106 protein-coding genes, 3 tRNA genes, 8 pseudogenes and 1 riboswitch (1 of these 118 only partly in view) are annotated in these 112,653 nt (G+C 67.0%); of the genes and pseudogenes, 71 read left to right on the top strand and 46 right to left on the bottom strand.

From position 1 onward, the window contains the following. The 4 genes and pseudogenes from MBELCI_RS03025 to MBELCI_RS03010 all read right to left on the bottom strand — a co-directional run. A pseudogene (locus MBELCI_RS03025) lies at nt 1-1,225 on the bottom strand (SulP family inorganic anion transporter); it reaches 526 nt to the left of the window's first position. A 64-nt stretch (nt 1,226-1,289) separates the two neighbouring features. Beyond that, complete coding sequence (locus tag MBELCI_RS03020) at nt 1,290-2,207, bottom strand: MBL fold metallo-hydrolase (protein WP_021692675.1); 918 nt, start codon at nt 2,205-2,207, stop codon at nt 1,290-1,292. After that, complete coding sequence (locus MBELCI_RS03015) at nt 2,204-2,647, bottom strand: YeeE/YedE family protein (protein ID WP_021692674.1); 444 nt, start codon at nt 2,645-2,647, stop codon at nt 2,204-2,206. Before MBELCI_RS03015 ends, MBELCI_RS03020 begins: the two co-directional genes overlap by 4 nt. Nucleotide 2,648: 1 nt before the next feature. Continuing rightward, entirely contained in the window at nt 2,649-3,083 is a 435-nt protein-coding gene (locus tag MBELCI_RS03010; protein WP_021692673.1) for a YeeE/YedE family protein, read from the bottom strand. A 95-nt stretch (nt 3,084-3,178) separates the two neighbouring features. Here MBELCI_RS03010 and MBELCI_RS03005 point away from each other — a divergent pair, with 95 nt between their 5' ends. Continuing rightward, nucleotides 3,179-3,517, top strand: coding sequence for an ArsR/SmtB family transcription factor (locus MBELCI_RS03005; protein WP_021692672.1), 339 nt, complete (start codon nt 3,179-3,181; stop codon nt 3,515-3,517). A 185-nt stretch (nt 3,518-3,702) separates the two neighbouring features. Here MBELCI_RS03005 and MBELCI_RS03000 read toward each other — a convergent pair whose 3' ends face one another. Then, complete coding sequence (locus MBELCI_RS03000; RefSeq protein WP_021692671.1) at nt 3,703-6,117, bottom strand: bifunctional diguanylate cyclase/phosphodiesterase; 2,415 nt, start codon at nt 6,115-6,117, stop codon at nt 3,703-3,705. Nucleotides 6,118-6,300: 183 nt separating this feature from the next. Next, nucleotides 6,301-6,585, bottom strand: coding sequence for a hypothetical protein (locus MBELCI_RS02995; RefSeq protein ID WP_045319620.1), 285 nt, complete (start codon nt 6,583-6,585; stop codon nt 6,301-6,303). Nucleotides 6,586-8,374: 1,789 nt separating this feature from the next. Here MBELCI_RS02995 and MBELCI_RS02990 point away from each other — a divergent pair. Further along, on the top strand, nt 8,375-10,114 hold the full coding sequence (locus MBELCI_RS02990) for an ExeM/NucH family extracellular endonuclease (protein WP_131505500.1): 1,740 nt from the start codon (nt 8,375-8,377) through the stop codon (nt 10,112-10,114). A 96-nt stretch (nt 10,115-10,210) separates the two neighbouring features. Here the strand turns inward: MBELCI_RS02990 and MBELCI_RS02985 are convergent. Next, nucleotides 10,211-11,586, bottom strand: a pseudogene (locus tag MBELCI_RS02985) (aspartate aminotransferase family protein). Between the two features lie 200 nt (nt 11,587-11,786). Further along, nucleotides 11,787-11,863: transfer RNA gene (locus tag MBELCI_RS02980), tRNA-Met, on the bottom strand. A 160-nt stretch (nt 11,864-12,023) separates the two neighbouring features. On the opposite strand from MBELCI_RS02980, the gene MBELCI_RS02975 reads away from it, so the two are divergent. After that, on the top strand, nt 12,024-13,058 hold the full coding sequence (locus tag MBELCI_RS02975; protein ID WP_021692665.1) for a GTPase: 1,035 nt from the start codon (nt 12,024-12,026) through the stop codon (nt 13,056-13,058). After that, nucleotides 13,055-14,689 (top strand): GTPase family protein, encoded by a 1,635-nt coding sequence (locus MBELCI_RS02970; RefSeq protein WP_021692664.1) that lies wholly within the window; start codon nt 13,055-13,057, stop codon nt 14,687-14,689. The genes MBELCI_RS02975 and MBELCI_RS02970 overlap by 4 nt, the downstream gene beginning before the upstream one ends. On the opposite strand, the gene MBELCI_RS02965 is transcribed toward MBELCI_RS02970, so the two are convergent. The 11 genes and pseudogenes from MBELCI_RS02965 to MBELCI_RS02920 all read right to left on the bottom strand — a co-directional run bounded on the left by MBELCI_RS02965 (nt 14,677) and on the right by MBELCI_RS02920 (nt 24,735). Then, nucleotides 14,677-17,043 carry an aldehyde dehydrogenase family protein gene (locus tag MBELCI_RS02965; RefSeq protein ID WP_021692663.1) on the bottom strand — a complete coding sequence of 789 codons (2,367 nt, stop codon included), beginning with the start codon at nt 17,041-17,043 and terminating at the stop codon, nt 14,677-14,679. The two genes, MBELCI_RS02970 and MBELCI_RS02965, sit on opposite strands and share 13 nt — an antisense overlap. A 13-nt stretch (nt 17,044-17,056) precedes the next feature. Next, nucleotides 17,057-18,046, bottom strand: a pseudogene (gene deoC, locus MBELCI_RS02960) (deoxyribose-phosphate aldolase). Between the two features lie 90 nt (nt 18,047-18,136). Then, nucleotides 18,137-18,391, bottom strand: coding sequence for a DUF1289 domain-containing protein (locus tag MBELCI_RS02955; protein WP_045319618.1), 255 nt, complete (start codon nt 18,389-18,391; stop codon nt 18,137-18,139). Beyond that, a complete protein-coding gene (hemP, locus tag MBELCI_RS19745; RefSeq protein WP_081698471.1) occupies nt 18,392-18,553 on the bottom strand; it encodes a hemin uptake protein HemP in 162 nt (53 codons plus the stop codon). Nucleotides 18,554-18,730: 177 nt separating this feature from the next. Beyond that, nucleotides 18,731-19,690 (bottom strand): aldose epimerase family protein, encoded by a 960-nt coding sequence (locus tag MBELCI_RS02950; RefSeq protein WP_021692659.1) that lies wholly within the window; start codon nt 19,688-19,690, stop codon nt 18,731-18,733. Further along, nucleotides 19,687-20,550: an SMP-30/gluconolactonase/LRE family protein gene (locus MBELCI_RS02945; protein ID WP_021692658.1), complete on the bottom strand. Its 864-nt coding sequence runs from the start codon at nt 20,548-20,550 to the stop codon at nt 19,687-19,689. The genes MBELCI_RS02950 and MBELCI_RS02945 overlap by 4 nt, the downstream gene beginning before the upstream one ends. Continuing rightward, the gene (locus MBELCI_RS02940) at nt 20,547-21,152 is read right to left on the bottom strand and encodes a 2-dehydro-3-deoxy-6-phosphogalactonate aldolase (protein ID WP_021692657.1); all 606 of its coding nucleotides are present in this window, start codon (nt 21,150-21,152) and stop codon (nt 20,547-20,549) included. The genes MBELCI_RS02945 and MBELCI_RS02940 overlap by 4 nt, the downstream gene beginning before the upstream one ends. Then, the gene (locus MBELCI_RS02935) at nt 21,149-22,039 is read right to left on the bottom strand and encodes a 2-dehydro-3-deoxygalactonokinase (protein ID WP_021692656.1); all 891 of its coding nucleotides are present in this window, start codon (nt 22,037-22,039) and stop codon (nt 21,149-21,151) included. Before MBELCI_RS02935 ends, MBELCI_RS02940 begins: the two co-directional genes overlap by 4 nt. Then, entirely contained in the window at nt 22,036-22,809 is a 774-nt protein-coding gene (locus MBELCI_RS02930) for an SDR family NAD(P)-dependent oxidoreductase (RefSeq protein ID WP_021692655.1), read from the bottom strand. Before MBELCI_RS02930 ends, MBELCI_RS02935 begins: the two co-directional genes overlap by 4 nt. 105 nt (nt 22,810-22,914) lie before the next feature. Further along, nucleotides 22,915-23,274 (bottom strand): DsrE family protein, encoded by a 360-nt coding sequence (locus tag MBELCI_RS02925; RefSeq protein ID WP_021692654.1) that lies wholly within the window; start codon nt 23,272-23,274, stop codon nt 22,915-22,917. A gap of 81 nt (nt 23,275-23,355) precedes the next feature. Then, nucleotides 23,356-24,735, bottom strand: a complete 1,380-nt coding sequence (locus MBELCI_RS02920) for an aminotransferase family protein (RefSeq protein ID WP_045319617.1) — start codon at nt 24,733-24,735, stop codon at nt 23,356-23,358. Nucleotides 24,736-24,891: 156 nt separating this feature from the next. Here MBELCI_RS02920 and MBELCI_RS02915 point away from each other — a divergent pair, with 156 nt between their 5' ends. From MBELCI_RS02915 to preA, 3 genes are read left to right on the top strand one after another with little or no spacing between them, the layout of a single operon-like run. Beyond that, nucleotides 24,892-26,220, top strand: a complete 1,329-nt coding sequence (locus MBELCI_RS02915; protein WP_045319616.1) for an NAD(P)-dependent oxidoreductase — start codon at nt 24,892-24,894, stop codon at nt 26,218-26,220. A gap of 4 nt (nt 26,221-26,224) precedes the next feature. Further along, entirely contained in the window at nt 26,225-26,611 is a 387-nt protein-coding gene (locus tag MBELCI_RS02910; RefSeq protein WP_021692649.1) for a VOC family protein, read from the top strand. A gap of 4 nt (nt 26,612-26,615) precedes the next feature. Next, nucleotides 26,616-27,920 carry an NAD-dependent dihydropyrimidine dehydrogenase subunit PreA gene (gene preA / locus MBELCI_RS02905; protein ID WP_021692648.1) on the top strand — a complete coding sequence of 435 codons (1,305 nt, stop codon included), beginning with the start codon at nt 26,616-26,618 and terminating at the stop codon, nt 27,918-27,920. 80 nt (nt 27,921-28,000) lie between these two features. Here the strand turns inward: preA and MBELCI_RS02900 are convergent, their stop codons facing one another. After that, nucleotides 28,001-28,624: a TetR family transcriptional regulator C-terminal domain-containing protein gene (locus MBELCI_RS02900; protein ID WP_021692647.1), complete on the bottom strand. Its 624-nt coding sequence runs from the start codon at nt 28,622-28,624 to the stop codon at nt 28,001-28,003. Between the two features lie 188 nt (nt 28,625-28,812). Here MBELCI_RS02900 and MBELCI_RS02895 point away from each other — a divergent pair. The 9 genes and pseudogenes from MBELCI_RS02895 (at nt 28,813) to MBELCI_RS22890 (ending at nt 37,245) form a co-directional block, all read left to right on the top strand. Further along, nucleotides 28,813-30,062 (top strand): annotated as a pseudogene (locus tag MBELCI_RS02895) (Zn-dependent hydrolase). 92 nt (nt 30,063-30,154) lie between these two features. Further along, nucleotides 30,155-30,637: a hypothetical protein gene (locus MBELCI_RS20335; protein ID WP_110546301.1), complete on the top strand. Its 483-nt coding sequence runs from the start codon at nt 30,155-30,157 to the stop codon at nt 30,635-30,637. Nucleotides 30,638-30,784: 147 nt separating this feature from the next. Then, nucleotides 30,785-32,242 (top strand): dihydropyrimidinase, encoded by a 1,458-nt coding sequence (gene hydA / locus MBELCI_RS02880; RefSeq protein ID WP_021692644.1) that lies wholly within the window; start codon nt 30,785-30,787, stop codon nt 32,240-32,242. Between the two features lie 25 nt (nt 32,243-32,267). Further along, a complete protein-coding gene (locus MBELCI_RS02875) occupies nt 32,268-33,062 on the top strand; it encodes an ABC transporter ATP-binding protein (protein ID WP_110546299.1) in 795 nt (264 codons plus the stop codon). A gap of 218 nt (nt 33,063-33,280) precedes the next feature. After that, entirely contained in the window at nt 33,281-34,228 is a 948-nt protein-coding gene (locus tag MBELCI_RS02870) for an ABC transporter permease (protein WP_021692642.1), read from the top strand. Continuing rightward, entirely contained in the window at nt 34,225-35,070 is an 846-nt protein-coding gene (locus tag MBELCI_RS02865) for an ABC transporter permease (protein ID WP_021692641.1), read from the top strand. Before MBELCI_RS02870 ends, MBELCI_RS02865 begins: the two co-directional genes overlap by 4 nt. Before the next feature lie 51 nt (nt 35,071-35,121). Beyond that, complete coding sequence (locus MBELCI_RS02860) at nt 35,122-36,120, top strand: ABC transporter substrate-binding protein (protein ID WP_021692640.1); 999 nt, start codon at nt 35,122-35,124, stop codon at nt 36,118-36,120. A gap of 100 nt (nt 36,121-36,220) precedes the next feature. Further along, entirely contained in the window at nt 36,221-36,736 is a 516-nt protein-coding gene (locus MBELCI_RS22895; RefSeq protein WP_439645916.1) for an SDR family NAD(P)-dependent oxidoreductase, read from the top strand. Beyond that, nucleotides 36,736-37,245 (top strand): NAD-dependent epimerase/dehydratase family protein, encoded by a 510-nt coding sequence (locus MBELCI_RS22890; RefSeq protein ID WP_439645915.1) that lies wholly within the window; start codon nt 36,736-36,738, stop codon nt 37,243-37,245. The genes MBELCI_RS22895 and MBELCI_RS22890 overlap by 1 nt, the downstream gene beginning before the upstream one ends. Nucleotides 37,246-37,252: 7 nt before the next feature. On the opposite strand, the gene MBELCI_RS02850 is transcribed toward MBELCI_RS22890, so the two are convergent. The 5 genes from MBELCI_RS02850 to MBELCI_RS02830 form a co-directional block, all read right to left on the bottom strand. Further along, complete coding sequence (locus tag MBELCI_RS02850) at nt 37,253-39,157, bottom strand: polysaccharide biosynthesis protein (RefSeq protein ID WP_045319630.1); 1,905 nt, start codon at nt 39,155-39,157, stop codon at nt 37,253-37,255. Nucleotides 39,158-39,285: 128 nt separating this feature from the next. Further along, a complete protein-coding gene (locus tag MBELCI_RS02845) occupies nt 39,286-39,969 on the bottom strand; it encodes a sugar transferase (protein ID WP_021692637.1) in 684 nt (227 codons plus the stop codon). Beyond that, the gene (locus tag MBELCI_RS02840; RefSeq protein WP_158497362.1) at nt 39,966-40,748 is read right to left on the bottom strand and encodes an NAD-dependent epimerase/dehydratase family protein; all 783 of its coding nucleotides are present in this window, start codon (nt 40,746-40,748) and stop codon (nt 39,966-39,968) included. Before MBELCI_RS02840 ends, MBELCI_RS02845 begins: the two co-directional genes overlap by 4 nt. 107 nt (nt 40,749-40,855) lie before the next feature. Further along, nucleotides 40,856-41,464 carry a CDP-alcohol phosphatidyltransferase family protein gene (locus MBELCI_RS02835; RefSeq protein WP_021692635.1) on the bottom strand — a complete coding sequence of 203 codons (609 nt, stop codon included), beginning with the start codon at nt 41,462-41,464 and terminating at the stop codon, nt 40,856-40,858. 150 nt (nt 41,465-41,614) lie between these two features. Further along, entirely contained in the window at nt 41,615-42,085 is a 471-nt protein-coding gene (locus MBELCI_RS02830) for an Lrp/AsnC family transcriptional regulator (RefSeq protein ID WP_021692634.1), read from the bottom strand. 123 nt (nt 42,086-42,208) lie between these two features. Here MBELCI_RS02830 and putA point away from each other — a divergent pair, with 123 nt between their 5' ends. From putA to MBELCI_RS02765, 14 genes and pseudogenes are all read left to right on the top strand, one after another. Next, nucleotides 42,209-45,685, top strand: coding sequence for a bifunctional proline dehydrogenase/L-glutamate gamma-semialdehyde dehydrogenase PutA (gene putA, locus MBELCI_RS02825; protein WP_021692633.1), 3,477 nt, complete (start codon nt 42,209-42,211; stop codon nt 45,683-45,685). 222 nt (nt 45,686-45,907) lie between these two features. Next, nucleotides 45,908-49,375 (top strand): indolepyruvate ferredoxin oxidoreductase family protein, encoded by a 3,468-nt coding sequence (locus tag MBELCI_RS02820; protein WP_021692632.1) that lies wholly within the window; start codon nt 45,908-45,910, stop codon nt 49,373-49,375. A gap of 10 nt (nt 49,376-49,385) precedes the next feature. Next, entirely contained in the window at nt 49,386-50,549 is a 1,164-nt protein-coding gene (locus MBELCI_RS02815) for an isovaleryl-CoA dehydrogenase (RefSeq protein ID WP_045319614.1), read from the top strand. Then, nucleotides 50,549-52,156, top strand: a complete 1,608-nt coding sequence (locus MBELCI_RS02810; protein WP_021692630.1) for a carboxyl transferase domain-containing protein — start codon at nt 50,549-50,551, stop codon at nt 52,154-52,156. The genes MBELCI_RS02815 and MBELCI_RS02810 overlap by 1 nt, the downstream gene beginning before the upstream one ends. Before the next feature lie 7 nt (nt 52,157-52,163). Continuing rightward, a complete protein-coding gene (locus tag MBELCI_RS02805) occupies nt 52,164-54,152 on the top strand; it encodes an acetyl/propionyl/methylcrotonyl-CoA carboxylase subunit alpha (protein WP_045319613.1) in 1,989 nt (662 codons plus the stop codon). After that, on the top strand, nt 54,145-54,996 hold the full coding sequence (locus MBELCI_RS02800) for a hydroxymethylglutaryl-CoA lyase (protein WP_021692628.1): 852 nt from the start codon (nt 54,145-54,147) through the stop codon (nt 54,994-54,996). Before MBELCI_RS02805 ends, MBELCI_RS02800 begins: the two co-directional genes overlap by 8 nt. After that, entirely contained in the window at nt 54,993-55,769 is a 777-nt protein-coding gene (locus MBELCI_RS02795) for a crotonase/enoyl-CoA hydratase family protein (protein ID WP_021692627.1), read from the top strand. The genes MBELCI_RS02800 and MBELCI_RS02795 overlap by 4 nt, the downstream gene beginning before the upstream one ends. A gap of 59 nt (nt 55,770-55,828) precedes the next feature. Beyond that, nucleotides 55,829-56,305 carry an Lrp/AsnC family transcriptional regulator gene (locus MBELCI_RS02790; protein WP_021692626.1) on the top strand — a complete coding sequence of 159 codons (477 nt, stop codon included), beginning with the start codon at nt 55,829-55,831 and terminating at the stop codon, nt 56,303-56,305. Between the two features lie 76 nt (nt 56,306-56,381). Then, the gene (locus tag MBELCI_RS02785; protein WP_021692625.1) at nt 56,382-58,196 is read left to right on the top strand and encodes a glycoside hydrolase family 15 protein; all 1,815 of its coding nucleotides are present in this window, start codon (nt 56,382-56,384) and stop codon (nt 58,194-58,196) included. Nucleotides 58,197-58,250: 54 nt separating this feature from the next. Then, nucleotides 58,251-59,072, top strand: a complete 822-nt coding sequence (locus MBELCI_RS02780; RefSeq protein WP_021692624.1) for a deiodinase-like protein — start codon at nt 58,251-58,253, stop codon at nt 59,070-59,072. A gap of 327 nt (nt 59,073-59,399) precedes the next feature. After that, nucleotides 59,400-59,534 (top strand): hypothetical protein, encoded by a 135-nt coding sequence (locus MBELCI_RS22230; RefSeq protein WP_268744174.1) that lies wholly within the window; start codon nt 59,400-59,402, stop codon nt 59,532-59,534. Nucleotides 59,535-59,662: 128 nt separating this feature from the next. Beyond that, nucleotides 59,663-60,883, top strand: a complete 1,221-nt coding sequence (locus tag MBELCI_RS02775) for an NAD-dependent epimerase/dehydratase family protein (RefSeq protein WP_021692622.1) — start codon at nt 59,663-59,665, stop codon at nt 60,881-60,883. After that, nucleotides 60,880-61,715, top strand: a pseudogene (locus tag MBELCI_RS02770) (glycosyltransferase). Before MBELCI_RS02775 ends, MBELCI_RS02770 begins: the two are co-directional and overlap by 4 nt. 111 nt (nt 61,716-61,826) lie before the next feature. Further along, nucleotides 61,827-62,582: an NAD-dependent epimerase/dehydratase family protein gene (locus MBELCI_RS02765; RefSeq protein WP_021692620.1), complete on the top strand. Its 756-nt coding sequence runs from the start codon at nt 61,827-61,829 to the stop codon at nt 62,580-62,582. On the opposite strand, the gene MBELCI_RS02760 is transcribed toward MBELCI_RS02765, so the two are convergent. The 3 genes from MBELCI_RS02760 to MBELCI_RS02750 form a co-directional block, all read right to left on the bottom strand. Beyond that, nucleotides 62,551-63,627 carry a 5-(carboxyamino)imidazole ribonucleotide synthase gene (locus tag MBELCI_RS02760; protein WP_021692619.1) on the bottom strand — a complete coding sequence of 359 codons (1,077 nt, stop codon included), beginning with the start codon at nt 63,625-63,627 and terminating at the stop codon, nt 62,551-62,553. The genes MBELCI_RS02765 and MBELCI_RS02760 overlap by 32 nt on opposite strands. Further along, nucleotides 63,620-64,105 (bottom strand): 5-(carboxyamino)imidazole ribonucleotide mutase, encoded by a 486-nt coding sequence (gene purE / locus MBELCI_RS02755; RefSeq protein ID WP_021692618.1) that lies wholly within the window; start codon nt 64,103-64,105, stop codon nt 63,620-63,622. The genes MBELCI_RS02760 and purE overlap by 8 nt, the downstream gene beginning before the upstream one ends. 93 nt (nt 64,106-64,198) lie before the next feature. Next, entirely contained in the window at nt 64,199-64,417 is a 219-nt protein-coding gene (locus MBELCI_RS02750) for a YdcH family protein (protein ID WP_021692617.1), read from the bottom strand. 159 nt (nt 64,418-64,576) lie between these two features. On the opposite strand from MBELCI_RS02750, the gene MBELCI_RS02745 reads away from it, so the two are divergent. Beyond that, entirely contained in the window at nt 64,577-64,996 is a 420-nt protein-coding gene (locus MBELCI_RS02745) for an Hsp20 family protein (protein WP_021692616.1), read from the top strand. Next, nucleotides 64,993-65,229 (top strand): DUF1150 family protein, encoded by a 237-nt coding sequence (locus MBELCI_RS02740; RefSeq protein ID WP_021692615.1) that lies wholly within the window; start codon nt 64,993-64,995, stop codon nt 65,227-65,229. The genes MBELCI_RS02745 and MBELCI_RS02740 overlap by 4 nt, the downstream gene beginning before the upstream one ends. Before the next feature lie 76 nt (nt 65,230-65,305). Here MBELCI_RS02740 and MBELCI_RS02735 read toward each other — a convergent pair whose 3' ends face one another. From MBELCI_RS02735 to trxB, 4 genes are all read right to left on the bottom strand, one after another. Continuing rightward, complete coding sequence (locus MBELCI_RS02735; protein WP_021692614.1) at nt 65,306-66,244, bottom strand: DMT family transporter; 939 nt, start codon at nt 66,242-66,244, stop codon at nt 65,306-65,308. A 265-nt stretch (nt 66,245-66,509) separates the two neighbouring features. After that, a complete protein-coding gene (locus tag MBELCI_RS02730) occupies nt 66,510-68,213 on the bottom strand; it encodes a bifunctional sulfate adenylyltransferase/adenylylsulfate kinase (protein ID WP_021692613.1) in 1,704 nt (567 codons plus the stop codon). A gap of 161 nt (nt 68,214-68,374) precedes the next feature. Then, nucleotides 68,375-68,878, bottom strand: a complete 504-nt coding sequence (locus MBELCI_RS02725; RefSeq protein WP_268744173.1) for an RES family NAD+ phosphorylase — start codon at nt 68,876-68,878, stop codon at nt 68,375-68,377. After that, nucleotides 68,875-69,897 carry a thioredoxin-disulfide reductase gene (gene trxB / locus MBELCI_RS02720; RefSeq protein WP_021692611.1) on the bottom strand — a complete coding sequence of 341 codons (1,023 nt, stop codon included), beginning with the start codon at nt 69,895-69,897 and terminating at the stop codon, nt 68,875-68,877. The genes MBELCI_RS02725 and trxB overlap by 4 nt, the downstream gene beginning before the upstream one ends. A 197-nt stretch (nt 69,898-70,094) precedes the next feature. On the opposite strand from trxB, the gene MBELCI_RS02715 reads away from it, so the two are divergent. Then, the gene (locus tag MBELCI_RS02715) at nt 70,095-70,595 is read left to right on the top strand and encodes an Lrp/AsnC family transcriptional regulator (protein WP_021692610.1); all 501 of its coding nucleotides are present in this window, start codon (nt 70,095-70,097) and stop codon (nt 70,593-70,595) included. Nucleotides 70,596-70,608: 13 nt separating this feature from the next. On the opposite strand, the gene MBELCI_RS02710 is transcribed toward MBELCI_RS02715, so the two are convergent. From MBELCI_RS02710 to lgt, 4 genes are all read right to left on the bottom strand, one after another. Then, the gene (locus MBELCI_RS02710) at nt 70,609-71,397 is read right to left on the bottom strand and encodes a Hint domain-containing protein (RefSeq protein ID WP_021692609.1); all 789 of its coding nucleotides are present in this window, start codon (nt 71,395-71,397) and stop codon (nt 70,609-70,611) included. A gap of 161 nt (nt 71,398-71,558) precedes the next feature. Further along, entirely contained in the window at nt 71,559-72,326 is a 768-nt protein-coding gene (pgeF, locus tag MBELCI_RS02705) for a peptidoglycan editing factor PgeF (protein WP_021692608.1), read from the bottom strand. Beyond that, nucleotides 72,323-73,384 (bottom strand): class I SAM-dependent methyltransferase, encoded by a 1,062-nt coding sequence (locus tag MBELCI_RS02700; RefSeq protein ID WP_021692607.1) that lies wholly within the window; start codon nt 73,382-73,384, stop codon nt 72,323-72,325. The genes pgeF and MBELCI_RS02700 overlap by 4 nt, the downstream gene beginning before the upstream one ends. After that, entirely contained in the window at nt 73,381-74,271 is an 891-nt protein-coding gene (lgt, locus tag MBELCI_RS02695; RefSeq protein ID WP_021692606.1) for a prolipoprotein diacylglyceryl transferase, read from the bottom strand. The genes MBELCI_RS02700 and lgt overlap by 4 nt, the downstream gene beginning before the upstream one ends. Nucleotides 74,272-74,437: 166 nt before the next feature. On the opposite strand from lgt, the gene MBELCI_RS02690 reads away from it, so the two are divergent. Beyond that, the gene (locus MBELCI_RS02690) at nt 74,438-74,686 is read left to right on the top strand and encodes an accessory factor UbiK family protein (RefSeq protein WP_021692605.1); all 249 of its coding nucleotides are present in this window, start codon (nt 74,438-74,440) and stop codon (nt 74,684-74,686) included. Between the two features lie 67 nt (nt 74,687-74,753). Here the strand turns inward: MBELCI_RS02690 and MBELCI_RS02685 are convergent, their stop codons facing one another. Next, nucleotides 74,754-75,791 (bottom strand): M42 family metallopeptidase, encoded by a 1,038-nt coding sequence (locus MBELCI_RS02685; protein WP_021692604.1) that lies wholly within the window; start codon nt 75,789-75,791, stop codon nt 74,754-74,756. A gap of 306 nt (nt 75,792-76,097) precedes the next feature. On the opposite strand from MBELCI_RS02685, the gene MBELCI_RS02680 reads away from it, so the two are divergent. Continuing rightward, nucleotides 76,098-76,598, top strand: a complete 501-nt coding sequence (locus MBELCI_RS02680) for a type III secretion system chaperone family protein (protein ID WP_021692603.1) — start codon at nt 76,098-76,100, stop codon at nt 76,596-76,598. Nucleotide 76,599: 1 nt separating this feature from the next. Here MBELCI_RS02680 and MBELCI_RS02675 read toward each other — a convergent pair whose 3' ends face one another. Next, a complete protein-coding gene (locus MBELCI_RS02675; RefSeq protein ID WP_021692602.1) occupies nt 76,600-77,475 on the bottom strand; it encodes a glycosyltransferase family protein in 876 nt (291 codons plus the stop codon). Nucleotides 77,476-77,597: 122 nt separating this feature from the next. Here MBELCI_RS02675 and miaB point away from each other — a divergent pair, with 122 nt between their 5' ends. The 11 genes from miaB to MBELCI_RS02620 all read left to right on the top strand — a co-directional run bounded on the left by miaB (nt 77,598) and on the right by MBELCI_RS02620 (nt 88,425). Then, entirely contained in the window at nt 77,598-78,914 is a 1,317-nt protein-coding gene (miaB, locus tag MBELCI_RS02670) for a tRNA (N6-isopentenyl adenosine(37)-C2)-methylthiotransferase MiaB (protein ID WP_045319626.1), read from the top strand. Between the two features lie 298 nt (nt 78,915-79,212). Next, the gene (locus tag MBELCI_RS02665; protein ID WP_021692600.1) at nt 79,213-79,905 is read left to right on the top strand and encodes an OmpA family protein; all 693 of its coding nucleotides are present in this window, start codon (nt 79,213-79,215) and stop codon (nt 79,903-79,905) included. After that, entirely contained in the window at nt 79,799-80,098 is a 300-nt protein-coding gene (locus tag MBELCI_RS02660) for a hypothetical protein (RefSeq protein WP_045319611.1), read from the top strand. The genes MBELCI_RS02665 and MBELCI_RS02660 overlap by 107 nt, the downstream gene beginning before the upstream one ends. A 193-nt stretch (nt 80,099-80,291) precedes the next feature. Next, a complete protein-coding gene (locus MBELCI_RS02655; protein ID WP_200861246.1) occupies nt 80,292-81,281 on the top strand; it encodes a PhoH family protein in 990 nt (329 codons plus the stop codon). Continuing rightward, nucleotides 81,253-81,837, top strand: coding sequence for an rRNA maturation RNase YbeY (gene ybeY, locus MBELCI_RS02650; RefSeq protein WP_235047558.1), 585 nt, complete (start codon nt 81,253-81,255; stop codon nt 81,835-81,837). Before MBELCI_RS02655 ends, ybeY begins: the two co-directional genes overlap by 29 nt. Beyond that, nucleotides 81,821-82,738, top strand: a complete 918-nt coding sequence (locus MBELCI_RS02645) for a hemolysin family protein (RefSeq protein ID WP_021692596.1) — start codon at nt 81,821-81,823, stop codon at nt 82,736-82,738. Before ybeY ends, MBELCI_RS02645 begins: the two co-directional genes overlap by 17 nt. A gap of 4 nt (nt 82,739-82,742) precedes the next feature. Next, a complete protein-coding gene (gene lnt, locus MBELCI_RS02640) occupies nt 82,743-84,272 on the top strand; it encodes an apolipoprotein N-acyltransferase (protein ID WP_021692595.1) in 1,530 nt (509 codons plus the stop codon). Nucleotides 84,273-84,282: 10 nt separating this feature from the next. After that, nucleotides 84,283-84,331: riboswitch (SAM-SAH riboswitch) on the top strand. Between the two features lie 7 nt (nt 84,332-84,338). Beyond that, entirely contained in the window at nt 84,339-85,520 is a 1,182-nt protein-coding gene (gene metK, locus MBELCI_RS02635; RefSeq protein ID WP_021692594.1) for a methionine adenosyltransferase, read from the top strand. Nucleotides 85,521-85,656: 136 nt separating this feature from the next. After that, nucleotides 85,657-86,361, top strand: coding sequence for a tRNA (guanine(46)-N(7))-methyltransferase TrmB (gene trmB / locus MBELCI_RS02630; protein WP_021692593.1), 705 nt, complete (start codon nt 85,657-85,659; stop codon nt 86,359-86,361). A 109-nt stretch (nt 86,362-86,470) separates the two neighbouring features. Next, on the top strand, nt 86,471-87,817 hold the full coding sequence (gene aroA / locus MBELCI_RS02625; protein ID WP_021692592.1) for a 3-phosphoshikimate 1-carboxyvinyltransferase: 1,347 nt from the start codon (nt 86,471-86,473) through the stop codon (nt 87,815-87,817). Then, the gene (locus MBELCI_RS02620) at nt 87,814-88,425 is read left to right on the top strand and encodes a (d)CMP kinase (protein ID WP_021692591.1); all 612 of its coding nucleotides are present in this window, start codon (nt 87,814-87,816) and stop codon (nt 88,423-88,425) included. Before aroA ends, MBELCI_RS02620 begins: the two co-directional genes overlap by 4 nt. Here the strand turns inward: MBELCI_RS02620 and MBELCI_RS02615 are convergent. Next, nucleotides 88,422-88,961, bottom strand: coding sequence for a phosphatase PAP2 family protein (locus tag MBELCI_RS02615; protein WP_021692590.1), 540 nt, complete (start codon nt 88,959-88,961; stop codon nt 88,422-88,424). The two genes, MBELCI_RS02620 and MBELCI_RS02615, sit on opposite strands and share 4 nt — an antisense overlap. A gap of 446 nt (nt 88,962-89,407) precedes the next feature. Between MBELCI_RS02615 and rpsA the strand changes: the two genes are divergently transcribed. The 8 genes and pseudogenes from rpsA to MBELCI_RS02575 all read left to right on the top strand — a co-directional run bounded on the left by rpsA (nt 89,408) and on the right by MBELCI_RS02575 (nt 95,593). Then, nucleotides 89,408-91,087 carry a 30S ribosomal protein S1 gene (gene rpsA / locus MBELCI_RS02610; RefSeq protein ID WP_081698468.1) on the top strand — a complete coding sequence of 560 codons (1,680 nt, stop codon included), beginning with the start codon at nt 89,408-89,410 and terminating at the stop codon, nt 91,085-91,087. Between the two features lie 209 nt (nt 91,088-91,296). Then, the gene (ihfB, locus tag MBELCI_RS02605; protein ID WP_021692588.1) at nt 91,297-91,578 is read left to right on the top strand and encodes an integration host factor subunit beta; all 282 of its coding nucleotides are present in this window, start codon (nt 91,297-91,299) and stop codon (nt 91,576-91,578) included. 9 nt (nt 91,579-91,587) lie between these two features. Then, nucleotides 91,588-91,953 (top strand): lipopolysaccharide assembly protein LapA domain-containing protein, encoded by a 366-nt coding sequence (locus MBELCI_RS02600; RefSeq protein ID WP_021692587.1) that lies wholly within the window; start codon nt 91,588-91,590, stop codon nt 91,951-91,953. Nucleotides 91,954-91,955: 2 nt separating this feature from the next. Next, nucleotides 91,956-92,594: a phosphoribosylanthranilate isomerase gene (locus tag MBELCI_RS02595; RefSeq protein ID WP_021692586.1), complete on the top strand. Its 639-nt coding sequence runs from the start codon at nt 91,956-91,958 to the stop codon at nt 92,592-92,594. Nucleotides 92,595-92,648: 54 nt separating this feature from the next. Further along, nucleotides 92,649-92,999 (top strand): YgaP family membrane protein, encoded by a 351-nt coding sequence (locus MBELCI_RS02590; RefSeq protein ID WP_021692585.1) that lies wholly within the window; start codon nt 92,649-92,651, stop codon nt 92,997-92,999. Nucleotides 93,000-93,067: 68 nt separating this feature from the next. Continuing rightward, nucleotides 93,068-94,293: pseudogene (gene trpB / locus MBELCI_RS02585) on the top strand (tryptophan synthase subunit beta). A gap of 52 nt (nt 94,294-94,345) precedes the next feature. After that, nucleotides 94,346-94,798: a hypothetical protein gene (locus tag MBELCI_RS02580; RefSeq protein WP_131505499.1), complete on the top strand. Its 453-nt coding sequence runs from the start codon at nt 94,346-94,348 to the stop codon at nt 94,796-94,798. Nucleotides 94,799-94,960: 162 nt separating this feature from the next. Further along, nucleotides 94,961-95,593 carry a DUF7282 domain-containing protein gene (locus MBELCI_RS02575; RefSeq protein WP_021692582.1) on the top strand — a complete coding sequence of 211 codons (633 nt, stop codon included), beginning with the start codon at nt 94,961-94,963 and terminating at the stop codon, nt 95,591-95,593. Nucleotides 95,594-95,680: 87 nt separating this feature from the next. Here MBELCI_RS02575 and MBELCI_RS02570 read toward each other — a convergent pair whose 3' ends face one another. The 3 genes from MBELCI_RS02570 to MBELCI_RS02560 all read right to left on the bottom strand — a co-directional run bounded on the left by MBELCI_RS02570 (nt 95,681) and on the right by MBELCI_RS02560 (nt 97,589). Continuing rightward, a complete protein-coding gene (locus tag MBELCI_RS02570) occupies nt 95,681-96,049 on the bottom strand; it encodes a DUF2237 family protein (protein ID WP_021692581.1) in 369 nt (122 codons plus the stop codon). 79 nt (nt 96,050-96,128) lie between these two features. Beyond that, nucleotides 96,129-96,845 (bottom strand): aminoacyl-tRNA hydrolase, encoded by a 717-nt coding sequence (pth, locus tag MBELCI_RS02565; protein ID WP_021692580.1) that lies wholly within the window; start codon nt 96,843-96,845, stop codon nt 96,129-96,131. A 99-nt stretch (nt 96,846-96,944) separates the two neighbouring features. Then, nucleotides 96,945-97,589, bottom strand: a complete 645-nt coding sequence (locus MBELCI_RS02560; protein ID WP_021692579.1) for a 50S ribosomal protein L25/general stress protein Ctc — start codon at nt 97,587-97,589, stop codon at nt 96,945-96,947. Between the two features lie 170 nt (nt 97,590-97,759). Between MBELCI_RS02560 and MBELCI_RS21455 the strand changes: the two genes are divergently transcribed. The 4 genes from MBELCI_RS21455 to MBELCI_RS02545 all read left to right on the top strand — a co-directional run bounded on the left by MBELCI_RS21455 (nt 97,760) and on the right by MBELCI_RS02545 (nt 102,883). Continuing rightward, entirely contained in the window at nt 97,760-98,125 is a 366-nt protein-coding gene (locus MBELCI_RS21455) for a hypothetical protein (RefSeq protein WP_235047557.1), read from the top strand. Nucleotides 98,126-98,135: 10 nt separating this feature from the next. Then, nucleotides 98,136-98,939, top strand: coding sequence for an MFS transporter (locus tag MBELCI_RS02555; RefSeq protein WP_235047556.1), 804 nt, complete (start codon nt 98,136-98,138; stop codon nt 98,937-98,939). A 108-nt stretch (nt 98,940-99,047) separates the two neighbouring features. Beyond that, nucleotides 99,048-100,844 (top strand): ABC transporter transmembrane domain-containing protein, encoded by a 1,797-nt coding sequence (locus MBELCI_RS02550; RefSeq protein ID WP_021692577.1) that lies wholly within the window; start codon nt 99,048-99,050, stop codon nt 100,842-100,844. Nucleotides 100,845-100,987: 143 nt separating this feature from the next. Continuing rightward, a complete protein-coding gene (locus MBELCI_RS02545) occupies nt 100,988-102,883 on the top strand; it encodes an acyl-CoA synthetase (protein WP_021692576.1) in 1,896 nt (631 codons plus the stop codon). Nucleotides 102,884-102,940: 57 nt separating this feature from the next. Here MBELCI_RS02545 and MBELCI_RS02540 read toward each other — a convergent pair whose 3' ends face one another. Both MBELCI_RS02540 and MBELCI_RS02535 read right to left on the bottom strand, forming a co-directional pair. After that, nucleotides 102,941-103,177 (bottom strand): hypothetical protein, encoded by a 237-nt coding sequence (locus MBELCI_RS02540; RefSeq protein WP_045319610.1) that lies wholly within the window; start codon nt 103,175-103,177, stop codon nt 102,941-102,943. Nucleotides 103,178-103,327: 150 nt separating this feature from the next. Further along, nucleotides 103,328-103,402, bottom strand: a tRNA-Thr gene (locus tag MBELCI_RS02535). A 154-nt stretch (nt 103,403-103,556) separates the two neighbouring features. On the opposite strand from MBELCI_RS02535, the gene MBELCI_RS21190 reads away from it, so the two are divergent. The 7 genes and pseudogenes from MBELCI_RS21190 (at nt 103,557) to MBELCI_RS02505 (ending at nt 108,224) form a co-directional block, all read left to right on the top strand. After that, complete coding sequence (locus MBELCI_RS21190) at nt 103,557-103,706, top strand: hypothetical protein (RefSeq protein WP_021692575.1); 150 nt, start codon at nt 103,557-103,559, stop codon at nt 103,704-103,706. A 5-nt stretch (nt 103,707-103,711) separates the two neighbouring features. Beyond that, a complete protein-coding gene (gene murA, locus MBELCI_RS02530) occupies nt 103,712-104,977 on the top strand; it encodes a UDP-N-acetylglucosamine 1-carboxyvinyltransferase (RefSeq protein ID WP_021692574.1) in 1,266 nt (421 codons plus the stop codon). Continuing rightward, on the top strand, nt 104,974-105,447 hold the full coding sequence (locus MBELCI_RS02525) for a DUF2948 family protein (RefSeq protein WP_021692573.1): 474 nt from the start codon (nt 104,974-104,976) through the stop codon (nt 105,445-105,447). The genes murA and MBELCI_RS02525 overlap by 4 nt, the downstream gene beginning before the upstream one ends. Continuing rightward, nucleotides 105,444-105,938, top strand: a complete 495-nt coding sequence (locus MBELCI_RS02520) for a GNAT family N-acetyltransferase (RefSeq protein ID WP_021692572.1) — start codon at nt 105,444-105,446, stop codon at nt 105,936-105,938. The genes MBELCI_RS02525 and MBELCI_RS02520 overlap by 4 nt, the downstream gene beginning before the upstream one ends. A gap of 46 nt (nt 105,939-105,984) precedes the next feature. Next, a pseudogene (gene hisD / locus MBELCI_RS02515) lies at nt 105,985-107,294 on the top strand (histidinol dehydrogenase). Then, entirely contained in the window at nt 107,291-107,752 is a 462-nt protein-coding gene (locus MBELCI_RS02510; RefSeq protein WP_021692570.1) for a UPF0262 family protein, read from the top strand. Before hisD ends, MBELCI_RS02510 begins: the two are co-directional and overlap by 4 nt. 1 nt (nt 107,753) lies before the next feature. Continuing rightward, nucleotides 107,754-108,224 carry an arsenate-mycothiol transferase ArsC gene (locus MBELCI_RS02505; protein ID WP_081698467.1) on the top strand — a complete coding sequence of 157 codons (471 nt, stop codon included), beginning with the start codon at nt 107,754-107,756 and terminating at the stop codon, nt 108,222-108,224. 97 nt (nt 108,225-108,321) lie between these two features. On the opposite strand, the gene MBELCI_RS02500 is transcribed toward MBELCI_RS02505, so the two are convergent. Together MBELCI_RS02500 and MBELCI_RS20930 are read right to left on the bottom strand one after the other, a co-directional pair. Next, complete coding sequence (locus MBELCI_RS02500; protein WP_021692568.1) at nt 108,322-108,663, bottom strand: PRC-barrel domain-containing protein; 342 nt, start codon at nt 108,661-108,663, stop codon at nt 108,322-108,324. Then, a complete protein-coding gene (locus MBELCI_RS20930) occupies nt 108,660-109,895 on the bottom strand; it encodes a hypothetical protein (RefSeq protein WP_021692567.1) in 1,236 nt (411 codons plus the stop codon). Before MBELCI_RS20930 ends, MBELCI_RS02500 begins: the two co-directional genes overlap by 4 nt. Before the next feature lie 237 nt (nt 109,896-110,132). Between MBELCI_RS20930 and infA the strand changes: the two genes are divergently transcribed. From infA to MBELCI_RS22455, 6 genes and pseudogenes are all read left to right on the top strand, one after another. Continuing rightward, the gene (infA, locus tag MBELCI_RS02490; protein WP_013384801.1) at nt 110,133-110,351 is read left to right on the top strand and encodes a translation initiation factor IF-1; all 219 of its coding nucleotides are present in this window, start codon (nt 110,133-110,135) and stop codon (nt 110,349-110,351) included. Between the two features lie 34 nt (nt 110,352-110,385). Next, nucleotides 110,386-110,964: a Maf family protein gene (locus tag MBELCI_RS02485; RefSeq protein WP_110546304.1), complete on the top strand. Its 579-nt coding sequence runs from the start codon at nt 110,386-110,388 to the stop codon at nt 110,962-110,964. Continuing rightward, a pseudogene (locus MBELCI_RS02480) lies at nt 110,961-111,997 on the top strand (ribonuclease E/G). Before MBELCI_RS02485 ends, MBELCI_RS02480 begins: the two are co-directional and overlap by 4 nt. Then, nucleotides 111,997-112,191, top strand: a complete 195-nt coding sequence (locus tag MBELCI_RS02475; protein WP_021692564.1) for a DNA gyrase inhibitor YacG — start codon at nt 111,997-111,999, stop codon at nt 112,189-112,191. Before MBELCI_RS02480 ends, MBELCI_RS02475 begins: the two are co-directional and overlap by 1 nt. Before the next feature lie 98 nt (nt 112,192-112,289). Beyond that, a tRNA-Phe gene (locus MBELCI_RS02470) sits at nt 112,290-112,364 on the top strand. Nucleotides 112,365-112,425: 61 nt separating this feature from the next. Next, on the top strand, nt 112,426-112,653 hold a 228-nt coding region (locus MBELCI_RS22455; RefSeq protein ID WP_369385340.1), incomplete at its 3' end, for a DUF6538 domain-containing protein.

Genomic DNA, 112,653 nt, shown 5'->3' with positions numbered 1-112,653 from the left:
GGATCGTCGTCGAAACGGCGGCGAAATCGGCGCGACTGAAGTGCCAGGCGCGCTTGAGGATCGAAAAGTTGACGAGGCTCAGGACGGCGACGATGATCGTCGCCGCCAGCGTCGCTTTCGGTAGGTAATGAAGCAATGGTGTCAGGAACAGCGCGGCCAGCGCGAGGCCTGCGGCGGTAAAGGCCCCGGCGGCGGGCGTCTCGGCGCCCGCGTCGTAGTTCACCACCGAGCGCGAGAAGCCGCCCGTGACCGGAAAACCCCCGGTGAAGGCCGCGCCGAGATTGGCGGTGCCGAGGCCGATCAATTCCTGGTCGGGGTCGATGCGCTGGCGCTTCTTGGCAGCCAGTGTCTGCGTCACCGAGATGCTCTCGACGAAGCCGATGATCGAGATCAGCAGGGCGGGCACGAAGAGCTGCGACAGCAGCTCGGGCGAGAAGGAGGGCAGAGTGAGCGGCGGCAGGCTTTGTGGCACTTCGCCGACGATGGCGACGCCGCGTGCGCCCAGATCGAAGATCCAGACCGCGAGGGTGGTGACGACGATGGCCAACACGGGGCCGGTCTTGGCGCCGATATCGGACATGCGCGGCCCGAGGCCGATACGGCGCAACAGCGGCTTCAGCCCCTTGCGCACCCAGAACAGGAAGGCGGTGGCCGAGACGCCCAGACCCACGGTGATGAGGTTGATCTCGCCCAGATGCGCGAGAAGGCTGCCCACGATCTCGAGCAGCGTGTGGCCTTCGCCTTGGATGCCGAGGATGTGGCGCAGCTGGCTCGCCGCAATCAGGATGCCGGATGCGGTGATGAAGCCCGCGATCACCGGGTGCGACAGGAAGTTCGCCAAAAACCCGAGCCGGAACAGCCCCAGCGCCAACAGCATCGCGCCCGATAGGAACGCGAGTGTCAGGGCGGCCGCGACGTAGCCTGCCGTGCCGCTTTCGGCGATGTTGCCCACCGCCGCCGCCGTCATCAGCGACACCACTGCGACCGGGCCGACGGCCAGCGCGCGCGAGGTGCCGAAGATTGCATAGAGCAGGATCGGCGCGATCGAAGCGTAGATCCCGGCCTCTGGCGGCATGCCCGCGAGCAGCGCGTAGGCCAGCGATTGCGGGATCAGCATGATCGTCACGATGACGGCGGCGACCATGTCGCCGGTAAAGGTCGCGCGGTCGTAGCGTCGCCCCCAGTCGAGGATCGGCAGGTAGCGCGACAGCGGGGGCAGGGTCATCCGAGTCCGTCCGGTCTGAGGGGGGGAACGAAAACGGGCGGCCCGCAGGCCGCCCGGGATCGTCTTAGTCGAAGCGGTTCACCGGCAGCTTCAGGTAGTGGTTGCCGTCACCTTCGGCTGCGGGCAGCCGACCGCCGCGCAGGTTGACCTGAAGCGCGGCGAGGATGCGGTTGGGCAGCGCCAGCGTCTTGTCGCGCGTCTGGCGGCGCTCGATGAAGGCCTCGCGCTCGGTGCCATCCTTGACGTGGATGTTGTGCGCGCGGTGCTCGTCGACCGTGGCCTCCCACATCGGCTCCTTGCGCTCCTTGGTGCCGTAGTCGTGGCCGACGTTGAGGCGGGTGTGGCCCGGTAGCGCGAGAATGTCCTGGATCGAGTCCCACAGCTCGGTGGTCTTGCCACCCGGGAAGTCCGAGCGCGAGGTGCCGGCATCGGGGTGCATCAGCGTGTCATGCACAAAGGCCGCGTCGCCGCAGACATAGGTGATCGAACCCAACGTATGGCCGGGGGAGAGCATGACCTTCGCCTCCAGTTCACCGATCTTGAACGTCTCACCCTCCTCGAACAGGTGATCGAAATCGCGGTTCGCGTCGAAGGCCTCGGGCAGGTTGTAGATGTCGGCCCAGATCTTGGCGATCTCGGGCACCAGCGCGCCGATCGCGTTGGGCGCGCCGGTGCGCGCCTTGAGGTGCGCCGAGGCCATGACGTGATCGGCGTGCGGATGGGTGTCGAGCACCCATTGCACCTTCAGGTCGTTCTCGCGCACGAGGTCGAGCACCTGATCCATGCTCTCCGTGGAGAAGCGGTAGTTCTTGGGATCGAAGTTCCACACCACGTCGATCAGCGCCGCCTGGCGCGTCTTGGGATCGGCGCAGATGTACTGGATCGACCCGGTGTCGGGCTCGTAGATGCCCCAGACGTCGGGGCTGCCCGCGCCGGTCGAGGGCGAATGGCGCACGACGCGGCTCTTGAGGGGGTCGGTCATTGGGTGGCTCCTTTGCTGAGGGGCAGGGAGAGGTCGGGGGTGTGCCGGGCGAGCCACATGCCCGCCAGCATGAAGGGCACGAAGATCAGAGTCCCAGACGCCATGATCGGCAGTGCGGTCAGCGCCGGGCCGGGGCAGAAGCCGCCAAGCCCCCAGCCGGTGCCGAACAGCACCGCGCCGGTCAGGAGCTTGGGGTCGAGATCGGTCCGGCTCGGGATGCGGAATTCGGTGTCGAAGAAGGGGCGCGCGCGGCTGCGGGTCAGAAGCGCGAAGCCCGGTGCCGTCACCGCGATGGCGCCGCCCATGACGAAGGCGAGGCTCGGGTCCCAGGTGCCGAACACGTCGAGGAAGTTCAGCACCTTGGCCGGGTCGGACATGCCCGAGACGATCAGGCCGAAGCCGAAGATCAGGCCTGACAGAAGTGCGAAGATCTGTTTCATCTCAGCCTCCGATCAGGTGGCGGGTAATGAAGACGGTCACGAAGGCCGCCGCCATGAAGGTCGCCGTTGCCACGATCGAGCGCATCGAGCCGCGCGAGATACCGCAGACGCCGTGGCCCGAGGTGCACCCATTGCCATAGGTGGCGCCGAAGCCCACCAGCAGGCCCGCGACCGCCATCAGCGCCGGGCTCGACGGCACCCATTGCTGCGGCCATTCGCCCGAGACCAGCAGCCAGATCGGCGCGGCCAGCAGCAGGCCCACCACGAACAGCGCCGAAACGCCGCGCGCCTCGCCGTCGGTGGAACGCGCGAAGATCCGCGAGGTCAGACCGCTGATCCCGGCGATGCGACCATTGGTGGCCATCAGCAGCACTGCCGATGCCCCGATCATCATGCCGCCTGCCAGCGACAGCCATGGGGTGAATGAGGTTTCCATCTCTCGCCTCCGTGATACATCGCCCAACGCCAGCGGGCTTGTCTTGTTTCAGGACATCAATATATTTGCCTTATTGAATATTCAATGGGCCGAATATGAAAATCACCGACGACTTCCTCGAAGGCGACATCGCGGGCGCTGCGACCTTGATGGGCATGCTGGCCTCGGAAGCGCGGCTGCAGATCCTGTGCCGCCTGCTCGATGGCGAGCGGTCGGTGGGCGATCTGGCACAGGCCTGCGACATGTCGCAGCCAACCATGTCGCAGCAGCTCAAGCGGCTGAAGGAGGCCGGCCTCGTCGAGGGCCGGCGCGACGGGCAGACGATCTATTACCGCGTGAAGGGCCGGGAGGTCGCCGCCGTGCTGGAGACGCTTCATGCTCTGTATTGTGCGCAGGGCAAACCGAACGGCGAAGCAGACCTCGACCCCGCCTGAAAGCCATGCCGGAACGGCCATCGACGACACCTGATCGGCCTCGTGATCTCAAGGAGACCGGATGGTGCGAGGCCTTTTTCAACCCGTCGCAATCAGGCCCTGACGGAGCATCCGGCGGGATGGTCCCATGATGCCAGATCGGTCCGGCTCCATCACCCGGACCGCTTGCTCGTGCCGCCCCGGCGTCACTCGGCCGCGACGTTTTCCTTGCCCAGGAAGACCTCGCGCGCGGCCGTCTGCGCATCGGCGAGCAGGCGGCTTGCCTTTTCGCCATTGACGGGCCTGCCCAAGTGGAAGCCCTGCGCCACGTCGCAACCGAGCTGCATCAACCGCGTGATCTGCTCGGAGGTCTCCACCCCTTCGCCCACCGCGCCGACCGACAATTCGCGGGCCATGTTCGTCACCGCCTGCGCCACCGCCCAAGCCTTATGGTCGGTCTGCGACACGTTGATGAAGCTGCGATCGATCTTGATCTGGTCGAGTTCGAAATCGCGCAGATGTGTGAAGGAGGAGTAGCCGGTCCCGAAATCATCCATCGCGATCTTCACGCCCATGCCGCGCAGCGCGATCAGGTTGCGCGCCAGATGCGCGCCGTCACGCACCAGCGCAGTCTCGGTCAACTCGAGCGTCAGGCGCGTGGCCGCCAGCCCATGCCGCTCCAGTGCCTTGCGCACCACTTCGACGATCGAGGGAAGGCGCATCTGCAGCGGCGAGACATTGATCGCGATATGGATGTCCGTGGACCATTCCGAAAGCTGGCGACAGGCCTCGTTGATCACCCATTCACCGATCTGAATGATCATGCCGTTTTCTTCGCTCAGCGGGATGAAATCTGCCGGAGAGATGAGCCCGCGCACCGGGTGGTGCCAGCGGATCAGCGCCTCGAAGCCGAGGATCGAGCGGTCGGACAGGCGGAAGATCGGCTGGTAGTCGAGTTCGAACTCCTCGCATTTCAGCGCCTGCGCGAGATCGCTCTCCATCTGGCGACGCTCAAGGGCCTGCTCCATCATGCCGTCTTCGTAGAACTGGATGCGATTCCGGCCGAGGTTCTTGGCCCGGTAGAGGCCAAGATCGGCGCGCTGCAGCGCTTCGGAGGCGCCGATGCCGTCGCCGGTCAGGCTCGCGCCGATGCTGCAGCCGATGGTGATGGTGTGGCCATCCACGTCGTAGGGCGCGCCGATGCTTTCAATGATGTTCCGTCCGGTTTCCAACGCCTCGACCTCGCCCGCGCCATTGAGGACGGCCACGAGTTCGTCGCCGCCCAGCCGGAACACCGTGGCAGAGGAGCCGGCGGCGTCGAGCAGGCGGCGCGCGACCTGTACCAGAAGACCGTCCCCCACAGGATGGCCCAGCGTGTCGTTGACCACCTTGAAGTGATCGAGGTCGATCATCAGCAGGGCGCGCTGGTGCCGCGCCGGGTTGAGCGTGGCCATGTGGTCGCGAAAGCTGCGGCGGTTTGGCAGACCGGTGAGCGCGTCGTGAAAGGCCATATGCGCGATCTTGGCCTGCGCGGCGCGGTGCTCGGTGAAGTCGTCGAAGGTGATCACGACCTCGCCTCCGGGCACCTTGCGGCTAGAGATGCACAGAACCTTACCGTTGGCGAACTCTTCCTCGTCGCGCAGCATGGCGTTCTTGCTCAGGCGCTTGAGATGGGTCTCGATCGTCGAGGCGAGGCGTTCGCTCTCCCAGTTGCGCTGGCGTCCGATGGCATCGAGCAGATGGTCGAGCGTGTCGCCCGCCCCGACATCGGATTCCTCAATGGCGAAAAGCTCGTAGCTGCGCTGGTTAATCGCGGTGATCACCCGGTCGGCGTCGATCATGATCAGCGCGTTGGACATGTTCTGCAGCGCCGCGAGAAAGGAGGCGTCCTTGCGTTCGATCGCCTTTTGCGCAGTCATGAGGCGATGGCGGTTCGCCATCGCGGTCATCGCCGCATAGCACAGCCCCAAGGCGGCAAGGCCGGTGAAAATCGACAGGATTCGACGGTCGATACCAAAGACGCCCTGGCCGATGACCATCACCGAAAGCCCGGACATGGCGGTGAAGTGCAAAGAGCAGACACCGGCCACGAAGGCCGTGCCGCGCAGCCATCTCGCGCGCCGGCTCACCCCCCTGACGGCCATGGCGGGTGCAAAGAACACCATTCCCAGAAGGATCGCCACGAGCGAGGTGTCCGACTGGTGATGCATCGGGCTTTGCATCGCCATCATGCCGGTGAAATGCATCGCCCCGACGCCGGCCCCGGCCACGGCGCCCAACACCGCCCGCGACCAACGCCGCCGCAGAAGGCAGGCCGCCGCCAGCGGCAGGCCGACGAACAAGATACCGACCAACGCCGAAATCGCCGTGGTGCCGGGCGCATAGCTTACCGAGGCTGCGGGGCGATATCCGACCATGACGATGAAATGCGTGGTCCAGACGCCAAGACCCGCCACGACGGTGATCCATGCGAGGGGGGCGAGCCGCGCCTGCCCTTCGGTGACGGCGACGTTGCGCATCAGGATCACCAGCGTCACGGCCATGGCCGCGCAGACGAAGGCTGCCATCACCAAGAACTCGGTCTGAGTGTGCAGCAGCCCCTGCACGAGCGACATGAACATGATCTTAATCCCCGATTACCTCGTTTCGGATTGACCGGGGAGTTCGACGGAATAATGGCGCAAATGGTGCTTTTGTCGCAATCCGGGTGCAATCGCCATGCGCAAAATCGCCGTTTCAGCCCGAGGGCTGAACGGCGATGTCTGATCGTGCAAAGTCGAGGAAACCGGCTTGGCCGCCAGTGGTCAGGTCATCTCACGGAAGCCATGGTTCCCTTGGGAGCCAAAGCCCCCAGAGGCCACGACGCCCCTGATATCGTTGACCTCCTGCGTGCCGAGCGGCATCGAGAAGCGCACGCCGGTATAGCGATCATTCGACCAGATGACCTGCGCGGCGATACGCCGGTAAGTGTGACAAATGATGATCCGGCTGTTGCTTTGAAGCGCCGGCAGGCCCTTGAGGCGGGCGCCCGAAGGCTGATGTCCACGAGGCGGGCGCGGTTGACCGACCCGTTCAATTCGACGCGGCATTCGCTGTCCGCAGGGTAGCGCATGTTGCGGTAACGCATGACGGGATCCTCGCTGTGATTCCAAGGCGGCGGTGTCCCGCACCGACGCATACTCCGGTGATATCGTATCGGGGGCCACCGGCGCTCGAGAAAAACCCTGAACTGTTGCATGGAATCGCAAGATTTTCGCTGAAAAACATGGCTATGAGGTTAATGACCGGGCAGTCGTTCTTCCTCCGTCAGGTTCTGGGACCTCGCCATTCCTCTTCTTGTTTGGCCAAACGTAATGGCAGCCCGGGGATACATCACGGGCAGAAGCGCCTTGGGGGCAATCCACCCCGGAATGTCCTTGGGTTTCCTCGTCCTATCCGGCTGTTCAGAGCTCAGTGCCGCCCGGAAATTCCCCTTCCAAGCTTGCACCTTTCTCGGGCTGACGTCGAGTAAGTGCCAAGCGAGTTTTCTTGCCGCACCGGATTCCCGCCCCTTTACTCGCCCCTATCGAGGGACCGCGCGGGGTCCGAGATGTTCACGGAGAACCGAGACATGAGCGAACAGACCCTTCTGGCCTGGTGGAGCTTCAACAACAGCGACGATGACGGCGACCTGCTGAACGCGACCTTGGACGATGCCGACGCGCGGTCGCGATACGGCCACATGCTGGACAACAACGGTTTCGACGACGGGTTTCTTGATCCCGCCGAGCCGATGTCGGGCATCGTGCCACAGCTTTTGGGCATCAATGCGCTGTTTCCGGTGGCAAGCGCGGGCGGAGGCGTGCTGATCGGTTCGCCCGATCCCGACACCGGCGATCTGCCCGAGGTGGCCGGCTACGGGGCCTATCTCGATGTGACGGCCCTTGAGGGCGACAACTTCGCGACCTCCTCCTCGAACAACTGGGGCTCGTTCGGCGGCACCGGACTGAACCGGCCCGATGGCGCGTTTCCCGGTGGATCGCTGACCGTCACGGGCGAAGCCAACAACGAGGCGTATTTCGATATCCGTGCCGATCTCGGCGACTGGAGCAATGTCGACATCACTTGGGCCAACCGGGGCAGCTCCTCGGGCTTCGACAGCCGCATCGTCTCGGTCTCGACCGATGGCGGCGTGACCTTTACTGAGATATTCGCCGACAGCGGCACCCTGACCAGCAGTTGGGCGATCGAAACGGCGGACGCGAGCACCCTGCTCGACGGAGCCTCGGACGCAATCATTCGCTTCACCCTCGATGGGGCGACCTCGTCCTTGGGCAACAACCGCTTCGACAACATCCAACTGACCGGAACCACGCTCGGCACGCCACCGCCGCCCGAGCCCGAAAAGGCCGAGCTGGTGTTCATCTCGACCATTCAGGGCACCCCGGATACCCAGATCATGAACCGGTTCGGGGATGAAGGCTCCTCGCCGCTCGATGGCGAGGAGGTGCGGATCGAGGGCATCGTCACCGCGACCTTCCCTGATCTGCGCGGCTTCTTCGTGCAGGAAGAGGCCGCCGACAGCGACGGCGACCTGCGTTCCTCCGAAGGCATCTTCGTCTATGCGCCCGGCGGGTTCACCGTCGCCGAAGGCTACAGCGTGTCGGTCACCGGCACGGTGAGCGAGAACTTCGGCATGACCCAGATCCGGGCCGAGGATGGCGGAGCAACCATCGAAACGCTCGACGACGGCAACAACCTCGATCTCATCGAGGTGCCGCTCATCGAGCGCGCGCAGTTTGGCGGGAACGAGGAACTGACCGCGCTGGAGCAGTTCGAGGGCATGAAGATCGGCTTCGCTCAGGAGATGGTCGTCTCGGAGTATTTCGAGCTGGCGCGATACGGGCAGGTCACCCTCTACGAAGGCGCGCGCCCGTACCAATATACCCAACTCACGCCCCGGACGAGGCAGGCTATCAAGCCTATCTCGACGAGCTCGCCACCCGGCGTATCATCCTCGACGACGGCAACAACACCCAGAACGCGGCGACGCCGGATGGCGAGATCTTCCATCCGCAACCGGGCGGCTTCTCGACCGGCACCCAAGGCGAAGACTTCTTCCGCGGCGGCGACGTGGTCACCGACCTCACCGGCGTGCTGCACTGGTCCTATGCAGGCCAGTTCGGCACCGATGCGTGGCGCCTGCGCCCGACCGAGGCCGACCCGGTGATCTTCACCCCCGTCAACGAACGCAGCGAGACGCCCGAGGATGTCGGCGGCTCTCTCAAGGCCGCGTCGTTCAACGTACTGAACTACTTCACCACGCTCGACGACGGATCGAACACCACCGCCACCGGCCTCGACCCGCGCGGCGCCGACAGTGCCGCAGAGCTGGAACGGCAGACCGACAAGATCGTCGACGCGCTGGTCAAGCTCGACGCGCAGGTCGTGGGCCTGATCGAGATCGAGAACGACGACGGGGCGGCCACCGCCGCGCTGGTCGAGGCGGTCAACGCCCGTCTGGGTGCCGAGACCTATGCCTATGTCGATACCGGGCTGATCGGCACCGACGCGATCAAGGTGGCGCTGATCTACGACCAGACCAAGGTGCGGCCCGTCGGCGATTATGCGATCCTCGACGAATCCGTCGACGCGCGGTTCCGCGACGGGGCGAACCGGCCCGCTCTGGCGCAGACCTTCGAGGAAATCGAAACCACCGGCATTTTCACCGCCACCGTCAATCACCTGAAATCCAAGGGGTCGATCTTCGAGGGCGACGCCGCCTCGGGGGATGGCGCGGGCAACAACGACCAGATCCGCACCGATGCCGCCGCCGCCCTCGTCGACTGGCTCGCCACCGATCCGACCGGCTCGGGCGACGCCGATCAGCTGATCCTGGGCGATCTGAACTCCTATGCGATGGAGGACCCGATCGAGACGATCCGTCAGGGGGCCGACGGCATGGCCGGCACCTCCGACGATTTCGTCGACCTGCTTGCGGCCCACGCGGGCGATGCCGCCTACAGCTATCTCTTCGACGGGCAGCTCGGCACGCTTGATTACGCGATGGCCAACACCGGCCTCGCCACGCAGGTCACGGGCGCGACAGCTTGGCACATCAACGCCGACGAGGTGCCGCTGTTCGACTACAATGACGATATCCGCGACCCCAGCGAGCGCAGCTTCGAAGAGGAGCCCTCCGGCAACGACCTCTACGAGGCCAACGCCTTCCGCGCCTCGGATCACGATCCGATCCTGGTCGGGCTCGATCTCGCGCCGACTTTCAACATCGTGGCGGGCGGCAGCGACAGGAACGACAAGCTGTCGGGCACCGACGGGCGTGACCTGATCGCCAGCGGAGCGGGGCGGCTCGACAAGGTGACGGGCGGTGCCGGCGCGGATCGCTTCGTTTTCGGGACCGAAACCTCGAACGGCATGCGCGAGCGGGAGATGATCATCGACTACGAGGTCGGCCTCGACGTGATCGACCTTGGCGGCGCCCGGATCGCCGGGGCGCGCACGACCGGCAATCATCTCAGGATCGAGCTGGCGGGCGACAGGGACGAGATCTTCGTGAAGTTCGTGGACGACCTCGCCGACATCACCTTCATGAATGAAGGCACCATGGCCTTCGTCTGACGGGCTGTCTTGCGGGGCGGTGCCGAACGGGTGCGGCCCGGCCATCCCGTGATGGCCTCGGGCGGCACCCGATTTGCAAGCGGGCTGGGCTCCGGCTCAGCCTTCGCGCGCCAGCCGCTCGGCGGTCCGGTCGAGGATACGGCCCATCCGCGCGACGATCTCGTCGACGTCGGTCTCGGTCACGATCATCGGCGGGCAAAGCGCCAGTGTGTCGCCCACGTTGCGGCAGATCAGACCCTCTTCATGGCCGGTCTCGAAGGCCATGAGACCGACCCGGCCCACCGGGTCGAAGGGCCGCTTCGTCGCCTTGTCCGCCACCAGCTCCAACCCCGCGATCAGCCCTGCGCCACGCACCTCGCCCACCAGCGGGTGATCGGCATAGGCCCTGAGCCCGTCCTGCATCCGCGCGCCCATGCGGGCCGCGTTGCCGATCAGGTCGCGTTCCTCGATGATGTGCAGGTTCTCAAGCCCCACGGCCGTCGCCACCGGATGTCCCGAGGCGGTGAAGCCATGACCGAAGGTGCCGATCCGCGCGGTGTTGTCGGCGATGGCGTCGTAGACCTTCTTCGAGAACACGATCGCGGCCAGCGGCATGTAGGAGGAGGTGAGCTGCTTGGAGGTCACCATGATGTCGGGTGTGAAGCCATAATGGACGCAGCCGAAGGACGACCCCAACCGTCCGAAGCCGCAGATCACCTCGTCGGAGACCAGCAGGATGTCGTGCTTGCGGCACAGTGCCTCGATGCCGGGCCAGTAGCCTTCGGGGGGTGGCATGACGCCGCCTGCGGCCATCAGCGGCTCACCGATGAAGGCGGCGATGGTCTCGGGCCCCTCGCGCTCGATGACCTCCTCGGCTTCCTTGAGGAGCCGCGCGGTGAAGTCGGCTTCGCTCTCGTCCTCCTGACCAAAGCGGTAGTGATGCGGGCAGGTCAGATGCATGACCGGGATCGCCGGAAGGTCGAAGTGCATGTGGTTGTAGGGCAGCCCGGTGAGCGAACCCGAAGCCACGGTGATGCCGTGATAGCCCTTGGTCCGGGCGAGGAACTTCTTCTTCTCGGGCCGCCCCAGCGCATTGTTCATGAACCAGACCATCTTCACGACGGTGTCGTTGGCCTCCGAACCGGACGAGGTAAAGAATACCCGGTCGAGTCCCTCGGGCGTCATCTCGACGAGCTTCTCGGCCAGCCGGATCGACGGCTCATGGGCTTTGTGCGCAAAGCTGTGGTAATAGGGCAGGGCCTGCATCTGTTTATGCGCCGCCTCGACGAGCCGCGGCTCGGAGAAGCCGACGCCCACGGACCACAGCCCTGACAACCCCTCGATGTACTGCTTGCCCGCTTCGTCATAGACATGGATCCCCTCGCCGCGTGAGATCACCAGCGGGCCGCGCTCCTCGTGGCGGCGGGCGTGGTGTAGGGATGTAGAGCGGTGGCGATGTCCGCCTGCGCGAGAGAGTTCGAAAGCTTGGTCATCGGCGGGCTCCAACGGCTAAGGTGGGCACGCATCAGGCATGCCGCGCTCCGGGTCGGGGCATGATGCCGAGGCGGAGGTCAGGTCGAGATAACCATCCCGTCAGGGCGGAACGCAAGACAGCGCGACCCGATGCGGCAAGGAACGCCGGACTTCGCAGCATGGCAACTTTGCGGCCCAGAATGTCGTTTGAAGGGGGGCTTGGTAGCGGAGGAGGGACTTGAACCCCCGACACGCGGATTATGATTCCGCTGCTCTAACCAACTGAGCTACTCCGCCTGAAGCGAGGCCGGAAGTATGACAGCATGGCGGGGGCGTCAAGTCGAAAACCGCAGAAAATATCCAGGTCGCGAACCGGGCGGGGCGGCGGTGAGTTGTTCAGGCAAGGCGGCCGTGCTTGAGTGCCGTCTCCCGTTCCCGCCAAAGGCCCATCCGCTCCATGTCCGACCCTCTGACCGACACAGACCCGACCGCGCGACCGCTTCCGGTGGTCTGGCTCTTGGGCAAGACGGGCGCCGGGAAATCCTCGCTGGTCCGGGCGCTGACCGGGGTTGACGAGATCGAGCTTGGGTCTGGCTTCGCACCCTGCACGCGCAACGCGGATGTGTTCGATTTTCCCCAAGACCAGCCCTTGATGCGGTTTCTCGACACGCGGGGCTTGGGCGAGGCGGGCTATGACGCCGCCGAGGATCTGGCGCAGTGCGAGGCGCGCAGCCATGCGATTCTCGCCCTCGCAAGACTCGACGATCCGGCGCAGTCGGATCTCGAGGCGGCGCTGCGCGAGGTGCGGCGCCGCAAGCCGAATATCCGGATCATCGTGCTGCACACGGCGGCGGACGAGGTGCCAGACGAACAGACCCGGTTCCGGGCCCGCGCCGCCATGCAGGCCCGGCTCGAGGCAGCGGCGGGTGACCAGCTTCAGGGGCTGGAGATATCGCTCGGGCCGAAGGAGACGCGAGGTCTCGAGGCGCTGTGCGACCTGCTAGGCGAAACCATGCCCGATGTCGCGCTGCTCCTGGGGCAAACTTCGGCGGATGAGCACGGCGACGGTTTCGCGGCGGTGCGCTCGGAGGTGCTGCGTTTTGCCGGAGCGGCGGCGGCGACGGATCTCGCGCCGCTTCTTGGCGTGGTCACGGTACCGGGGCTGCAAGCGGCGATGCTGCAGTCGCTGGCGCGCCATCACAAAGTCGATTGGAGCGGCGCGCGGGCCGCCGAGTTCGCCGCCGCCCTCGGGCTCGGCGCGGCGCTGCGGTTCGGCGCGAGCTATGCGCTGCGGCAGGCGTTCAAGCTGGTGCCGGTCGCGGGGCAGACGCTGGGAGCCGCGGCCGCCGGGGCGGCGAGTTTCGCCGCCACCTATGCCCTTGGCCGCGCCGCGCATCGCTGGCTCGCCGGGGCGGCGGCGGGGACGCCGGTGCCCGAAGCCGAGCTGCGTGCGATCTACCGCGAGGCGCTGGGCCGGGCGGGACGGCGGTGAAACGCCGCCCGCTTGCCCGGATGCGCGGCGCGCTGCTGCGCTGGGACCGACTGCTGATCGCGGTGTCGCTGGCGCTGCCGTTCCTCGTGCCGTTCCTGCTGGGCTTTTTGTGGCTGACCGAACACGAATGGCTGCTGCCCTATCTCGGCGTGTCCATCGCCATCGCGGCGCTGGCCTTCGGGATGCGCTGGCTCGCGCGGCGCCGTCCCGGCGGGGGCGAGGCGCCCTCGATGCTCATGGGCGAGATGAAGGTCGAATCCGACCCGGTCTGGTCCGACACCGAACGCGCGACCTTCCGCGCCGCTCGCGACCGGATCGAACGCGAGACCACCGAGCCTGTGGCCTGGACCGAATTGCCGGATCTCGCGCTTTCGGTGATTGACGATATCGCTAAGGGCATGGGGCAGGCGGACCGCAAGGCGCTCGACTTCACGCTGCCCGAGGCGCTCCTGCTGACCGAGCGCGCCGCGTCGCGCTACCGCGATCACCTGCGCCGCCATGTGCCGTTCTCGGACCGGATCTCGCTGCATACGATCCACTGGATCTGGAAGCATCGCGGGAGGGCGCAGTTGGCGATGGACGCGGCCTTTGCCGGGCACCGGGTGCTGCGTTTCGCGCTCAACCCCGCCAAGGGGGTGCTGCGAGAGGTCGAATGGCTGATGGCGGGCGGCAACTCCTCCTATCTCGGGACGCAGATGATGGGTGTGCTGCAGGCGGTGCTGCTCGAGGAGGTGGCCCATGCCGCCGTGGAGCTCTACTCGGGGCGGCTCAGGTTCTCGGATGCGGAGCTGTTGCAGTTCCAGCTCGACGAAACCCGGGCCGACAAGGCCCGTCTCGCGCAGCCCGACGCGCCGCTGCGCGTGCTGGTGCTGGGACAGGTCAGCGCCGGGAAATCGACGCTGATCAACGCGCTCTTGGGCGAGGAGCGCACCGAGACCGACATGGCGGCCACCACCGAGGGCGTTCTGGCCTATGAGGCGGCGATCGACGGGACGGATTGCGTGCTGCTCGACACCCAAGGCCTCGATGGCACCGTGGCTCGGCAGCGGATGCTTCTCGACGAAATGACGCAGAGCGACATGGTGCTATGGGTGCTGCGCGCCAATCGGCCCGGGCGCGCGGCGGACGTAGCGCTGTACGAGGCCTTCGAGGCGTGGTTCGCCGAGCATTCCGACAGGCGGCGGCCACCGGTGCTACCGGTGGCGACGGCGGTGGACCGGTTGGCCCCGGATTGGCCCTATCCCGAACATCAGATGCCGCGCGAGGTGCGGGACCGGGTGAGCGAGGCGATGGATGCCATTGCGAATGACATGAAGGGCCTGCGCCCGCGTCCCGTCAGCGCCGGAGAGCCCGAATGGAACCTCGACGCGGTGCGTAGCGCATTGTCAGGCGCGGTAAGCGAAGGGCTGTTGGTGCAACGCAACCGCCTGCGCCTCGCCGCCGCGCGCCATGCGCGCTCGGGTGATGCGCAGATCGTGCGGTCGGGGCGCGGGCTGTGGCAGGGGGCAAAACTGGTCGGTGGCAAGCTTCTGGGCCGGTGGGGCGGCAGCGAAAACGCCCGGCCTGAGGCCGGGCGTGGAGAAGAGGCGAAACCGGTGCCTCCCGAGACATCGGGCGATCACTCGCCGTAGGGCACCCAGATGTTCTTGATCTGCGTGGCGCGATGCAGGAAGCCGCGGCCCTGACCGTCCTTGGAGAGCCAGTCGCGCGCGGCACCATCCTCGACCCAGGATTGCTTGAGATTGCCGGCCGAGGCCTCTTCGGTCATCCGGCCGCCATCCTTGGTGCCGAAATACCAGATGCCTGCCACGTCGTCGTGTTCGGCCAGCGTTTTGGCCATCGCGTCGCGCTCGCCCGCGACGATGTTGACGACGCCGCCCGGCAGGTCCGAGGTGTCGAGCACCTGGTAGAGATCGGTCGCTGCCAGCGGATGGCTCTGCGACGGGATCGCGACCACCGCGTTGCCCATGGCGATCGCGGGCAGCACGAGGCTGACGAAGCCCAAGAGCGGCTGGGCCGTGGGACAGGCGATGCCGATCACGCCCAAAGGCTCGTGCATGGCAAGCGTGACATGCGCGCTCTTGGTCTGGTGCACCGCGCCGTCGAACTTGTCGGCCTGCGCCGCGTACCAGAAGGTGCGGCGGATCGCGGTGTCGACCTCGGCCTGCGCCGCCGACTTGCCCGCCCCGAAGGAGACGAGACGTTCGGCGAACTCGCCCGCCCGCGCCGAAAGGTTCTCGGCCAGGTAATAGAGGACCTGCGCGCGGTTGTGGCCCGTGGCCTTGCCCCAGCCCTTGGCCTTGTGCGCCGCCTCGACCGCGTTGCGGATGTCCTTGCGATTGCCCAAGCCCGCGAGGCCCACGGGGCCGTTCGGCCCCGCGACCGGATAGGAATAGCCCGAGTCGGGCCGCGCCTGCTTGCCGCCGATATAGAACTTGGCGGTGCGGTCGATGCGCGCGGCGCTGCCGGGGGCGGCTTCGCCGGGCTGGCCGACCGGGGTGGCCGGGGCCGCCTCGGGCTTGCGCGCCTTGGACTTGGGATGGGTGAGGTAGGCCATCATGCCCTCGCGCCCGCCCTCGCGGCCAAAGCCGCTTTCGCGGTAGCCGCCGAAGCCCGCGCCCGCGTCGAAGACGTTGGTGCAGTTGATCCAGACCACGCCCGCCTTCACCTGCGCCGCGATGTCGAGGCAGAGGTTGACGTTCTCGGACCAGATCGAGGCGGCAAGGCCATAGCGGGTGTTGTTGGCCAGAGCCACCGCGTCTTCGGGGGTGCGGAAGGTGGTCACGGTCGCGACCGGGCCGAAGATCTCCTCGGTCGCCAGCGTCGAGGCGGGCTCCACCTTCATCGCGATGGTCGGCGGAAAGAAGCAGCCCTCGGGCGCCGTACCCTGCACCAGCTCGGCTCCCTCGGCCACGCCCTTCTCGACGAGGCCGCGAATACGCTCGAGCTGCACAGGATGCACGATCGCGCCCATGTCGGTGTTCTTGTCGAGCGGGTCACCGACGCGCAGCTGGCGCATCCGCTTCTCCAGCAGGTCCTCGAAACGCTTCGCCACGCTTTCAGCGACCAGAACCCGCGCGCCGGCGCAGCAGACCTGGCCCGCATTGAACCAGATCGCGTCCGCCACACCTTCGACCGCCGCGTCCAGATCGGCATCGGCGAAGACCACGAAGGGCGACTTGCCGCCCAGCTCAAGCGTCAGCGACTTTCCGGTGCCGGCCGTCTCGCGACGAATGCGGCGGCCCACCTCGGTCGAGCCGGTGAAGGCAATTTTATCCAAACCGTCATGCGCGACGATGGCCGCGCCGGTGCGACCGTCGCCGGTGACAATGTTGAGCACGCCCTTGGGCAGCCCCACCTCGGCCGCGATCTCGGCAAAGGCGAGTGCCGTCAGCGGGGTGTACTCGGCCGGCTTCAGCACCACAGTGTTGCCCGCGGCGAGCGCGGGCGCAACTTTCCATGCGAGCATCAGAAGCGGGAAGTTCCACGGGATGATCTGGCCGCAGACGCCATGTGGTGCTGTGCCCGGAAGCTCGTCCTCCATGATCTCGGCCCAGCCGGCATGGTGGTAGAAGTGGCGCGCCACCAGCGGCACGTCGGCGTCGCGGCTCTCGCGGATCGGCTTGCCGTTGTCGAGGCTTTCGAGCACGGCGAGGAAGCGCGCGTGCTGCTGCACGTGGCGCGCGATGGCGTAGAGATACCTGGCCCGCTCGTGGCCCGGCAGCGACGCCCAGCCCGGTTGGGCCGCGCGGGCGGCGCGCACGGCGGTGTCGACGTCCTCTTCGCTGCCTTGGGTGACCGAGGCCAGAAGCTCGCCCGAGGCGGGGGCGCGCACCTCGAACAGCTCACCGGGCGCGGTGAAGGCACCGTCGATGAAATGGCCGAAACCGGTCTCGTTCGTCTTGAGCCAATCGCGCACGATGGCGCTGTCCTCGGGGGCGGTGCCGTAATCCATGGTCGCGAGAATGTCCGTGATCGTGTTCATGACGCGCTCTCCCTCAGGCCAGCGAATGACGATGGGCGGCGGCGTAGCGCCCGGTGACGTGGTGTTCGAGCTGGCGCTCGATGTCGCCCAGCATGGACGAGGCGCCAAGCCGGAACAGGTCGGGCTGGAGCCAGTCGTTCCCGAGCTCCTCCTTCATCAGGTATTGCCACGCCAGCGCGTCCTTGGTGGATTTCATGCCGCCCGCGGGCTTGAAGCCGACGCGGTGGCCGGTGGCGTCGCCATAGTCGCGCAGCGCGCGGACCATAGTGAGCGAGACGGGCAGGGTGGCGTTGACGCCTTCCTTGCCGGTCGAGGTCTTGATGAAATCGGCGCCCGCCTGCATCGCGACCATCGAGGCCGAGTAGACGTTGCGCAGCGTGGCGATGTCGCCGGTCGCGAGGATCGCCTTGAGATGCGCGTCGCCGCAGGCTCGCGCATCGCCGCGACCTCGTCGTAGAGCGCGGGCCAATCGGCCTTGAGGACGTGCTCGCGGGTGATGACGATGTCGATCTCGTGCGCGCCCTGATCGACGGTCCAGCGGATTTCTTCAAGCCGCAGATGCAGCGGCATCAGGCCGGCGGGAAAGCCGGTGGCGACCGAGGCCACGGGAATGCCGGTGCCGCGCAGGGCCTTCACGGCGTGCGGCACATGGTGGGATAGACGCAGACCGCGCCGGTGGTCAGGCCCATTTCGGCGATACCGAGCCCGTCCATGATGCGCGGCGCGATCGGCTGACGCGCTTGGCGCAAAGCCGCTGCACCCGGCCCTCGGTGTCGTCGCCTGCCAGCGTCGTCAGGTCGATGCAACGGATCGCGTTGACGAGCCAGGCGGCCTGGTGGGTCTTCTTGACCGATCGGCGCGTGGTCAGCGAGGCGGCGCGGCGCTCGGCGGCCGAGCGGTTGACGGCATGGCCCTCGAACATCACCGCGTCGAGCGGCGTGCCGAGGTTGCGGGCGTGGTTCGGAAGGCTCTCGGGCTGGTCTGGCAGCGCGGCTGTGGTCATCGGTCGGGCTCCGGCCATGAAGGTGGACCCGGAATGTCTAACAGATAACGGTGATCTGCCTAGGGCGTCGCGACGGCACCTGTCGAAAGGTCAGGCTGCCTTCGGGCGCTCGGGCGGCTCGACGCCCTTCTTGGCGCAACGCTTCGCATAGGCCTCATCCCAGTGGCGATAACGGCCCATCACCGCCTGCTGGGCCATCACCAGCGTCACGAAGGCGCGCCGGGCCTTCGGTTTCTTTGCCTGCTTCGACAGGGCTTTCTGGTCGCGCGTCATCGAACAGCCGATACAGTGATCGTCACGCTTGAACCTGCACACGCCGATGCAGGGGGAGGGTAGCTTGGCCATCTATTTGGTCAGGATCAGCTTGCCCGCACGGGTGATGCGCAGCGTGTAGCTCTGCCCGTCAAGCTCGATGCGGGCGCGGATGCCGTTGCCGGTCAAGGCGCGGGCGTCATGCACGGGCAACTCGGCCTCTTCGGCGCGGATCGGATGGGGCAGGGTGGTCATGGGCGTCATGGCAAACTCCTCGGTCGCGGATGGCGCGGCTTGCCGCAATCGGGCTGGCGTGCGTCTTCCGAGAAGCTGATGAAATCTGTCGGGTTTGTCAATCGGGCATGATGGCCTCTGCGCCGAAGGGGCCGTCCCTACACCAGCCGAAGGCGTCGCCCCTACGCCGAAAGCGTCTCAAGTGGTGGCAAATCGCCATTCGGTGACCTGTCGAAAGGTCTCTTCCGGAGCGAGGCGGATCGTCGGAAAGGCCGGGTGATGCGGCGCGTCGGGCCAACGCTGCGCCTCGACGGCGAGGCCTGCATAGGGCGCCAGCCCGGCATTGTCGGCGTCGCGCCCGTCATAGACCTGCAGCCCCGGCGCGGTGGTCGCGATGCGCAGCGTGATGCCGCCGGTCAACTCCATCACCTCGCGCAGGTCTACATCCTCCTGCGACAGGCAGAAATTGTAGTCGAGCGGCGGATCGCCGGGCGTCAGGGGGCGCGGCGCGCGGAAATCGCGGCTGCTCCCGGCGCTGGGCGCGATCTCGCCCGTGGGCAGCGATTCGTCGTCGATGGGCAGCCAGTGCTCGGCCGCGACGCGCAACAGCTGGCCTTCGGTCGTGGGCGCGCCGGTCAGGTTCCAGTAGCTGTGATTCACCGGGTTCATCAGCGTCGGCTCGTCGGTGGTGGCGGTCAGTTCCAGCCGCAGCGTCGCGGGTGCGTGCAAGGACCAGCGCGCCACGATCCGTCGATTGCCGGGAAAACCGTCGGCCCCGTCGGGCAGGTCGATCGCCAGCGTCGCGGCGTCGGCGGTTTCCTCGACCACCTCCCAGACCTTGAACTGCGTGCCATGCCGCCCCGAATGCAGGAGCGCGCGGTGGTGGTTGGCGGTAAAGCGGTACTCGGCGCCGTCGATGGTGGCGCGGGCGCCGGCGATGCGGTTGGCGACGGGGCCGACGATGGCGCCGAAATACTTCATCGCCCCGTCGTAATCGGCGAGGTCGTCCGAGCCGAGCGTCAGGTTGTGATCCACTCCGTCGAGCCGCACCGCGCGCAGGATCGAGCCACGCGTCAGCAGGTCGACCGAAAGCCCGCCTCCCGAGAGCGCCAGGCGGTGCACGTCGCGGCCTTGCGCGTCGGTGGCAAAGGGGATCACAGGATCACCTTGTGTTCGGCCTGGCCGGGGGCGTCGGCGCGGGTGCTGAAGGTCCGGCCCGAATCCGGGCCATTCGCGATCTCGGCCTCCGACAGGCCGGCGGTGGCGGAGGTGACGAACATCGTCTTCATGTCTTCGCCGCCAAAGGCCGGGCAGGTGAGTTGCGGCGCGGTGGCGCAGGGGTGATGTGCCACCTCACGGCCACCGCGGTCATAGCCCGTGACGCGGCCCGATCCCCATTGCGCGCTCCAAAGCGTGCCTTGGGCGTCGATCACCGCGCCGTCGGGGTTGTGACCCGATCGCTTGCAATCGACGAAGACCTCGGCCTCGCCCACGGGCCAGCCCTCCTTGTCGGTGCGCTGGCGCATGATCATCCCGGTGGGGGTGTCGGAGTAATGGAAGAACCCGCCCTCGGGTGGAAAGCAGATCGCGTTGGGAATGGTCATGCCGGAGCGGATCTGCCGCAGCTCGCCGCGATAATAGCGGTAGAGCGCGCCCGCGCTCACCTCGCCGTCGATGCCCATGGTCGAGATGTAGAACCCGCCATGCGGATCGGCGCGCCCGTCATTGGAGCGGGTGACCGGGTTCTCGCTGTCGAAGTCGCAGACCGGCTCGCTCCGGCCGGTTTCGAGGTCGAAGGTGACCAGCGCCTTGTTGGTGGCGACCAGCAGCGTGTCGCGGTCGACCCAGCCCGCACAGGAGGGCATGCCCTCGAACGCCCAGTGCCGGCCCGGCGTGTGCAGCCGCCGCCCGAGGATGTCGAACCAGTAGAGCTGTTCGCGCTCGGGATGCCAGAGCGCGCCTTCGCCAAGCACGCAGGAGGTGTCGTCGAAGACCTCGAAAGGGGATCGTTCGCTCATGCGACCGCCTCGTCATAGGCCGCGACGATCTCGCGGGCGCGGGTGGAAACCTCCTCGGTAATGAGGCCCGGGGTATAGAGCGCGGTGCCGAGCCCGAAGCCGTCCGCTCCCGCCCCGATCCAGTCGCCGAAATTCGACGCGCCCGCGCCACCCACGGCGTAGATCGGGACCTCTTTGGGGTAGACCGCGCGCATCGCCTTGAGGCCGTCCGGGCCGATCAGGCTCGCCGGGAACAGCTTGAGCCCCGTGGCCCCGGCGGCAAGCGCCGCGAAGCCCTCGGTCGGGGTCATCACGCCGGGCCAGCTTTCCATGCCCGCCGCGCGCGTGGCGCGGATCACCTCTGCATCGGCATTGGGCGACACGACCAGCGCGCCCCCGGCCGCCTTGAGCTGCGCGACCTGATCGGTGGTCAGCACGGTGCCCGCACCGATGGTCGCGCGGCCTTTGCAGGCTTCGGCCATGGCGCGGATGCTCTCGAACGGGCGCGGCGAATTGAGCGGTACCTCGATCACGGTGATGCCCGTGGCGATCAACGCCTCGGCCACGGCGACGGCGTCCTCGGGCATGATGCCGCGCAAAATGGCGATGAGCGGTCGGGTCATGCGGTGGTCCTTTGCTTCCATGCGGCGATGAGACCCGCCAGCGTCACGGCGGTGCCGTTGGCCTGCGTGGCCGGCGCGCCCTGCGCGCCCAGCGCACGTACATAGAGCGAGCCGAGCCCGCCCGCGCCGATCACGCCGATCTGCTGGCCGAGCCAGTAGGGTTTTGCGGCAGACAGCTCGGCGCCGATCAAGAGCCCGGAGAGCCGCGACCGCGCCGCGGCCCCCGCCGCGCCGTGCAGGATGTCCGAGGCGCGGATCGTGAACAACGCCGACGCCATCCGCTCGGGGCGCGACAGCGTCTCGGCGACGCCCGCGTCGAAGGCGGCCTCGTCCCAGCCCTCGGCCGGGATCGAATGGCGCAGCACCGTATGGGTCGAGAGTGCGGCGAACAACTCTCCGGTCATGAAACTGCGAAAGCTCACCACCTCACCGGCGCTGACATGCGCCCATTTCGAATGGCTGCCGGGCAGGCAGAGCACCCCGTCCCAGCCGGGGTTGAGCGCGAGAAAGCCCGCGATCTGCGTCTCCTCACCGCGCATCACGTCGGCGGGGTCGGGCTGCGACAGACCGGGGATGATCGACACGTCGAGATCGCTCGGCGCGCGCGTCAGCGCAGGCGAGAGCGGCGGGCAGGGAACGCGCGCATAGTCGGCCTCGGTCCAGCCCTGCCGCGCGCCGACCATGCCGCAGGCGATCATCGGCACCGAACCGTGGTCGAGCCAGTCGCCGCACATCGCGCGCAGGGCAGGCTCGAAGCCTTCGGGGCCGAGCTTGCCCATGCCGCTGTCGGAGCCGCGCTCTTCGATCACCGTGCCGTCGGCGGCCATCGCCCAGCCGCGCAGATGCGTCGTGCCCCAGTCTAGGGCAATCCAGTCTGGGCGGCTCATCCCGTCACGCTCACGCCCGCGTCGATCACCAGCATCTGGCTGGTCATCATCCGCGCGGCGTTCGAGGTCAGGAACAGCACGCCGCCCACGAGATCCTCGGGGTGCATCAGTTCGGGCAGGCACTGGCTCTGGCGGTGCTTCTCCACGCCCTCGGGCGTCGCCCAGAGGGTCTTTTGCCGTTCGGTCATCACCCAGCCGGGCGCCACGGCGTTGACGCGGATGCCGCGCCCGCCCCATTCACGCGCGAGGCTGCGGGTCATCCCCATGATCGCGGCGTTGGAGGCGACATAGGCCGACAGGCGCGGTACTCCCATGAGATAACTGCCCGAGGACATGTTGACGATCGCACCGCCGCCCGCCGCCTCCATCATCGGCGCGACCTTCTGGGCGGCGAAAAAATAGGGCTTGAGATTGACCGCGAGGCAGGCGTCCCATTCGGCCTCTGTCAGCGCCTGCGCGTCGTGGCGGGTGTCGTCGGCGGCGTTCGAGACCAGCACCGTGACAGGGCCATGCGTGGTGGCCGCCGTGTCGATCGCGGCCATCAACGCGGGTGTGTCGGTCACGTCGCCTTGCAAGAAGAGCGGGCGGTTGCCGGTGCGGGCCTCCATCTCCTCGACCGTGGCGCTCGCATCGGCGCGGTCATAGAAGGCCACCCGCGCGCCTTGCCGCAAGAACCCCTCGACCAGTGCGGCGCCGATGCCGCTGGCACCGCCTGTCACGAAGACCGACGCTTCCTTGAGGTCGGGATGAATCGCGTCTGCGCCCGTCATCTGGTTCACTCACTGCTGTTTCGCGGTGACGGCAGACTGTCACCCGATCCGCGCCCTTTACAAGAGGTGGGGCCATATTTTGGACGGCGGTTTCACATGTTGGGATCAGTAGCAGAGCACCGTGTCGGCGGCCTGCGCGAGGTCGATCAGCGCGTCGGGCATGGCGAACTCGGCCGCATGGCCTTCGAGCAGCGTCTCGTCATAGCCGCGCGCCTTGGCCGAGAGGCCCGAGACGCGAAACCGGACGCCCATCTCCGAAAGCGCGGTGAGATGCTCCGACAGGCGGCCCGTGCCCTCGCCCTCGATCCCGGCATGGGCGGGGGCGAGCAGGTGCACCCCGTCGCCCGCGAGAAACACGGTCACGTCGTGCCCCTTGCGGGCGGCGGCAAGGGCGACGAGGCAGCCCAGCGTCGCCTTGTTGGCATCGGCGGGGCCGGTGTGGATATGGACGAGAAAGCGAGGCATGGCGGGTCTCCCGGTTGGCCCGCCGATCAAGGTGGCGGGGGTTCAGGAAACCGCCGCCACCCCCTATCGGTCAAGGGCGACCTAGCCTGCGGCCCGGCCCAGTGCGCCATCCACCGCGCCGAGGATCTCGTCGATCGCGGCCTTCCCGGCGATCAGCGCGGGCGCGAACAGGAGCACGTTGTTGAAGCCCGGGACCGAACGGTTGGTGGCACCGATGATCACGCCTTGCTTGAGGCAGTCGGCCACGACCGCCTGCACCAGCTTTTCGGACGCGGGCTCGCGCGTGTCTCGATCCACCACCAGCTCGGCCCCGGCGAAAAGCCCCATGCCGCGCACGTCGCCGATCAGCGCGTGCTTATCCATCAACGCCGACAGCCCGTCATGCAGGTAGGCCCCCATGCGGGTCGAGTTTTCGAGCAGGTTCTCCTCCTCGAGGATCGCGAGGTTCTCCAGCGCCGCGACGGGGCCGGAGGTGCAGCCGCCGAAGGTCGAGATGTCGCGGAAATGCGCCATCGGATCCGAGGCGTCCTTGAACCTCTCGAACACGGCCTCGGTGGTGACGCAGCACGAGATCGCGGCATAACCAGAGGCCACGCCCTTGGCCATGGTGACGATGTCGGGCTGCACCCCGAACTGCTGGTAGCCGAACCACGTGCCGGTGCGCCCCATGCCGCAGACCACCTCGTCGATATGCAGCAGGATGTCGTATTTGCGGCAGATCTCCTGCACCTTCTCCCAATAGCCCTTGGGCGGCACGATGATGCCACCGCCCGCCGTGATCGGCTCGAGGCACAGCGCGCCCACCGTATCGGGACCCTCGCGCAGGATCACCTCCTCGATCGCCTCGGCGGCCCGGACCCCGTATTCCTCGCCCGCGAGCCCGTCCTGCGCGCGGTATTCGAGGCAATGCGGCACCATCACGAATTCAGGAACAAACGGGCCGTATTGCGCGTTACGTTCCAATTGTCCGCCTGCCGAGAGGCAGGCGATGGTGGTGCCGTGGTAATCGCGCTCGCGGTAGAGGATCTTCGACTTGCGACCGCCGTGGTGCTTGTGGCTGATCTGGCGCACCATCTTGAAGGCTTTCTCGTTGGCCTCCGAGCCGGAATTGGCGAAGTAGACGCGGGAAAGCCCCGGCATCTTTCCGATCAGCGCCTCGGCGAAACGTGCGCCGGGCACCGAGCCCTGCGCGCCCGCGAAGTAGCACATCTTCACCAACTGCTCGCGCACCGCGTCGGCGATGCGCGTCCGCCCGTAGCCGACATTGACAGTCCACACGCCGCCCGAAACAGCGTCGAGATGCTCCTTGCCGGTGATGTCCCACACCCGCATGCCGCGCCCCTCGACGATGATGCGCGGATCGGTGGTCTCCAGCGCACGGTGCTGGATCATGTGGTGCCAGACATGGGCCCGGTCGGCCTCGATGACGCGGGCGGGGTCGTTGTGCATCAGGTCTTCCATGGCGGGCCTCGCTGGGGGATGTCGCCCCCACTCTGCGCGGCGCCTGCCGGCGGTCAAGGAAAACCGGATTCGCGGATCGCACAAAATTTACCGTTTGATAAAAAATGAAACCGTGTCAGGCTCGGGGAAACGGAATGCCGCCACGGGGGACGCCACATGCCTGCCCAGCCACAGACCGGACCGGTCGCCGGTCGCTTGCCTGCCGATACGCTGGCACGGAACTTCGCGGACCTGCACTCGCCGCTGAGCGCGCACGAGGCGCGGGTGGCCGCGGATCGCTGCTATTTCTGCCATGATGCGCCTTGCGTCACCGCCTGTCCCACCGAGATCGACATCCCGCTCTTCATCCGCGAGATTCAGGCCGGGCGCCCGGAAACTGCGGCGCGCGAGATTTTCGAGGCGAACATTCTGGGTGGCATGTGCGCCCGGGTCTGCCCGACCGAGGTGCTCTGCGAGGGCGCCTGCGTCCGCGAGGCCGCCGAGGGCAAGCCGGTGCAGATCGGGCTGTTGCAACGCCACGCCACGGACAGCCTGATGGCGCGGCAGGGCCATCCCTTCACCCGCGCAGCCCGCACCGGCAAGCGCGTGGCGGTGGTGGGGGCGGGCCCCGCGGGGCTGTCCTGCGCGCACCGGCTGGCGCGGCACGGGCATGACGTGGTGATCTTCGAGGGTGCGCCGAAACCCGGCGGGCTCAACGAATACGGCATCGCCGCCTACAAGTCGGTCGATGAGTTCGCGGCGCGCGAGGCGGCATGGATCATGGAGATCGGCGGCATCGAACTGCGCCACGGCCAATGGCTCGGAGGCGAGATCACGCTGGAGACGCTTCGGGACGAATATGACGCGGTGTTCCTTGGTATCGGCCTGTCGGGCGTCAACGCGCTGGGCCTCGATGGCCCTAAGGTCGAGGGGATGCACGACGCCGTCACCTTCATCTCGGCGCTGCGCCAGTGCGAGGATCTCTCGACGCTGCCGATCGGCCGCGACGTGGTGGTGATCGGTGGCGGCATGACGGCGATCGACTGCGCGGTGCAGGCCAAGGGGCTGGGGGCCGAGACCGTGACGCTGGTCTATCGCCGCGCGCGGGAGCGCATGGGCGCGAGCCGGTTCGAGCAGGATCTCGCCGCGCAGCGCGGCGTCCGGCTGATCTTCGAAGCCGCGCCCGTGGCGGTCGAGGGTGAGGGACGTCTGAGCGGCGTGGTGTTCGAGCGGATGGGCGAGGGATCCGAGGGGCTGGCGCCCACCGGCGACCGTTTCACCCTGCCGGCGGATCAGATGTTCCGTGCCGTTGGTCAACGCCTCGGCGACGCGAGCGGGTTGAAAACCGTACGTGGAAAAGTTGTGACGCAGGGTAGTGGACGCACCGATATGGACAAGGTCTGGGCCGGTGGAGACTGTGGGGTGGGGGGCGACGACCTGACCGTTACGGCTGTGGCGCAGGGTCGGGATGCCGCCGAAGACATTCACGGCACACTGACGGATTAATAAAATGGCATTCACGGGCATTTTCATTCTGCCGCTTCCGGTCGACGATCAGGACCGCGCGCTGGCCTTCTACCGCGACAGGATCGGCATGGAGGTCGCGCTCGACGCCGATCTCGACGACGACTGGCGCATGATCATGATGAAGCTGCCCGACACCCAGACCAAGATCCAGTTCGCGCGCCGCCAGGAGGTCCGCTACTCCGAGGAGGTGCCGGCGCTCTATCTGGAATGCGCCGATGTCGATGCCGAGACCGAGCGTTTGAAGGGCGAGGGGGTGCGCTTTCTGATGAACCCCACCGAGCTTCCCTGGAGCGATACCGAGCGCTTCGCGATGTTCCTCGACAGCGAGGGCAACACCGTCGTGATACACGCCACACCACCGGAAGGATGATGAGATGGCCGACCTGACCACCCGGTTCCTGGGCATCGAGAGCCCCAACCCGTTCTGGCTCGCCTCGGCGCCGCCTACGGACAAGGAATACAACGTCCGCCGTGCCTTCGAGGCCGGTTGGGGCGGGGTGGTCTGGAAGACCCTCGGGGCCGAGGGGCCGCCGGTGGTCAACGTCAACGGCCCGCGCTACGGCGCCATCTACGGCGCCGATCGGCGGCTTCTGGGCCTCAACAACATCGAGCTGATCACCGACCGCGACCTCGAGACCAATCTCGAGGAGATGGCGCGGGTCAAGGCCGACTATCCCGACCGGGCCCTGATCGCCTCGATCATGGTGCCCTGCGAAGAGGCGGCGTGGAAGGCGATTCTGCCACGGGTCGAGGAAACGAACGCGGACGGCATCGAGCTCAACTTCGGCTGTCCGCATGGCATGAGCGAACGCGGCATGGGCGCGGCGGTCGGGCAGGTCCCCGAATACATCGAGATGGTCGCGCGCTGGTGCAAGCAGTATTACGACCGGCCCGTCATCGTGAAGCTGACGCCGAACATCACCGATGTGCGCAAGCCCGCCGAGGCGGCGCGGCGCGGTGGGGCCGACGCGGTGAGCCTGATCAACACGATCAACTCGATCACCAGCGTCAATCTCGACAGTTTCAGCCCCGAGCCCTCGATCGACGGCAAGGGCAGCCATGGCGGCTATTGCGGCCCGGCGGTCAAGCCGATCGCGCTGTCGATGGTCTCCGAGATCGCGCGGCACGAGGCGACGCGCGGGATGCCGATCTCGGGCATTGGCGGTGTCACCACATGGCGCGACGCGGCCGAGTTCATGGTGCTGGGCGCGGGCAACGTGCAGGTCTGCACCGCCGCCATGACCTATGGCTTTCGCATCGTCGAGGAGATGTGCGCGGGGCTGTCGGACTGGATGGACGAGAAGGGCTACCGCTCGACCGCCGATTTCGTCGGAAAGGCCGTGCTCAACGTCACCGATTGGAAGAACCTCAACCTCAACTACGTCGCCAAGGCGAAGATCGATCAGGATCTCTGCATCAAGTGCGGCCGCTGCTATGCCGCCTGCGAGGACACCAGCCATCAGGCGATCGCTATGACGCCGGACCGAATGTTCGAGGTGATCGACGCGGAATGCGTGGCCTGCAACCTGTGCGTCGATGTCTGTCCGGTGGAGAACTGCATCGACATGGTGCCGATGTCGGCGGGCAGCGTCGATCCGCGCACCGGCCGGGTCGTCTCGCCCGATCACGCCGATTGGACCACCCACCCCAACAACCCGATGGCACAGGCGGCCGAGTAGGGCCGTCGCTGTCCATCATGCGCGGCATGGGGCACCCCGCCGGGGCGCGGGCAAGGCGCCTGCGAGAATGGGGCAACGGATCAGGGCGCCGCGCGCGGCAGTTCCAGCACCGCGCCCATGACCCGCTCGAGCCAGGCTTCGGCGGCGGGATAGGGATCGGTGCCGCCCATGATGGTGCGCACCTGCACGTCGAAATCGGCATAATGCTGCGTCAGCGCCCAGACCGAGAAAATCAGGTGATGGGGATCGACCGGCCCGATCCGGCCTGTTTCCGACCACGCTGCGATCACCGCGGCCTTCTCGTCGACCAATGATTTCAGCTCACCCTCGATCACGGGACGCGCGCGCGGCGCGCCTTGCAGGATCTCGTTGGCGAAGAGCCGGCTTTCGCGTGGGTGATGGCGGCTCATGTCGAGCTTGCGCCGCATGTACCGCAGGATCTCCTCGCGCGGCTCGCCCTCCGGGTCCATTTCGCGCAGGGGTGCCAGCCACAAATCCATCAAATCCTCGAGGATCGCGAGGTGCAGCGCCTCCTTGGAGCGGAAATAGTAGAGCAGGTTGGGTTTGGACAGGCCGGCCGTCTGCGCGATCCGGTCGAGCGTCGCGCCGCGAAACCCGCGCGAGGCGAAGACCTCCAAGGCCGCTTCGAGAATGGTGGCCCTGTTGCGGGCCTGTATGCGCGTGCGCGGGGGGTTGTCGGTCATGTATGGTCCTGTGGAACGGGCAACCCGACCCGGCGCCGCCCCGTTTCGCAGCGTTTCGTAATCGATGCGAGGCGAAGGGCACGCGATCCTTGACTGGTTTCGGGACTTTGATAGCGTGAATTTTACCGGGTGGTCAAATCGAAGTCGCAGGCCCCCCCCGAGACCCGCAGCGCGTCAAGGAGACCCACATGTCCGCACCCGGTGAGAACCTCAGGATCGACGGCGCGCGGCTCTGGAGCAGCCTGATGGAGATGGCCCGCATCGGCCCCGGCGTGGCGGGCGGCAACAACCGCCAAGCCTCACCGATGCTGATGCCGAAGGGCGCAAGTTGTTCGCAGAGTGGTGCGCGGCTTCGGGAATGTCGATGGGCGTCGATGCCATGGGGTCGATGTTCGCGCGGCGCGAGGGGCGGGACCCTGATGCGCTGCCGGTCTATGTGGGCTCGCATCTCGACACCCAGCCGACGGGCGGCAAGTATGACGGTGTGCTCGGCGTGCTCGGTGGTCTGGAGATCATCCGTACGCTCGACGACATGGCCATCGAAACCCGCCGTCCGATCGTCGTGGTGAACTGGACCAACGAGGAGGGCACGCGTTTCGCTCCCGCGATGCTGGCCTCTGGCGTCCATGCCGGGCAACACGATCTCGACTGGGCCTATGCGCGCGAGGACGCGGAGGGAAAGCGTTTTGGCGACGAGCTTGAGCGGATCGGCTGGAAGGGCAATGAGGAGGTCGGCGCACGGCGGATGCATGCGCTGTTCGAGCTGCATATCGAGCAGGGGCCGATCCTCGAAGCCGAGAGCAAGGAGATCGGCGTCGTCACTCATGGGCAGGGGCTGTGGTGGCTGGAGATCCGACTCACCGGCAAGGAGAGCCATACAGGCTCCACGCCGATGCACATGCGCGTCAATGCCGGGCTCGGCATGGCGCGGATCACCGAGGCCGTGCACCGCATCGCCATGGAGCACCAGCCCGACGCGGTGGGGGCCGTGGGACAGGCCAATGTCTGGCCCAACTCGCGCAACGTGATCCCCGGCCGCGCGGTGTTCACCGTCGACATCCGCTCGCCTGAACAGGCCAAGCTCGACGCGATGCGCGCGGCGGTCGAGGCCGAGGCCGAGCGGATCGCTCGGGAACTGGGTCTTGGGATCGAGATCGAGCCGGTGGGCCATTTCGATCCCGTCACCTTCGATCCGGAGTGCGTCGCCATGGTGCGCGCCGCCGCCGAGCGGCTGGGCCATGCGCATCGCGACATCGTCTCTGGCGCGGGGCACGACGCCTGCTGGGTCGCAGGCGTCGCGCCCACGGCGATGGTGATGTGTCCCTGCAAGGACGGGCTGAGCCACAATGAGGCCGAGGACATCACGCAGGACTGGGCCACCAAGGGCACCGATGTGCTTTTGCACGCGGTGATCGAGGCGGCGGAAGTGGTATCGTGAAGTCATCCCGGCGCATAGGGGGCTTGACCTGCCCCCCATCCAGCCTCTCTGGATCGGGAAGCCGAATTTTCCAGGAGAGACCGATGCCGAGAATGTCCAGACTGTTGCCCGCGCTGGCGCTGCTGCCGCTGCTTACCGCGTGCGAGGAGGTCGGTACCATGGCCGTCGAGCAACCCGCGCCGGTCTTCCCCGCGCCTGCGCCTGCACCCGTGCCTGCCCCGGCCCCCACGCCGGCGGCGCAGCCTTCTGCGCGCCTTTCGACGCCGGCCCCGGTTGCGACCGCTCCGATTTCCAACTCCGCGCCGTCCGTCACCGAGGCCGCTGTCGCACCGCGACCGGCAGCCGGCGCCGTGGTCGCCTCATCGCCGCAGGAAAACGTCTCGGCACCGCCGGTGGTGCTGGGGGCCCTGTTGCCCGGAACCCCTCCCTCGGCCGTGTTCCAGAACGGCGACGGCTGCTACCTGTTCTCGATCGAACGCACCGAGCCGCTGAGCGGCTACCCGGTGCGCGATTCCAGCGGCACGCCGCTGTGCGAAAACGACGACGGCACGGTGGGACCGCGCCCGTCGAGCTGATCCGGGCAACGGGGGCGATGTCGGCCGGTTTCGCGCCGCCGCCCCCTTCGGCCCGCCACCTCCTTCGAGCCGGGGCGCGTCATCGCGCCCCGGGACGCGCCACGGCCCCCATGCGAGGGGCCGGGCCATGGCAGAGAGGGAAACGGCATGGGCTCCACGGTCATCAGGAACGGCACGATCGTCACGGCGGATCTGACCTACGAGGCGGACCTGCTGATCGAGGGCGGTCGCATCGCCGCGATCGGCAAGGGGCTCGCGGGAGACGAGACGCTCGATGCGACGGGCTGCTACGTGATGCCCGGCGGCATCGACCCGCACACGCATCTGGAGATGCCCTTCATGGGCACCCATTCCACGGATGATTTCGGCTCGGGCACCCGCGCGGCACTGGCGGGTGGCACGACGATGGTGGTCGATTTCGCCCTGCCGAGCCCCGGTCAGAGCCTGCTCGACGCGCTGAAGGTCTGGCACAACAAGTCGGGGCAGGCGGCCTGCGACTACTCCTACCACATGGCGATCACCTGGTGGGATCGGCAGGTCTTCGACGAGATGGAGGCTGTGGTGCGCGACCACGGCATCACCACCTTCAAGCATTTCATGGCCTACAAGGGTGCCTTGATGGTCAATGATGACGAGCTCTTCGCGAGCTTCCGCCGCTGCGCAGAGCTGGGGGCGATCCCGATGGTGCATGCCGAGAACGGCGACGTGGTGGCCGAGTTGCAGGCCAAGCTTCTGGCCGAGGGCAACACCGGCCCCGAGGCGCATGCCTATTCGCGACCCTCATCCGTCGAGGGCGAGGCGACCAATCGGGCGATCATGATCGCCGATATGGCAGGCGTCCCGCTCTATGTCGTGCACGTCTCCTGCGAGGAAGCGCACGAGGCGATCCGGCGGGCCAAGATGAACGGCAAGCGGGTCTGGGGCGAACCGCTGATTCAGCACCTGATTCTCGACGAGGGCGAATACGCCCACCCCGATTGGGACCACGCCGCGCGCCGGGTGATGAGCCCGCCCTTCCGCGACAAGAAGCATCAAGACAGCCTCTGGGCCGGTCTCGCCTCGGGCACGCTCTCGGTCGTGGCCACCGATCACTGCGCCTTCACCACCGAGCAGAAGCGCAACGGCGTGGGTGACTTCACCAAGATCCCCAACGGCACCGGCGGGCTCGAGGACCGGATGCCGCTTCTGTGGACGCATGGCGTGAACACCGGCCGGATCACCATGAACGAGTTCGTGGCCGTCACCTCGACCAACAGCGCCAAGATCCTCGGCTGCTACCCGAAGAAGGGCGCGATCCTCGTCGGAGCCGATGCCGACATTGTCGTGTGGGATCCGCAGAAGGAAAAGGCCATCACAGCTTCGATGCAGGCCTCGGCGATCGACTACAACGTCTTCGAGGGCCAGCGGGTCAAGGGCCTGCCGCGCTATGTATTGAGCCGCGGTCATGTCTCGCTGCGCGACGGCGCGCTGGATGCGCATGAGGGCCACGGCGCATTCGTCGCGCGTGAATCACAGGGCCCGGTGAACCGCGCGCTGTCCTCGTGGAAGGCGCTGACCGCGCCGCGCCCGGTCGAACGTTCGGGCATCCCGGCGAGCGGGGTGTGAGAATGGCGGGGCGGGGGGCGTGCCGATGATGAACGCGCCGATCCCCCAGACCGTCATCTCGGCGCGCGGCGTCGACCTCACCTTCGACACCAATGACGGGTCGGTGCATGCGCTCAGGAGCGTGGATCTCGACATCGGCAAGGGCGAATTCGTCTCCTTCATCGGGCCTTCGGGCTGCGGCAAAACCACCTTCCTGCGGGTGGTCGCCGCGCTGGAGACGCCGACGGCGGGAACGGTGTCGGTCAACGGCATGACCCCGGACGAGGCCCGGCGTGCGCGCGCATATGGCTATGTATTCCAAGCAGCGGGGCTCTATCCATGGCGCACGATCGGCGGCAACATCGCGCTACCGCTCGAGATCATGGGTTTCGATCGCGCCGAGCGGACGCGGCGGGTGCGCGAGGTGATGCAGTTGGTGGAACTGAGCGGCTTCGAAAAGAAGTATCCCTGGCAGCTGTCGGGCGGCATGCAGCAGCGCGCGAGCATCGCCCGCGCGCTGGCCTTCGATGCCGAGATCCTGCTCATGGACGAACCCTTCGGCGCGCTCGACGAGATCGTGCGCGACCGGCTCAACGAGGAACTTCTCAGGCTCTGGGCCGCGACCGGCAAGACCACGCTCTTCGTGACCCACTCAATCCCCGAGGCGGTATATCTCTCCACGAAGATCGTGGTGATGAGCCCGCGTCCCGGCCGGATCACCGATGTGATCGACAGCCCGCTGCCGCGCGAGCGTCCGCTCGAGATTCGCGACAGCCCCGAATTCATCGAGATCGCGCATCGGGTGCGCGAGGGGCTTAGGGCCGGTCATGCCGAGCACTAGGAAAAGCCCCCCGGCCACACGGGCCGAGGGACCCTTGGCGGGGTGACTTCACACACGGTCATCGGCCCTCCAGCCTGTACCGTGCGCTCAGGAAAGCAGCTGATGATTACTTTACTCTTACAACACTCGTGTCGAACCGGTCCCGATGTCCCGGCGGCGGTCCGGTGTGAAAGGGTGCGGTTCGAGTATTTGAGGAATGAAGTCACACGGGTGCGCGCATGAGCCGATACGGACCGCTCCTCCTGCTCGTCGCGGCGCTCTTTGCGTTGTGGTACGCCGCCGCCGTACCGATGAACATCCGCGAGGCGCTCAGCGCCGCGGAGCGCAACGGCGTGGTGGTCGAACCCGCCACCGCGATCGAGCGGCGCGACGCGAACGCTCTGGGGCTGGTCGCGGCCAACCTGGCGCAGATCCCGGCCGCTTGGGCGCAGGACCGGCCCCGGCTGCCGGCGCCGCATCAGATCGTGGGCGAGCTGTGGCAGAGCGTGGTGATGGAGGAGATCGAGGGGCAGCGCGGGCTGCTGAAATCCGGAAGCCTGTCGAATCGCGGCCTCCTGCTGCACGTTTGGATCACCTTGTCGGCCACCGCGCTGGGCTTTGTCATCGGCACCGTGGCAGGGGTCCTGCTGGCCGTCGGCATCGTCCATTCGCGCACCATGGAACGTTCGGTGATGCCTTGGGCCATCGTCAGCCAGACCGTGCCGATCGTGGCGCTGGCGCCGATGATTGTCGTGGTGCTCTATTCGGTCGGGCTGCAGGGGCTGCTGCCCAAGGCCATCATCTCTGCCTATCTGTCCTTCTTCCCGGTGGTGGTCGGCATGGTGAAGGGGCTGCGCGCGCCTGACGCGATGCAGACCGACCTGATGCGCACATGGGACGCCTCCGGCTGGCAGGTGTTGACGCGGCTGAGGCTGCCCGCCTCGATGCCCTATCTCTTCGCATCGCTGAAGATCGCGGTGGCCGCCGCCCTCGTTGGTGCCATCGTCGGTGAGCTTCCGGTGCAGGGCGGGGGGCTTGGCGCGCGGATGCTGGCGGGGAGCTATTATGGCCAGACCGCGCAGATCTGGGCCGCGCTGTTGCTGGCGGCGGCGCTGGCGGCCGGGCTCGTCGCGGCAATCGGCGGTGCACAACGGCTGGCGTTGCGGCGCATGGGAGGGGCGGCATGAGCGCGGCGATCCTCGCGCTGGCCCTGTGGCTCGGGCTCTGGGCGCTCAATGTCTGGCTTGCCACGGGACCGCTGTCGAACCGGATCTGGGCCCGCATGGCGGTGCCCCTGCTGTTCGGGATCACCATCCTGATCCTGTGGGAGATCGCGGTGCGCGCGCTGCAGGTGCCGCTGGTCATCCTGCCGCCGCCGAGCCAGATCGGCGCGCGCTTCGCCGAAAGCCTGCCGCTGCTCTGGGGTGATTTCGTGCAGACGATCCTGCGCGGCGCGCTCTCGGGCTATGCGATCGGCTGCGGGGCGGCCTTCCTCACCGCGATCGCCGTCGACCGTTTCGTGTTCCTGCAGCGCGGGTTGCTGCCACTGGCGAGCTTCATGGCCGCGCTGCCGATCGTCGGCACCGCGCCGATCCTGGTGATGTGGTTCGGCTTCGACTGGCAGTCCAAGGCCGCCGTGGTGGTGGTCATGGTGTTCTTTCCGATGCTGGTGAACACAGTGGCGGGCCTCGCCGAGACCTCTGCCATGCAGCGCGACCTGATGAAAAGCTGGGGCGCGGGCTACTGGTCGGGGCTGGTGAAGCTGCGTCTTCCGGCGGCGATGCCCTTCATCTTCAACGGGCTCAAGATCTGCACCACGCTGGCGCTGATCGGGGCCATCGTGGCCGAGTTCTTCGGCTCGCCGACGCTGGGCCTCGGGTTTCGGATCACCACCTCGGTGGGGCAGCTCGCGCTCGACATGGTCTGGGCCGCGATCCTCGTCGCGGCGCTGGCGGGCACCGGCTTTTACGGGCTGGTGGCGCTTATCGAACGGGGGGTGACCTTCTGGCATCCTTCGCAACGCGGATAACCTACAGAGCCCGCGAACCGGGCCATCAACAGCAATCGGAGGTCGACTAGGATGAAACGGATGATGATGGCCGCGGCAGCGGCAGGCGCGCTGATGGCGGGAACGATGCCCGCCATGGCGCAGGACCTCGACGAGGTCCGGCTGCAGCTGCAATGGGTCACGCAGGCGCAGTTCGCGGGCTACTACGTGGCGCTCGAGGAGGGGTTCTACGAGGAGGAAGGCCTCGACGTCGAGATCCTGCCCGGAGGCCCCGACATCGCGCCTCCGCAGGTGCTTGCCGGCGGTGGGGCCGACGTGATGCTCAACTGGATGCCTTCGGCGCTGGCCGCGCGCGAAAAGGGGCTGCCGGTGGTGAACATCGCCCAGCCCTTCGCCAGCTCGGGGCTGATGCTCACCTGCTGGAAGGACACGGGCATCACCGGACCGCAGGACTTCAAGGGCAAGACCATCGGCGTCTGGTTCTTCGGCAACGAATATCCGTTCCTGAGCTGGATGAGCCAGGAGGGCATCCCGACCGAGGGCGGCGAGGAGGGCGTGACGGTTCTCAAGCAGGGCTTCAACGTCGACCCGCTGATCCAGCGGCAGGCCGACTGCATCTCGACCATGACCTACAACGAATACGGCCAGGTGCTCGACGCGGGCATCTCCGAGGACGAGCTCGTTACCTTCAAATACGAGGACATGGGCGTGGCCACGCTCGAGGACGGGATGTGGGTGCTTGAGGAGAACCTCGAAGACCCAGAGTTCGTCGACAAGATGACCCGCTTCGTGCGCGCCTCGATGAAGGGGTGGAAATGGGCGGAGACGAACCCCGAAGAGGCCGCGATGATCGTGCTCGACAATGATGAAACCGGCGCGCAGACAGAGGCGCATCAGGTGCGGATGATGGGCGAGATAGCCAAGCTGACCGAGGGGTCGGACGGCAGCCTCGACGAGGCCGCCTATCAGCGCACGGTCGACACGCTGCTTGCCGGGGGCTCGGATCCGGTGATCTCGCAGGTACCGGATGGTGCATGGACCTCCCGGATCACCGACGAAGCGCTGAAGTAACATGACGGGCGGGGCCCTCAGGGGCCCCGCCGTTTCCCCGGTTCTGGTCAGTCTCGGAACTCTTCGCTAGACCTTGGGCAACAGGATCGGAGAGTTGGTTATGCGCGTTCTCGTGACAGGTGGAGCAGGCTACATCGGCAGCCATACGCTGGTGGAGCTTCTGAGGCAGGGCCACGAGGTGGCCTGCGTCGACAATTATTCCAACGGCGCGCCCGAGGCGCTGCGCCGGGTGGGCGAATTGGTGCCCGAAGGCGGGCTCGAGGCGCATGAGGCCGACATCCGCGACACCGAGGCGCTCGACCGCATCTTCGATATCTTCCGCCCCCAGGCGGTGATCCATTTCGCCGGGCTCAAGGCGGTGGGCGAGAGCGTCGAGAAGCCGGTCGAGTATTACGACGTCAACGTTACCGGCACGCTGTCTCTCCTGCGGGCGATGGACCGCGCGGGCTGCGGGCGCATCATTTTCTCGTCCTCGGCCACGGTTTACGGCGAGCCGGTATTCCTGCCCTACACGGAGGAGCACCCGCTGGCCCCCACCAGCGTCTATGGGCATACCAAGCGCATGGCCGAGCAGATTTTGACGGACTGGGCCGTGGCGCGCACCGAAGCTCGGTGATGCTGCTGCGCTATTTCAACCCGGTGGGCGCGCACGCTTCGGGGCGGATCGGCGAGGATCCGGCAGGCATTCCCAACAATTTGATGCCGTTCCTCGCCCAGGTGGCAACCGGACGACAGGCCAAGTTGCGGATCTTCGGCGACGACTATCCGACCCCGGATGGGACCGGTGTGCGCGATTACATCCACGTGGTCGATCTCGCCCGCGCCCATGTCGCGGCGCTCGAACGCGCCTGCCGGGCCGCAGGTACCGAAACCTACAACATCGGGACGGGGCAGGGCTATTCCGTGCGGGAGATGCGCGAGGCCTTCTCCAGGGCGGTGGGACGCGAGCTGCCCTTTGAGGTGCTGCCGCGCCGGGCGGCGATATCGCCGAGATGCAATCCGACTGCGCTCGCGCCGCGCATCATCTGGGATGGCGGGCCGAGCTCGGGATCGAAGAGATGGCGCGCGACCTGTGGAACTGGCAGTCCGCCAACCCGCAGGGCTATGCCACAGCCACCGACGTGAACGAGGATCAGGTGGCGGGAATCTGATCGCGGCCGTCGAGCCGGGGCACGGGGCGGTTGACCAGTACCGTGCCTCCCTCGACCCAGCGCGCCACCACGGCGCGTAGCGCGTCGTCATTGCTCTCGGCCACGGCGGCGCGCAGCGCCTTCATCCCGGCGGCCACCTCGATCTCGCTCAGATGCGCCTCACGCGCGAGCATGATCTTGGGGTGCGGCGTGCCGATCTGGTTCTTGCCGATGAGAAGCTCCTCATGCAGCTTCTCGCCCGTGCGCAGGCCGGTGAGGCGGATCTCGATATCGCCGTCGGGATGCGTCTCGTCGCGGACGGTGTAGCCGGCCGCCTCGATCATCTGGCGCGCGAGATCGTAGATCTGCACCGGGGCCCCCATGTCGAGCACGAAGACGTCGCCACCGGTGGCGAAGGTGCCCGCGACGAGCACGAGGCGCGCGGCCTCGGGGATCGTCATGAAGTAGCGCGTCACCTCGCGGTGGGTGAGCGTGACCGGCCCGCCCTTGCAGATCTGGTCGTGAAACAGCGGGATCACCGATCCCGAGGAGCCCAACACGTTGCCGAAGCGGACCATCGAGTAGATCGTACCCTCGGAGCGGTTGGCGAGGTCCTGCACGACCAGCTCGGCCATGCGCTTGGAGGCGCCCATCATGTTCTTGGGGCGCACCGCCTTGTCGGTCGAAATGAGGATGAACCGCGTCACGCCCGCCTCGCCGGCAGCAAGCGCGAGCGTGTGGGTGCCCAGCACGTTGTTGGCGAAACCCGCGACCGGGTTCTGCTCGACCAGCGGCACGTGCTTGTAGGCGGCGGCATGCAGAACGATGTCGACGCCGTGATCCGCCAGAACACGCCGCACCAACGGCGCGTCGCAGACCGAGCCGAGCACGGGGACGATCTCGACCCGAAGGTCCATGGCCAAGGCCGACAGCTCCTGATCGAGCTTGTAGAGCGCCAGTTCCGACAGCTCGAACAACACCAGCCGCCGTGGTCGGCAGGCCAGGATTTGGCGGCACAACTCGGAGCCGATCGATCCCCCGGCACCGGTGATCAGCACCGAACCGCCACGATAGGTCTCCGACCCGCCGGGCAGTTCCGCGTCGAGCGGCGCGCGACCAAGAAACTGGCCGGGCACCACGGGGCGCAGCTGTTCGACCAAGGGCACGCCATTGCCGGCGAGCTGGGCGAAGGAGGGCAGGGTCTGCACGTTGAGGCCCTTTCCCTCGAGCTGATGCGAGAGCTGCGCGAGCCGCGCCCGCGGCACCGAGGGCATGGCCAGAAGCACCCGGTCCACGCGCTTGGTGCGCACGAGGCGTGCGATCGCGGCGGGGGCGTGCACGTGCAGACCCTGCACGATTGCGCCCTGCAGCATCTTGTTGTCGTCGATATAGGCCACGGGGCGCACCGTTTCGTCGGTCCTGAGCGCTGCCACGAGCTGCTGGCCGGTGCGCCCGGCGCCGTAGACCAGCACCCTGAGCTTGGGCCGCTGGCGATAGGCGTTGAGCACCAGCTTGAGCATCACCGCCCGGCTGCTGACCACCAAGAGCAGATAGACCATGGAAAACGTGACGAAGGTGGCGCCCGGCGTGACGCCGCCGCCCGCCCGCTCGATCAGGCCGGCGGAGAGACCCAGAAGCGCCGCATGGATCGCCGATAGCGCGATGGCCCGGCTTTCATAGGCCTTGAGCTGCACGCGGTGGATGTTCATGCCAATCTCGATCAGCGCGCAAAGCGCCATCAGGACCGGGACCAGCAGCCAGCCACGCATCATGTGGGCGCTGTCGGGAAGTGCGTTGAGCTGCAGCGTCATTGCCAGAAGCATCGCAACCGGCACGAGCAAGACGTCGTTGGTCAGGATCAACCATTGCTTCGTGGCGCGCGACAGGCGCGTGATGACGCCAAGCATTTCCATCGCTTTGCCCATTTTTCTGAAAAAGCCGTCCCAAGCGCCGTGATCCCCCGCGGCCGCTTTCGCTGTGTCCGGCCGCATCATGACAACTCTGCCCATATGTTAATCCGACGCCACGTCATAGATCAATCGCGGTTGGCGGGAACCCGCCGAGTGCTGTGGGCCGGGGCCTCGCGCAACATGCGTCCGTCGCGCCGGCGCAGCACCGCGCGCATGGTCTGCGCCAGGATCCACAGGTCGAGGCCGACACTTGCATGGCGCTGGTACAGCATGTCGAGTGCGGCCTTGCGCGGCACGCATCGGCGCCGATAGACCGCGTCGGTCTCCTCTGGCGACCGGCAGGCCGCGAGCAGGCGCTCTTCGGTAGCGTGGTAGCGCAGGCTTGCCAATCCGGTGATCCCCGGCCGCGAGCGTAGCACCCTCTCATAGAGCGCGGGAAAGGCGTCGACATAGATGCGTAGCGGCGGGCGCGGCCCCACGAGGCTGATGTCGCCCCGGATCACGTTCCAAAGCTGCGGCAACTCGTCCGCACGGCTGCGGCGAAGCAGCCGGTGCAGTCGTGACATGCGCGCCGACTTGTCGCCGCCGGTCACGCCGGTGGCGCGGGTGCCATAGGCGGCGGGGCGCATCGTGCGCAGCTTGATCAAACCGAACGCCTCATGGGGCGTGCGCATCCGTTCGGCAATGTAGAAGACCGGCCGGCCCTCGACTGCCAGCAGCACCAGCATCAGCGCCGCCAGTAGCGGCCAGAGCAGCGCCAGCAACAGGATCGAGACCACCAGATCGAAGGCCCGCTTGCCCGCTGTCATGCGAGGTTCCATCCAGCGAGCCGGGCCTCGGCCACCAGCGCCGGGGCCCGGGCCGGGGCCACGGGCCCCGTGATCGCAGCGAGACGCGCGGTGTCGAGCCGGGTCCGGGGCAGCGCGTTTTCGGGGGCGGGGCGCCACTGCCAGCGTGCCCCTGCGGAGGAGAGGATTTCCTCCATGCCGACATCGCCCGGCTGGGCGAGGTTCAGGATCGCGGGCAAGGCGGGGGCCTCGATCAGAACCGACAGCAGCCGGGCCAGCGTCAGCGGGCCGACATAGGCGCGGCGCGGTGCCGCGCCGTCGGCAAAGCGGTCGAGGGTCACCGGACCCGTGCCCATCGACCCGAACAGCTGATCGCAGCCCGCCACGTTGGCAAGCCGCAGGCAGCAAGCGGCTGGGGCGTCGGGGCCGATAGCTGCGATTTCGCGCGCGATCACGTGCTCCATCTCCAGCTTGGCCGCGCCATAGGCAGCCGCAGGGCTCGCGCTCTCTTCGCGGCAGGCATCCGTCGCCCGGCCATAAACCGCGGCCGAAGACATCAGCAGCACCGGTCCGAGCCTGTCCCGCGCGGCCAGCCGCAGCGCGGCACGGGCGAGATCCGCATTCCCGGCCAGTTCCTCGGACGTCCCGCCGGTGACCCCGGCGAGCACGATGACCCCGCGCACCGGGCGCGGCAGCGGTGGCGGCGTCTCGCGCATGTCCCAGGCAAAGTCACCCCGCCTGCCGTGCCACAGCGCGGCACGGCCTTCGGGCCAGTGTCCGCCATCGGCAAGACATCGCAAGGCCCGGCCAAGCCGGCCGGTGCTTCCGAGAATCAGGGAGCCTGTATGGTGCGGAGCCGTGTCCATGGTTTCGGCTAGCCGATCGAGGCCGGCAAAACCAGATGCCGCTAGCTCGGGAATGCCTTGCGGGCCCCGATCAGTCGCAAGGTGCCGCTCAGATAGCACAGCGATCCGAAGATCCAGGCCAGCGGCGCGAACCAGCCCGGCAGCAGGCACAGCGCCACGAAGAAGCCGATCGTTTCGGTGCCTTCGAGCAGCCCGTTCGAGAAATAGAGCGATTTCACCCCCTGCGCCGAGGTCCGCAGACCCCGCTTTTCGGCAAGGACCGCGTAGCCCAGAAAGGTCGTGCCGTTGAAGTAGAAGGCAGCAAGCAGAAATCCGCCCGCGGCACCGTTGCCGCCGGGATCGGCCAGCACGAAGGATAGCGGGATCGCACCGTAGAAGGCGAAATCGGCGGCGATGTCGAGATAGCCGCCCCAATCGGTGCGCCGGGTCGCCCGCGCCACCGCCCCGTCGAGACCGTCGGCCAGCCGCGACGTCAGAAGCGGCCCCAGGGCCCACAACGGCGCATCCAGTGCGATCATCGCTGCCGCCACCAAACCCAGCGTCAGTCCCGCCAGCGTCACCGCGTCGGCTGTGACGCCCGCGCGCGCCAAGGCCCGGCCGATGGCGTTGAGCGGCGGATCGATCAGGCGGCGGGCGGCGGCGTCGAGCATCTGGGCGGCTTTCTGAAGGGGCGTTTCATCATCGCGCCGCGCCGCCGGGGCGTCCAGCGCGGTGCCCGGCGATGACAGGATGGTGAGGGCGCGTCACGCCGCGACGCGAATAGGAAGCGCACTACATGGCGTCGCGGCGGTCGGAAAGGATCACATCGTGTCGTCGATGATCGGCTGCATCGAGACATAGGTGGAGGTGCCTGCGACCCCCGGCAGAGCCGAGATCTTGGTGCCGAGCACCTCGCGGTAGCTGCGGATGTCGCGGGTGCGCACCTTGAGCAGGTAATCGAAGCTGCCCGCGATCAAGTGGCACTGCTCGACCTCGGTGATCAGCTGCACGGCCGCGTTGAAGGCGCTGAGCGATTTCTCGGTCGTGTCGGCCAGCCGCACCTCCACGAAGGCAACGTGGTCGAGCCCGAGCTTGGCCGGGTCGATCACCGTTCGAAACCCGCGAATCACACCCTTTTCCTGCAGCCGCTTCAGCCGCACCTGGCAGGGGCTCTTCGACAGCCCCACCCGGATCGCAAGCTCGGTGACCGGAAGCCGAGCGTTTGCTGCCAATTCGGCGAGAATGCGGTAGTCCGTGCGGTCCAGATGGCTGCCAGTGTCGGAATTGCTCATCTTTCGTCCCGCGATTGGCGAAGTATTCAACGCAAAAAGCGCGTTTTCCTTCGATCTTCGGGAAACGCGCCTTAGCTCATCAGGAGTAGAATGATCCGGAATTTTACTCAAGGGGGTCCGCCAATGAGCGAGCTTGTCGATCTGCGCCACCGCATCCGTGCCGATCATCGTCGCGACGAGACCGCGGTTCTTGCCGATCTGATGGCCGCCAACCCGATCTCCGAGGATCTGCGCGCCGCCGCCACCCGCCGCGGTGCCGCGCTGGTGCGCGCGATCCGCAACGACACGCGCCCCGGCATCATGGAAGCGTTCCTTGCCGAATACGGCCTTTCGACCCGCGAAGGCATCGCGCTGATGTGCCTTGCCGAGGCGCTCTTGCGGGTGCCCGACGCCAAGACCATCGACGCGCTGATCGACGACAAGATCACGCCCTCGGACTGGAGCGCGCATCTTGGAAAGGCGGCCTCGCCGCTGGTCAACGCCTCGACCTGGGCGCTGATGCTGACCGGCAAGGTGCTCGACGAGAAGGGTGAGGGGCTGGGCCTTGTGCTGCGCCGCGCGATCAAGCGTCTGGGCGAGCCGGTGATCCGTGCCGCGACCTATGCCGCCATGCGCGAGATGGGCAGGACCTTCGTGCTGGGCCGCGACATTGACGAGGCGATCAAGCGCAGCCAAGGCCCGGTGAAGAGCGGCGTGACCTATTCCTACGACATGCTGGGCGAGGCCGCGCTGACCGCGAAGGACGCCGCAGGCTTCATGAAGAGCTACGAGAACGCGATCGCGCGGATCTCCGAGGAGGCCACCGCGCCCGACATCCGCGACAATCCGGGCATCTCGGTCAAGCTTTCTGCGCTGCATCCGCGCTACGAGGAGGCCCAGCGCGAGCGGGTCATGGCCGAGCTGGTGCCGCGCCTGACCAAGCTGGCCCGCGCCGCCAAGGCGGGCAACATGGGTCTCAACGTCGATGCCGAGGAGGCCGACCGGCTGGACCTGTCGCTCGACATCATCGAGGCGGTGCTGTCGGCCCCCGAGCTCGCCGGCTGGGACGGCTTCGGCGTCGTGGTACAGGCCTTCGGCCGCCGCGTCGGCCCGGTGATCGACTGGCTCTACGCCCTGTCGGAAAAGCTCGATCGCAAGATCATGGTCCGCCTCGTCAAGGGCGCCTATTGGGACACTGAGATCAAGCGCGCGCAGGTCGAGGGGCTCGAGGATTTCCCGGTCTTCACGGAGAAGGCCGCGACCGACGTGGCGTGGCTCTCCTGCGCCAAGCGGCTCTTGGACATGACCGACCGGATCTATCCGCAGTTCGCGACCCACAACGCCCATTCCGTCGCCGCCGTCATGGAGATGGCGGGCGAACGCCGCGATTTCGAGTTCCAGCGCCTGCATGGAATGGGCGAGGCACTTCATGACAAGCAGATCGAGTCGGACGCGACGCGACTGCGCATCTATGCCCCCGTCGGCGCGCATCGCGACCTGCTCGCCTATCTGGTGCGTCGCCTGCTGGAGAACGGCGCGAACTCCAGCTTCGTGAACCAGATCGTCGACGAGAAGGTGCCAGCCGAGGTGGTCGCCGCCGATCCGTTCGAAAAGCTGGGCGGCCCGCGCCCCAAGGTGCTGCGCGATCCGCGTGCGCTGTTCCAGCCCGAGCGCGAGAATTCGCGTGGCTGGGATCTCACCGCGGTCGACGCGCTGGCCGAATTCGACGCCGGGCGCGCGGCCTTCCGCGATGCCAAATGGCGCTCCGAGCCGATCCTCGCCACCGAGGAGGCCGCCGAAGGGGCCGAGGTGCTGCCCGTCACCAACCCCGCCGATCCGTCGGACGTGGTGGGCGAGGTGATGATGTCGTCCGAAGCCGATGTCGAGAATGCCATCGCCCACGCGCGCCGCTGGCAAGCCCCAGCTTCGACCCGCGGCACCGCGCTGCGTCGGGCAGCCGACCTGTTCGAAGAGAACGCGCACGAGTTCTTCGCGCTCACCGCGCGCGAAGCGGGCAAGACGCCCAAGGACGCCGTGGCCGAACTGCGCGAGGCGGTCGATTTCCTGCGCTACTACGCGGCGCGCGGCGAGGAGTTGAAGGACCCGGCGCGCGGCACCTTCGCCTGCATCAGCCCGTGGAACTTCCCGCTGGCAATCTTCACCGGCCAGGTGGCCGCGGCGCTCGCTGCCGGAAACGCCGTGCTGGCCAAACCGGCGGAATCCACGCCGCTCACCGCGGCGCTGGGCGTGCGGCTGCTGCACGAGGCCGGTGTGCCGCGCGACGCGCTGCAGCTCCTGCCCGGCGCGGGCAAGGTGGTAGGCGCCGCGATCACCTCCGACCCGCGCATCGCGGGCGTGTGCTTCACCGGTTCCACCGAGACGGCGATCGGCATCGACCGCGCCATGGCCGCCAACATGGACCCGACCGCGCCGCTCATCGCAGAGACCGGCGGTCTCAACGCGATGATCGTCGACAGCACCGCGCTGCCCGAGCAGGCGGTGCGCGATATCGTCAACTCCGCCTTCCAGTCGGCCGGTCAGCGCTGCTCGGCGCTCCGGATGCTGTACCTGCAGGAGGATATCGCCGAGCATTTCCTCGAAATGCTCAAGGGCGCGGCCGAGGAGATGGGCATCGGTGATCCGTGGAGCCACGCCACCGATGTGGGGCCGGTCATCGACGCGCGCGCCGAGAAGGGCATCGTCGAGCATCTTGAGAAGGCCAAGCGGGAGGGGCGCCTCATGTGGCAGCTCGACACGCCTGCCAAGGGCCATTTCATCGGCCCGGCCCTGATCAAGCTGGGCGGCATCGAGGATCTGGAGCGCGAGATTTTCGGCCCCGTGCTGCACGTCGCCACCTTCAAGGCGGGCGAGATCGACGCCGTGATCGACGCGGTGAACGCCACCGGTTACGGCCTTACCTTCGGTCTGCACACCCGCATCGACGAACGGGTCGAGCAGGTGACGCAGCGCGTGGAGGTCGGCAACCTCTACGTCAACCGCAACCAGATCGGTGCCATCGTCGGCTCCCAGCCCTTTGGCGGCGAGGGGCTGTCGGGCACGGGCCCCAAGGCAGGCGGGCCGCGCTACGTCGCGCGCTTCACCGAGCCGATGCGCATCGCCTCTCTGCCCGCGAACGGGCGCGAAGTTCCAAGCCGGAAGGTACAGACGCTTCTGGATGCCGCCACCCCCGATCTCGACCGGCGCGATACCGTCACCCTTCCGGGGCCGACCGGCGAATCGAACCGGCTTTCGGTGGTGCCGCGCGGCACGGTGCTGTGCCTCGGCCCCTCGGTCGAGGAGGCGAAAGCCCAGATCGAGGCCGCCCATGCCGTGGGCTGTGCCGCCGTGGGCATCGCTCCGGGGCTGTCGGGCGAGAACAATCTCGACGGCACGCTCGACCCCGCAGCCCTCGAGGACCTTTCGGGCTTCGATGCCGTCGTCCTGCGCGGCGGTGCCGAAGCCTTGCGTCCCCTGCGTCAGGCTCTGGCCAATCGCGAGGGCAAGCGCATCCCGCTCCTTTCCGAGGAGGATTTCGCGCTGCGGCTCCAGCTTGAGCGGCATGTCTGCGTCGATACCACCGCGGCGGGCGGCAACGCCAGCCTGCTGGCCAGCGTCGGTTGAGAACGACGGGAGCCTGAACGCCTCGATATCTACGCGACGCATGACGCGCAGGTGACGGCAAGGAAGAGAAACGGCGTTGCTCGGGAGAGTGACGCCGTTTCTGCTTTTGGCCTCCGCGGTTGCCAGTGTCACGGCGTTGTGTCGCCAAGCTGTAAAAAACAGGGACTGCGTTTCACCGCATCGCGTTTAGACTTTGCATGTCATTAGCCAGGGGAGGGGCGCATGACGATGCGAATGTCGCTCGACGACAAGTACACGGCGGAGACAGGTCATGTCTTCCTGACCGGAATACAGGCGCTGGTGCGCCTGCCGATGACCCAGATGCGTCGCGACCGCGCGGCGGGGCTCAATACCGGCACCTTCATCTCGGGATATCGCGGCTCGCCCTTGGGCGGATACGATCAGCAGCTGATGGCTGCGCGGAAGCATCTCGACCCGCTCGACATCGTGTTCCAGCCCGGCGTCAACGAGGATCTCGCCGCCACCGCGGTCTGGGGCAGCCAGCAGCTTGGCCTGTCCGAGGGCGCGAGGAAGGATGGGCTCTTGGGCTTGTGGTACGGCAAGGGACCGGGCGTTGATCGCTCTGGCGATGTGCTCAAGCACGCCAACGCGGCGGGCACCTCGGCCAATGGCGGTGTGCTGGCCTTTGCGGGAGACGACCACACCTGCAAGTCGTCCTCGATCCCGCACCAGTCGGACCACGCCTTCATCTCGGCCCTGATGCCGATGTTGTATCCCAGCTCCGTGCACGAGTTCCTCGAGCTGGGTCTCCTCGGCATCGCCATGTCGCGCTACTCGGGCTGCTGGGTCGGCTACAAGGTGATCTCCGAGACGGTCGAGACCTCCACGGTGGTCGATCTCGGGCAAGAGCGGCGGCAGTTCCTGCGGCCCACCGATTTCGAGATGCCCGAGGGCGGGTTGAACCTGCGCTGGCCGGACGCGCCACTCGATCAGGACGAGCGGCTGCAGGAATACAAGGGCTTTGCGGCGCTGGCCTTCGCCCGCGCCAACCGTGTCGATCAGGTGACCATCGATACGCCCGATGCCCGTTTCGGCATCGTCGCCTCGGGCAAGGCCTATGAGGACGTCCGGCAAGCGCTGGCCGAGATGGGGCTGGGGCCTGATGAATGGCAGGCGATCGGCCTCAGGCTCTACAAGGTGCGCATGCCCTGGCCGCTGGAGCCCGAGGGCATCCGGCATTTTTCCGAAGGTCTTGAGGAGGTGCTGATCGTCGAGGAGCGCCGCGAGATCATCGAGAACCAGATCAAGCAGCAACTTTTCAACTGGCGCGCCGACGTGCGGCCGCGGATCATCGGCAAGCATGACGAGAAGGACCGGCCTTTCCTGTCGCTGAGCCAAGGGCTCACCGTGGGTTCGGTCGGTCGCGCCATCGCCGACCGATTGCTGCACATCGACCTGCCCGAAGGGCTGCACGACCGGATCGAGGCGGAGCTGCGTCGGCTCGAGGCGGGCCACGCGCGGGGGCAGGCGCACGAGGCGCCGATCACCCGGCTGCCGCACTACTGCCCCGGCTGCCCCCACAACACCTCGACCAAGGTGCCCGAAGGCTCCAAGGCGATGGCGGGGATCGGTTGCCACTACATGGTGCAGTGGATGGACCGGAACACCGAGACCTTCACCCATATGGGCGCCGAGGGCGTGCCATGGACCTCGATCGGCAGGTTCACCGACGAGAAGCACCGCTTCGTGAATCTCGGCGACGGCACCTTCTTTCATTCCGGCCATCTGGCGATCCGCCAATCGGTCGCGGCCCGCGCCAACATCACCTACAAGATCCTCTACAACGACGCGGTCGCAATGACCGGCGGCCAGAAGGTTGATGGCCCGCTCTCGCCCGAGCAGGTGACCCATCAGGTCGCGCATGAGAACGTGGCCCGGATCGTCCTGCTCTCGGATCATCCCGAGAGCTACGACCGCGTCGATCTCGCGCCCGGAACCGAGATCCGACACCGCGACGATATCGACGCGGTGATGAAGGAGCTGCGCGAGATCGAGGGCGTCACGGTCATGGTCTATGTCCAGACCTGCGCCGCCGAGCTGCGCCGCCGCCGCAAGCGGGGCCGCGCCGACGACCCCGACATGCGGGTGCATATCGACCCGGCGGTCTGCGAGGGCTGCGGCGATTGCTCGGTTCAGTCGAACTGCATCGCGGTCGAGCCGCTGGAAACCGAGCTGGGCCGCAAGCGCCAGATCAACCAGTCGGCCTGCAACAAGGATTTCTCCTGCCTCAAGGGTTTCTGTCCCAGCTTCGTCACCGTGCGCGGGGCCGGGCTGCACAAGCGCCCGGCGGCGGAGGGCCCCGACGTATCGATGCTGTCCGAGCCGCAATTGCCCGAGATCAGCCGACCGTGGAACATCGCCGTCACCGGGGTGGGTGGCACCGGCGTGCTGACCATCGGCGCGCTCCTGGGCGTGGCCGCGCACATGGAGGGTCTGTCGCCGATGATCCTCGACATGGCCGGTCTCGCGCAGAAGGGTGGCGCGGTGCTGAGCCATATCCGCATCTCGACGCATGAGCGGCCCGCGACGGCGCCGCGCATCGCGACCGGCACCGCCGACCTGCTGCTCGCTGCCGACAGCGTCGTCGCGGCGTCGAAGGACGGGGTCACACTGTGCGACACGAGCCGCACCCATGCGGTGATGAGCACCAAGCTTTCGCCCACCTCGGATTTCGTGCGGCAGCGCGACTTCGACTTTCGCTCGGCCGGTGTCATGCGCGCGGTCGAAAATACGGTGCGCTCCTCGGAGCATTTTCACGATTTCGCCCATGTCGCGCGCGAGCTGTGCGGCGACGAGATCGCGGTCAACATCATGATGCTGGGCTATGCCTGGCAGCAGGGCTTCATCCCGGTGGGTCGCGAGGCCATCACGCAGGCCGTGCGCCTCAACGGCGTGGCGGTGCAGTCGAACCTCGACGCCTTCAACTGGGGTAGGGTCATGGCGGCAGAGCCCAAGCGGGTGATCGCCGAGATGGGCGAGACCGACGAGCCGCCGCATCTGCCGCAGGCGCAGATGACACTCGACCAGCTTGTGGCGCACCGCACCGGGCACCTGACCGCCTATCAGGATGCAAGGCTCGCGCGGCGCTACACCGACCGGGTGGCACGGGTCCGTGCGGCGGTGAAGGGCCATGCGCAAGCCGACAAGATCACCCGCGCCGTTGCGCAAAACTATGCCAAGCTTTTGTCCTGCAAGGATGAATATGAGGTCGCGCGGCTGTTCACGCGGCCCGAATTCTCGGAGAACCTCAAGAACCAGTTCGACGGCGACTACAGGATCGCCTTCAACCTCGCGCCGCCGGGGCTACCGGGCACCGATGCCGAAGGCCGGCCGAAAAAGCGCGAGTTCGGCCCATGGATCCTCAAGGCGTTCGGTCTGCTGGCGCGGGGCAAACGGCTGCGCGGCACCGCGTTCGACGTCTTTGGCCGCACCGAGGAACGCAAGCGCGAGCGGGCGCTGATCGGTGCCTATGAGGCGGACATGGATCTTGCGCAGGAGCGGTTGGGCCAAGGGCACGATGCCGAGATCCTCAAGCTTCTGGAGTTGCCCGACCAGATCCGCGGCTTCGGGCCGGTGAAGCTGGCGGCGATGGAGCAGGCGGCGCCGATCCGCGACGCGCTCCGCGCCGTGATCAAGAACGACACGCCGCACCAGGTGGCGGCGGAATAGGGAGAGTGCGATGTTCGATCACGCGATGAGGTTCGATCTGGGCGAGGATGGCGACAGCCTGCGAGAGACGGTGCACCGCTGGGCGCAGGAGCGGCTGAAGCCCCGCGCCGCCGAGATCGACAAGTCCAATCTGTTCCCAGCCGATCTGTGGTGCGAGATGGGCGATCTGGGCCTTCTGGGCATCACCGTGCCCGAGGAATATGGCGGCGCGGGCATGGGCTATCTCGCGCATGTCGTCGCGGTCGAGGAGATCGCGCGGGCCTCCGCCTCCGTGGCGCTGAGCTACGGGGCGCATTCGAACCTCTGCGTGAACCAGATCGCGCTCAACGGCAACGACGCGCAAAAGGCGAAATACCTGCCCAAGCTGGTGACCGGCGAGCATGTCGGCGCGCTCGCCATGTCCGAGGCCGGGGCAGGCTCCGACGTGGTGTCGATGAGCCTGCGCGCCGATCGGACCTCCGGTGGCTGGACGCTCAACGGCACCAAGTACTGGATCACCAACGGCCCCGACGCCGAAACGCTGGTGGTCTATGCCAAGACCGACCCCGAAGCGGGCTCCAAGGGCATCACCGCCTTCGTCGTCGAGCGCGGCATGGCGGGCTTCTCCACTTCGGAGCATTTCGATAAGCTCGGCATGCGCGGTTCCAACACCGCCGAGCTGGTGTTCGAGAATGTCGAGGTGCCGGACGAGAACGTGCTGGGCGAGGTCGGGCGCGGCGTGAAGGTGCTGATGAGTGGGCTCGACTACGAGCGCGTCGTGCTGTCGGGGATCGGTACCGGCATCATGGCCGCCTGCCTCGACGAAATCATGCCCTATCTCGCCGAGCGCAAGCAGTTCGGACAGCCTATCGGGGATTTCCAGCTGATGCAGGGCAAGATCGCCGACATCTACACCAAGCTCGGCTCTGCGCGCGCCTATGTCTATGCCGTGGCCCGCGCCTGCGACGAGGGCCGGGTGACCCGCGCCGACGCCGCCGCCTGCGTGCTCTACGCCTCTGAGGAGGCGATGGTGGTCGCGCATCAGGCGGTGCAGGCGATGGGCGGCGCCGGCTTCATGAACGAAAGCGTGGTGGCCCGGATCTTTCGCGATGCCAAGCTGATGGAGATCGGCGCGGGCACAAGCGAGATCCGCCGCATGCTGATCGGACGCGAGATGATGGCCAAGGTGCGCTGATGGGGGTGCTGCGCTCCGCCGTTCCGGCCGCATCGGACGCCTTCCGCGAGAACCGCGACGCGCAGCTCGCCGCGCTCGAGACGGTGCGCGAGGCCGTCGAGGCGGCGCGCGCCGGGGGCGGCGCGAAGGCCCGCGACCGACACGTCTCGCGCGGCAAGCTGCTGCCACGCGACCGGGTCACCCGGCTGCTCGATCCCGGCAGCCCGTTTCTGGAGGTCGGCGCCACGGCGGCGTATGACCTCTATGACGGGGCGGCACCGGGCGCAGGCATGATCGCGGGCGTCGGGCGGATCGAGGGCCAGGAGGTCATGGTGCTGTGCAACGACGCCACCGTGAAGGGCGGCACTTACTACCCGATGACCGTGAAGAAACACCTGCGCGCGCAGGAGATCGCGGAGCAGAACCATCTGCCCTGCGTCTACCTCGTGGATTCCGGCGGCGCCAACCTGCCCAACCAGGACGAGGTCTTTCCCGACCGCGACCATTTCGGGCGGATCTTCTACAATCAGGCGCGGATGAGCGGGAAGGGCATCCCGCAGATCGCCGTGGTGATGGGCTCCTGCACCGCGGGCGGCGCCTATGTGCCCGCCATGTCGGACGTGACCATCATCGTGAAGGCGCAAGGCACGATCTTCCTTGCAGGCCCACCGCTGGTGAAGGCCGCGACCGGCGAGGTCGTCTCGGCCGAGGATCTGGGCGGCGGCGACGTGCACACCCGCCTCTCGGGCGTGGCCGACTACCTCGCCGACAATGACGCGCACGCGCTGGCGTTGGCGCGGCAGGCAGTAGCGGGGTTGAACCGCCGCAAGCCTGAAACCGTGGTGATGCGCGCAGTCGAAGAGCCGCTCCACGACCCCGAGGAGATCCTCGGCGTGGTCCCGGCCGATCCGCGCAAACCCTATGACATCCGCGAGCTTCTGGCGCGCTTGCTCGACGGCTCGCGCCTCGACGAGTTCAAGCCGCGTTACGGCGAGACGCTGGTGACGGGCTTTGCCCACATCATGGGCCTGCCGGTGGGCATCATCGCCAATAACGGCGTGCTGTTCTCCGAGGCAGCTTTGAAAGGCGCGCATTTCGTCGAACTGTGCTCGCAGCGCAAGATACCGCTGGTGTTTCTGCAGAACATCACCGGTTTCATGGTGGGTCGTAAATACGAGGCGGGCGGCATCGCCAAGGACGGCGCGAAGCTGGTGACGGCGGTGGCCTCGACCGAGGTGCCCAAGGTGACGATGATCGTCGGCGGTTCTTACGGCGCGGGCAATTACGGCATGTGTGGCCGGGCTTACTCACCGCGGTTCCTCTGGACATGGCCCGCGAGCCGGATCGGCGTGATGGGCGGCGAGCAGGCGGCGGGCGTCATGGCGCAGGTGCGCGGGGAGGCGCTGGAGCGGCAAGGCACCCCTTGGACCGAAGAGGAGGAATGGGCCTTCAAGCAGCCCTTGCGCGAGAAGTTTGAGGAGCAGGCGCACCCGCTCTATGCCTCGGCCCGGCTCTGGGACGACGGCATCGTCGATCCGCGCCGCAGCCGCGAGGTGCTGGCGCTGTCGCTTTCGGCGGCGCTGAATGCGCCCATTCCCGACACGCGCTTCGGCGTCTTCAGGATGTGAGGCAGTGATGTTCGACAAGATACTCGTGGCGAACCGGGGCGAAATCGCAGCACGGGTCATCTCTACCGCGCGTCGCATGGGGCTTGGGACCGTTGCCGTGCATTCGGATGCCGACGCGGACGCGGTGCATGTGCGCATGGCCGACGAGGCGGTACGGATCGGACCGGCGCCGGCGGGCGAAAGCTACCTCAAGCCCGCAGCCATCATCGAGGCCGCGCGGGCCAGCGGCGCGGGCGCGATCCATCCGGGCTATGGGTTTCTGTCGGAGAACCCCGAGTTCGTCGAGGCGGTCGAGGCGGCGGGGCTGGTCTTCATCGGGCCGCCCGCGAGCGCGATTCGCGCCATGGGCCTCAAGGACGCGGCCAAGACGCGGATGCAGGAGGCGGGCGTGCCGGTCGTGCCCGGCTATCATGGCGCGGGGCAGGACGCATCGATGCTGGCCGAAGAGGCCGGCCGCATCGGCTATCCGGTGCTGATCAAGGCGCGGGCGGGCGGCGGCGGCAAGGGGATGCGGCTGGTCGAGCGGGCTGCGGATTTCGCCGATGCGCTGACCGGCGCGCGGGCCGAAGGCGAAGCGAGCTTCGGCGATGCCGCCGTTCTGGTCGAGAAATACGTGACCGCGCCGCGCCATGTCGAGATCCAGGTCTTCGCCGACAGCCATGGCAACGTCGTGCACCTGTTCGAGCGCGACTGCTCGCTGCAACGCCGTCATCAGAAGGTGATCGAGGAGGCCCCCGCGCCGGGCATGCCCGAACGGGTCCGCGCCGCGATGGGGGCGGCGGCGGTCGAGGCGGCGCGCGCGATCGGCTACGTGGGCGCGGGTACAATCGAGTTCATCGCGGACGGCTCCGAGGGGCTGCGCGAGGACGGGTTCTGGTTCATGGAGATGAACACACGGCTTCAGGTCGAGCATCCGGTAACCGAGGCGATCACCGGGCTCGACCTCGTCGAATGGCAGATCAGGGTGGCGCGGGGCGAGACCTTGCCATTGACGCAGGAGGATCTGCGGATCGACGGTCACGCCGTCGAGGCACGGCTCTATGCCGAGGATGCCGAGCGCGGCTTTCTCCCCGCCACCGGGCGGCTGGAGCGGCTGCGCTTTCCCGATGCCGCCTGCTTTGAACGCGGCGCGCTACGGGTGGATGCGGGCGTGACCGAGGGAGACGCAATCACCCCGCATTACGATCCGATGATCGCCAAGGTGATCGCGCATGGTGCCACGCGGCAGGAGGCGATGGCGCGACTCTTGGGCGCGCTGGAGGCCACGCAAGTCGGTGGCACCGTCACCAATCTCGGCTTCCTCGCCGCGCTGTTGCGCCACGAGGGCTTCGCCGCGGGTGAGGTCGACACCGGACTGATCGGCCGGGATCTGGACACGCTGACCGCCAAGCTGGCGATGCCCGATCACGTGCCGGTACTGGCCGCGCTCGCCGCCGCTGGGCTGGACCACCCGCCTGCGGGCGAGGGGCCATGGGACACGCTTAGGGGGTTCCGAAACTGGGGCGCCTCCGAGATCCACGTGTCGCTTGAGCACGAGGGCGAGACGCTGGACGTGGCACTTCTGCGGGACGGGCCGGGAAGCTGGCACCGAGAAGGCACCGAAACGGGCGTTTCACGTGACACCAAGGGATTGGAAGTGACAGTCGCGGGCCACCGCTTCCGGGCGGAGGCTGCGCGGCACGGCCAAGCAGTCACCGTTTGGGACGCAGGCCGGGCGTTCACCTTCGCCATCCCCGATCCACTCTCGGCGGCAGAGGCAGCGGGGGCGGGTGGCGACGCCATCGCCGCGCCGATGCCGGGCCTCGTGAAACGCATGCGCGCCGAAGCCGGGCAGAAGGTCGAAAAGGGACAGCCGCTCGCCATCCTCGAGGCGATGAAGATGGAACATACCCTCACCGCGCCGCGCGACGGGGTGGTGGCCGAGGTGCTGGCGCGGGAGGGATCGCAGGTCTCCGATGGCGACCTGCTGCTGACATTGGAGGCGCAGGATGGCTGAGCGCGTCGAGATCGTCGAGGTCGGCCCCCGTGATGGGTTGCAGAACGAAGCCCGGATCATCCCCACTGCCGACAAGATCGCGCTGGTCGACCGGCTTTCGGCCTGCGGTTTCGCCCGGATCGAGGTGACGAGCTTCGTGAACCCCAAGCGCGTGCCGCAGATGGCTGACGCGGCCCAGGTGCTGGCGGCTATCGCGCGTGCCCCGGCGATCCGTTACGCGGCGCTGGCGCCGAACCTGCGCGGCTTCGAGGCAGCGCGCGAGGCAGGTGCGGGGGAGGTCGCGGTCTTCGCCTCGGCCTCGGAGGGCTTCAGCCGGGCCAATATCGGCTGCTCGATCGCCGAGAGCATGGAGCGCTTCGCGCCGATCATGGAGGCGGCCGAAGCCGCCGGTCTGCCGGTGCGCGGCTATGTCTCCTGCGTGACGCATTGCCCCTATGACGGCAAGGTCGCGCCAGAGGCCGTGGCGGATGTCGCGATGTGGCTGCTCGACATGGGGTGCTTTGAGATATCCCTTGGCGAGACGCTGGGCCAAGCGCTGCCCAAGGATACCGGCGCGATGCTCGACGCGGTGCTGGCGCGGGCGCCCGCCGAAAAGCTCGCCGGGCATTTCCACGACACTTCGGGCCGTGCCCTCGACAACGTGGGCGTCTGCCTCGACCGGGGCCTGCGCGTGTTCGACGCCAGTATCGGCGGTTTGGGTGGCTGCCCCTTCGCGCCGGGTGCCGCGGGCAACGTCGCGACCGAGGCGCTGGCGTTGATGCTGGCCGAGCGGGGTTTCGAGACCGGGCTCGACCACAGGAGGATCGCCCAAGCGGCGGCCTATGCAAGAGGGCTCGGGGCATGAACTACGAGACATTGGCCCTCGCCACGGACGATCGCGGCGTTCTCACGGTCACGCTGAACGCGCCGGCCCGGCGCAACGCGCTTTCGGCGCGGATGATAAATGAGCTGACGGCGCTGGCCGAAGCCGAAGGGGCCAGTGCGCGCGCCGTGGTCCTGCAAGGGGCGGGGGAGGTGTTCTGCGCGGGCGGCGACCTTAGTTGGATGCAGGCGCAGATCCGGGCCGACCGCGAGGGGCGGCGCGTCGAGGCGCGGCGGCTCGCAGGGATGCTGGATGCGCTCAACACCATGCCGAGTCCGCTGATCGGACGGATACAGGGCGGGGCTTATGGCGGCGGCATCGGGATGGCCTGCATCTGCGATGTCGCGGTGGCCGCCGACACCACGCTTTTCGGGTTCACCGAGACCCGGCTGGGAATCATCCCGGCGACCATTTCCCCCTATGTACTGGCGCGGATGGGCGAGGGGCGGGCGCGGCAGGTCTTCATGTCGGCGCGGGTTTTCGACGCGGACGAAGCCGTGCGTCTGGGCATCGTTGCGCGCGCCGTGCCGCTGGCCGATCTCGACGCCGCTGTCGAGGCCGAGGTCGCCCCCTATCTGAAGATCGCGCGCGGTGCGGCGGCGCGGGCCAAAGCGCTGGCGCGCAGCCTCGGGCCGCGGATCGACGAGGCAGTGATCGAAGCCAGCATCGACCGGCTGGTCGAAGCATGGGAGAGCCCCGAGGCCGAGGAAGGCATTGCCGCCTTTCTCGAAAAACGCCCGGCCCGTTGGGTATGACGCGAGCGCCCATTGACGTGGTCCCCGCCGGACGAAAGGATCGCTGCCGGGGATGGGGCATGATGGGCGGTACCGAGATCACGCTGGACGAGACCGACCGCCGCCTGCTGCGCCTGCTGCAGGCCGAACCGGACCTGACACTGCGCGAGGTCGGCGAGCGGCTGGGGCTGTCGCATACGCCGTGCTGGCGCAGGCTCACGCGGATGCGCGAGGCGGGCGTGATCGAGGAGCGGCGCCACATCGTCGACCCGGTGGCGGCGGGCTTTGATATCACCGTATTCTGCGCGGTGCGGATGAACGGCCATTCCCGCACCCATCTCGAGGAGTTCGAGGCCGCCGTGGTGCGTATTGCCGAGGTGGTGCAATGCTACACCGTCTCTGGCGATCACGATTACCTGCTGCGCGTGCTGGCGCGCTCGATCCGCCATTACGAGAGCACGGTGAAGAACGCACTGGTGCAGCTGCCGCATGTACTGTCGATTTCGACCAGCGTGACGCTGCGCGAGATCAAGAACACGACGGACGTGCCGCTCTAGGCGAGCCAGACGCCGCGCCGCTACGTCACAGGAACCCGGTTCGTACGCTTTCGGTTGTTGCGGGAAGGAGAGCCGCATGACCGACACCCGTTACCGCCCCGAAGACCAGATCGGGGCTGTGGCCTCCAACACCGTGCCGATCCGAGACCTCGGCGTGATCGGCGATCGCCGATCTGCCGCCGTGCTCGACCGGATGGGCCGTATCCTGTGGTACTGCCCCTGCCGTTTCGACGGGCCGAGCCTGTTTGCCGGATTGCTTGACCCGAAAGGCGGCGAATGGCGCATCGAGATGGCCGGCGCCGAAGCAGGGCCGCGCCGCTATATCGACGGCAGCGGCATGCTGGAGACCACGCTCACTTCGGTCGATGGCAATCTGCTGCTGTGCGACTGGATGACATCCGGTCCGCAGGCCCCGACGGGCGTGCTGGTGCGCGAGATCTCGACCGCGCCCGCGCCGGTGCGGATCGTTCTCGACCCGCGCCCCGGATATGGCCGCCGCCGTCCCAACATTAAGGTCGAGGCCGACACCGTGACGATCGAGGGCATGGCGCTTCACGGCTCGCACCGGCTGAAGGCCGAGGGTGACAGCGTGGTCATGTCGCTGCCCGAGGGCGAGGCAGGCTGGATGGCGCTGTCGGACGGGCCGCTCTCGCGCCCGGAGCGCGCCAAAATCGACAACTGGCGCGGTCACACGCTGGGCCATTGGGAGGAGTTGGACGCCGCGTTGGATTACACCGGCGTCTTCGCCGAGGAGATAGCGGCCTCGCTCCGGGCGATCCGCCTGTGCACCCATGAGGAAAGCGGCGCTACTGTCGCTGCCGTCACCACTTCCCTGCCCGAGGTGCCGGGGGGCACGCGCAACTGGGATTACCGCTATGTCTGGCTGCGCGACGCGGGCATGATCGTTTCGGCGCTGCTGCGCCTCTTTGGCCGGGACCGTGAGGGCGAGGCCTATCTGCGCTTCATCTGCCGCGGTTCGGGCAGCTCCGATCGCTATCCCATGGCGGTCTTCACCGATCTCGACGGCGAAACCGCGCCGCGCGAAACCGAGCTGCCGCTCGAGGGCTGGCGCGGTGCGCGGCCCGTGCGCGTCGGCAACGGGGCGGCCGATCAGCTACAACTCGATGCCTATGCCAACGTGGTGCTGGCGGCCAAGCTTCTGTACCGCGAGGGCAGCGCCGAGGGCCTCGCCCATTGGGACGTGGTGCAGGACATCTGCGATTTTCTCTGCGCGAACTGGGCCGAGCCCGACCATGGCATCTGGGAGGAGACACCCCCCCGGCACTATGTCTCGGGCAAGGTCGTCGCCGCCTGCGCGCTGGAATCGGCCGCCGAATATGGCAGCGCGGCGGAGGCCGCCCAATGGCGCCGGGTGGCCGCCGAGATCCGTGACTGGATCACGGCACACGGGCTGACTTCGGAGGGGGCCTATGCCGTCTATCCGGGGGTGGAGGAGGTGGACGTCACCGCCGCGTTGTTCCCGGTCTGGAACTTCTGCGACGCCGACACGCCCGAAATGCGCGCCACCATGACGGCGCTGGAGCGCGATTGGAGCCCCGATGGGCTGCTCTATCACCGTCGCCTCGAATGCGCCGACGGACATGACGAGGGGGTGTTTCTCGCCGCCGGGTTCTGGGTTGCGCAATACTGGGTGATGCGCGGCGATCTGGAGCGCGCGCAGGCGATCATCAAGGCCGGGATCGCGCAGGCCAACGATCTGGGGCTCCTGTCCGAGGAGGCGAACCCGCGCTCCGGCGCGATGCTGGGCAACATCCCGCAGGCCTTCGCCCATGCAGGCCTGATCGGCGCGGTGTTCGACCTCAACACGGCGCTCGAAGCGCGCGCCGCCGAGACGCAAGAGCGGCAAGACGAGGTCGGATCGAACGGCTGAGGCTTTCGTGTGTTGTATCCTCGACAGATGCCACACCAGACGCGGAGACCAGCGATGACCTCGACCAGCGAATATGTCTACGACCACGTCCAGAGCAGCACCCTGCAAAAGGACATGGCCTTTCAACCCGGCACGCCGGGGCCGGGCGACCGGTTGCCCGTGTTCGATCTTCCTGCCGCCAATGGCGGTCACATCCGTAGCAGCGCGATCACCGGCAACAAGCCGATGCTGCTCGTCACGGGGTCCTACACCTGCCCGATGACGGCGTCCTCGAATCCGGCGCTGAAGCGGTTGCACCGCCGTTACGGCGGTCAGATCGTCTTCGTGATGCTTCATGTGCGCGAGGCGCATCCCGGCGAGCTTTTCGATCAGCCACACGACATGGACACCAAGATCCGCAACGCCGGCATCCTCAAGTCGCGCGACAAGCTGCCTTGGGCCGTGGCGGTGGATGACACGCATGGCACGCTGCACCGGTTGCTCGACGAGAAGCCCAACGCCGTCTGGCTCACTGATCGCGAGGGCACCATCGTCTATCGCGGCCTCTGGGCAGGTGATGACGAGGCGCTGGGCGACGCACTCGAGGCGGTCTCCAAGGGCCGGCTGCCGAAAAAGCGCGAAAGCACGTCGCGGCTCAAGCCGATGGCGGCGGGGATCGGTGTGATGCGCGAGGTTACGCAGCGTTCGGGTCGCCGCGCCGAGGCGGATCTGTGGAAGGCCGCGCCGCCGGTGGCCGCGCTGGCCCGCATCGCGGATCTTTACAAGCCGTTGCCGCCGCACCTGCGCACGGCGGCGGCCGCCGCGACCATCGGGCTTGGGGCCACGGCGCTGGTCGGCGCGCTCTCGGCCCTGCGAAAGCCTGCACGCAGACGGTAAATCGCTCGGAATGCCGTAGGCTTGGCCGCCGTCATGCTCGACCGGTGACGGCGGCCAAGCCTGACCTTCTCGCATATGACGGGTCTTGAGGAGGGCCCTGTTTCGACCAGGAAGGAGACCAAGACTGACACGAATGCTCGTGGCAACGAGCATCCTCTCGGGAAGTGCCTTGCCTGCCCAAGCCGACATTCCCACCGGCAATGTCAATGGCAGGACCGGCCCGCTCGCTTGAGGCTGCTGCCGTGCAATCACATGAGGGGCTGATGCTCGGCCTCGAATAGGTGACCGACGGCACCATACGAGAAGATCCTGATCGTCGAGCCGGTGGTGGCGGATTCGATCACCGGCAGGACCCTGAACTACTGTCGCGTCGTCGCGGTCTCGTTGGTGCTGATCGTTCTCTCGATCCGCTTCCTTTTCACCGTCGCAGTCGCCCGTCTTGAGGTGCAGGCTCCTGTGTAAGCGGAGCATCGCCGAGGCGGGCTGGCGTTTCGCCGCGGCCCATGCATCATGCCGATCCGATAGCACGGGGCGTCGTCGCCCTGTCACCGGCGCTTGTCAGGCTCCGGGCATGAACAAGGGGGCACCACATGAAGATCGCGATCCTCGGCGGCGACGGTTTCGTCGGCTGGCCGACCTGCCTGCACCTGTCGGAACAGGGCCACGAGATCCACATCGTCGACAATCTGAGCCGGCGCTGGATCGACACCGAGCTTGGCGTGCAGTCGTTGACGCCGATGGATTCAATCCAAGAGCGCTGTCGGATCTGGCACGAGGTAACAGGGCGGCGCCTGCGCTTTCACTTGATCGATCTCGCCAAGGAGTATGAGCGGCTGAAATCCTGGCTGGCCGAGGAAAAGCCCGACGCCGTGATCCATTTCGCCGAGCAGCGCGCCGCGCCCTATTCGATGAAATCCGATCGCCACAAGGTTTACACGGTCAACAACAACACCAACGCCACGCACAACCTGCTGGCGGCGCTGGTCGAGACCGGGATCGACGCGCATCTGGTGCATCTCGGCACCATGGGCGTTTACGGCTATTCCTCGGTCGGCGCGGCGATCCCCGAAGGATATCTCGATGTCGAGGTCGAAACGCTTGCGGGCGGCAAGGCGAAACAGGAGATCCTCTATCCGACCAAGCCGGGCTCGGTCTATCACATGACCAAGAGCCTCGATCAGATCCTGTTCCAGTTCTATGCCCAGAACGATGGCCTGCGGATCACCGACCTGCATCAAGGTATCGTCTGGGGCACCCATACCGACCAGACCCGCCGGCACGAGCAGCTGATCAACCGTTTCGACTATGACGGCGACTACGGCACGGTGCTGAACCGCTTTCTCATTCAGGCGGCGATCGGCCATCCGCTCACCGTGCATGGCACCGGCGGGCAGACGCGCGCCTTCATCCACATCCAGGATTCGGTGCGCTGCATCGAACTGGCGCTGGGCGACGCGCCGAAATCGGGCGAAAGGGTACGCATCTTCAACCAGATGACCGAGACGCACCGCGTGCGCGATCTGGCCGAGATGGTGGCGAAGAAAACCGGGGCAGAGGTCGCCTACCTGCCCAACCCGCGCAAGGAGGCCGAAGAGAACGACCTCGTGGTTCGCAATGACCAGTTCCTGAGGCTCGGGCTCGACCCGGTCACCCTGCAGGAGGGGCTTCTGGACGAGGTGGTCGAGGTGGCGAGAAAATACGCGCATCGGATCGATCGCTCGCGCGTCCCCGCCGTCTCGGCCTGGACCCGCGATCTCGGCGCGCGGGTCGAGCACGACCCCGAGGGCCGGGCGCTGCGCTCCGCTTCGTGAGCGAGGGGCTGAAACCGGAGGGCCCGGCGCAGAGCCGCCGGGCCTTCGTCACCCTCGTCACCAATGCCGATTTCGCGCTGGGGGCCAAGGCGCTGATCCGCTCGCTGAAGCTGAGCGGCACGGAGGCCGACATCGTGGTGCTGCACACCGGCGGCGTGGAAGAGGTCGATCTCGCGCCTTGTGGGCGCGCGGCGCGCGGCTGGTCGCGACCGATCTGCTGCCGACCTCCGACGCCTTCAACGTAGCGCACGCGCGCGAGGCGCTGCACGGGGCCGCGCCCTTCACCAAGGGCGAGAAGCCGGGGTTTCACACGCCGCTCGACAATTTCGCAAAGCTGCGGCTGTGGCAGCTCGACGATTACGACCATGTCGTGTTTCTCGACGCCGACACGCTGGTGCTGCGCCCGATCGACAAGCTGTTCGATTATCCCGAGTTCTGCGCCGCGCCGAACGTCTATGAGGGCTTGGGCGATTTCCACCGGCTGAATTCGGGCGTCTTTACCGCGCAGCCCGCTCCCGCGACCTTTGACGCCATGCTGGCGCGGCTCGACGCGCCCGGTGCCTTCTGGCGGCGCACCGACCAAACGTTCCTGCAGGACTTCTTCCCCGACTGGCACGGCCTGCCGGTGACCTGCAACACGCTGCAATATGTCTGGTTCAACCTGCCCGAGCTGTGGAGTTGGGAGCAGATCCGCGTGCTGCATTTCCAGTACGAGAAGCCGTGGCAGGACCATGCCAAGGCCGATCGTCTGTGGCCCCTGATCGATTTGTGGCGCGCCTATGCGGGTGAGGGGCCGGTGCCGGATCTGTCGAGCCTGCCGGACCCGTCGTGAAGGTCGCGCTGACCGGGGCGCGGGGTTGGTGGGGCGCTCCCTGCTGCGCGGTCTCGTGTCAAGGGGTCACGAGGTCGTGGCGCTGGGGCGCCGGCCTGTCGGGGGCGCGGAATGGCGCGGCTGGCGGCTCGGGGAAACCGCCTCGCTCGACGGCTGCGACGTGCTGGTCCACGCGCCTTTTCGCATCTGCCGGGGCGCTACCGCGGTGGCGAGGGGGACGATCCCGAGGGGTTTCTGGCGCGGAACCGGGATGGGTCGCTACGGCTGTTCAAGGAGGCGCACGCGGCGGGTCCGGGTCGCGTCGTCTTCCTGTCGAGCCGGGCGGTCTATGGCGGTTATCCGCCCGGGACCGATCTGGACGAACACCTTCCGCCACGCCCGGACACGCTCTATGGCGAGATGAAGTGGGCGGTGGAGCAGGGGTTGTCGACGCTGGCAGGACCCGGTTTCGCGACGGCGAGCCTTCGCGCCACCGGCATCTACGGGACCGGACCCGATCACAAGTGGCGCGGGTTGTTCGATGAATTCTTTAGCGGCAGGCCGATCGCGCCGCGCGTGGCGACAGAGTTGCATGGCGACGATCTGTCGGCTGCCGTGGCGCTGCTGCTGGAGGTCCCCAAGGCGGCGCTTGAACCGCGCAGCTTCAACGCCTCCGACATCACCCTTGACCGGCGCGACCTGCTGGAGCGGGTGGCGCGGATCACGGGGCGGGAGGGTGCGTTGCCCGAACGGCTGATGCGGGGCGCGTCAGCGCCATGCGCTGTGACCGGCTGCGGGCCTTGGGCTGGCGGCCGGGCGGCTTCGAGGCGCTCGACGCCGCGTTGCGCGGGATGCTCTAGCGGGCGGCCGGGCCGGTCAGCCGGTTGACATGGCCCATCTTGCGGCCCGGCCGCGCCTCGGCCTTGCCATAGAGATGGATCGCCGACTGCGTGCCCGCGATTTCTAGAATGCGGTCGATATCGTCGCCGATCAGGTTCTCCATCGTGACATCCGAATGCCGCGCCCCGTCGCCCAGCGGCCAGCCGGCCACGGCGCGGATGTGCTGCTCGAATTGGTCGATCAGGCAGCCATTCTGGGTCCAGTGGCCCGAGTTGTGCACGCGCGGTGCGATCTCATTGACCACGAGGCCCCGCGGCGTGACGAAAAGCTCCACCCCCATCACGCCGACATAGTCGAGCGCGGTCAGGATCCGGGCCGCCAGCAGCACCGCATCGGTGCGCTGCGACGCCGAAAGCCGGGCGGGCACGATGGTCTCGCGCAAAATGCCGTCCTCGTGCCGGTTTTCGCCGGGATCGAAGCAGGCCACCGCACCGTCAATCCCGCGCGCGCCGATGACGCTGACCTCGTGGCTGAAATCGACGAAGCCTTCGAGGATCGCGGGCGCGTCCTTTATCTCCGCGAGAGCGCCGGCGGCGTCCCCGGGCGTCATGATCCGCGCCTGCCCCTTGCCGTCATAGCCAAAGCGACGGGTCTTCAGGATCGCGGGCGCGCCGATCCGGGACAGCGCGGCGTCCAGCGTGGTCGCGTCGTCCACCTGCGCGAAGGGTGCGGTGGTCAGACCGAGATTTTGCAGGAACTGCTTCTCGTCGATGCGATCCTGACTCACGGCGAGGGCGCGGCGGCCCGGGCGGATCGGCACAAGGGATTCGATCAGGTCGAGAGAGGCGGCGGGGACATTCTCGAACTCGTAGGTAACAACGTCCACCGCGCCCGCAAAGGCACGCAGCGCCGCCTCGTCGTCCCATGCGGCGGTGGTCGAGGCGGCGCAGACCTCGGCGGCGGGGCCGCCCGGGGCGGGGTCGTAGACATGGCAGTTCAGCCCGAGCCGCGAGGCCGCGACGGCAAGCATCCGGCCAAGCTGGCCGCCGCCCAAGATGCCGATGGTCTGTCCGGGGCGAAGCGTCTCAGTCATCGGAGGGCTCCTCGGGGATCGAGGCCGACAGGGCGGCGCGCCAGTCGTCGAGCCGCTGCGCGAGGGCATCGTCCTGCAGCGCGAGGATGCCTGCGGCCATCAGCCCGGCATTCGCCGCGCCCGCGAACCCGATCGCCATGGTGGCCACAGGAAAACCGCGCGGCATCTGCAGGATCGAATAGAGCGAATCGACACCCGAAAGCGCGCGGGTCTGCACCGGTACGCCGATCACCGGCACACGGGTCTTGGAGGCCATCATGCCCGGCAGATGCGCGGCACCGCCGGCGCCCGCGATGATCACCTGAAGTCCACGCTCCACGGCCGATCTGCCATAGTCCCACAGCCGATCCGGCGTGCGGTGCGCCGAGACGATCCGGGTCTCGTGTTCCACGCCCAGCTCGTCGAGCATGGCCGCGGCCTCGCGCATCGTCGCCCAGTCCGACTGGCTGCCCATGATGATGCCGACTTTCACGCCCATGGCCCTCGTCCTTTGCTTGGATGCGGGCGGGACTACACCGGCGGCAAGGGTGGCGCAACGGCAAGCACGATCCCCGCCGGACCGTGCCGCAGCTCAGGCAATGATGTCGGGCAGGATTCGGTCCTCGATGCGGGAGATCTTGTCCTTCAGCAACAGCTTTTGCTTCTTGAGCCTGCGCAGCCGCAGCATGTCGGCCCCACCCCGCTCATCGAGCGCATGGATCGCCTCGTCGAGATCACGGTGCTCGCTCTTGAGCACTTCGAGCTCCACCCGGAGCACCTCGATCTCTTCCATCTTCGCCGACTTGTTCATGCAGCTGTCCCGAGTGTTTGGGACATCATAGAAGCTGCGCTCCGCGCCGCATAGCCCCAGCACTTGCAAGGCGGATTTGCGCCACCCATATTGAGGGTCAGGCGGCTGCCGATTGCCGGGGCCGCTGACGGACGGTCGCTTGGTTTGAGGACGTGTCGCATGACGAAGCTCACATTGGGGACGCACCCCTTCCTTCTGGGGTTCGAACAGCTCGAACGGCTGGTCGAACGTACCGCGAAGGCGTCGGGAGACGGCTATCCGCCCTATAACATAGAGCAGACCTCGGACCGCTCCTATCGGATCACGCTCGCCGTGGCCGGGTTTGCCGAAGCCGACCTGTCGATCACCGTGGAGGACAGCCAGCTCGTGGTGCGCGGACGCCAGTCCGACGCCGGTTCCGAGCGGGTTTTCCTGCATCGCGGCATCGCCGCGCGCCAGTTCCAGCGCAGCTTCGTGCTCGCGGATGGCGTCGAGGTGGGCGGCGCGGTCATGGAGAACGGCCTTTTGCACATCGACCTGTCCCGTCAGCCCGCCGACAGCGTCGTGCAGACGATCCGCATCAAGAGGAGTGGAAAATGAATACCCAGTTCCGCCATCACAAGCTCTCCGCCGATGACGAGAGCAAGCTCGTCTACGTCAAGCCGGTCTGCGTGGCCGATCTCCCCGAGGAGGTGCGCGAACAGGCCGACGGACTCGACACGCTATTCGCCGTGCATGACAGCGACGGCCAGCAGCTCGCCCTCGTGGCCGACCGCAAGCTGGCCTTCACCCTGGCCCGCCAGCACGACATGCAGCCGGTGACGCTTCACTGAGACCTGCCTTGCGGCCCGTCGCCTCGTCCGAGGCGGCGGGCCGTTCTCGTTCCATGGCCGGGCCGGGCGGGCCGCGTCACCGCCGAGGGACGATCGCGCGGCGCAGGCGTCGCTCTGCCGGAAGACGCGGCAACGGCAGTGTGATCCACAGCAGGCAGGCGAGGATCAGCGCCACGCCGAGCCAGCCCGTGACGGGCAGCCTTTCGCCCACTATCAGCACAGCGAGCAGCGCCGCCACCACCGGCTCGAACAGGGTGATCGTCGTTGCGAGGCTCGAGGCGATGCGCTCTAGCCCGCGGCCGAAGGCAATGTAGCCCAGAAACATCGGCACGATGACCATGTAGGCACCGACCGCGAAGTTTCGGGGGCCGTCGAGAAGCGGCCCGCCCGTCGCGGCCAGAACCGGCATTAGCAGAAGCCCGCCAAGCCCGAAGGTTGCGCCCATCGCGGCCATGGCTGGAATGCGGCGCTGCATCAGCTGGCCCGCGATCCAGGAATACAGCGCATAGGTCCCCCCCGCCACGAGACCGAGACCGACCCCGAGCGGAGCGTCCGGCGCGATCGCACCGTGATCCGCATCGGCACGGCTCAGCAGGATCATCCCCGCGATGCCGATGGCGGCACCGATTGCCCAGCGTAGGCTGAGCGGGCGGCGCTCCAGCCGGTTTTCGAGGAGCGCGGAGACAAGCGGCGCCGATCCGATCGAGATCACGGTGCCGATGGTGACCCCGGCGAGACGCATCGAGGAATAAAAGGCGAGGGGGTAAATCGCCACGGCGATCGCCCCGACGACCAGCAGTCCCCAGGTCCGGCCCAGCCCCTCGCGGGCATCGCGGATGGCGCGCCAGGCGATGGCAGCCTGCAGCAGGCCGCCCAAGCCCATCGCCGCGGCGCCGATAGCCGGGGCGGGCACCTCCGGCGCGAGGCTGGCCACGGTGCCGGTGGTGCCCCAGGCAATCGCGGCGAGCAGGCAATAGATCACGCCCATGCCCTGGCCGAGAGAGGGCACGCTCATGACGCCGCCTCGCGTCGGGCCGGAAGCGGCATCGGTCGTACAAGGCCGGATATGCGGCGGTGTCGGGGGCCTGGTGTGGGCGCGCCGTCCAAGGTCTCGGGCCGGGTGTTTTCATGCTGCTTCCCGAATGAACGGACCGGGCCACAACGCCAGCGGAGGCCTGTGCCGTCAAGGCGGATCGCCTATTCAAAAGAAAACAGCCGGCCCAAGGGCCGGCTGTCGTTTTTTGGGGGACGGGGTGAAGATCCGTCCGCAATGGCAGGGATCAGCCCGCGATCAGGCCCATCTGCTCGAGCTTCAGGATCACCTGATGCGCGCAGTTGTCGACATCGGTGCCCTCGGTCTCGACCCGCAGTTCCGGGCTCTCGGGCACATCGTAGGGGTCCGAGATGCCGGTGAACTCCTTGATCTTGCCTTCGCGCGCGAGCTTATAGAGGCCCTTGCGATCACGCTTTTCGCACTCTTCGATCGAGGTGGCGACATGCACCTCGATGAAGGCGCCGAAGCTCTCGACATCCTCGCGCACGGCGCGGCGCGTCGTGGCGTAGGGCGCGATCGGCGCGCAGATCGCGATGCCGCCGTTCTTGGTGATCTCGCTCGCGACATAGCCAATGCGGCGGATGTTGAGGTCGCGGTGCTCCTTGGAGAAACCCAGCTCGGAGGAGAGGTTCTTGCGCACGATGTCACCGTCGAGCAGCGTCACGGGACGGCCGCCCATCTCCATCAGCTTGACCATCAGCGCGTTGGCGATGGTCGATTTGCCCGAACCGGAGAAACCGGTGAAGAACACCGTGAAGCCCTGCTTCGCGCGCGGCGGCTTGGTGCGGCGCAGCTCCTTGACCACTTCGGGGAAGGAGAACCACTCAGGGATCTCGAGGCCCTCGGCAAGGCGGCGGCGCAGTTCGGTCCCGGAGATGTTGAGAACGGTGGAGTTCTCGGGCACCTCGTCGATCGGGTAGTACTGCGCCTTCTCCTGCACATAGACCATGTGCTTGAAGTCGACCATTTCGATGCCGACTTCCTCCTGATGCTGGCGCACCAGTTCCTGCGCGTCATAGGGCCCGTAGAAATCCTTGCCCTGGCTGTTGTTGCCGGGGCCGGCATGGTCGCGGCCGACAATGAAGTGCGTGAGGCCGTGGTTCTTGCGGATGATCGCGTGCCACAGCGCCTCGCGCGGGCCGGCCATGCGCATGGCAAGGTTCAGGAGCGACAGGTGCGTCGTGGAGGACGGATACTTGTCGAGCACCGCCTCGTAGCAGCGCACGCGGGTGAAGTGATCCACGTCGCCCGGCTTGGTCATGCCGACGACCGGGTGGATCAGCAGGTTGGCCTGGGCTTCCTTGGCGGCGCGGAAGGTCAGTTCCTGATGCGCGCGGTGCAGCGGGTTGCGCGTCTGGAACGCGACGATCTTGCGCCAGCCCATCTTGCGGAAATAGGCGCGCAACTCGTTGGGCGTGTCGCGGCGGGCGCGGAAGTCGTAATGCACCGGCTGCTGGATGCCGGTGACCGGGCCACCGAGATAGACGTTGCCCGCCTGGTTGTGCAGGTAGTTCACCGCCGGGTGTGCGCTGTCGTCGGCGCCAAAGACCTTTTCGGCCTCGCGCGCCTTGTTGGGCACCCACTTGTCGGTGACGGTCATGGTGGCGAGAATCACGCCTTCCTGATCGCGCAGCGCGATGTCCTGACCCGGCTCGACGGTCTCGGCGAACTTCTCGGAGACATCGAGCGTGATCGGCATCGGCCACAGCGCACCGTCCTTGGTGCGCATGGTCTCGACGACGCTGTTGTAGTCCTCCTCGGTCAGGAACCCCTTGAGAGGGTTGAAGCCACCGTTCATCAGCAGTTCCAGATCGCAGATCTGGCGCGGTGTCAGGTCGTGGCTGATGAGGTTGCCGGCCTCGACCTTCAACTTCTGGGCGGACTCGTAGGAAACATATAGTTCGGGGATCGGGGCGAGGTTCGAGGCCATCAAGACAATTCTCCAGGGGGGCCGGGGGTGCTTGTGCCGCTCCTAGACCGTGCATCGGCCATCATTCAAGTGGCAGAGACTCCGAAACGGACCGTTTTCCGCTGATGGCGAACCTTGGGGAACAGACTGGCGCGTCTGATACCGAGGCGCGAACACCTCGCCTAGCGAATGGGCGCGGCAAGACTCCAAGGCTCCGGTGGCCCGGCCAGACGCAGCCCCTTCGTTGCGAACAGAATGACATGGCCATGCTCGGGCGCCTTGCGCGAGGGATAGAGAAAGCCGTCCGGTCCCATGGCGCGCAGATGGTCCGAGGCCCGCCAACTCCGTACCTGTCGTCCCGCGGCCCTGTCATCGGCCCATCGCGACACGAGATCGTCAGGGTCGATCCCGAGCGCCGCACAGACCGCCCGGTCGCGCAGATCCGCCAACGCCTTGGGCGCGAGGTGCAGCGGCCAGATCAGCCGGGGTGGATCGCCGGGGCTCGCATAGCTGGCCATCGCCACGCCTGCGCCCTCGGGGCTCAGCGAAGCATAAAGCGCGGGCTGCCCGTCATGGTGAAAGCGACCCGAAGCCGACGCCACAGGAGCAAGGGGTTCGGCCCCTTCGGCGCAGATGCGCCAAAGAGGGATCGAAAGGGGGCGGAAAATATCCGCCCCCGTCGTCACCCGGCGTCCGCGGTCTGTGGCGCGCCGTAACCCAGCGGCAGGGTCTCGTCCTTGGAGTGGCCCGCCACCTCGGCGGCACCCCCGTGCTCGGCAAGGAATTTTTCGGCGTCGAGTGCTGCCATGCAGCCCATGCCCGCGCTTGTTACCGCCTGACGATAGACGTGATCGGTGAGGTCTCCAGCCGCGAACACGCCCGGGATCGAGGTGCGGGTCGACCCCGGTTCGACCTTCACGTAACCGCCGTGATGCGTATCGAGCTGGTCCTTGACCAGTTCGGAGGCGGGCGCATGGCCGATGGCGACGAAGACGCCCTTGGCCGGGATCTCGGTAATTTCGCCGGTTTGCACGTTCTTGGCCCGCACGCCGGTCACGCCCTTGGGACTGTCCTCGCCCACGACCTCCTCGATCTGGTGGAACCAGAGCGTCTCGACCTTGGGATGCTCGAACAGGCGCTTTTGCAGCACCATCTCGGCGCGCAGCTCGTCGCGGCGATGGATCAAGGTCACCTTGGACGCGAAGTTGGTGAGAAACAGCGCCTCTTCCACGGCGGTATTGCCGCCGCCCACCACGACGATCTCCTGACCGCGATAGAAGAACCCGTCGCAGGTGGCGCAGGCCGAAACGCCGAAGCCCTTGTAGGCCTCCTCGGAGGGCAGGCCGAGCCACTTGGCACGGGCACCGGTGGCGAGGATCACCGCCTCGGCCGCGTATTCGGTGCCGCTGTCGCCCTTCGCGACGAAGGGCCGCTTCGACAGGTCGAGATCGGTGATGATGTCGGTGATGATTTCGGCGCCCATCTCGCGCGCATGGCCCTCCATCCGCACCATCAGGTCGGGACCTTGCACGGTGGCGTCGCCGGGCCAATTCTCGACCTCGGTGGTGGTGGTGAGCTGGCCGCCCGGCTCAAGGCCCTGCACGAGGATCGGGTTGAGCATCGCGCGGCTCGCATAGACGGCTGCGGTATAGCCCGCCGGGCCCGAGCCGATGATGAGTACCCTGGTGTCGCGGCGCGTGGTCATGGGGCGTCCCCTTGCAAGCCTGAAGTCGGCTGCATATAGCCACTGTCCCTGCCGGTGCAAACCCCGCTGCCTAAGCGGTTCTAGATCGTTGCGGCACCCACGTCACGTTCCGGGTCACGATGTTGCGCGTGTGCGCAATATTCTTGCGTTTGTTGCCGTGGTGCCCTAGGTCTGGCGCAACATTCATGGAGACGACGATGCCTGGGGCGAAACTCGACGAGATCGACAGGATGATCCTGGCCGAGCTGCAGGCCGATGGCCGGATGACCAACGTGGAGCTGGCGCGGCGTGTGGGCATTTCGGCCCCGCCCTGCCTGCGACGGGTGCGCACGCTTGAGGAGCAGGGCTATATCCGAGGCTACCATGCCGATGTCGACCCGCGCGAGCTTGGCTTCGACGTCTCGGTCTTCGTCATGGTGCGTCTGGTGAGCCAGTCCGAAGCCGAGTTGTCGGCCTTCGAGGCGCGCTGCGGCGGTTGGCCCCTCGTGCGCGAGTGTCACATGCTCAATGGCGAGGTGGATTTCATCCTCAAATGCGTGGCACCCGACCTGCGCAGCTTTCAATCGTTCCTGACCGGCGAGCTGACCTCGGCGCCCAATGTCGCCTCGGTCAAGACCAGCCTGGTGATCCGCAACGCCAAGGCAGAGCCCGGCGTGCCCTTCGACGTGCTGGAGGAGCGGCTGGCCCGCAAGGCCTGAGGCGGAGACCCCCTCAGGCCACCATGTCGAGCTCGGTCGCGCGCAGGCGCGGCAGGGCGGGGGGGCCGAAATCCTCGATTTGCTGCAGATGCGGAAAGCACGACAGGAACAATTCGCGCTCATCGGATAGAAGCCGGGCCAAGCGGGACGGATCGGGGTGATAGCTTGCAACCTCCACGCCATTGGCCAGGAAACGCTCGTGCCGCTCGAAGCCCAGGTGGAACACCGCGACGGCCGAGGGCGGCGTCAACTCCACCACGCCCAGGCCGTCGATCAGGTCACGCGCGGGGATCGCGGCGGCGCGGTGGCCGGTGATCCGCTCGATCGCGTCGCCTTGACGCACCAGCTGCGCCATCGGCCCGAGCACGAGGTCGTGCATGGGCCGGGCGATGCCCAGCGCGTCCGCTGAGATCCGCGTCAGTCGCCCCATCTCGGCGGACTGCCCCGGCACGCCGGTCACCAGCGTCGTGGCGCCGCGCCACAGCAGTGTCCGAAAGCCCCGGCCGACGGTCTTGACGCGGTCGCCCGGCAACAGGTCCTCGACGGCGACGAGACCGCGTTCCGTGGGGACCTGGGCGCCACGGGCGAAGGCCGCCACCGCCTCTTCGAAGATCGGCACGGCAGGGACGACGCGCGTCGTCTCCACGATGTCGCCGGGGCGGTGCGGGCATAGGGTAAGGATTTCGATCCGGCGCATCAGCCCGGTTGCACGCGCCGAGGCGGGCGCGGGGGCGGCGATCGGTACGGGAAGAGGCGCACCGGCACGCGCCGGAACGGTTTGGGGGAGCAGGGGCAGGGCCATGCGATCACCTTTCGGTCGTCACATCGGCTGTCGGCCCCCACCGACAACACCCGAAGATCATTGGGTTCGGCCCCAACATGGGGCCACGGGGTCGTCGTGTCAAAAGATGCAGTTGAAACGGACTGTTTCATTGATGGGCCGCGCCGGACCCCGCCGTGCTCTCAAAGCCGGATGGCCGCGATCATCCGCCCGTAATCGGCTTCGCGCGCATGGGTGGCGCGGCGATAGCTGAAGAACCGGGCCGGATCGGCATAGGTACAGTGATGCGTCCATTCCGCCGAAGCGATGCCGGCCGCGCGCAGCCGCCGCAGGCCGAAGCCCGGCAGGTCGAACAGCAGCCTGTCACCCTCGCCTTGGGCGAAATGCCGCCCCGCCTCATCGTCTTCGCTCAGGAAGGCATCGAGCAGTTCCGGCCCGACCTCGTAGTTGCGCTGGCTGATCGAGGGGCCGATTACCGCGTGAATGCGCTCGCGCCGTGCCCCGAGGCCGATCATCGCGTCGATCGTCCCCTCGAGCACACCCGCCAAGGCCCCCTTCCACCCGGCATGGGCGGCCCCGATGACACCGGTCCCGGCATCCGCAAAGAGCACGGGCTGGCAATCGGCGGTCAGGATGGTGAGCGCGAGGCCGGGCGTCGCGGTGACCAGCGCGTCGGCGTGGGCAGGCTGGTCACTTGGCGTGGTCACGGTCACGACGTCGGCGGAATGGACCTGATGCAGCCCGATCAGCGCGTCCGGCGTGACGCTCATCGCCTTCGCAACCTTGGCACGGTTGATTCGCACCGCCTCGAGCTGATCCGAACTGCCGGGTCCGCAGTTGAGCCCCGCGAACACCCCCGAGGAGGCGCCGCCGGCGCGGCCGAAAAAGCCGTGGCGCAGGGGAGACAGGCTGTCCGCAATGATGATGTCGAGCGGTGTGGCTGCGTTCACGGTTCGGTTCCGGGTGGCGGCGGGGCATTGCACGGATGAAGTGCTGCTACCTTGAACAGGTCGCCCATTTCTTCGGGGTGGGTCAAGCGACGATGTGCGGCGACATGGCGGTCGAGCGCCGCGCCATCGAGCCGTGATGCCAGTGCGCGCGCCCGCTCGGTTATGCCGAGCCGTTCCAGAAACACGCCTTGCGGCACCGGTCCGGCGCAGGCGGCGGGGACGCTGGCGCGGGCGAGCGTCTCGAAATCGACATGCGCGGTAAGGTCGGCCTCGCCCGGTTCGGCCAGTGGATCGACCTTTCGATGGTTGCGCACCGCCTGAAAGCTGTCGCCAGTGCCGCCCCGGCCACCGTAATCGACGATCAGCGCCGCGCCGCCGCTCGCCGCGATGCGGCCGCCGATCTCGCCAATGAGCGCGGGCAGGGCAGGCGACACCTCGACCATGTCGCCGTCCTGCGTGTCGTTGAGCCGGTGTTCGAGATCGGCGAGGGGCAGGGGCGAGGTAAGGCCGAAGACGAGTTCGTCCTCATCGCGCCCGACCACCCGTTCGCGCCAGCCATTGCCGTCCCGGATGAACTGGCGGATCGGCAGCGCGTCGAAGAACTCGTTGGCGATGAGGAACAGCGGCAGTTCTTCGGGGAGCTGGTCGAGCCGGTCGTGCCATGTCGCATGGGGCAACACGCGCGCCTGCGCGGCGCGCAGGGCGGGCGAGGCCTCGACGAGGTGCAGGCGGGCGGCGTCGTGAAGCCCCGACACGTGGGCGGTGGCGCGTAGAATGTCGGCCATCAGCGTGCCGCGTCCCGGGCCCGGTTCGGCCAGAACGAAGGCCGAGGGCGCGCCCTGGTCGAGCCAGGCCTGCGCCAGCGACAGGCCGATGAGCTCGCCGAACATCTGGCTGATCTCCGGCGCGGTGGTGAAGTCGCCGCCCGCGCCCAGCGGATCGCGCGTCGTATAGTAGCCGTGCACCGGGTGCAGCAGGCATTCGGTCATGTAGTCGGCCACGCTCATCGGCCCGGTCGCCGCGATGCGACGCAGCAGGATCTCGCGCAGCGCCGTCATGCGGGCTGCGCTTGGCGGCGCGCAGCGGCGATCACCGCGAGCCCCGCGAAGATCATCGGCAGGGACAGGAGCTGGCCCATGGTCAGGCCCCAGCCGTCGACATGCAGCGCGAGGCCCAAGGGGTTGCCCGGGCCGACGAACTGCGCGTCGGGCTGGCGCACGAACTCCACCAGGAAACGACCGATGCCATAGACGAGAAAGAAAGTCCCCGAGAGCAGCCAAGGGCGTTTCAGCGCGCCCCAGCGGAACGCCATGAGGGTGAACAGCACCAGCAGAAACAGACCCTCGATCCCCGCCTCGTAGAGTTGCGATGGGTGGCGCGCGCATGCCCCCACGATGCCGGCGCAATCCTGCGCCGCTTCGCCGGGAAAGATCACGCCCCATGGCAGGTCGGTCGGGCGGCCCCAAAGCTCGGCATTGATGAAATTCGAGATGCGGCCGAGCAGGATCGCGGGCGGCGTGGCCAGCGCGATGGTGTCGGCGACGCCGCCGAGCGGCAGCTTGTGGCGGCGCGCGAAGATCAGGATCGCGAAGATCACGCCGATGAAGCCGCCATGGAACGACATGCCGCCCTGCCACAAGAAGGGGATCTCCCACGGGCGGGCCAGGTAATAGTCCGGTTGATAGATCAGCGCGTAGCCCAAACGCCCGCCGCCGATGATGCCGAGGATGATCCAGCTGAGCAGGTTCTCAAGCTCGGGCGGCGTCATGGCGGGGTCGTCCCCGGCCCAGAGCCGGGGCCGCCGGAGCGCCGCGACGGCGAGCCTCCAGCCCAGCAGGATGCCGACGATATAGGCCAGCGCGTACCAGCGCAGCGCGAACTCGAACCCGCCGAGCGAGATCGAGAAGATCTCGGGCGAGATCTCGGGGAAGGGGATGCCATTCATGGGGCGATACCTGCGGCGGCGCGCCGGGGCTTGTCAATCCGGGGTCCCGCGCGGGAGGGGGGCGTCGCTCGCTCGGACGTGAGGCCGCGCGTGGAGGCGTAGCCGCCTTGTCGCGACGCCCGGCGCCGCCCATATAGGGACCAGCCCGAAACAGCGGAGACCCGCCATGCAATCGAAAAACAAGATCTTCGACGATCTGTCGCAGCTGATGACCAACGCGATGGGCGTGGCGCAGGGTGCGAAGGACGAAGCCAACAACGCCATGAAGTCGATGCTCGACCGTTGGCTCGCCGATCGCGACCTGGTGACGCGGGAGGAGTTCGACGCGGTGCGCGCCATGGCGCAGAAGGCGCGCGAGGAGAACGAGGCGCTCAAGGCGCGGATCGTGGCGCTCGAGACCAAGACCTCGAACTGATCGCTTGCGACCGGTCGGATGTGAAACGGGCGGCCCGGCGGGCCGCCCGTTTCACGTTTAAGGAGGCTCAGCCCTCGAAACCTTCGAGATAGGCGCTCAGGATGTCGCGGGCGGCCTCGAGATCGGTGCGGTCGACCATTTCGGTGACGGTATGGATGTAGCGGGTGCCGACCACCACGCCTACGGCGCGCGCGCCCGCGGCCGCCTGCTGGGCCGCCGCCCCATCCTGACCGCCGGCGGCCAGCATGGTGCGCTGGAACGGGATCTCGCGATCGCGGGCGAGGGTTTCGAGATCGGCCACGAGGCCGCGGTCCGCAATGAAGCTGGTGTCACGCACATGCAGGCCGAAGCCCTTGCCCAGCACGGTGGTGCGGTCCTTTTCCGGCACACCGGGCGTGTCGCAGGCCAGCGTCGTGTCGACGCCGATACCAATGTCGGGGCGCACCTTGTAGGCGGCGGTGCGCGCGCCGCGCAGGCCGACCTCCTCCTGCGAGGTGAACACCACGTGGATCTCGGCACCGCGTCCCTTGTCGCCCAGCCGGCGCATCGCCTCGATCCCGAGCCAGCAGGCGACGCGGTTGTCGAGCGCCTTGGACACGAACCTCTCGCCCATTTCGAGGAAGGGCTCGTCCATCACCACCATGTCGCCGATCCTGACCTTCTCGGCGGCCGCCTTGCCAAGCCCGGTGTCGATGTAAAACTCGCCCACCGCGGGCACCTTCTTGCGTTCCTCGGGCGAGGAGATGTGGATCGGCTTGCCGCCGGGGTTCATCACGCCCTTGATGTCGCCCTCATCGGTGCAGACCAGCACCCGGCGCGAGAACAGGTTGCGCGGATCGAAGCCGCCGACCGGCTGCAGCCAGAGAAACCCCTTATCGTCGATATGGCTCACCAGAAAGCCGATCTCGTCCATGTGGCACAGCAGCATGATCTTTGGCGCGTCGGGGACAGCGGCGTCGCGGCGGCAGTGAAGGCTGCCCATCGGGTCGGTTTCCACGTGGTCGAACAGGCTGTCGATCTCGGCGGTGATCAGGTCGCGCACCCGATGCTCGTGCCCCGGCACGCCGGGGGTTTCGCACAGGCGTTTCAGAAGGTCGGTGTTCATGCTTGTCTCCGCTTTTGCCGCAGAGGCTGGCCCGGCGGCGCGGCGGGTGCAACGGCCTCGTGGCGGAAACCCCAGGATACGCTGCCGCTGCGGAACCGCGAGCGGGTGATTCGGTTATCCACAAGAAATGTCGGGGATGATTCTCGAATCGACCGAATCCGGGCAATTATCCCCAAGAAACGGCTTTACAGCGACTCGGCCAAGACTCACCATATACACCCGGGACAGGCGCTACGGAAGAACCTCCGTGTCATGTGTCCCAGGCTGGTGCCCGGCACCCGTCACCGCAAGGAAAAGAGGCCGTCCATGGCATTGTCAGAGCCCTATCTCGACGACGAGATCCACCCGATCGACCTCGTGGAACAGGTCGCCGACCTGCATGAATGGGCGGTCGAGCGGGTGGCCGAGGACCAGATCGCCATGACCCTCAAGGGCCAGTGGCGCGACTACGCGGTGACGCTGGCTTGGCAGCCCGCCGATGAGACGCTGCGTCTGGCCTGCATGTTCGAGATGCAGCCGCCCGAGCCGCGGCTGCCGCAGATGCTCGACCTGATCAACCGCATCAACGACCGCTGCTGGGCGGGTGGGTTCACATGGTGGGGCGCGCAGGGAATGATGGCCTATCGCTACGGGCTGGTGCTGTCGGGCGGGCAAATCGCGGGCTCCGAGCAGGTCGACACGATGATCCACACCGCCTTCAACGCCTGCGAGCGGTTCTATCCTGCATTTCAGCTTGTGTCCTGGGCGCATCGCGACCCGGCCGCCGCGATGCAGATCGCCATCGCCGAAGCCTACGGACGGGCCTAGTTCAGAACCACTGCCCGGGCTCCATCAGCCCCAGATCGAGCAGTTGGCGCGCACGCCATTCGAAACGCTGCGATCCGGCCCAGTGAAAACCGTCGATCACCTCGCGCGACGCCGGGTTGCGGCGCAGGGCCTTGGCGGTGCGGAAAGAGCATGTCGCCACCGTGGGCGAGCGGTGCCATTCGCATTGCAGGGTGTTGTACTCGGCCCGATCAAAGCGGTGGTCCCTTCCGAGCTTCAGCCTCGGGGCGGCGCGAAACAACGGGACCCGCAGGATCTGGCGGCAATCTCGTGGCACATGCTCCTCGAATCGCCAGCGCAACCCGCCGAAGATATCCACTTGGCGCTCGATCAAGTGGCCCCGCCCGTCGTGCCGCCCATGCGAGAAATATCCCAGACGGTCGAAACTGGCCCGCAGGCGCGACATTCCGTCGGGGTCGGCGGCGAGATCGGGCGCATAGAGATCGACCGTGACGCCGGGCGCGGTGTCGCGCCGCTCTTCGGCGAGAAAGGCGCAAAGCTCGGCCACGCCACGATCCTCGCTGAAGGGAAAGTAGAGATACTCGGCATTGTAGCAGTAGAACAGCCATTGCCCTGGCGAGACGGCGCCGATCACCGCGTTGACAATGTCGATCCCGGTGTCGTCGGTGCGGGTGTCGGCCTCGACCCAGTCGAGCCGGGGGTCCGACAGGGCGGGGCGGGGCAGGTCCGAGGGGGCGAAAGCGACGACCCGCGCGAAGCCCATTGCGAGGTGATGGTGCAGCGTGCTCTCGATCTCGGCCGCATCCTCGATCAGCACGAGGGCCATTGGTCCGCGCGAGGCGCCGCGCCGCTCCGCGCGCAAGGACGCCACAAGGCGATCGAGGCTGTCGGGGGTCATCGCGCGTCCTGTCGTCTGGGGCCTCGGGTGCTTCGAACAGGGATTGCCCAGCGGGCTCCTCATTGCAAGAGCCGGGCCTTTGGCCTAGACCACGCCCCTGATCACGCAAAGGGATGGCGGTGATGACCCAGGCGCCCAAGAAGCTCTTCATCAAGACCTATGGCTGTCAGATGAACGTCTATGACAGCGAGCGCATGGCCGAGACGCTGGGCGCGTCGGGCTACGTCACCACCGAGACGGCGGAAGACGCCGACATGGTGCTGCTTAACACCTGCCATATCCGCGAGAAGGCCGCCGAGAAGGTCTATTCCGATCTCGGGCGGCTGCGCCCGCTCAAGGAGGCCAAGCCCGGTCTCAAGATCGGCGTGGCGGGCTGCGTAGCGCAGGCCGAGGGCGAGGAGATCCTGAACCGGATGCCGCTCGTCGATCTCGTGGTCGGGCCGCAGAGCTATCACCGCCTGCCCGAGATGGAGCGCGCGGTGGGGCAGGGCGGCCGCGCCGTCGATACCGATTTCCCCGAGGACGACAAGTTCGAGGCGCTGAAGTCGCGGCCCAAGGCCAAGCGCGGGCCGACCGCCTTTCTCACGGTGCAGGAGGGCTGCGACAAGTTCTGCGCCTTCTGCGTCGTGCCCTACACGCGTGGCGCCGAGGTCAGCCGTCCGGCCGAACGCATCGTCGCGGAGGCGCGCGAGCTCGTAGAGGCCGGAGTGCGCGAGATCACGCTTCTGGGTCAGAACGTCAATGCGTGGCACGGTGCCGAAGGAGGTCTTGCCGCGCTGGTGGGGCAGTTGGCGGCGATCGACGGGTTGGAACGCATCCGCTACACCACCTCGCATCCCAACGACATGGACGAGGCGCTGATCGCCGCGCATGGCCAAGAGGCCAAGCTGATGCCCTATCTGCACCTGCCAGTGCAGTCGGGCTCGGATCGCATCCTGAAGGCGATGAACCGCAAGCACACGGCCGACCAGTATCTTCGGCTGATCGAGCGCATCCGCGCGGCGCGGCCCGACATCCTGCTCACCTCGGATTTCATCGTCGGTTTCCCCGGCGAGACCGACGCCGATTTCGAGGCGACGATGGATCTGGTGCGAGCCGTGGGTTATGGCTCAGCCTTTTCGTTCAAGTATTCGCCGCGCCCCGGCACGCCCGCGGCTGAGCGCAAGGTGCAGGTCGAGGCGTCGGTGATGGACGCGCGGCTGCAGCGGCTGCAGGCGCTGCTGGGAGAGCAGCAGCGCACTGCCCAAGAGACCATGGTGGGTCGCGAGACTACGGTGCTGTTCGAAAAGCCCGGTCGGCTTCCGGGGCAGATGGTCGGCAAGTCCGAGCATCTCTTCGCGGTACATGTGCAGGCCCCCGAGAGCCTTCGCGGCGAGATCGCACGGGTGAGGATCACCGCCTCGGGGCCCAACTCGCTCGCCGGGTCGCTGATCGGTTGAGCGGGACCGGCCTCTTGAGGCCGGGTCCCGCAGAATCGTTCCGCTCGTGCCATCGTGGTGAAATTGAGGCGGGCCCGTCGTGTCGGCATGGTCCGCGCAGCGATATGATGGTCTTCGGGGCAACAATGCTCCCGATATCGGTTGAACTGTAGCCTCACGGACTGGCAAATTCCTGCCGAGGCCTTCCCAACGCCTCGATCCGCATTAACACTACAATCAATCGAATGAGCGAACAGACAAGGCCCGCCCGGCTGCCGGTGGTGGGCGCCCGCCGACGGATCGAAAAGGATTGAAGATAGTGGCCTCATACATCACTGCAAAGTTGCGCGCCGTGGCCGGGGGGATCGCGGCGGTCGGACTGACGCTTGGGGCGCTGAGCGCGCCGGCGTTGGCGCAGGACCCCCGCATCGTGCCCGCAGAGCGCTATGTGCCGGGCATCTGGATCGATCCCGACGGCTGCGAGCACTGGGCCATGGATGATGGGGCCGAGGGCTTCATGGGGCCGCGCCGGATGCGCGATGGCAGCCCGGTGTGCCACCGCTCCGAGATCTGCGGCATCGTGCCGACCGACACGCTGTTCGCCACCGACCGATACGACGTCTCGGCCGCCGGCCGCGAGCGTCTGCGCCAGTTCTTCGGCGGGGCCGATGCTTTCGGTTTCCTGATCTATGGACACACCGACAGCCGCGCCAGCGACGAGTACAACATCACCTTGTCGAACAATCGCGCCCGTTCGGTGGCGCAGGTGGCGCAAGGACTCGGGGCGCGGGTCGTCGATGTGCGCGGCTTTGGCGAGCGTCAGCCCAAGCGTCGAACGAGACCGCCGCCGGAATGCAGACCAATCGCCGCGTCGAAATCTACTGCCTGCGCTGAGGAGCGACATCATGACTGTCCTGAAGAGCTTCGCGATCCTCGGCTTGCTCGGCTCCGCCGCCGCCTGTGCGCCGATCGGCCCCGACAAGTCCGTCGATCGCGGCATCAACTCGCATGATGTCTCGACCATGGTCGCCGGGATATGGGTCGATCCAGACGGCTGCGACCACTGGATCATCGACGACGGCGTCGAGGGCTACATGTCCGAACGCCTGACGCCGGACGGCCTTCCGGTCTGCTCGGGCGTGGCGCAGCCGAACACGGTGGTCGGCCCGTTCAAGTCCGGCTCGCCGATCCCGGACCTGCTCTGAGCCCGAACGACGGGCTATCCACAGGGGCCGTGCCGAAAGGCGCGGCCCTTTTGCGTTCGGGGCGAGGCAACCGACCCCCGCCTCGCGCGTTTTCGCCTGCGGCATGGCCGCATCCGCTTGCACGCGCGCCTGCGAATTGCGACCATCGCCTTGCTACATAGGCGCCATCCGGCATGAGGAGTCCTGCTTGTCCATCGCCAGCCCGACCGAGACAGTCCTCGAGTTTCCCAACAATTTCCTGTTGATAGATCTATGCGGCGAACATGATCGCCACCTCTCGGCCATCGAGGAGCGTCTGGGCGTTCAGATTCTGCGACGCGGCAACCGCCTGTCCGTGATCGGCGAGGAAGAGGCCAGCGCGGATGCGGCCCGGGTGTTGCAGGCCCTCTATGCACGTCTCGAAGCCGGTCGCGCGGTCGAGCCGGGCGATGTGGATCGTGAGTTGCGCATGGGTATCCCCGAGGCGGCCTCGTCCACGGATGCCGACCAGATCGACCTGTTCAAGGCCGATCCCGCGGGCGAGCGCATCGAGATCAAGACCCGCCGCAAGCTTGTCGAGCCGCGCACCGAAGCGCAGAAGGACTATGTGCGCTCGCTCTTCGACAAGGAGCTGTGCTTCGGCATCGGCCCCGCCGGCACCGGCAAGACCTATCTCGCCGTCGCGGTGGGCGTGTCGATGTTCCTGCAGGGCCATGTCGACAAGATCATCCTGAGCCGCCCGGCGGTCGAGGCGGGCGAGAAGCTCGGCTACCTGCCCGGCGACATGAAGGAAAAGGTCGACCCCTACATGCAGCCGCTCTACGATGCGCTGAACGACTTCCTTCCCGGCAAACAGGCCGCCAAGATGATGGAGGAGAAGGTGATCGAGATCGCGCCGCTCGCTTTCATGCGTGGGCGCACGCTGTCCCGCGCCTTCGTGGTGCTCGACGAGGCGCAGAACGCCACGACGATGCAGATGAAGATGTTCCTCACCCGTCTGGGCGAAGGCTCGCGCATGGTGATCACCGGCGACCGCTCGCAGGTCGACCTGCCGCGCGGCGTCACCTCGGGGTTGCACGATGCCGAACGACTGCTCAAGGGCATCCCCAAGATCAGCTTCAACTACTTCACCTCGAAGGACGTGGTGCGTCACCCGCTGGTCGCCGCGATCATCGATGCCTATGAAGCCGATGGCGCAGCGTAGGGCGGCGCGGCCGCCACTGGTCGATTGCCTGATCGAGGATCACCGCTGGGAAGAGGTGTCGCTAGGGGCCCTGGCCGAGAGCGCCTGCGTCGCGGCGCTCAAGGCGCTGGGACAGGACCCTTCGCTGTTCGAGATCAGCCTGTTGGGCTGTTCGGACGTGCGGATCGCCGATCTCAACGCGGATTTTCGCGGCAAGCCCACGCCCACCAATGTGCTGAGCTGGCCGTCCGAAGATCGCCGCCCCGATCGCGCCGGAGCCCGGCCCGCGCCGCCCCGCCGCGACCCCGTCGGTCCGACCGAGTTGGGCGATATCGCCATCGCTTGGGAGACCTGCCTGCGCGAGGCCGAGGCGGGCGGGCGGACAATCGCCGATCACGTTACGCATCTTTTGGTGCACGGCACCCTTCATCTCATGGGCTATGACCATGAAACCGATGCGGATGCGGCGCTGATGGAAGGTCTCGAGACAGAGGTACTTGGCAAGATGGGGGTATCGGACCCATATGCCGAAACAGCCGAGGCAGCACCGGAAGGAGAAGATGGGCGACGCGTTTGACACGGCCGACACGGGCAACACCCGTGACGGCGACGGAGATGGTCCCGAGGGGCCAAGTAGCGTCACCGCCGAGAATGGCGGGGGGCGCGGTTTCTTCAGCCGCATCATCGGGGTGCTGACACCTGCCGAGTCCGAGCTTCCGCCGGTCGAAGCGCCGCGCAGCTTCGCGCCGGTCCTGCCGGTACCGGGGATGCTCAACCTGCGGCGAATGCGGGTCGAGGACGTGATGGTGCCCAAGGCGGACATCATCTCGGTGCCCGTCACGATTCCCATGGAAGAGTTGGTCGAGGTGTTCCGTGACAGCGGCCTCACCCGGATTCCCGTCTTCGACGGCACGCTCGACACGCCGATCGGGTTGGTAAACCTCAAGGACTTCGCGCTGAAGTTCTGCTTCGTGCCCGAGCGGCCCGATTTTTCCCTGCGAGACATGCTCCGTTCTCTTCTCTACGTGCCGCCGTCGATGCCCTTGGGCGTGCTGCTGCAGAAGATGCAGGCCGAGCGGATACATATGGCGCTGGTCATCGACGAATACGGCGGCACCGACGGGCTCGTCACCATCGAGGACCTGATCGAGACCGTCGTGGGCGAGATCGAGGACGAGCACGACGTCGACGAGGCACAAAGCTTCCTGCGCGAAAAACCGGGCGTCTGGCTGGCGCTCGCGCGCACGCCGCTCGAAACCTTCGAGCGCGCGATCGGGCAGGATCTGACCGCGCATGAGGAGATCGACGAGGAAGAGATCGACAGCTTGGGCGGTCTCGTGTCGATGCTGGCGGGCCACGTGCCTGCCCGTGGCGAGGTGATCGAGCATCCGGCCGGGATCGAGTTCGAGGTGATCGACGCCGATCCGCGCCGGATCAAGCGGTTGCGCATCCGCATGCCCGAAAGCCGGGACAGTTGAACGGATGACTTCGGGCACGTTGCGGGCCACGGCCCGTCCCACCGCGCGGCGGCTTGCGGCGCGGCCCTGGCCTCGCGTCGGGCTGGCGGCGGTCGCGGGTGTCGTCGCTGCCTTGGGGCTGGCGCCTTGGGGGCTATGGTGGCTGACGCTCCCTGCGGTGGTGCTGGTGCTGGTGCTGCGTCGCTTCGCCACCACGCGGCGCGGCGCATTCCTCGTCGGCTGGGGCTTTGGCGCGGGCTGGTTCGGGTTGGGCCTGTCTTGGATCATCGAGCCGTTCTTCGTCGATGCGGCGCGCGACGGCTGGATGGCCCCCTTCGCGGTAGTGCTGCTATGCGGCGGGCTGGCGCTGTTCTGGGGCGCGGTCTTCACGCTTGCGCACCGCCGGGGTACGGGGGGGCTCGTGGCGTTGTGGGTCGCGGCCGAAATGGCGCGCGGCGTGGTGTTCACCGGCTTTCCCTGGGCGATGCCGGGGCACGTATTCATTGACACGCCGGTGGCGCAGCTCGCCGCTTTGGGCGGTGCGCCGCTGCTGACGCTGATCGCGCTGGGCCTGCCTGCGGCCGCATTGGCGATCGGTCTCCGCGCCAGCCTCGCCATTCCGGTTCTGGCCAGCATCGGAGCATGGATCGCGCTCGATCCCGGCGCCGCGCCTATGCCCGTGCCAGAGGCCCCGATTGTCCGGCTGGTCCAGCCGAACGCGGCGCAGTCGCTGAAGTGGGACCCCAAATGGCTGCCGGTGTTTCACGAGCGGTTGATGGAGCTGACCCGTCAGGGCGATGTGCCCGATCTCGTGGTCTGGCCCGAGACGGCGCTGCCTTGGCTGCTCGATCAATCGGGCGATTCACTGGCCCAAGGCGTGGACGCGGCGCGAGGTGCGGCGCTGGCGCTCGGCATCCAGAGGCGCGATGGAGCGCGCTACTACAATTCGGCCATCGTGGTCGATGCGGCGGGCGAGATCACGTCGCTCTACGACAAGACGCATCTCGTGCCGTTCGGCGAATACATCCCCTTTGGCGAGGTCGCCGCGCGATTCGGCATCCAAGGTTTGGCAGCGAGCGAGGGCGGCGGTTATACGCCAGGGCCGGGGCTGCACCCGGTCTCGGTGCCCGGTATTGGGCTGGCACTGCCGCTGATCTGCTACGAGGGGATCTTCGCGGGCGAGATCAACGCGGCCGCCGCGACCGGGGCGCTGCGGCCCCGCCTGATGCTCCTGATGACCAACGACGCGTGGTTCGGCACCGTTTCCGGCCCTTACCAGCACTTCGCGCAGGCGCGGCTGCGCGCGATCGAGCAGCGCATGCCGATGGCGCGGGTTGCCAATACCGGCGTGTCCGGGATGATCGACGCGATGGGACGTGTGACCGCGCGGATCGAGCTGGGCAAGATGGGCGCGGTCGACGCGGCACTGCCGCCGCGCGGGCCGACGCCGGGCTATGCGCGCTGGGGCGATGCGCCGATGCTCGTGCTCCTGTTGCTTCTGGCGGCCGTCGGCTGGCGGCACAATCGGCTTGACCGGGACCAAGACGGAGCGTAGCGGGGTCGGATTCTCGACACAACGGCTTCCTGGCGTGTCGGGTGATTTTCAATGGAGCGCCTCCCCATGTCCCGCCAGAATTACATCTTCACCTCCGAATCGGTGTCCGAAGGGCATCCCGACAAGGTCTGCGATCGCATTTCCGACGCCGTGCTCGACGCGCTGCTGATCGAGGAGCCCGAGGCCCGCGTCGCCTGCGAGACCTTCGCCACGACCAACCGTGTCGTGGTCGGTGGCGAGATCGGCCTCAAGGACCGGGATCGCCTGTCCGAGATCCTGAGCGGGGTCGAGGGGATCGTGCGCGAGTGCATCCGCGACATCGGCTATGAGCAGGAGGCGTTCCACCACCGCGACGTCGAGGTGACGAACCTGCTGCACGCGCAGTCGGCGCATATCGCCCAAGGCGTGGACGCCACCGATGGCAAGGAAGAGGGCGCGGGCGATCAAGGCATCATGTTCGGTTATGCCTGCCGCGAGACGCCCGAGCTGATGCCCGCGCCGATCCACTACGCGCACCGGGTGCTCAAACGCCTTGCAGAGGCCCGAAAGTCCGGGGCCGAGCCGACGCTGCGCCCCGATGCCAAGAGCCAGATCTCCCTGCGCTACGAAAACGGCATGCCGGTCGCGGCCACGTCGATCGTGCTGTCGACCCAGCATTCGGACGAAGGCCAGACCAGCGCCGACATCCGGGCCATCGTCGAGCCCTATATCCGCGAGGTTCTCCCCGAGGGCTGGATCACGCCCGAGACGGAATGGTGGGTGAACCCCACCGGTCGTTTCGTGATCGGCGGACCGGACGGCGACGCCGGCCTCACGGGCCGCAAGATCATCGTCGACACCTATGGCGGCGCCGCGCCGCATGGCGGCGGTGCCTTCTCGGGCAAGGACCCGACCAAGGTCGACCGTTCTGCCGCCTACGCCGCGCGCTATCTCGCCAAGAACGTGGTCGCCGCTGGTCTCGCCGACCGCTGCACGATCCAACTGTCCTACGCGATCGGTGTGGCGCGGCCGCTGTCGATCTATGCCGATACCCATGGCACCGGCGTGGTCTCGAACGCCGAGATCGAACGCGCCGTGGCGCAGGCCATGGACCTTACCCCGCGCGGCATCCGGACGCAGCTCGGCTTGAACCGCCCGATCTATCAGCGCACGGCGGCCTACGGCCATTTCGGCCGCGCCCCCGAAGGCGATGGCGGCTTTTCGTGGGAGCGCACGGATCTGGCCGAAGCGCTCAAGCGCGGCCTCTGAACCCGAGGGCTCGAAGTGGCGGGGATCGGGCGGCCTTGCCACTTCGCTCTTCAAGTACGCATGGCGACCGGCACAGGCCTCCACGTGCTGCCAAGTCCTGTTGCGCGCGCGTCCGACCCGCGCTAACCCGCGCGCCATGACAAAAGGCTCGCATTCCTCGGGCGCCCCATGGCGCAACTTCTATGGCCGGATTCGCGGCAAAACCCTGCGCCCGACGCAGAAGGACCATCTCGAGCACGATCTCGACGCGCTCTCACCCGGTCCCGTCGGCTGGGACGTGAACCCCGAGCGCGCGCCCCTCGACCTCGCGGCCCGCTTTGGCGAACGGCCGATCTGGGTCGAGATCGGCTTTGGCGGCGGCGAGCACCTTGTGCACATGGCCAAGACATATCCGCAGGTGGCGATCATCGGTGCCGAGCCGTTCATCAACGGCGTGGCGATGCTTTTGGGCAAGATCCGCGATGCGGGCGTGGACAACATCTCGGCGCATCCGGGCGACGTGCGCGACCTGTTCGACGTGCTGCCCGAGGGCAGCGTCGAGAAGGCGTTTCTCAACTATCCCGATCCATGGCCCAAGGCGCGGCATCACCGGCGGCGCTTCGTGACGCAGGAGCATCTCGTGCCGCTTTTGCATGTGCTCAGACCCGGTGCCGAGTTCCGGGTGGCGACGGATATCCCCGATTATGTGCGCCAGACGCTCGAGGAGGTGCCGGTCGCGGGTTTCGAACGCATCGATCATTCCGACGATCGGGCCTGGGTCGACTGGCCTTCGACACGCTACGAGCAGAAGGCCCTGCGCGAGGGCCGGCGCCCGCATTACCTGACCTTCCGCAAACCCTGAGGGCGGGAGCCTCCGGCGGGAGAGTATTTCGGGAGTAAAGTGGCCCGGGGCGTGGACCATGTCCCGAGGCCGGTCTAGGAACGAGGCGATCAATTCACGAGGTGCCCCGATGTCCGGCCATGGCGATCCGATCCCGATGATGTCCCAACGCGGGCCCGCGCTTAGCGGTGAGGCGCATGTGCCCGGCGACAAGTCGATCAGCCACCGCAGCCTAATCCTCGGCGCGCTCTCGGTGGGCGAAACGGTGATCGAGGGGCTGCTTGAAGGGCAGGACGTGCTGGACACGGCCAAGGCGATGCGCGCCTTCGGGGCCGAGGTCACGGATCACGGCGAGGGCCGTTGGTCGGTGCACGGTGCAGGCGTCGGCGGTTTTGCCGAGCCTGAGGGCGTGATCGATTGCGGCAATTCCGGCACCGGCGTGCGGCTGATCATGGGGGCGATGGCCACCACGCCGATCACCGTGACCTTCACTGGCGACGCCTCGCTCTGCTCGCGCCCGATGGGGCGCGTCACCGATCCGCTGGCCCTGTTCGGCGCGCGCGCAGAAGGGCGCGAGGGCGGGCGGTTGCCGATGACGATCACCGGCGCGGCCGATCCCATGCCGGTGCGCTACACCGTGCCGGTGCCGTCGGCGCAGGTGAAATCGGCGGTGCTGCTGGCGGGGCTCAACGCTCCCGGCAAAACCGTGGTGATCGAGAAGGAGGCCACCCGCGACCACACCGAGCGGATGCTCGCAGGCTTTGGCGCGGAGCTGACGGTCGAGGAGACCGATGAGGGGCGGGTGATCACGCTCACCGGTCAGCCCGAGCTGACCCCGCAGCACATCGTGGTGCCGCGCGACCCCAGCTCCGCGGCCTTCCCGGTCTGCGCCGCGCTGATCGCCGAGGGCTCGGACGTGCTGGTCCCGAATATCGGCCTCAACCCGACCCGAGCCGGGCTGTTCGAGACGCTGCGGGAGATGGGCGCGGATCTCGTTTACGAGAACCCGCGCGAGGAGGGGGGCGAGCCGGTGGCCGACCTGCGGGCAAGGTTCTCCCCGAACATGAAGGGCATCGAGGTGCCGCCTGCCCGCGCCGCATCGATGATCGACGAATATCCGGTGCTCTCGGTCGTCGCGGCGTTTGCCCAAGGCCCGACCGTGATGCGCAGCGTCAAGGAGCTCCGCGTGAAGGAGAGCGACCGGATCGATGCCATGGCCCAAGGGCTGCGCGCCGCGGGCGTCGAGGTCGAGGAAGGCGAGGATTGGTGGATCGTCCATGGTCGCGGCCATGGAGAGGTGCCGGGCGGCGTCACGGTCGAGAGTCGTCTCGACCACCGCATCGCCATGTCCTTCCTCGTGATGGGGCTGGCCAGCAACGAGCCCATGCGCGTCGATGATGGCGGGCCGATCGCGACCTCCTTTCCGGTGTTCGAGCCGCTGATGACGGGTCTCGGCGCCGATGTGAGGCGGGCATGATCTTCACGGTCGCCATCGACGGCCCGGCCGCGGCGGGCAAGGGGACGGTGGGCCGCGCCGTCGCCGCGCATTTCGGCTTTGCGCATCTCGACACGGGGCTGTTGTACCGGGCCGTCGGCGCTTTGGTCCTGAAAGGCTCCGAACCGGTCGCGGCGGCGCGCGGGCTGGCGCCCGAGGCTCTGGAGCAGCCGGGCCTCAGAAGCCCCGAGGTCGCCCGGGCGGCCAGCGAGGTCGCGGTGATCCCGCAGGTCCGCGCGGCGCTGCTCGAGTTTCAGCGCGGTTTCGCGCGGCGCGAAGGGGGCGCGGTGCTTGACGGGCGTGACATCGGCACGGTGATCTGTCCGAGTGCCGAAGTGAAGCTCTTTGTCACCGCCAGCGCCGAAGCCCGCGCCGGGCGAAGGCTCGCGGAATTGCTGGAGGCCGGTCATGATGCCAGCTTCGACAGCGTGCTGGCGGATGTGAAGGCCCGCGATGCGCGGGATTCGGAGCGCGCCGCGGCGCCGTTGCGGCCCGCCGAGGACGCGTTCCTGCTCGACACCTCGGATCTGGACGCCGCGCAAGCAGTCTCGGCCGCCGTGGCGCGCGTGGCCGCGGCACTGGGGCGCTAGGACATCACGTCGCGCAGCACGGCGAGCAGGGTGCGGGTCGAGGTGAACATCGTCCCGAGCTGGTGGGTGACGAGGAACATCAGCGGATAGCTGAGACCCGGCCGTGCCTCGAGCCAGTCCAGAAGGCCGGTGTCCAGCAGGAGGCGCCGCAGCAAGGGCACCGCCGCAAGCGCGAGGCCCGCGCCAATCAGGCCGCCCACGAGGATGTCGCTGGGCCAGTGAAAGCCCAAGATCACGCGTGGCAGCGCGATGACGACGCCCGCATGCGCCAGCGCCACGAGCCCCCAGCGCCGGTCGATCAGCAGGATGCCGGTGGCCAGCGCCACGAACAGCACCGCGTGATCGCTCGGCATCGAGGACCAGCCGTTCAGGGTGTCGTGATCGATCGTGTCGGCAAGGCGCAGCGGCAGGTCCGGATCGTGGATCGGTCGCGCCCGGTAGGCAGGGACATCGACAGGACCCGCCCCGCCGCCAGCGCCAGCACCGCCGTGACCAATGTCGCGGCAAGACCCGCACGGCGCGCGCGACATGCGCATGCGGCACCATCCACAGCCCCCAGACCAGCATCATCAGCGGGATGCCCTTGAACACCGGGCTGGCCGAAAGCTGGACGAGCAGCGCATCGAGCACATCACCGCGCCCGGCGAACCCGTTCAGGGCGAGAAGTATGTCGAGATCCACCGGGCCTCCGTCGGTCGTGCTCCCCATAGGGCCGATGTGGCGCGGTCGGGACAATGGCGGCAGGGGCCTGGGCCGCAACTGCGGGCGCGAGTGTGGCCGTGCTGCTTGATCAGCGCGCTGGATCGGACTATAGACGCGAGCGTCAAGGGAACGGTACGCCATGCGCGTACGAGCAGGATCGGCAGGGTCGGAACTCCGGCCCTCGTCGCGTTGGAACGTTTCCGGGGCAAATCGTAATCCAAAGACCGGCGGAGACAACCGCCTGGCCCGTATAGCGACTTACAAAGGAAAAACTGACCGCATGTGCGCTAAAGCATCCATGGAGGAATTCGAAGCCCTCCTGAACGAAAGCTTCGAAATCGACACGCCGTCCGAAGGCAGCGTCGTCAAGGGCCGCGTTCTCGCCATCGAGGCGGGCCAGGCCATCATCGATGTCGGCTACAAGATGGAAGGCCGCATCGATCTCAAGGAATTCGCGAACCCCGGCGAGCAGCCGGACCTCAAGCCCGGTGACGAGGTCGAGGTCTTCCTGCGCCAGGTCGAAAACGCCCGTGGCGAAGCCGTCATCAGCCGTGAGATGGCCCGCCGCGAAGAAGCCTGGGACCGCCTCGAGAAGGCCTATGCCGACGAGGAGCGCGTCGAGGGCGCCATCTTCGGTCGCGTCAAGGGCGGCTTTACCGTCGATCTCGGCGGCGCCGTGGCCTTCCTGCCGGGCTCCCAGGTCGACGTGCGTCCCGTGCGCGACGCCGGCCCGCTCATGGGTCTCAAGCAGCCGTTCCAGATCCTCAAGATGGACCGTCGCCGGGGCAACATCGTGGTGTCGCGTCGCGCGATCCTCGAAGAGAGCCGCGCCGAGCAGCGCGCCGAGGTCATCGCCAACCTGCACGAAGGCCAGACGGTCGACGGCGTGGTCAAGAACATCACCGAATACGGTGCGTTCGTTGATCTGGGCGGCGTCGACGGCCTGCTTCACGTCACCGACATGGCGTGGCGCCGCGTGAACCACCCGTCCGAGATCCTGGCGATCGGCGAGACCGTCAAGGTCCAAGTCATCAAAATCAACAAGGAAACCCACCGCATCAGCCTCGGCATGAAGCAGCTGCAGGACGATCCGTGGGATTCGGTCGAGGGCAAGTTCCCGATCGAGAGCGTGCACACCGGCCGCGTGACCAACATCACCGATTACGGCGCCTTCGTGGAGCTGGAGCCGGGTGTCGAGGGTCTGGTCCACGTCTCCGAGATGAGCTGGACCAAGAAGAACGTGCACCCCGGCAAGATCGTTTCCACTTCGCAGGAAGTGGAAGTGATGGTGCTCGAGATCGACAGCGCCAAGCGCCGCGTCTCGCTCGGCCTGAAGCAGACCCAGCGCAACCCGTGGGAAGTCTTCGCCGAGACCCATCCCGAGGGCACCGAGGTCGAGGGCGAGGTGAAGAACATCACCGAGTTCGGCCTGTTCGTCGGCCTTCCGGGCGACATCGACGGCATGGTCCACCTGTCCGACCTGACTTGGGAAGGTCGTGGCGAGGACGTGATCGGCGACTTCCGCAAGGGCGACGTCGTGAAGGCCAAGGTCACCGAGGTCGACATCGAGAAGGAGCGCATCTCGCTCTCCATCAAGGCGATGGACGGCGACCCGTTCGCGGATGCCATCGGCGGCGTGAAGCGCGGCTCGATCATCACCGTCGAGGTGACCAAGATCGAAGACGGCGGCATCGAGGTGACCTATGAGGGCATGAAGTCCTTCATCCGTCGCTCGGACCTGTCGCGCGACCGTGCCGAGCAGCGCCCCGAGCGCTTCGGCGTCGGCGACAAGATCGACGTGCGCGTGACCAATGTCGACAGCAAGACCCGCAAGCTGGGCCTGTCGATCAAGGCGCGCGAGATCGCCGAAGAGAAGGAAGCGGTCGAGCAGTACGGTTCCTCCGATTCGGGCGCCTCGCTGGGCGACATCCTCGGCGCTGCCCTCAAGGGCGACCGCTGAGCCCGTCGGGGCCTCTCGGGGCCCCGGCCACAAGATCGGCCTCGTCGTCCGGAAACGGACGGCGGGGCCTTTTCGTGAACGGATCGCGAAAACAGTCCCCTTGATTTGACTGCACTATTTATCGGAACCCGTGAACGTCCTATAGTCTTCCTGTCACAGGTCCGTGACACCCCGCCTCCGGGGTGTCGGCCGGGCAAGGGGGGGCGCACATGATTCGATCCGAACTGATCCAGAAGATCGCGGACGAGAACCCGCATCTCTATCAACGCGACGTGGAAAAGATCGTGAACACCATCTTCGACCGGATCACCCAGGCCATGGCCGAGGGCAACCGCGTCGAATTGCGCGGCTTCGGGGCCTTTTCGGTCAAGAAGCGCGACCAGCGTCTCGGCCGCAATCCCCGCACAGGCGAGGCGGTCGAGGTCGACGAGAAACACGTCCCCTTCTTCAAGACCGGCAAGCTGTTGCGCGACCGGCTCAATGGGAAATAGAACCAAGACATGAGAGCTCTCCGCACCGCCTTTTGGGGCATCGTCGCCATCTGTCTCGTCATCCTCGGCCTCGCCAATCGCGGCGTCGTCACGCTGCGCGTACTGCCCGAGGGGCTCAGCGGCCTGTTCGGCGTCTCGCCCGATGTCGACATGCCGCTCTATGCCGTCATCCTGATCGGCGTGGCGCTCGGCCTCCTGATCGGCTTCCTGTGGGAGTGGCTGCGCGAGCACAAGCACCGCGCCGAGGCCCGCAAGCGCGCCCGCGAGGTGAACCGGCTCGAGCGCGAGGTGGACCGCCTTCGCCACGAGAAGCACGAGGGCGAGGACGACGTGCTGGCCCTCGTCGATGCGCCGGCCGTGCCCGCGCGCGCCTGACCGTGCCTGTCTCCGTCAAGATCTGCGGCCTGTCCGACAGGGCAGGCCTCGACGCCGCCATGGCGGCGGGCGCGCGCTATGTGGGTTTCGTGTTCTTTGCGAAATCCCCACGCGCGGTGACGGTCGAGCAGGCCGCCGCGCTCGCCGTCGATGTGCCGCCGGGCATCGCCAAGGTGGCGCTGGTGGTGGATGCCGACGACGCCACACTCGACGAGATCGTGGCACGGGTGCCGCTCGACATGCTGCAGCTTCATGGCCACGAGACACCCGAGCGCGTGGCCGAGGTCCGTGCGCGTTACGGCCTGCCGGTGATGAAGGCAGTGGGCGTGGCCTCCGAGGCCGATCTGCCCGCGCTTAATGCCTATGCCGCCGTGGCCGACCAGATCCTTGTCGACGCCAAGGCACCCAAAGGTGCCCCGCTTCCGGGCGGCAATGGGCTGGCCTTCGACTGGCGGCTGATCGCGGGACGGCGCTGGCCGGTGCCGTGGATGTTGGCGGGCGGTCTCACGCCCGACAACCTCGCCGAAGCGGTGGCCCGAACCGGCGCGCGGCAGGTCGACGTATCTTCGGGCGTGGAACGCGCGCCGGGTGTGAAGGATGAGGTCCGCATTCGCGCCTTTCTCGACGCCGCAGGCCTCTGAGGGGCATCAATTTGGGCGATTGCCCCGGCCTGTCGGCTGCCCTACATGCCATCCATGAGCAAACCCGTCGATCACGAGCGTGAGAAGGCCCGGCTGCGCCGGCAGATGCGGGCCATGACCGGCGGATCGCCACGTTTGCACGGGCTGACCGAACGATTGATGGCGGACCATGCGCGCTGGATTCGCATTCCCGCGGGGATCCTGTTGATACTGGGTGGTTTCGCCGCGATCCTGCCGCTCTTCGGGCTGTGGATGCTGCCGATCGGTCTGGCGCTTCTGGCGGTGGATTTGCCGATGCTGCGACCGGGCGTCAACTCCACGCTGATCCGGGGCCGTCGCTGGAGCGACGGCATGCTGCGCCGCTGGCGCGACAGGAACCACGCCGCGCCCCGGGACCGCGACTGACGCCTTGGGCCTTTACCGTGCGGCGCGGCAAGGGTAGTCCGGACGCCGAACGCGAGGAGGCTCAGCGCATGGCGGACGATCTCATCAACAGCTTCATGGCCGGGCCCGACGAGGGCGGCCGCTTCGGCGAATTCGGAGGCCGCTTCGTCTCGGAGACGTTGATGCCACTGATCCTGTCGCTCGAGGCCGAATATGAGAAGGCCAAGACCGACGACGCCTTCTGGGCCGAGATGAACGACCTGTGGACCCATTATGTGGGTCGCCCGAGCCCGCTCTATTATGCCGAGCGGCTGACCGAGCATCTGGGCGGCGCCAAGATCTATCTCAAGCGCGACGAGCTGAACCACACCGGCGCGCACAAGATCAACAACGTGCTGGGTCAGATCATCCTCGCCCGTCGCATGGGCAAGACCCGGATCATCGCCGAGACCGGCGCAGGCCAGCACGGCGTCGCCACCGCGACGGTCTGCGCCAAGTTCGGCCTGAAATGCGTGGTCTACATGGGCGCGCATGACGTGGAGCGGCAGGCGCCCAACGTGTTCCGGATGCGGCTTCTGGGTGCGGACGTGATCCCTGTCACCTCCGGGCGCGGCACCCTCAAGGACGCGATGAACGACGCGCTGCGCGACTGGGTTACCAATGTGCGCGATACCTTCTACTGCATCGGCACCGTCGCGGGCCCGCACCCCTATCCGGCGATGGTGCGCGACTTCCAGTCGATCATCGGCAAGGAGGTGCGCGAGCAGATGCACGAGGCCGAGGGGCGCCTGCCGGACACGTTGATCGCCGCGATCGGCGGCGGGTCGAATGCGATGGGGCTGTTCTTCCTTTTCTTGACGACCGCGAGGTGAACATCATCGGCGTCGAGGCGGGCGGTAAGGGCGTCGACCAGAAGATGCAGCACTGCGCCTCTCTCACCGGCGGACGCCCCGGTGTGCTGCATGGCAACAAGACCTACCTGCTGCAGGATGATGACGGCCAGATCCTCGAAGGTCACTCGATCTCGGCCGGGCTCGATTACCCCGGCATCGGCCCCGAACATGCCTGGCTGCATGAGATCGGCCGCGCGCAATACGTGGCGATCACTGACATGGAGGCGCTAGAGGCGTTCAAGCTGTCTTGTGCGCTCGAAGGCATCATCCCGGCGCTGGAGCCGTCTCACGCATTGGCCCATGTCATGAAGATCGCGCCGGATCTACCGCGCGACCATCTCTTGGTAATGAACATGTGCGGTCGGGGCGACAAGGACATCTTCACTGTCGCCAAGCATCTGGGCGTTGATATCTCGGCTTGATTTGTTTGGCCTCACGATTATGTGATCACTTGCCGTCGAACGGAGTTGTCGGATGACACGTTGGACGACGAACTCACAATTGAGAGGACACGACATGCTGAACAAACTGACTTTCGCTGCTGCCACGACCGCCCTCGTTCTGGGTGCTTCGGCCGCTTCGGCGCAGAGCATTCCGTTCGCCGAGGTCGACACCGACGGTGACATGATGCTGTCGAACGACGAGCTGGTCGCTGCCTTCGGCGCCGACGGCGCGGCGATCCTGATGGAGGACGACAGCGACGGCGACATGATGCTGAGCGTGCAGGAAATCCGCATCGCGACCGGCATGAGCATGGCGACCGAGCCGGCTTCGCCCGAAGCCCGCGCCGAGTCCGATGATGACGAAGATCCGGATTACCGCGACGCCACCGAATCCACGATCCAAGAGAACAATACCGAGACCGAAGGCTTCATCGAAGAGGGTGAAGACGGCGACGGCGAAGGCGACGAGGACGACGGTCAGTAACGCCAGTCGTTCCATACCTGATCTGAAGGGCCGACCGGATATCCTCCGGTCGGCCTTTTTCTGTTTCAGTCTTTATGTTTAGTTCACACGAATACGTGTCGTACGGTAACGAACCCTATCGGGTCTGAAGGGTTGGGGAGCGAACTCATTCTGGAGACGAAAATGCTCAAGACCTTTACCAGCGCCGCTGCACTTACCGCTCTCATGGCCGGTGGCGCCATGGCGCAGGACGACATGATGATCGATACCGATGCCACGGCCATGCAGATGTCGATGATGGACGGGCAGACCACTGTGACCTTCCCCCGCATCAACACCCGCCAGGACGGCTACATCGTCCTGCACGCCGTTACCGATGGCGAGCCGGTGGTGCCTGAATCGCTGGCACACGCCATGGTCATGGCCGGCGAGAACACCGATGTCACCGTGATGGTGCCCGGGGCGCTTGCCGCCGGGACCGAACTCGTGGCCATGCTGCACGTCGAGTCGAACGGCAACGGCGTCTATGATTTTGGCCCCGACATGACCGACGTCGACACGCCGGTCATGGTCAACGACGCGCCCGTGACGGCGATGTTCACCGTTCCCGAAGGCATGATGATGCACTCGGGCGACGACATGCCCTCGACCGACATTGCTGAACCGGAAGTCCGTGCCGAGTCCGATGACAGCAGCGATCCGGATTACCGCGACACCGACGAATCCACGATCCAGCCCAACGACACCGAAACCGAAGGCTTCATCGAAGAGGGTGAAGATACCGAAGGTGAAGGCGACGAAGACGACGCTGGTTGATCTTGGTGATTTAGCGGGATCGGCTTCGCGGCCGGTCCCGTCAAACAAAGCCTCGGCTGGACAGTATCCGGCCGGGGCTTTTGCTTGTCAGCTTGCGTGTTGTGTCAGAACCTCGAGCGGCACGATTTCGAGCGCGCGTTTGTGGGTGGCGGCAAGGTGTACCCGAGGCGCGCAGCCCTCGTCATGGGCCTGCAGAAAACGTCCCGCACAAAGGCACCAGCTGTCTCCGGGGGCCAGACCGGCAAAGCCGAACTCAGGTCGCGGCGTGCTCAGGTCATTGCCCACATATTTCGAATAGGCGAGGAATTCGGCCGTCATCACCGCGCAGACCGTATGGCTGCCTTGGTCCTCGGCGCAGCTGTTGCAGTGCCCATCCCGAAAGAACCCGGTCAGGGGCGCGGTCGAGCAGGGCGCCAGCGGGCCGTCCAGAACGTTAAGCGACGGGTCCATCTGCATGGCAATCCTCCTGAAAGGGGTCAGTGGGCGCGCCAGAATTGGTAGCGCGGCGAACCTTCGGCAACTCCGGTCGAACAAGTCACCTGAACCGATCCGCCAGCTTTTGCAGGGCAGAGCGATCATCTAACCTGTCCGGTTCTGCCGAGGCGGGGTCCTGTCGCGCCGCGGGTTCGGTCTCGGGCGCCTGCGGCTCGGCGGGTCGGCCCTTGGTCCCACCACCGGAACGCGGCGGGTTCAGTCGCAGTGATACTGCGTTGAGGAACCGCGCATCGTCGCCCGCCGCCAAGGCTGCCGCTCCGTCGGAGATACCGCGCAGCATGTCGTCGAGCCAGGCCTCGTCGGCCTTGGCGAAATCCTTGAGCACGTAGCCCGGCACCGCATCCTTGTGGCCGGGATGGCCCACGCCCATGCGCACGCGGTCGTAATGCGGCCCCAGGTGCTGGTGGATCGAACGCAGGCCGTTATGCCCCGCGTGACCGCCGCCAGCCTTGGTCTTGAGCCGCCCGGGCACGAGATCGATCTCGTCATGAAAGACGCAGATGTCGGTGCTGTCGATCTTGTGGAACCGCGCCGCCTCACCGACCGACTGGCCGGACAGGTTCATGAAGGTCATTGGCTTGAGAAGCAGCACCTTCTGCGACCCGAGCCTGCCCTCGGACATCTCGCCCTGAAACTTCGCGCGCCAAGGCGCGAAGCCGTGATCCTCCGCGATCCGGTCCACGGCCATGAAGCCGATGTTGTGACGATTCCGGGCATATTTGCCGCCCGGGTTTCCAAGTCCGACGAAGAGTTTCATGCGGCGGAACCTAGCGCGCCGCCACGCGCAGGGCCAGTGCCCGGACGCAAAACGGGGCCCCGAAGGGCCCCGTTTCCACACGCTTGGTCGCCAAGGCGATCAGGCGTCGGTCTGCTCGGTCGCCTCGACCTCGTCGGCGGCGGGCTCGGCCTCTTCCTCGGCGGCGGCGGCGAGCTTCGAGGGCGCCGAGATGTTGGCGATCACGAAGTCACGGTCGATCGTCGGCTTGGCGCCCGAGGGCAGGGTGACGTCGCTGATGTGGATCACGTCACCGATCTGCTTGCCGGTCAGGTCGACCACGATCTGCTCGGGGATCTCGCCGGCGAGCACGTTCAGCTCGACCTCAGGGCGGACCACCGTGAGCACGCCGCCGCGCTTGATGCCCGGCGCGTCCTTGTGGTTCTCGAACTCGACATGGATATAGAGGCTGATCCGCGTGGTGCGGCGCAGGCGCAGCAGGTCCACATGGGTCGGCAGGTCGCGCACCACGTCGCGCTGCACCGAGCGGCAGATAACGCGCACGTCGTCCTGGCCCTCGACCTTGAGGTTAAACAGCGTTGACAGGAAACGGCCTGCCTTCAGCTTCTTGATCAGGGCGTTGTAGGGCAGGTTGATCGGCAGCGGATCGGCGCCGCCGCCATACACGATGCCCGGAACGAGGTTCTCGCGACGTGCCTGACGAGCGGCCCCCTTGCCTGTCCCCGTGCGTGCCGTGGCGACGAGATCCGGAATCTCTTTGGCCATTGGTAAGTCCTTTCAGGTGATGGGCCATCCTCCAAGGGTGTATGGCCCGATTCAGAACCTGTGCCCTTAGCGCCGAATCCCCCGTTTGAAAAGGCCTGCATGGGCATAAACAGGCGCAGGCGACGCGGCGTCTCTGGACTGTCGGTCCGCCGCGTGGCACGGCCTTGCGCATGTCCATTCTCTCGGCTCTCCGACTGACCCGCGCGCCGGGCTCCGCCTTCGTGGTCATGGGGCTCTACTGGGGCGTCTTCGCCGCGCATGTGCCGGTGTTCCGCGACCGTCTCGGCGTCGATGACGCGGTGTTCGGCTCGTTGCTGCTTGGCTCCTCCCTCGGCCTCCTGACGACGATGTGGCTGGCGCCGCGGTTCGATCAGAAGCTGGGGCGCGCGGCCTTGCCCGTCGCGGCGGCACTTCTGGCGCTGGCGTGGATCGCACCGGCGCTTGCCGCGACGCCGCTGGCTTTCGCCATCGGCATGGTCGGCGTCGGCATGGCGTCGGGCGTCTGCGACGTGGTTCGGGCGTCTGCGACGTGGTGATGACGCGCGGGTGAGCCAGATCGAGGCGCAGTCGGGGCGTTCCTTGATGAACGCCAATCACGGGCTGTTCTCGCTGGCCTATGGTTGCGCCGCGCTCGCCTCCGGCCTCACCCGCGAGGCCGGGTTGCCGATCCTCGTGGTGTTCGGTGGCATGACGGTCGTGACGCTGGTGCTGATGCCGCTTTTGTGGCGCGCGCCCTCGCCGGAGATGATGCCGGAGGAAGGGGCGTCGGTGACGCTGCCGCTCTGGCCGGTGGCGCTGTGCGGTATCGTGGTGATGATCGCCTTTCTGAGCGAGGCCACGGTCGAAAGCTGGTCGGCGCTGCATATCGAACGGACGCTGGGCGGTGGCGCGGCGCAGGGCGCGCTTGGTCCCGCCCTTCTGGGCATCACCATGACGCTGGGCCGTTTCGGCGGTCAGGCACTGGCCGAGAGGCTCAGTGAGACGGCAGTGATCCGGGTGGCGGCTCTGGTCTCGGCCTTTGGCGCGGCGATCGCGGCGATGGCCCCGGTGCCGATGGTGGCCTATCTCGGCTTTGCGATCACCGGTCTCGGCATTTCGGTGATCGGCCCGATGGGGCTGGCACTGGCGGGGCGCATGGTGGCGCCGCATCAGCGGTCGCAGGCCATCGCCCGTGTTGCCGTCATCGCTTTTTGCGCCTTCCTGATCGCACCGGTGCTGATGGGCGGATTGTCGGAGGTATTCGGCCTGCGGCTGGCCTTCGGGGCCGTCGCGGCGCTGCTGCTGATGATCCTGCCCCCGGTGCTGGCGCTGCGCCGCCGGGCTCGCGCGCTGGCAGCCGTTCCGGCCTGAGCCGGACCGGGCCGGGCACGGTGCCGCATTACTCGCCTTGCCCCCTTCGCTTGTGATGGCGCCACGCGGCGTCTAGACAACCATTGCAATCTTTGAACGAGGCGTGCGATGGCCCGATCCCCCAAGACCAGCGACGAGGACCGGCCGGGCTCGCGCAACATCGGGGCGCTGCGGGCGCTCTGGCCGTTCATCGCGCCCTATCGCGGCATCATGACGCTCGCCATTTCGGCGCTGGTGTTCACTGCCTGCGTAAGCCTCGTGCTGCCGCTGGCGGTGCGCCGGGTGGTCGACAATTTCGAGGTCGACGCAGGTATGCTGCTCGACCGGTATTTCGCTGCGGCTTTGGTGATCGCGGGGCTGCTCGCGCTGGGCACGGCGGCGCGTTACTACCTAGTGACGCGGCTGGGCGAGCGGGTGGTGACCGACATTCGCAAGGCGCTTTTTGGGCGGATGGTGGGCATGAGCCCCGCCTTCTACGAGAGGATCATGACCGGCGAGGTGCTGAGCCGGATCACCACCGACACCACGCTGATCCTGTCGGTGATCGGCTCCTCGGCCTCGATCGCGCTGCGCAATCTGCTGATCCTGATCGGCGGTCTGGCGCTCTTGATGCTGACCTCGGCCAAGCTCACCGGGCTGGTGCTGCTGATCGTACCCGCGATCATCGTGCCGATCGTGGTGCTGGGCCGCCGGTTGCGCGTCCTGAGCCGAGAGAACCAGGACTGGATCGCGGCCTCCTCGGGCAATGCCTCAGAGACGCTTTTGTCGGTGCAGACCGTGCAGGCCTACAGCCACGAGGCGCGCAGCAAGGAGCGGTTCGACGAGATCACCGAAAAGAGCTTTGTCGCGGCGCGTGAGCGGATCGGCACACGGGCGGTGATGACGGCGATCGTCATCTTCCTGATCTTCGCGGGCATCGTCGGCGTGCTGTGGATCGGCGCGCGAGACGTGAACGCCCGTGAGATGTCCATCGGCGCGCTGGTGCAGTTCGTGATCTACGCGGTGATGGTCGCAGGATCGGTCGGTGCGCTGACCGAGATCTGGGGCGAGCTGCAACGCGCGGCGGGAGCGACAGAGCGTTTGGTCGAGCTTCTCAATGCCGAAGACAGCCTGCGTGAGCCGTCCGCCCCGCGACCAGTGCCCGAGGCGCGTGGCGAGATCGTGTTCGACGATGTCTCCTTTTCCTATCCCTCGCGCCCCGACGTCTCGGCGCTCGACCATGTCAGCGTCACCATCGCACCGGGAGAGACGGTGGCGCTGGTCGGCCCTTCGGGGGCGGGTAAGACGACGATGATCCAGCTCCTGCTGCGGTTCTGGGATCCGAAGACTGGCCGGGTCACGCTCGACGGGACGGACCTGCGTGACATGGCGCGGTCGGATTTCCGGTGTCGGATGGCGCTGGTGCCGCAGGACCCGGTGATCTTTGCCGACACGGCGCGCGAGAATATTCGCTTCGGCCGCCCCGACGCCACCGATGCCGAGGTCGAGGCCGCGGCTCATGCCGCCGCCGCGCACGAGTTTCTGATGGCACTGCCCGACGGCTATGACAGCCAGGTCGGCGAGAGGGGCGTGATGCTGTCGGGCGGGCAGAAACAACGGATCGCCATCGCGCGCGCGATCCTGCGCGACGCGCCGGTACTGCTGCTCGACGAAGCGACGAGCGCGCTCGACGCCGAAAGCGAAAGGCTGGTGCAGCGCGCCGTGGACCGGCTCGCCACCGGGCGCACGACGCTCATCGTGGCGCACCGTCTGGCCACGGTGAAGAAGGCCGACCGTATCCTGGTCTTCGAGGCGGGCCGGATCGTGGCGCAGGGCAGCCACGACGCGCTGGTGGCCGAGGGCGGGCTCTATGCCCGTTTGGCGCGGCTGCAATTCACCGATGGCATGATCGAGGCCGCCGAGTAGCGTCGAGGGTCTCGAAAACCCCTTGCGCGATACGGGGCTATCGCGGCGTCATGCTTGCGTGACGCGCGGGTCAGTCTGATGCTTCGTGCAGGGATGGAGCCGCGAGGCGGCACGAATACGACAACCGACCGGGGAGGAACGGAATGGGTTTTGCGGGCATGGCCGATCGCGCAGCGATCGAGGCCGGGGGAACATGGGCGGCGCAGGGCCAGCCGGCGACGACACACGGCCTGTTGGAGCGGACCGCCAAGGCTTTTCCGGAGCGCGAGGCGCTGAGTTTCCAGCTCCTGTCCGACCCCAAGGCTCCGGCCGAAACGCTGAACTGGACCGAGCTGCACGCAAAATCGATTCAGACCGCGAACCTGCTGCGCGAGCTGGGCGTGGGCGAAACCGACGTGGTAGCCTTCCTGCTGCCCAACTGCTCGGAAGTGGTGCAGAGTTATCTCGGCGGTCAGATCGCGGGCGTCGTAAACCCGATCAACCCGCTTCTCGATGCGGGCCAGATCGGGGCGATCCTGCGCCAGACCAAAGCCAAGGTGCTGATCACGCTCAAGGCATTCCCCAAGAGCGACGTGGCGCAGAAGGCCGCCGAAGCGGTAGCGCTGGCGCCCAACGTTAAGACGGTACTCGAGGTCGACCTGCTGCGCTACCTCACCGGGGTGAAGAAGCTTATCGTGCCATTGATCCGGCCCAAGGTGCCGGTGCGCCACAAGGCCCGCGTGCTCGACTTCTCGCGCGAGGTTGCGCGCCAGCCGCGCAGTCTCGCCTTCGCCGACAGCCCAGGCGACCGTGTCGCGGCGCTGTTCCACACCGGCGGCACCACCGGCATGCCCAAGGTGGCGCAGCTGCGCTACTCCGGCATCGTCTATAACGGTTGGCTTGGCGGGCGGCTGATGTTCTCGGACCGCGACAACATCATTTGCCCATTGCCGATGTTCCATGTCTTTGCGGCCATCGTCATCATGGGATCCTCGCTGGCCTCGGGCGCGCATGTGATCCTGCCGACCCCGGCAGGCTACCGGGGCGAGGGGGTGTTCGACAACTTCTGGAAGCTGGTCGAGCGCTGGCAGGTGACCTTCATGATCACCGTGCCGACCGCGATCTCGGCCCTGATGCAGCGCCCCGTGAATGCCGACATCTCGACGCTCAACCTCGCATTCTCGGGCTCCGCGCCACTGCCGGTCGAGCTTTACAAGCGCTTCGAGGAGGCGGCGGGCGTCACCATCTGCGAGGGGTACGGTCTCACCGAGGCGACCTGTCTGGTGGCGATCAACCCGCCCGAGGGCGAAAAGAAGGTGGGTTCTGTGGGCGTGCCGTTCCCCTATACGCAGGTGCGCATCCTCGACCCGAACACCGGCGAGGACTGCGCGCCCGACACGGTGGGAGAGATCTGCGTGTCGAACCCCGGCGTGGCACGCGGCGACACCTATACCGATCCCGCCAAGAACGACGGGCTCTATTGGCCCGGCGATGAGGATGAGCGGCAGTTCCTGCGCACCGGCGATCTGGGGCGGATCGACGCCGATGGGTATCTATGGATCACCGGCCGGGCCAAGGACCTGATCATCCGGGGCGGTCACAATATCGACCCCGCCGAGATCGAGGAGGCGCTGGCCGCCCATCCCGCGATCGCCTTTGCGGGGGCCATCGGTCAGCCGGATGCGCATGCGGGCGAGGTGCCTTGTGTCTATGTCGAACTAGTGGACGGCGCCGAGATCGATCGCGCGGCATTGCTCGACTACGCGCGCGAGCACGTGCCCGAACGGGCCGCCCGGCCGCGTCATCTCGAAATCCTGCCCGAACTGCCCAAGACGGCGGTCGGCAAGATCTTCAAGCCGGCGCTGCGCAGAATGGCGATCGCCCGGGTCTATGACGAAGCATTGGCCGCAGCCGGTGTCGGGGCCGAGGTGGCGGAGGTGGTCGAGGACAGCCGCCGCGGTCTCGTCGCCAAGATCCGGCGCACCGGCACCGCGACCGAGGCCGATGCCGCCAAGGCCCTCGGGGCCTTCACGCGGCCCTGGGACTGGATCGGCGACTGAGGCTCCACCCCGAAGAAGGCATGATGGCGAGGGGGGCGGACCCCTCGCCACGACGCGTCAGTGCATCGCCGCCCAGAGCGGGGTTTCAATCACGGGAACCGCGATCGGACAGGTCTCCGGGGTTCGGGAGGACGCGCGGCAGGACGCGGCGATCATTTGCTCCAGACGCATCCCTTCGCTCGCCTGCGGAGCGGGAAGATCTTGCCGGTTGTCCTGAGGGATCGAGGGGGTGGTGGCTGCAAGGGCGATAACGCCCAGCAACGCCCACGGAAGAAGCGGGTCGACTGTATACATGGAAACTCTCTGAACACAAAATAGCAACACATCTACTGAGCGAATTGCTGAAGGATTCCGCAAGGGAGAATCGCGATCCGTCAGGCAGATTAACTCACCCCGAGGGCAAATGGCCTCAATCCCAAAGGTCTATATCGAAAAGGGGAGGGGTGGTGCTGCAGGAGAGGATTGAACTCTCGACCTCACCCTTACCAAGGGTGTGCTCTACCACTGAGCTACTGCAGCGTCTGGGCGGGCTTTTACCTGCCGGGCAGCGAGCGCAAGGGGATTTTCGACAGATTGACGCAACTTGACGCGACGGTCCGCGATTGTCGGCGTATGGCCGGGTTTGCGCGCCGGGAACTGGACGGAAAGGGGCAGGGACGCTATCTGCGCCTACATGAAAGCACCTCGCCAGGACCCGCCCCGCGCGGCCGATCGCAAGGACCGCCTCAAGGCGGCTCTCAAGACCAACATTGCCCGTCGCAAAGCGCAGGCGCAGGCGCGCGCCACCGAGGCCAAGCCCGGCGACGAGAAAGAGAAAGAGTAGCAGGCATGGATTCGATCATCGTACGCGGCGGCGCCGAGCTGCGCGGCCAGATCCCGATCGCCGGCGCCAAGAACGCCTGCCTCGCGTTGATGCCCGCGACGCTTCTGTCCGAAGAGCCGCTGACGCTCACCAATGCGCCGCGCCTGTCGGACATCGTCACCATGACGCAGCTTCTAGAGTCGCTCGGCTGCGAAGTGTCCTCGATGCAGGGCGGCAAGGTCATCGCCCTGTCGACCCATGACCTCGCCTCGACCCGGGCCGACTATGAGATCGTGCGCAAGATGCGCGCCTCGAACCTCGTGCTGGGTCCGCTTCTGGCGCGCGCCCACGAGGCGGTGGTCTCGCTGCCGGGTGGCTGCGCGATCGGCGCGCGGCCCATGGACATCCACATCGAGGCGCTCACGGCGCTAGGTGCCGAGATCGAACTTAAGGACGGCTATCTGCACGCCATGGCGCGCGGCGGCCTTCGGGGCGGGCGCGTGAAGCTGCGCTTTGCCTCCGTGGGCGCGACCGAGAACGTGCTGATGGCCGCGACGCTCGCCAAGGGATCGACGGTCATCGAGAACGCGGCGCGCGAACCCGAGATCATCGATCTCGCGCGCTGCCTGCGGGCGATGGGCGCGCAGATCGCAGGCGAGGGCAGCTCGACCATCGAGGTGCAGGGCGTCGACCGGCTCGGCGCCGCGACCCATCGGGTCGTCACCGACCGGATCGAACTTGGCACCTACATGCTGGCCCCCGCCTTTACCGGCGGCGAGGTGGAGTGTCTCGGTGGCAAGCTCGAACTGATCGGCGCCTTCGTCGAGAAGCTCGACGCCGCGGGCATCGAGGTGACCGAAACCGAAACCGGCCTCAAGGTAAAGCTGCGCGGCGACCGCCCGCGTGCCGTGGACGTGACGACCGAGCCATTCCCGGGCTTTCCCACCGATCTGCAGGCGCAAATGATGGCAATGCTCTGCACCGCGACGGGCACCAGCCGTCTTGAGGAAAAAATCTTCGAGAACCGGTTCATGCACGCGCCCGAGCTTCAGCGCATGGGCGCGAAGATCGAGGTGCATGGCGGCCACGCGGTCGTCACCGGCGTCGACAAGCTCAAGGGCGCGCCGGTGATGGCGACCGACCTGCGGGCCTCCGTTTCCCTGATCCTCGCGGGGCTTGCCGCCGAAGGCGAGACGATCGTGAACCGGGTCTATCACCTCGATCGCGGCTATGAGCATGTCGAGGACAAGCTCAGCGCAGTGGGCGCCAGAATCGAAAGGGTGCGTGCATGACCGCAACCCGCGACGCGACATTCGAAGAGGGCGCGCAGCGCCCCTTGCGGCTCAAGGCGCTCGATGGCGACGATGTGCAGGTGATTTCGGCGCTGGTGCAGGATTCGGTCCTGCCCGCCGCCGAGATGGCCTGGCGCAAGAGCGAGCGGCGCTTCGGGATGCTGCTCAACCGCTTCCGTTGGGAGGATCCTGCGACCACGCGCGAGGCCGAGCGCGTGCAATCGGTGCTCTGCGTCGAGAACGTGATGGCGGTGCGCAGCCAGGGTCTCGATCCGCGCGACCGCGACACGGTGCTGTCGCTGCTGGCGGTGGTGTTCGCTCCGGGAGAAGATGGCACGGGAACGATCCGGTTGATCCTTGCGGGCGACGGCGAGATCGCGATCGATGTCGAGGCCCCGGAGCTGGTGCTGCGCGACGTGACCCGGCCCTATGCCGCGCCCTCGGGCAAGGCGCCCCGGCACCCGGAGTGATCCGCGACCTCGGTCCCTGTGACCTGTCCGAATGGCGCAGGATTCGGACCGAGGGACTGCGGCTGTTCCCCGAGGCGTTCCTGACCACGCTGCGGGAGGAGCTGGCCCGCTCAGACGAGGAGGTCGCGGAAAGCCTCGCGGGGCGTCTCGTGCTGGGTGTTTTCGAGGATGACCGGCTGGTCGGCACGGCTGCTCTCGATCCAGTGGTCGAGGCGACGGCAACTGCGCACCGGGTGATGCTCAATGCTTTCTACGTGAGTGCCCAAAGGCATGGCACGGGCATCGGTGCGCGTCTGTTGGGTGCCACGCTTGACCGGGCCGCCGCCGATGGAAAGCTGCAGGTGGAACTGTTCGTGGCCGCGCAGAATGCCCCCGCGATCCGGCTCTACGAAAAACATGGTTTCGTCCGGCACGGTTTCCTGCCGCGCACCGCGCGCCTTGAAAGCGGCTTCGTCGACGACCTCTACTACCTGCGGCAACTGGACGGTTGAGCAGGGGGGCGGGCAAGGCTATGCCTGCGGGCCGAAGGAGACCGCCATGCCGCACCGCCTGTCCACCACCGATGCCGATTTCGAGGCCCGTTTTTCCGCGCTCCTGACCATGAAGCGCGAGGACAGCCCCGATGTGGACGATATCGTGGCCGCGATCATCGCCGATGTGCGGGCGCGCGGCGATCTGGCCCTCGTTGATTATACCTCGCGCTTCGACCGGATGACGCTCGATCCCGCGCAGCTGCGGTTTTCGCCCGAAGAGATCGAGGCCGAATGCGCCAAGGTTTCAGACGAGGATCGCGCCGCGCTCGAACTCGCCGCTGAACGCATTCGCGCCTATCATGCCCGCCAGATGCCTGAGGATCAAAGCTGGACCGACGAGGTCGGGGCGATGCTGGGTTGGCGCTGGACGCCCGTATCGGCGGCGGGTCTCTACGTGCCGGTGGCCTCGCCTCCTATCCCTCCTCGGTCTTGATGAACGCGGTGCCCGCCAAGGTCGCCGGTGTCGAACGGCTCGCCGTGACGGTGCCGACGCCGGACGGCGTTGCGAACCCGCTGGTGCTGATGGCCTGCCGCATCGCGGGGGTGGATGAGATCTACCGGGTGGGGGGCGCGCAGGCGATCGCGGCGCTGGCCTATGGCACCGAGACCATCGCGCCGGTGGACAAGATCACCGGGCCGGGCAACGCCTTCGTCGCCGCCGCCAAGCGCCGGGTCTTCGGCCGCGTCGGCATCGACATGATCGCCGGCCCGTCCGAGATCCTCGTGATCGCCGATTCCGACAACGACCCCGACTGGATCGCGCTCGACCTGTTGTCACAAGCCGAGCACGACGAGAGTGCGCAGTCGATACTGATCACCGACGACGCGGCCTTTGGCACGCGGGTGGCCGAGGCAGTCGAAGCGCGGCTTGAGACGTTGGAGCGGCGCACCATAGCAGGGGCGAGCTGGCGCGACTTCGGGGCCATCGTCACGGTGCGCGATCTGGATGAGGCGGTGGCGCTGGCCGACCGGATCGCCGCCGAACATCTGGAGCTGTGCGTCGCCGATCCCGAGGCGCTGTCCGGAAAGATCACCCATGCGGGAGCGATCTTTCTGGGGCACTGGACGCCGGAGGCGATCGGTGACTACATTTCCGGACCCAACCACGTCCTGCCCACGGCACGCTCGGCGCGGTTTTCCTCAGGGCTTTCGGTGATGGATTTCCTCAAGCGCACGACACTTTCCAAGATGACGCCAGCGGCACTGGCCGCGATCGGTCCCGCTGGCGCGCGGCTCGCGCGGGCCGAAAGCCTCGAGGCGCATGGGCTGTCGCTGACGGCGCGGCTTGATCGGCTGAACCGGAGCGAGACATGACCCGCATCGCCGAAATCCGGCTCGACGACGCGGGCCAGGCGCCGACGCCCGAGATCGAGCAAGAGCGCCGCGTCGCGGTGTTCGACCTGCTCGAGGACAACCGCTTTTCGTTGCCCGGCCGCGAGGCGGGGCCCTATCACCTCGGGCTTGCGATCCGCGAGAAGCGGCTGGTGTTCGACGTGGCCAACACGACCGGCGAGCGGGCGGCGGAGTTTCATCTTTCGCTCGGGCCGTTCCGGCAGGTGGTCAAGGATTACTTCCAGATCTGCGAGAGCTACTACGACGCGGTGAAGACCCTGCCACCAAGCCAGATCGAAACGATCGACATGGCCCGGCGCGGCATTCACAACGAGGGTGCGCGGGTGCTGCAGGAACGACTCGAGGGCAAGGCGGAGGTCGACACCGATACGGCGCGGCGGCTCTTTACCCTCATCTGCGTGCTGCATTTCGGGGCCTGAGGTGGATTTGGCCGCAACATCGCAGCCACTTCCACAGTCGGTCCTGTTCTGCTGCGACCACAACGCGGTCCGCTCGCCCATGGCCGAGGGGATCATGAAGAAGTTCTATGGCGCCGATTGCTACATCCAGTCGGTCGGCGTGAAGAACGATCTAGAGATCGACGGTTTCGCCATCGCGGTCTGCGCCGAAATCGGGGTCGAACTGCATCGGCACCGCTCGCGCAGCTTCGACGAGATGCATGATTGGGGCGATGATCTGTCATCCTTCGATCTGGTGCTGGCCCTGTCGCCCGCGAGCCAGCGCCGGGCGCTCGACCTGACCAGCTGTTTTCATCTCTCGGTCGAATACTGGCCGGTTCTCGATCCGACGGGTCTGGGCGAGGGGCGCGAGGAGCGGCTGCGCAGCTATCGGCAGACCCGTGACATGATCGTCGATCGGCTCATGCAGCGCTGGGGACCGCCGCGCATGTAAGCCGACACGGGTATTCCACTTCGATCGGGGATACCTGCCAGCACCACCGAAAAAGGCCGCCCCGAAGGGCGGCCTTCCTTATTCTCAAGAGAGAAGCTTACTGCTCGACCGACTGCATCGACTCGAGCTCTTCCTCGGTGGCTTCGATGAAGACGCGGACTTCACCGGCTTCCGAGCGCAGCACGCTCATCTGGTCGAAGGGGATCGCGACCGGCTTTTCGCCGAGACCAAGGAACCCGCCGACTTCGACGACCACTTCCTGAATCTGGCCCTGATCGTCGACCATGATGTCGCCGATGTCACCGATGCGCTCGTCATTGATGCCATAGACGGTCGACCCTTCGAGGTCGGTCAACACGATCTCGTTGGCCGCAACCATTGCAAAGCCTTCGCGCTCGATCATCGGACCGGTGCTCTCGATCGTGGCTTCCTCGGTCATCTCGGCGGTCTCGGCTTCGACGACTTCAATTTCGGCTTCGGCTTCGGCGACTTCACCTTCGACCTCGGCTTCGACTTCAGTAGCTTCGCCCTCGACTTCGGCTTCGACCTCAGCGGCCTCGGCTTCGATCTCATTGCCGGCTGCGGCGACTTCGGCTTCGACTTCCTCGCTGCGCCTTCGACTTCGGCTTCAGCTTCGTTCAACTCGGTCTCAGCTTCAGGCTGCTCCATTAGGGCAGCAGCGTCACCTTCGACGGGGGCTTCACCTTCGACGGCAGCCTCGTTGATGGTCACCACCGGCTCGCCGGTCTGCACCATTTCGATCACCGGCTCACCGGCTTGGGTGAACTCGATCACCGGCTCAGCGCTCTCGAAACGGATCTGCGGCTCGGCGCGCTGCACCGAGACATTGGCGTTCGAGCCGTCACGGCTCTCTTCGTAGGTGATGGTCGGCTCGACAGTGGTCAGCTGAACCTGCGCTTCTTCGATGGTGCGGGCTTCGCCGGCGACGCCGGGCTCGTAGGTTTCGCCGCTGGCGCGATCGGTGACCTGGAAGCCGCCTTCGGAGCCTTCTTCGGCGCGCTGCAGCTCAAGCTCGACCGTCGGGCGGGCCTGGGTCACGGTCACAACCGGATCGGCCTGACGGATCTCGACTTGCGGCTGGGTGTTGGCCACGTCGACGGTCGGGTCGGGCATGGTGATGATGATCTCGGGCGCCGGCTGCTCGATCCGGATCGTCGGCTGCGGCATGTCCATAGTGATGGTCGCCGGGGCTTGGCGGATCAGGATTTCGGGCTGGCCCTCGTTCACGGTCACGTCGGGGGTGGCGTTCGAAACCATCACGTCGGTCTGACCCGACTCGACGGACACCGAAGGCTGCTCCTGCTCGAGGTACACCATGCCTTCGATCACGACCTCGTCCTCGAGGCGCACGGTCGCGGTTTCGGTTTCGGCCAGTTCGGCCTCGCCCTCGGCGGTATCGCCTTCGACTGCGACGAGCCGCTCAAGCTCGACGAAGACGACGGCGCATTCCGCGTCGTTCTCGGCCGCGATGATCGCGTTGATGTCGTCTTGGGTCATCGGCGCATCGGCGGGTACGCCGTCGGCCATGTTTTCGGTCAGCAGCAATTCGAGGTCGGAACAGGTGGCATCGGTGGTCTGCGCCTGTGCACCGGCTGCCAGCGGCAGGGTAAGGGCCGTCGTCAGCAGCAGCTGTGTCATCCGCATGGTCATGGAGTATCTCCCGTATTATGCTTCGCTTCGGGCACACAACGGCGCACTGCGGCGGACGTTCCGCCAAGATGGCACGAATTTTTGATTGCACCCGAAACTCGGGCGGGCGAAGGTCATCGCAAAGCTGCACGGCACAGGCCGGATCGCGGCCTGTTTGCACTTGAAACTCGTGGCTCGAAGGCGCATCTACTCCGCATTGGCCCGCGCGTTTCGCGGGTACCACTGGACGGAGAGACCATGGCCAAGGAAGAACTGCTCGAATTTCCCGGTGTCGTGAAGGAACTCCTGCCGAATGCGACGTTCAGGGTCGAGCTGGAAAACGGCCATGAGATCATCGCGCACACGGCGGGCAAACTTCGCAAGAACCGGATCCGCGTCCTCGCGGGCGACAAGGTGCAGGTCGAGATGACCCCTTACGATCTGACCAAGGGTCGGATCAACTATCGCTTCCGCTGACGCGCTCATGAGCGCGCTGCCGCCCGAGAGCGGGCTGAGGCTGATCCTCGGCTCGGCCTCGCCGCGCCGCCGCGAATTGCTGGCGCAGATCGGCCTTGAACCAGCTGACATTCGCCCCCCCGATATCGACGAGACGCCGCGCCAAGGCGAATTACCGCGTGTTTACGCCGCACGCATCGCGCGCGAAAAGGCAAATGCCGTCTCGCTTGGCGATGGTGAGGTGCTGCTGTGCGCCGACACAACGGTGGCGCTTGGTCGCCGCATCATGGGCAAGCCCGTGGATGCCGCCGAGGCCGCGCGATTTCTGCATCTGCTGTCGGGCCGACGCCATACCGTCATCACAGCTGTCGCGGTGCGCCGGGGCGATCGCCTCTGGACGCGCGAGGTCGAGACGGCGGTGAAGATGAAGCGGCTGTCGAACCCGGAGGTCAACGCCTACCTCGCCACCGGCGACTGGCAGGGCAAGGCGGGCGGTTATGCCATCCAAGGCCCCGCCGGGGCCTTCATCCCATGGATCAACGGCTCGTTCACCGGCGTCGTCGGCCTGCCTCTGTCGGAAACCGCGGGGCTGCTGACGGCGGCCGGATTCCCCTTGTACGGAGAGACCCAATGAAGGGACGCCGCATCGTCCTTGACCATATCGGCACGCGCGAGGCCGCGGCCCTTCTGGTCGACGGCCAGCTCGACGACCTGTTGATAGAAGAGGGCGACGCGCCACGCCCCGGCGCGATCTACCGCGCGATCTGCGACCGGCCGCTCAAGGGGCAGGGCGGGATGATGGTGCGCCTGCCCGAAGGTGGCACCGGATTTCTGCGTCAAGGCAAGGGGCTGCGCCCCGGTCAGGCGCTCTTGGTGCAGGTCACCGGCATCTCCGAGGATGGCAAGGCCGTGCCACTCACTGATCGGGTGCTGTTCAAGAGCCGCTTTGCCATCGTCACCCCAGGCGCGCCTGGCTCAACATCTCGCGCCGCATTTCCGAGGACGAGGAGCGCGCGCGTCTGCGCATCCTCGCCGAAGAAGGGATGGAGGGCGCGCCCGAGGGCTTCGGCCTGATCCTGCGTTCGGTCTGCGAGGGGGCTTCCGAGGACGACATCGCCGAGGACATCGCTTCGATGCGCGCCTTGGCCGAAGCGGTGACGGCCGATGCCGAAGGCGCTGAGCCCGAGGCACTGACCGAGGGCGACGGGCCGCATCTGCTGGCTTGGCGCGACTGGGTCGCCGACGACGTGATGACGGAGCCGGGCGGCTTCGAGCGTGAGAATGTGCTCGACCAGATCGAGGGGCTGAAAAGCGCGCGCGTAACAACCGGCGAAGGCTCGATCTTCGTGGAGCCGACCCGCGCTCTCGTCGCGGTCGACGTCAACACCGGCGGCGACACCACGCCCGCCGCCGCGCTCAAGGCCAACCTCGCCGCGGCCCGCGCCCTGCCGCGCGCGCTGCGCCTGCGGGGCTTGGGCGGCCAGATTGTCGTCGACTTTGCACCCATGTCGAAGGCGCATCGCAAGCAGCTCGAGCAGTCGATCCGCGCCTCCTTCCGCAACGATCCGGTCGAGACGTCGCTCGTGGGCTGGAGCCCCATGGGTCTGTTCGAACTGCAACGCAAGCGCGAGCGTCCCGGTCTGGCGCGGCTGTTGAGCAAGCTGTGATGGCTTGCCCGATCTGCAACAAGCCGACGGTGCCCGATTACCGTCCGTTCTGCTCCAAACGCTGCGCCGACGTCGATCTCGCGCGCTGGTTGGGGGGCACCTACGCCGTGCCGTCACAGGATCCCGAAGACGTCGAGCGGGCGCTCGACGAGGCAGCGCAAGCCGGGACCGATACGCACCGCCGTACGCATTGAACGGGGACCGATCATTTTCCACCGAATGCCTCTGGACACCCCCCTACGCCTCGCCTAGAAGGCCCACACCCGATGACGGCAGCAGCCATCATCCCCGTGCCCGGGTAGCTCAGGGGTAGAGCAGTGGATTGAAAATCCTCGTGTCGGTGGTTCGATTCCGCCCCCGGGCACCATAAGCTTGCTTAACCCGTTGATACGCCCAGCTTTTGCGCAATCAAGGCAAGGGCGTAGCACATGCCGGATAACATTTCCGCCCCGTATACCTTCCTCAAGGAGGGTGTTTTCTACTTCTGTCGCCGAGTGCCGATAGATCTAAGGCGTCACTATACGTCGCCGAAAATCGCGTATTCGTTGAGGACGCGATCAGCCCGGGTGGCAGCAGCCCGAGCCGTGCGAGCAGTGGGCCAGTTGGACGAATACTGGTATCACCTCCGCTGTCAGGATGGCGCTGTTGCACATATC

The organism is Limimaricola cinnabarinus LL-001 (genome assembly GCF_000466965.1).
In the GTDB taxonomy this organism is placed as follows: domain Bacteria; phylum Pseudomonadota; class Alphaproteobacteria; order Rhodobacterales; family Rhodobacteraceae; genus Limimaricola; species Limimaricola cinnabarinus.
The sequence above is the reverse complement of the archived record's forward strand: the minus strand, read 5'-3'. Positions and strand labels throughout refer to the sequence as shown.

Coding starts and splice junctions, on each gene's coding strand:
- MBELCI_RS03020 (WP_021692675.1), bottom strand. CDS start 2,207: ATGACCGACCCCCTCAAGAGCCGCGTCGTGCGCCATTCGCCCTCGACC.
- MBELCI_RS03015 (WP_021692674.1), bottom strand. CDS start 2,647: ATGAAACAGATCTTCGCACTTCTGTCAGGCCTGATCTTCGGCTTCGGC.
- MBELCI_RS03010 (WP_021692673.1), bottom strand. CDS start 3,083: ATGGAAACCTCATTCACCCCATGGCTGTCGCTGGCAGGCGGCATGATG.
- MBELCI_RS03005 (WP_021692672.1), top strand. CDS start 3,179: ATGAAAATCACCGACGACTTCCTCGAAGGCGACATCGCGGGCGCTGCG.
- MBELCI_RS03000 (WP_021692671.1), bottom strand. CDS start 6,117: ATGTTCATGTCGCTCGTGCAGGGGCTGCTGCACACTCAGACCGAGTTC.
- MBELCI_RS02995 (WP_045319620.1), bottom strand. CDS start 6,585: ATGCCGCGTCGAATTGAACGGGTCGGTCAACCGCGCCCGCCTCGTGGA.
- MBELCI_RS02975 (WP_021692665.1), top strand. CDS start 12,024: ATGTCCGACCCTCTGACCGACACAGACCCGACCGCGCGACCGCTTCCG.
- MBELCI_RS02965 (WP_021692663.1), bottom strand. CDS start 17,043: ATGAACACGATCACGGACATTCTCGCGACCATGGATTACGGCACCGCC.
- MBELCI_RS02955 (WP_045319618.1), bottom strand. CDS start 18,391: ATGGCCAAGCTACCCTCCCCCTGCATCGGCGTGTGCAGGTTCAAGCGT.
- hemP (WP_081698471.1), bottom strand. CDS start 18,553: ATGACCACCCTGCCCCATCCGATCCGCGCCGAAGAGGCCGAGTTGCCC.
- MBELCI_RS02945 (WP_021692658.1), bottom strand. CDS start 20,550: ATGAGCGAACGATCCCCTTTCGAGGTCTTCGACGACACCTCCTGCGTG.
- MBELCI_RS02940 (WP_021692657.1), bottom strand. CDS start 21,152: ATGACCCGACCGCTCATCGCCATTTTGCGCGGCATCATGCCCGAGGAC.
- MBELCI_RS02935 (WP_021692656.1), bottom strand. CDS start 22,039: ATGAGCCGCCCAGACTGGATTGCCCTAGACTGGGGCACGACGCATCTG.
- MBELCI_RS02930 (WP_021692655.1), bottom strand. CDS start 22,809: ATGACGGGCGCAGACGCGATTCATCCCGACCTCAAGGAAGCGTCGGTC.
- MBELCI_RS02925 (WP_021692654.1), bottom strand. CDS start 23,274: ATGCCTCGCTTTCTCGTCCATATCCACACCGGCCCCGCCGATGCCAAC.
- MBELCI_RS02920 (WP_045319617.1), bottom strand. CDS start 24,735: ATGGAAGACCTGATGCACAACGACCCCGCCCGCGTCATCGAGGCCGAC.
- MBELCI_RS02915 (WP_045319616.1), top strand. CDS start 24,892: ATGCCTGCCCAGCCACAGACCGGACCGGTCGCCGGTCGCTTGCCTGCC.
- MBELCI_RS02910 (WP_021692649.1), top strand. CDS start 26,225: ATGGCATTCACGGGCATTTTCATTCTGCCGCTTCCGGTCGACGATCAG.
- preA (WP_021692648.1), top strand. CDS start 26,616: ATGGCCGACCTGACCACCCGGTTCCTGGGCATCGAGAGCCCCAACCCG.
- MBELCI_RS02900 (WP_021692647.1), bottom strand. CDS start 28,624: ATGACCGACAACCCCCCGCGCACGCGCATACAGGCCCGCAACAGGGCC.
- MBELCI_RS20335 (WP_110546301.1), top strand. CDS start 30,155: ATGTCCAGACTGTTGCCCGCGCTGGCGCTGCTGCCGCTGCTTACCGCG.
- hydA (WP_021692644.1), top strand. CDS start 30,785: ATGGGCTCCACGGTCATCAGGAACGGCACGATCGTCACGGCGGATCTG.
- MBELCI_RS02875 (WP_110546299.1), top strand. CDS start 32,268: ATGATGAACGCGCCGATCCCCCAGACCGTCATCTCGGCGCGCGGCGTC.
- MBELCI_RS02870 (WP_021692642.1), top strand. CDS start 33,281: ATGAGCCGATACGGACCGCTCCTCCTGCTCGTCGCGGCGCTCTTTGCG.
- MBELCI_RS02865 (WP_021692641.1), top strand. CDS start 34,225: ATGAGCGCGGCGATCCTCGCGCTGGCCCTGTGGCTCGGGCTCTGGGCG.
- MBELCI_RS02860 (WP_021692640.1), top strand. CDS start 35,122: ATGAAACGGATGATGATGGCCGCGGCAGCGGCAGGCGCGCTGATGGCG.
- MBELCI_RS22895 (WP_439645916.1), top strand. CDS start 36,221: ATGCGCGTTCTCGTGACAGGTGGAGCAGGCTACATCGGCAGCCATACG.
- MBELCI_RS22890 (WP_439645915.1), top strand. CDS start 36,736: ATGCTGCTGCGCTATTTCAACCCGGTGGGCGCGCACGCTTCGGGGCGG.
- MBELCI_RS02850 (WP_045319630.1), bottom strand. CDS start 39,157: ATGCTTGGCGTCATCACGCGCCTGTCGCGCGCCACGAAGCAATGGTTG.
- MBELCI_RS02845 (WP_021692637.1), bottom strand. CDS start 39,969: ATGACAGCGGGCAAGCGGGCCTTCGATCTGGTGGTCTCGATCCTGTTG.
- MBELCI_RS02835 (WP_021692635.1), bottom strand. CDS start 41,464: ATGCTCGACGCCGCCGCCCGCCGCCTGATCGATCCGCCGCTCAACGCC.
- MBELCI_RS02830 (WP_021692634.1), bottom strand. CDS start 42,085: ATGAGCAATTCCGACACTGGCAGCCATCTGGACCGCACGGACTACCGC.
- putA (WP_021692633.1), top strand. CDS start 42,209: ATGAGCGAGCTTGTCGATCTGCGCCACCGCATCCGTGCCGATCATCGT.
- MBELCI_RS02820 (WP_021692632.1), top strand. CDS start 45,908: ATGACGATGCGAATGTCGCTCGACGACAAGTACACGGCGGAGACAGGT.
- MBELCI_RS02815 (WP_045319614.1), top strand. CDS start 49,386: ATGTTCGATCACGCGATGAGGTTCGATCTGGGCGAGGATGGCGACAGC.
- MBELCI_RS02810 (WP_021692630.1), top strand. CDS start 50,549: ATGGGGGTGCTGCGCTCCGCCGTTCCGGCCGCATCGGACGCCTTCCGC.
- MBELCI_RS02805 (WP_045319613.1), top strand. CDS start 52,164: ATGTTCGACAAGATACTCGTGGCGAACCGGGGCGAAATCGCAGCACGG.
- MBELCI_RS02800 (WP_021692628.1), top strand. CDS start 54,145: ATGGCTGAGCGCGTCGAGATCGTCGAGGTCGGCCCCCGTGATGGGTTG.
- MBELCI_RS02795 (WP_021692627.1), top strand. CDS start 54,993: ATGAACTACGAGACATTGGCCCTCGCCACGGACGATCGCGGCGTTCTC.
- MBELCI_RS02790 (WP_021692626.1), top strand. CDS start 55,829: ATGATGGGCGGTACCGAGATCACGCTGGACGAGACCGACCGCCGCCTG.
- MBELCI_RS02785 (WP_021692625.1), top strand. CDS start 56,382: ATGACCGACACCCGTTACCGCCCCGAAGACCAGATCGGGGCTGTGGCC.
- MBELCI_RS02780 (WP_021692624.1), top strand. CDS start 58,251: ATGACCTCGACCAGCGAATATGTCTACGACCACGTCCAGAGCAGCACC.
- MBELCI_RS02775 (WP_021692622.1), top strand. CDS start 59,663: ATGAAGATCGCGATCCTCGGCGGCGACGGTTTCGTCGGCTGGCCGACC.
- MBELCI_RS02765 (WP_021692620.1), top strand. CDS start 61,827: ATGGCGCGGCTGGCGGCTCGGGGAAACCGCCTCGCTCGACGGCTGCGA.
- MBELCI_RS02760 (WP_021692619.1), bottom strand. CDS start 63,627: ATGACTGAGACGCTTCGCCCCGGACAGACCATCGGCATCTTGGGCGGC.
- purE (WP_021692618.1), bottom strand. CDS start 64,105: ATGGGCGTGAAAGTCGGCATCATCATGGGCAGCCAGTCGGACTGGGCG.
- MBELCI_RS02750 (WP_021692617.1), bottom strand. CDS start 64,417: ATGAACAAGTCGGCGAAGATGGAAGAGATCGAGGTGCTCCGGGTGGAG.
- MBELCI_RS02745 (WP_021692616.1), top strand. CDS start 64,577: ATGACGAAGCTCACATTGGGGACGCACCCCTTCCTTCTGGGGTTCGAA.
- MBELCI_RS02740 (WP_021692615.1), top strand. CDS start 64,993: ATGAATACCCAGTTCCGCCATCACAAGCTCTCCGCCGATGACGAGAGC.
- MBELCI_RS02735 (WP_021692614.1), bottom strand. CDS start 66,244: ATGAGCGTGCCCTCTCTCGGCCAGGGCATGGGCGTGATCTATTGCCTG.
- MBELCI_RS02730 (WP_021692613.1), bottom strand. CDS start 68,213: ATGGCCTCGAACCTCGCCCCGATCCCCGAACTATATGTTTCCTACGAG.
- trxB (WP_021692611.1), bottom strand. CDS start 69,897: ATGACCACGCGCCGCGACACCAGGGTACTCATCATCGGCTCGGGCCCG.
- MBELCI_RS02715 (WP_021692610.1), top strand. CDS start 70,095: ATGCCTGGGGCGAAACTCGACGAGATCGACAGGATGATCCTGGCCGAG.
- MBELCI_RS02710 (WP_021692609.1), bottom strand. CDS start 71,397: ATGGCCCTGCCCCTGCTCCCCCAAACCGTTCCGGCGCGTGCCGGTGCG.
- MBELCI_RS02700 (WP_021692607.1), bottom strand. CDS start 73,384: ATGACGGCGCTGCGCGAGATCCTGCTGCGTCGCATCGCGGCGACCGGG.
- lgt (WP_021692606.1), bottom strand. CDS start 74,271: ATGAATGGCATCCCCTTCCCCGAGATCTCGCCCGAGATCTTCTCGATC.
- MBELCI_RS02690 (WP_021692605.1), top strand. CDS start 74,438: ATGCAATCGAAAAACAAGATCTTCGACGATCTGTCGCAGCTGATGACC.
- MBELCI_RS02685 (WP_021692604.1), bottom strand. CDS start 75,791: ATGAACACCGACCTTCTGAAACGCCTGTGCGAAACCCCCGGCGTGCCG.
- MBELCI_RS02680 (WP_021692603.1), top strand. CDS start 76,098: ATGGCATTGTCAGAGCCCTATCTCGACGACGAGATCCACCCGATCGAC.
- MBELCI_RS02675 (WP_021692602.1), bottom strand. CDS start 77,475: ATGACCCCCGACAGCCTCGATCGCCTTGTGGCGTCCTTGCGCGCGGAG.
- miaB (WP_045319626.1), top strand. CDS start 77,598: ATGACCCAGGCGCCCAAGAAGCTCTTCATCAAGACCTATGGCTGTCAG.
- MBELCI_RS02660 (WP_045319611.1), top strand. CDS start 79,799: ATGACTGTCCTGAAGAGCTTCGCGATCCTCGGCTTGCTCGGCTCCGCC.
- ybeY (WP_235047558.1), top strand. CDS start 81,253: ATGCCTATGAAGCCGATGGCGCAGCGTAGGGCGGCGCGGCCGCCACTG.
- MBELCI_RS02645 (WP_021692596.1), top strand. CDS start 81,821: ATGGGCGACGCGTTTGACACGGCCGACACGGGCAACACCCGTGACGGC.
- lnt (WP_021692595.1), top strand. CDS start 82,743: ATGACTTCGGGCACGTTGCGGGCCACGGCCCGTCCCACCGCGCGGCGG.
- metK (WP_021692594.1), top strand. CDS start 84,339: ATGTCCCGCCAGAATTACATCTTCACCTCCGAATCGGTGTCCGAAGGG.
- trmB (WP_021692593.1), top strand. CDS start 85,657: ATGACAAAAGGCTCGCATTCCTCGGGCGCCCCATGGCGCAACTTCTAT.
- aroA (WP_021692592.1), top strand. CDS start 86,471: ATGTCCGGCCATGGCGATCCGATCCCGATGATGTCCCAACGCGGGCCC.
- MBELCI_RS02620 (WP_021692591.1), top strand. CDS start 87,814: ATGATCTTCACGGTCGCCATCGACGGCCCGGCCGCGGCGGGCAAGGGG.
- MBELCI_RS02615 (WP_021692590.1), bottom strand. CDS start 88,961: ATGCGCATGTCGCGCGCGCCGTGCGGGTCTTGCCGCGACATTGGTCAC.
- rpsA (WP_081698468.1), top strand. CDS start 89,408: ATGTGCGCTAAAGCATCCATGGAGGAATTCGAAGCCCTCCTGAACGAA.
- ihfB (WP_021692588.1), top strand. CDS start 91,297: ATGATTCGATCCGAACTGATCCAGAAGATCGCGGACGAGAACCCGCAT.
- MBELCI_RS02600 (WP_021692587.1), top strand. CDS start 91,588: ATGAGAGCTCTCCGCACCGCCTTTTGGGGCATCGTCGCCATCTGTCTC.
- MBELCI_RS02590 (WP_021692585.1), top strand. CDS start 92,649: ATGAGCAAACCCGTCGATCACGAGCGTGAGAAGGCCCGGCTGCGCCGG.
- MBELCI_RS02580 (WP_131505499.1), top strand. CDS start 94,346: ATGACACGTTGGACGACGAACTCACAATTGAGAGGACACGACATGCTG.
- MBELCI_RS02575 (WP_021692582.1), top strand. CDS start 94,961: ATGCTCAAGACCTTTACCAGCGCCGCTGCACTTACCGCTCTCATGGCC.
- MBELCI_RS02570 (WP_021692581.1), bottom strand. CDS start 96,049: ATGCAGATGGACCCGTCGCTTAACGTTCTGGACGGCCCGCTGGCGCCC.
- pth (WP_021692580.1), bottom strand. CDS start 96,845: ATGAAACTCTTCGTCGGACTTGGAAACCCGGGCGGCAAATATGCCCGG.
- MBELCI_RS02560 (WP_021692579.1), bottom strand. CDS start 97,589: ATGGCCAAAGAGATTCCGGATCTCGTCGCCACGGCACGCACGGGGACA.
- MBELCI_RS21455 (WP_235047557.1), top strand. CDS start 97,760: ATGTCCATTCTCTCGGCTCTCCGACTGACCCGCGCGCCGGGCTCCGCC.
- MBELCI_RS02550 (WP_021692577.1), top strand. CDS start 99,048: ATGGCCCGATCCCCCAAGACCAGCGACGAGGACCGGCCGGGCTCGCGC.
- MBELCI_RS02545 (WP_021692576.1), top strand. CDS start 100,988: ATGGGTTTTGCGGGCATGGCCGATCGCGCAGCGATCGAGGCCGGGGGA.
- MBELCI_RS02540 (WP_045319610.1), bottom strand. CDS start 103,177: ATGTATACAGTCGACCCGCTTCTTCCGTGGGCGTTGCTGGGCGTTATC.
- MBELCI_RS21190 (WP_021692575.1), top strand. CDS start 103,557: ATGAAAGCACCTCGCCAGGACCCGCCCCGCGCGGCCGATCGCAAGGAC.
- murA (WP_021692574.1), top strand. CDS start 103,712: ATGGATTCGATCATCGTACGCGGCGGCGCCGAGCTGCGCGGCCAGATC.
- MBELCI_RS02525 (WP_021692573.1), top strand. CDS start 104,974: ATGACCGCAACCCGCGACGCGACATTCGAAGAGGGCGCGCAGCGCCCC.
- MBELCI_RS02510 (WP_021692570.1), top strand. CDS start 107,291: ATGACCCGCATCGCCGAAATCCGGCTCGACGACGCGGGCCAGGCGCCG.
- MBELCI_RS02500 (WP_021692568.1), bottom strand. CDS start 108,663: ATGACCGAGGAAGCCACGATCGAGAGCACCGGTCCGATGATCGAGCGC.
- MBELCI_RS20930 (WP_021692567.1), bottom strand. CDS start 109,895: ATGACCATGCGGATGACACAGCTGCTGCTGACGACGGCCCTTACCCTG.
- infA (WP_013384801.1), top strand. CDS start 110,133: ATGGCCAAGGAAGAACTGCTCGAATTTCCCGGTGTCGTGAAGGAACTC.
- MBELCI_RS02475 (WP_021692564.1), top strand. CDS start 111,997: ATGGCTTGCCCGATCTGCAACAAGCCGACGGTGCCCGATTACCGTCCG.